Annotated in this window: 95 protein-coding genes, 1 tRNA gene and 3 pseudogenes (2 of these 99 cut by a window edge); 78 read left to right on the forward strand and 21 right to left on the reverse strand. The window is 74.5% G+C overall.

Annotated features, from left to right (window positions below; translation table 11 throughout):
- Both QMQ26_RS20580 and QMQ26_RS20585 read left to right on the forward strand, forming a co-directional pair.
- Positions 1-303, forward strand: partial view of a hypothetical protein gene (locus QMQ26_RS20580; protein ID WP_282202265.1) — the 3' portion only. 219 nt of this gene lie to the left of the window's left edge; 303 of the gene's 522 nt are visible here — the last part of the coding sequence; its start codon lies off the left edge, out of view; the stop codon is at positions 301-303.
- An 11-nt stretch (positions 304-314) separates the two neighbouring features.
- Positions 315-911: a hypothetical protein gene (locus QMQ26_RS20585; RefSeq protein ID WP_282202266.1), complete on the forward strand. Its 597-nt coding sequence runs from the start codon at positions 315-317 to the stop codon at positions 909-911.
- 82 nt (positions 912-993) lie between these two features.
- On the opposite strand, the gene QMQ26_RS20590 is transcribed toward QMQ26_RS20585, so the two are convergent.
- Entirely contained in the window at positions 994-2,283 is a 1,290-nt protein-coding gene (locus QMQ26_RS20590) for an ABC transporter substrate-binding protein (protein WP_282202267.1), read from the reverse strand.
- Positions 2,284-2,602: 319 nt separating this feature from the next.
- On the opposite strand from QMQ26_RS20590, the gene QMQ26_RS20595 reads away from it, so the two are divergent.
- The 8 genes from QMQ26_RS20595 to QMQ26_RS20630 all read left to right on the forward strand — a co-directional run bounded on the left by QMQ26_RS20595 (position 2,603) and on the right by QMQ26_RS20630 (position 10,057).
- On the forward strand, positions 2,603-3,037 hold the full coding sequence (locus tag QMQ26_RS20595; RefSeq protein WP_282202268.1) for an SCO4402 family protein: 435 nt from the start codon (positions 2,603-2,605) through the stop codon (positions 3,035-3,037).
- A 131-nt stretch (positions 3,038-3,168) separates the two neighbouring features.
- A complete protein-coding gene (gene purU / locus QMQ26_RS20600) occupies positions 3,169-4,032 on the forward strand; it encodes a formyltetrahydrofolate deformylase (RefSeq protein ID WP_100836756.1) in 864 nt (287 codons plus the stop codon).
- Positions 4,033-4,465: 433 nt separating this feature from the next.
- Positions 4,466-4,933, forward strand: a complete 468-nt coding sequence (locus tag QMQ26_RS20605; protein WP_100836755.1) for an ATP-binding protein — start codon at positions 4,466-4,468, stop codon at positions 4,931-4,933.
- A gap of 471 nt (positions 4,934-5,404) precedes the next feature.
- Complete coding sequence (locus tag QMQ26_RS20610; protein WP_282202269.1) at positions 5,405-6,673, forward strand: MFS transporter; 1,269 nt, start codon at positions 5,405-5,407, stop codon at positions 6,671-6,673.
- 84 nt (positions 6,674-6,757) lie between these two features.
- Positions 6,758-8,101, forward strand: coding sequence for an MFS transporter (locus QMQ26_RS20615; protein WP_282202270.1), 1,344 nt, complete (start codon positions 6,758-6,760; stop codon positions 8,099-8,101).
- A 9-nt stretch (positions 8,102-8,110) separates the two neighbouring features.
- The gene (locus QMQ26_RS20620; protein WP_282202271.1) at positions 8,111-8,629 is read left to right on the forward strand and encodes a GNAT family N-acetyltransferase; all 519 of its coding nucleotides are present in this window, start codon (positions 8,111-8,113) and stop codon (positions 8,627-8,629) included.
- Between the two features lie 82 nt (positions 8,630-8,711).
- Complete coding sequence (locus tag QMQ26_RS20625) at positions 8,712-9,041, forward strand: DUF4229 domain-containing protein (protein WP_282202272.1); 330 nt, start codon at positions 8,712-8,714, stop codon at positions 9,039-9,041.
- A gap of 5 nt (positions 9,042-9,046) precedes the next feature.
- Positions 9,047-10,057, forward strand: coding sequence for a LacI family DNA-binding transcriptional regulator (locus tag QMQ26_RS20630; RefSeq protein ID WP_282202273.1), 1,011 nt, complete (start codon positions 9,047-9,049; stop codon positions 10,055-10,057).
- 29 nt (positions 10,058-10,086) lie between these two features.
- Here QMQ26_RS20630 and QMQ26_RS20635 read toward each other — a convergent pair whose 3' ends face one another.
- Both QMQ26_RS20635 and QMQ26_RS20640 read right to left on the reverse strand, forming a co-directional pair.
- On the reverse strand, positions 10,087-10,521 hold the full coding sequence (locus QMQ26_RS20635) for a GNAT family N-acetyltransferase (protein WP_282202274.1): 435 nt from the start codon (positions 10,519-10,521) through the stop codon (positions 10,087-10,089).
- Between the two features lie 86 nt (positions 10,522-10,607).
- Positions 10,608-11,807, reverse strand: a complete 1,200-nt coding sequence (locus tag QMQ26_RS20640) for an MFS transporter (RefSeq protein ID WP_282202275.1) — start codon at positions 11,805-11,807, stop codon at positions 10,608-10,610.
- 415 nt (positions 11,808-12,222) lie between these two features.
- Here QMQ26_RS20640 and QMQ26_RS20645 point away from each other — a divergent pair, with 415 nt between their 5' ends.
- The 4 genes from QMQ26_RS20645 (at position 12,223) to QMQ26_RS20660 (ending at position 15,347) form a co-directional block, all read left to right on the forward strand.
- The gene (locus tag QMQ26_RS20645) at positions 12,223-13,560 is read left to right on the forward strand and encodes a dicarboxylate/amino acid:cation symporter (protein WP_282202276.1); all 1,338 of its coding nucleotides are present in this window, start codon (positions 12,223-12,225) and stop codon (positions 13,558-13,560) included.
- A 154-nt stretch (positions 13,561-13,714) separates the two neighbouring features.
- Positions 13,715-14,275 (forward strand): Uma2 family endonuclease, encoded by a 561-nt coding sequence (locus tag QMQ26_RS20650; protein ID WP_100836747.1) that lies wholly within the window; start codon positions 13,715-13,717, stop codon positions 14,273-14,275.
- Between the two features lie 149 nt (positions 14,276-14,424).
- Positions 14,425-14,787 (forward strand): DUF1304 domain-containing protein, encoded by a 363-nt coding sequence (locus QMQ26_RS20655; protein WP_282202277.1) that lies wholly within the window; start codon positions 14,425-14,427, stop codon positions 14,785-14,787.
- Positions 14,784-15,347 (forward strand): TetR family transcriptional regulator, encoded by a 564-nt coding sequence (locus tag QMQ26_RS20660; protein WP_282202278.1) that lies wholly within the window; start codon positions 14,784-14,786, stop codon positions 15,345-15,347. The genes QMQ26_RS20655 and QMQ26_RS20660 overlap by 4 nt, the downstream gene beginning before the upstream one ends.
- A 28-nt stretch (positions 15,348-15,375) precedes the next feature.
- Here the strand turns inward: QMQ26_RS20660 and QMQ26_RS20665 are convergent, their stop codons facing one another.
- Positions 15,376-16,374 (reverse strand): bile acid:sodium symporter family protein, encoded by a 999-nt coding sequence (locus QMQ26_RS20665; RefSeq protein ID WP_282202279.1) that lies wholly within the window; start codon positions 16,372-16,374, stop codon positions 15,376-15,378.
- Between the two features lie 289 nt (positions 16,375-16,663).
- Entirely contained in the window at positions 16,664-16,867 is a 204-nt protein-coding gene (locus QMQ26_RS20670; RefSeq protein ID WP_100836743.1) for a cold-shock protein, read from the reverse strand.
- 353 nt (positions 16,868-17,220) lie between these two features.
- Here QMQ26_RS20670 and QMQ26_RS20675 point away from each other — a divergent pair, with 353 nt between their 5' ends.
- From QMQ26_RS20675 to QMQ26_RS20705, 7 genes are all read left to right on the forward strand, one after another.
- Positions 17,221-18,108 carry a menaquinone biosynthetic enzyme MqnA/MqnD family protein gene (locus QMQ26_RS20675; RefSeq protein WP_282202280.1) on the forward strand — a complete coding sequence of 296 codons (888 nt, stop codon included), beginning with the start codon at positions 17,221-17,223 and terminating at the stop codon, positions 18,106-18,108.
- A gap of 134 nt (positions 18,109-18,242) precedes the next feature.
- Positions 18,243-19,910: a serine/threonine-protein kinase gene (locus QMQ26_RS20680; RefSeq protein WP_282202281.1), complete on the forward strand. Its 1,668-nt coding sequence runs from the start codon at positions 18,243-18,245 to the stop codon at positions 19,908-19,910.
- Positions 19,911-20,011: 101 nt separating this feature from the next.
- Positions 20,012-21,220, forward strand: a complete 1,209-nt coding sequence (mqnC, locus tag QMQ26_RS20685; protein ID WP_100836740.1) for a cyclic dehypoxanthinyl futalosine synthase — start codon at positions 20,012-20,014, stop codon at positions 21,218-21,220.
- Between the two features lie 13 nt (positions 21,221-21,233).
- Positions 21,234-21,893, forward strand: coding sequence for a hypothetical protein (locus tag QMQ26_RS20690; protein WP_282202282.1), 660 nt, complete (start codon positions 21,234-21,236; stop codon positions 21,891-21,893).
- 204 nt (positions 21,894-22,097) lie between these two features.
- Complete coding sequence (locus QMQ26_RS20695; RefSeq protein WP_282202283.1) at positions 22,098-22,664, forward strand: hypothetical protein; 567 nt, start codon at positions 22,098-22,100, stop codon at positions 22,662-22,664.
- A gap of 44 nt (positions 22,665-22,708) precedes the next feature.
- Positions 22,709-23,404 carry a demethylmenaquinone methyltransferase gene (locus tag QMQ26_RS20700; protein ID WP_100836737.1) on the forward strand — a complete coding sequence of 232 codons (696 nt, stop codon included), beginning with the start codon at positions 22,709-22,711 and terminating at the stop codon, positions 23,402-23,404.
- A 94-nt stretch (positions 23,405-23,498) separates the two neighbouring features.
- On the forward strand, positions 23,499-24,779 hold the full coding sequence (locus tag QMQ26_RS20705; RefSeq protein WP_100836736.1) for a geranylgeranyl reductase family protein: 1,281 nt from the start codon (positions 23,499-23,501) through the stop codon (positions 24,777-24,779).
- A 72-nt stretch (positions 24,780-24,851) separates the two neighbouring features.
- On the opposite strand, the gene QMQ26_RS20710 is transcribed toward QMQ26_RS20705, so the two are convergent.
- From QMQ26_RS20710 to QMQ26_RS20725, 4 genes are all read right to left on the reverse strand, one after another.
- Positions 24,852-25,259 (reverse strand): PIN domain-containing protein, encoded by a 408-nt coding sequence (locus tag QMQ26_RS20710; protein WP_282202284.1) that lies wholly within the window; start codon positions 25,257-25,259, stop codon positions 24,852-24,854.
- Complete coding sequence (locus QMQ26_RS20715; RefSeq protein ID WP_282202285.1) at positions 25,256-25,489, reverse strand: type II toxin-antitoxin system VapB family antitoxin; 234 nt, start codon at positions 25,487-25,489, stop codon at positions 25,256-25,258. The genes QMQ26_RS20710 and QMQ26_RS20715 overlap by 4 nt, the downstream gene beginning before the upstream one ends.
- Before the next feature lie 157 nt (positions 25,490-25,646).
- Positions 25,647-26,093: a PIN domain-containing protein gene (locus QMQ26_RS20720; RefSeq protein WP_282202286.1), complete on the reverse strand. Its 447-nt coding sequence runs from the start codon at positions 26,091-26,093 to the stop codon at positions 25,647-25,649.
- Complete coding sequence (locus QMQ26_RS20725; RefSeq protein ID WP_282202287.1) at positions 26,090-26,329, reverse strand: hypothetical protein; 240 nt, start codon at positions 26,327-26,329, stop codon at positions 26,090-26,092. The genes QMQ26_RS20720 and QMQ26_RS20725 overlap by 4 nt, the downstream gene beginning before the upstream one ends.
- A 173-nt stretch (positions 26,330-26,502) precedes the next feature.
- Between QMQ26_RS20725 and QMQ26_RS20730 the strand changes: the two genes are divergently transcribed.
- The 22 genes from QMQ26_RS20730 (at position 26,503) to QMQ26_RS20835 (ending at position 51,006) form a co-directional block, all read left to right on the forward strand.
- Positions 26,503-27,414 carry a DMT family transporter gene (locus QMQ26_RS20730; RefSeq protein ID WP_282202288.1) on the forward strand — a complete coding sequence of 304 codons (912 nt, stop codon included), beginning with the start codon at positions 26,503-26,505 and terminating at the stop codon, positions 27,412-27,414.
- Positions 27,415-27,829: 415 nt separating this feature from the next.
- Positions 27,830-28,189: an NADH-quinone oxidoreductase subunit A gene (locus QMQ26_RS20735; RefSeq protein WP_014137597.1), complete on the forward strand. Its 360-nt coding sequence runs from the start codon at positions 27,830-27,832 to the stop codon at positions 28,187-28,189.
- A 65-nt stretch (positions 28,190-28,254) separates the two neighbouring features.
- Entirely contained in the window at positions 28,255-28,809 is a 555-nt protein-coding gene (locus QMQ26_RS20740; protein WP_030459087.1) for a NuoB/complex I 20 kDa subunit family protein, read from the forward strand.
- Positions 28,806-29,528 carry an NADH-quinone oxidoreductase subunit C gene (locus tag QMQ26_RS20745; protein ID WP_282202289.1) on the forward strand — a complete coding sequence of 241 codons (723 nt, stop codon included), beginning with the start codon at positions 28,806-28,808 and terminating at the stop codon, positions 29,526-29,528. Before QMQ26_RS20740 ends, QMQ26_RS20745 begins: the two co-directional genes overlap by 4 nt.
- Positions 29,528-30,856: an NADH-quinone oxidoreductase subunit D gene (locus QMQ26_RS20750; RefSeq protein ID WP_100836730.1), complete on the forward strand. Its 1,329-nt coding sequence runs from the start codon at positions 29,528-29,530 to the stop codon at positions 30,854-30,856. The genes QMQ26_RS20745 and QMQ26_RS20750 overlap by 1 nt, the downstream gene beginning before the upstream one ends.
- Before the next feature lie 17 nt (positions 30,857-30,873).
- Complete coding sequence (nuoE, locus tag QMQ26_RS20755; RefSeq protein ID WP_282206576.1) at positions 30,874-31,593, forward strand: NADH-quinone oxidoreductase subunit NuoE; 720 nt, start codon at positions 30,874-30,876, stop codon at positions 31,591-31,593.
- Positions 31,593-32,951, forward strand: a complete 1,359-nt coding sequence (nuoF, locus tag QMQ26_RS20760) for an NADH-quinone oxidoreductase subunit NuoF (protein ID WP_100836729.1) — start codon at positions 31,593-31,595, stop codon at positions 32,949-32,951. The genes nuoE and nuoF overlap by 1 nt, the downstream gene beginning before the upstream one ends.
- Complete coding sequence (locus tag QMQ26_RS20765; RefSeq protein ID WP_282202290.1) at positions 32,948-35,389, forward strand: NADH-quinone oxidoreductase subunit G; 2,442 nt, start codon at positions 32,948-32,950, stop codon at positions 35,387-35,389. Before nuoF ends, QMQ26_RS20765 begins: the two co-directional genes overlap by 4 nt.
- A complete protein-coding gene (nuoH, locus tag QMQ26_RS20770; protein WP_100836727.1) occupies positions 35,386-36,735 on the forward strand; it encodes an NADH-quinone oxidoreductase subunit NuoH in 1,350 nt (449 codons plus the stop codon). Before QMQ26_RS20765 ends, nuoH begins: the two co-directional genes overlap by 4 nt.
- Positions 36,736-36,742: 7 nt before the next feature.
- Entirely contained in the window at positions 36,743-37,333 is a 591-nt protein-coding gene (nuoI, locus tag QMQ26_RS20775; protein ID WP_100836726.1) for an NADH-quinone oxidoreductase subunit NuoI, read from the forward strand.
- Entirely contained in the window at positions 37,330-38,193 is an 864-nt protein-coding gene (locus tag QMQ26_RS20780) for an NADH-quinone oxidoreductase subunit J (protein ID WP_100836725.1), read from the forward strand. The genes nuoI and QMQ26_RS20780 overlap by 4 nt, the downstream gene beginning before the upstream one ends.
- Positions 38,190-38,489, forward strand: coding sequence for an NADH-quinone oxidoreductase subunit NuoK (gene nuoK, locus QMQ26_RS20785; protein WP_100836724.1), 300 nt, complete (start codon positions 38,190-38,192; stop codon positions 38,487-38,489). The genes QMQ26_RS20780 and nuoK overlap by 4 nt, the downstream gene beginning before the upstream one ends.
- A gap of 17 nt (positions 38,490-38,506) precedes the next feature.
- Positions 38,507-40,405, forward strand: a complete 1,899-nt coding sequence (gene nuoL, locus QMQ26_RS20790) for an NADH-quinone oxidoreductase subunit L (RefSeq protein ID WP_100836723.1) — start codon at positions 38,507-38,509, stop codon at positions 40,403-40,405.
- On the forward strand, positions 40,405-42,018 hold the full coding sequence (locus QMQ26_RS20795) for an NADH-quinone oxidoreductase subunit M (protein WP_282202291.1): 1,614 nt from the start codon (positions 40,405-40,407) through the stop codon (positions 42,016-42,018). The genes nuoL and QMQ26_RS20795 overlap by 1 nt, the downstream gene beginning before the upstream one ends.
- On the forward strand, positions 42,015-43,652 hold the full coding sequence (gene nuoN / locus QMQ26_RS20800; RefSeq protein WP_100836721.1) for an NADH-quinone oxidoreductase subunit NuoN: 1,638 nt from the start codon (positions 42,015-42,017) through the stop codon (positions 43,650-43,652). The genes QMQ26_RS20795 and nuoN overlap by 4 nt, the downstream gene beginning before the upstream one ends.
- A gap of 146 nt (positions 43,653-43,798) precedes the next feature.
- Positions 43,799-44,383 (forward strand): Uma2 family endonuclease, encoded by a 585-nt coding sequence (locus QMQ26_RS20805; protein ID WP_100836720.1) that lies wholly within the window; start codon positions 43,799-43,801, stop codon positions 44,381-44,383.
- A gap of 151 nt (positions 44,384-44,534) precedes the next feature.
- Positions 44,535-45,548, forward strand: coding sequence for a polyprenyl synthetase family protein (locus QMQ26_RS20810; RefSeq protein WP_100836719.1), 1,014 nt, complete (start codon positions 44,535-44,537; stop codon positions 45,546-45,548).
- A gap of 45 nt (positions 45,549-45,593) precedes the next feature.
- Positions 45,594-46,256, forward strand: coding sequence for a response regulator transcription factor (locus tag QMQ26_RS20815; protein WP_100836718.1), 663 nt, complete (start codon positions 45,594-45,596; stop codon positions 46,254-46,256).
- Positions 46,257-46,551: 295 nt separating this feature from the next.
- Positions 46,552-48,348, forward strand: coding sequence for a 2-oxoacid:acceptor oxidoreductase subunit alpha (locus QMQ26_RS20820; protein ID WP_282202292.1), 1,797 nt, complete (start codon positions 46,552-46,554; stop codon positions 48,346-48,348).
- Positions 48,345-49,382 carry a 2-oxoacid:ferredoxin oxidoreductase subunit beta gene (locus QMQ26_RS20825; protein WP_282202293.1) on the forward strand — a complete coding sequence of 346 codons (1,038 nt, stop codon included), beginning with the start codon at positions 48,345-48,347 and terminating at the stop codon, positions 49,380-49,382. Before QMQ26_RS20820 ends, QMQ26_RS20825 begins: the two co-directional genes overlap by 4 nt.
- A 149-nt stretch (positions 49,383-49,531) precedes the next feature.
- The gene (rarD, locus tag QMQ26_RS20830) at positions 49,532-50,458 is read left to right on the forward strand and encodes an EamA family transporter RarD (RefSeq protein WP_100836715.1); all 927 of its coding nucleotides are present in this window, start codon (positions 49,532-49,534) and stop codon (positions 50,456-50,458) included.
- Positions 50,459-50,673: 215 nt separating this feature from the next.
- Complete coding sequence (locus tag QMQ26_RS20835) at positions 50,674-51,006, forward strand: hypothetical protein (protein WP_100836714.1); 333 nt, start codon at positions 50,674-50,676, stop codon at positions 51,004-51,006.
- A 73-nt stretch (positions 51,007-51,079) separates the two neighbouring features.
- On the opposite strand, the gene QMQ26_RS20840 is transcribed toward QMQ26_RS20835, so the two are convergent.
- The gene (locus tag QMQ26_RS20840) at positions 51,080-52,336 is read right to left on the reverse strand and encodes a LolA family protein (RefSeq protein WP_282202294.1); all 1,257 of its coding nucleotides are present in this window, start codon (positions 52,334-52,336) and stop codon (positions 51,080-51,082) included.
- A gap of 236 nt (positions 52,337-52,572) precedes the next feature.
- Between QMQ26_RS20840 and QMQ26_RS20845 the strand changes: the two genes are divergently transcribed.
- Both QMQ26_RS20845 and QMQ26_RS20850 read left to right on the forward strand, forming a co-directional pair.
- Positions 52,573-55,110: a bifunctional FO biosynthesis protein CofGH gene (locus tag QMQ26_RS20845; protein ID WP_404814192.1), complete on the forward strand. Its 2,538-nt coding sequence runs from the start codon at positions 52,573-52,575 to the stop codon at positions 55,108-55,110.
- A gap of 191 nt (positions 55,111-55,301) precedes the next feature.
- Positions 55,302-56,405 (forward strand): ADP-ribosylglycohydrolase family protein, encoded by a 1,104-nt coding sequence (locus tag QMQ26_RS20850; RefSeq protein WP_100836711.1) that lies wholly within the window; start codon positions 55,302-55,304, stop codon positions 56,403-56,405.
- A 131-nt stretch (positions 56,406-56,536) separates the two neighbouring features.
- Here QMQ26_RS20850 and QMQ26_RS20855 read toward each other — a convergent pair whose 3' ends face one another.
- From QMQ26_RS20855 to QMQ26_RS20865, 3 genes are all read right to left on the reverse strand, one after another.
- On the reverse strand, positions 56,537-56,743 hold the full coding sequence (locus QMQ26_RS20855; protein ID WP_100836710.1) for a DUF397 domain-containing protein: 207 nt from the start codon (positions 56,741-56,743) through the stop codon (positions 56,537-56,539).
- Positions 56,740-57,597 (reverse strand): helix-turn-helix domain-containing protein, encoded by an 858-nt coding sequence (locus tag QMQ26_RS20860; protein WP_100838530.1) that lies wholly within the window; start codon positions 57,595-57,597, stop codon positions 56,740-56,742. Before QMQ26_RS20860 ends, QMQ26_RS20855 begins: the two co-directional genes overlap by 4 nt.
- Before the next feature lie 332 nt (positions 57,598-57,929).
- Positions 57,930-58,658, reverse strand: coding sequence for a GOLPH3/VPS74 family protein (locus tag QMQ26_RS20865; protein ID WP_014137624.1), 729 nt, complete (start codon positions 58,656-58,658; stop codon positions 57,930-57,932).
- Positions 58,659-58,958: 300 nt separating this feature from the next.
- On the opposite strand from QMQ26_RS20865, the gene QMQ26_RS20870 reads away from it, so the two are divergent.
- Positions 58,959-61,409, forward strand: coding sequence for a hypothetical protein (locus QMQ26_RS20870; protein WP_282202296.1), 2,451 nt, complete (start codon positions 58,959-58,961; stop codon positions 61,407-61,409).
- Between the two features lie 101 nt (positions 61,410-61,510).
- Here the strand turns inward: QMQ26_RS20870 and QMQ26_RS20875 are convergent, their stop codons facing one another.
- The 3 genes from QMQ26_RS20875 to QMQ26_RS20885 all read right to left on the reverse strand — a co-directional run bounded on the left by QMQ26_RS20875 (position 61,511) and on the right by QMQ26_RS20885 (position 64,070).
- Entirely contained in the window at positions 61,511-62,422 is a 912-nt protein-coding gene (locus QMQ26_RS20875) for a YhjD/YihY/BrkB family envelope integrity protein (protein WP_282202297.1), read from the reverse strand.
- Between the two features lie 73 nt (positions 62,423-62,495).
- A complete protein-coding gene (locus QMQ26_RS20880) occupies positions 62,496-63,257 on the reverse strand; it encodes a polyprenol monophosphomannose synthase (RefSeq protein WP_100836707.1) in 762 nt (253 codons plus the stop codon).
- A 153-nt stretch (positions 63,258-63,410) separates the two neighbouring features.
- Positions 63,411-64,070, reverse strand: a complete 660-nt coding sequence (locus QMQ26_RS20885; protein WP_282202298.1) for a ScbR family autoregulator-binding transcription factor — start codon at positions 64,068-64,070, stop codon at positions 63,411-63,413.
- 231 nt (positions 64,071-64,301) lie between these two features.
- On the opposite strand from QMQ26_RS20885, the gene QMQ26_RS20890 reads away from it, so the two are divergent.
- The 18 genes and pseudogenes from QMQ26_RS20890 to QMQ26_RS20970 all read left to right on the forward strand — a co-directional run bounded on the left by QMQ26_RS20890 (position 64,302) and on the right by QMQ26_RS20970 (position 96,471).
- Positions 64,302-66,038, forward strand: coding sequence for an acyl-CoA dehydrogenase (locus QMQ26_RS20890; protein ID WP_282202299.1), 1,737 nt, complete (start codon positions 64,302-64,304; stop codon positions 66,036-66,038).
- A gap of 232 nt (positions 66,039-66,270) precedes the next feature.
- The gene (locus tag QMQ26_RS20895; RefSeq protein WP_282202300.1) at positions 66,271-66,546 is read left to right on the forward strand and encodes an acyl carrier protein; all 276 of its coding nucleotides are present in this window, start codon (positions 66,271-66,273) and stop codon (positions 66,544-66,546) included.
- Entirely contained in the window at positions 66,543-67,424 is an 882-nt protein-coding gene (locus QMQ26_RS20900) for a hypothetical protein (RefSeq protein ID WP_282202301.1), read from the forward strand. The genes QMQ26_RS20895 and QMQ26_RS20900 overlap by 4 nt, the downstream gene beginning before the upstream one ends.
- A complete protein-coding gene (locus QMQ26_RS20905) occupies positions 67,402-68,454 on the forward strand; it encodes a 4'-phosphopantetheinyl transferase family protein (RefSeq protein WP_282202302.1) in 1,053 nt (350 codons plus the stop codon). The genes QMQ26_RS20900 and QMQ26_RS20905 overlap by 23 nt, the downstream gene beginning before the upstream one ends.
- A gap of 105 nt (positions 68,455-68,559) precedes the next feature.
- Positions 68,560-69,435 (forward strand): AfsR/SARP family transcriptional regulator, encoded by an 876-nt coding sequence (locus QMQ26_RS20910; RefSeq protein WP_282202303.1) that lies wholly within the window; start codon positions 68,560-68,562, stop codon positions 69,433-69,435.
- 334 nt (positions 69,436-69,769) lie between these two features.
- Positions 69,770-70,468 carry a ScbR family autoregulator-binding transcription factor gene (locus tag QMQ26_RS20915; protein ID WP_282202304.1) on the forward strand — a complete coding sequence of 233 codons (699 nt, stop codon included), beginning with the start codon at positions 69,770-69,772 and terminating at the stop codon, positions 70,466-70,468.
- Between the two features lie 73 nt (positions 70,469-70,541).
- Complete coding sequence (locus QMQ26_RS20920; protein WP_282202305.1) at positions 70,542-71,450, forward strand: ScbA/BarX family gamma-butyrolactone biosynthesis protein; 909 nt, start codon at positions 70,542-70,544, stop codon at positions 71,448-71,450.
- Positions 71,437-72,471: an NAD-dependent epimerase/dehydratase family protein gene (locus tag QMQ26_RS20925; RefSeq protein WP_282202306.1), complete on the forward strand. Its 1,035-nt coding sequence runs from the start codon at positions 71,437-71,439 to the stop codon at positions 72,469-72,471. Before QMQ26_RS20920 ends, QMQ26_RS20925 begins: the two co-directional genes overlap by 14 nt.
- 10 nt (positions 72,472-72,481) lie before the next feature.
- Entirely contained in the window at positions 72,482-74,041 is a 1,560-nt protein-coding gene (locus QMQ26_RS20930; RefSeq protein ID WP_282202307.1) for an MFS transporter, read from the forward strand.
- Positions 74,042-74,290: 249 nt separating this feature from the next.
- The gene (locus QMQ26_RS20935; protein WP_100836696.1) at positions 74,291-74,743 is read left to right on the forward strand and encodes an ester cyclase; all 453 of its coding nucleotides are present in this window, start codon (positions 74,291-74,293) and stop codon (positions 74,741-74,743) included.
- Between the two features lie 143 nt (positions 74,744-74,886).
- Complete coding sequence (locus QMQ26_RS20940) at positions 74,887-78,309, forward strand: type I polyketide synthase (RefSeq protein WP_282202308.1); 3,423 nt, start codon at positions 74,887-74,889, stop codon at positions 78,307-78,309.
- Positions 78,306-84,941, forward strand: a complete 6,636-nt coding sequence (locus QMQ26_RS20945; protein WP_282202309.1) for a non-ribosomal peptide synthetase — start codon at positions 78,306-78,308, stop codon at positions 84,939-84,941. The genes QMQ26_RS20940 and QMQ26_RS20945 overlap by 4 nt, the downstream gene beginning before the upstream one ends.
- Positions 84,942-84,956: 15 nt before the next feature.
- Positions 84,957-87,935: a type I polyketide synthase gene (locus tag QMQ26_RS20950; RefSeq protein WP_282202310.1), complete on the forward strand. Its 2,979-nt coding sequence runs from the start codon at positions 84,957-84,959 to the stop codon at positions 87,933-87,935.
- 44 nt (positions 87,936-87,979) lie between these two features.
- Positions 87,980-92,962: pseudogene (locus QMQ26_RS20955) on the forward strand (amino acid adenylation domain-containing protein); the annotation flags it as partial.
- Positions 92,963-93,123: 161 nt separating this feature from the next.
- Positions 93,124-93,261 (forward strand): annotated as a pseudogene (locus QMQ26_RS38315) (SDR family oxidoreductase); the annotation flags it as partial.
- A 60-nt stretch (positions 93,262-93,321) separates the two neighbouring features.
- Positions 93,322-93,798, forward strand: a complete 477-nt coding sequence (locus tag QMQ26_RS20960) for a hypothetical protein (protein ID WP_282202312.1) — start codon at positions 93,322-93,324, stop codon at positions 93,796-93,798.
- A complete protein-coding gene (locus tag QMQ26_RS20965) occupies positions 93,795-94,670 on the forward strand; it encodes a methyltransferase domain-containing protein (RefSeq protein WP_282202313.1) in 876 nt (291 codons plus the stop codon). The genes QMQ26_RS20960 and QMQ26_RS20965 overlap by 4 nt, the downstream gene beginning before the upstream one ends.
- Positions 94,671-94,719: 49 nt before the next feature.
- Complete coding sequence (locus QMQ26_RS20970; protein WP_282202314.1) at positions 94,720-96,471, forward strand: fatty acyl-AMP ligase; 1,752 nt, start codon at positions 94,720-94,722, stop codon at positions 96,469-96,471.
- A gap of 210 nt (positions 96,472-96,681) precedes the next feature.
- On the opposite strand, the gene QMQ26_RS20975 is transcribed toward QMQ26_RS20970, so the two are convergent.
- Positions 96,682-97,644: a zinc-binding dehydrogenase gene (locus QMQ26_RS20975; protein ID WP_282206577.1), complete on the reverse strand. Its 963-nt coding sequence runs from the start codon at positions 97,642-97,644 to the stop codon at positions 96,682-96,684.
- 98 nt (positions 97,645-97,742) lie between these two features.
- Between QMQ26_RS20975 and QMQ26_RS20980 the strand changes: the two genes are divergently transcribed.
- Together QMQ26_RS20980 and QMQ26_RS20985 are read left to right on the forward strand one after the other, a co-directional pair.
- Positions 97,743-98,381, forward strand: a complete 639-nt coding sequence (locus QMQ26_RS20980) for a TetR/AcrR family transcriptional regulator (RefSeq protein WP_282202315.1) — start codon at positions 97,743-97,745, stop codon at positions 98,379-98,381.
- Between the two features lie 246 nt (positions 98,382-98,627).
- Positions 98,628-98,700: transfer RNA gene (locus QMQ26_RS20985), tRNA-Arg, on the forward strand.
- Between the two features lie 93 nt (positions 98,701-98,793).
- On the opposite strand, the gene QMQ26_RS20990 is transcribed toward QMQ26_RS20985, so the two are convergent.
- The gene (locus tag QMQ26_RS20990) at positions 98,794-99,708 is read right to left on the reverse strand and encodes a LysR family transcriptional regulator (protein WP_282202316.1); all 915 of its coding nucleotides are present in this window, start codon (positions 99,706-99,708) and stop codon (positions 98,794-98,796) included.
- Positions 99,709-99,823: 115 nt separating this feature from the next.
- Here QMQ26_RS20990 and QMQ26_RS20995 point away from each other — a divergent pair, with 115 nt between their 5' ends.
- From QMQ26_RS20995 to QMQ26_RS21015, 5 genes are all read left to right on the forward strand, one after another.
- Entirely contained in the window at positions 99,824-100,636 is an 813-nt protein-coding gene (locus tag QMQ26_RS20995) for an inositol monophosphatase family protein (protein ID WP_282202317.1), read from the forward strand.
- Between the two features lie 49 nt (positions 100,637-100,685).
- On the forward strand, positions 100,686-101,324 hold the full coding sequence (locus tag QMQ26_RS21000; RefSeq protein ID WP_282202318.1) for an NADPH-dependent F420 reductase: 639 nt from the start codon (positions 100,686-100,688) through the stop codon (positions 101,322-101,324).
- A 265-nt stretch (positions 101,325-101,589) separates the two neighbouring features.
- Positions 101,590-102,561 carry a hypothetical protein gene (locus QMQ26_RS21005; protein ID WP_282202319.1) on the forward strand — a complete coding sequence of 324 codons (972 nt, stop codon included), beginning with the start codon at positions 101,590-101,592 and terminating at the stop codon, positions 102,559-102,561.
- 374 nt (positions 102,562-102,935) lie between these two features.
- Positions 102,936-103,775 carry an endonuclease domain-containing protein gene (locus QMQ26_RS21010; RefSeq protein ID WP_282202320.1) on the forward strand — a complete coding sequence of 280 codons (840 nt, stop codon included), beginning with the start codon at positions 102,936-102,938 and terminating at the stop codon, positions 103,773-103,775.
- A gap of 406 nt (positions 103,776-104,181) precedes the next feature.
- Entirely contained in the window at positions 104,182-104,673 is a 492-nt protein-coding gene (locus QMQ26_RS21015) for an HPP family protein (RefSeq protein WP_282202321.1), read from the forward strand.
- Between the two features lie 28 nt (positions 104,674-104,701).
- Here QMQ26_RS21015 and QMQ26_RS21020 read toward each other — a convergent pair whose 3' ends face one another.
- The 3 genes from QMQ26_RS21020 to QMQ26_RS21030 form a co-directional block, all read right to left on the reverse strand.
- The gene (locus QMQ26_RS21020) at positions 104,702-105,199 is read right to left on the reverse strand and encodes an ATP-binding protein (protein WP_282202322.1); all 498 of its coding nucleotides are present in this window, start codon (positions 105,197-105,199) and stop codon (positions 104,702-104,704) included.
- A gap of 210 nt (positions 105,200-105,409) precedes the next feature.
- Entirely contained in the window at positions 105,410-106,219 is an 810-nt protein-coding gene (locus QMQ26_RS21025; RefSeq protein WP_100836683.1) for an ABC transporter permease, read from the reverse strand.
- Positions 106,216-107,193, reverse strand: coding sequence for an ABC transporter ATP-binding protein (locus QMQ26_RS21030; RefSeq protein ID WP_282202323.1), 978 nt, complete (start codon positions 107,191-107,193; stop codon positions 106,216-106,218). The genes QMQ26_RS21025 and QMQ26_RS21030 overlap by 4 nt, the downstream gene beginning before the upstream one ends.
- Before the next feature lie 274 nt (positions 107,194-107,467).
- On the opposite strand from QMQ26_RS21030, the gene QMQ26_RS21035 reads away from it, so the two are divergent.
- The 7 genes and pseudogenes from QMQ26_RS21035 to QMQ26_RS21065 all read left to right on the forward strand — a co-directional run.
- Positions 107,468-107,632 (forward strand): hypothetical protein, encoded by a 165-nt coding sequence (locus QMQ26_RS21035; protein ID WP_157852240.1) that lies wholly within the window; start codon positions 107,468-107,470, stop codon positions 107,630-107,632.
- A 163-nt stretch (positions 107,633-107,795) separates the two neighbouring features.
- Complete coding sequence (locus QMQ26_RS21040) at positions 107,796-109,046, forward strand: cytochrome P450 (protein WP_282202324.1); 1,251 nt, start codon at positions 107,796-107,798, stop codon at positions 109,044-109,046.
- Between the two features lie 152 nt (positions 109,047-109,198).
- Entirely contained in the window at positions 109,199-109,948 is a 750-nt protein-coding gene (locus QMQ26_RS21045) for a biotin/lipoyl-containing protein (protein WP_282202325.1), read from the forward strand.
- Positions 109,949-110,187: 239 nt separating this feature from the next.
- Positions 110,188-112,044 (forward strand): annotated as a pseudogene (locus tag QMQ26_RS21050) (ATP-binding cassette domain-containing protein); the annotation flags it as partial.
- 1,024 nt (positions 112,045-113,068) lie between these two features.
- Complete coding sequence (locus QMQ26_RS21055) at positions 113,069-114,115, forward strand: ABC transporter transmembrane domain-containing protein (RefSeq protein ID WP_282202326.1); 1,047 nt, start codon at positions 113,069-113,071, stop codon at positions 114,113-114,115.
- Positions 113,998-114,696: an ATP-binding cassette domain-containing protein gene (locus QMQ26_RS21060; RefSeq protein ID WP_282202327.1), complete on the forward strand. Its 699-nt coding sequence runs from the start codon at positions 113,998-114,000 to the stop codon at positions 114,694-114,696. The genes QMQ26_RS21055 and QMQ26_RS21060 overlap by 118 nt, the downstream gene beginning before the upstream one ends.
- 1 nt (position 114,697) lies before the next feature.
- Positions 114,698-115,343, forward strand: the start of a protein-coding gene (locus tag QMQ26_RS21065) for a DUF4135 domain-containing protein (protein WP_282202328.1). It continues 2,597 nt past the right edge of the window; 646 of the gene's 3,243 nt are visible here — the first part of the coding sequence; its start codon is at positions 114,698-114,700; its stop codon lies off the right edge, out of view.

Here is a 115,343-nt window from a genome sequence, read left to right on the forward strand (position 1 = left end):
CCCGGGCAGCAGGCCCAGGCGGCCCCGCAGGCCCCGGCGGGCGACGAGGGCGCCACCCAGTACCTGCCGCCCTACCCGGCCGGCGGCCCGGCCGTCGGCGGCCCCCGCCGGGCTACCCGCAGCAGCCGCAGCCGGGCTACTCCGACGCGACCTTCGGCGGCCAGGGCGCCCCGCAGCAGCAGGCGTACGCCCCGCAGCCCTCCTACGGCGGGAACGGCGGCTACGGCGCCCCGCAGCCGGCGTACGCCCCGCCGCAGCCCGCCGGGGACGGCGGCCGCCGCAAGCCGAACCCGAAGGTCCTGATCGGCGCGGGCGTGGCCGGCGTCGCGCTGGTCGCGGTGCTGGTCGGCGTGCTGGCCGGCGGCGGGGACGACACGCCGAAGGACACCGCGAAGAGCGGGGCCTCGGCCGCCCAGAGCGTCGCCCCCAGCGCGAACGGCGGCGACGCCGGGGTCACCCCCGAGGCGAAGGCCCAGGCGCAGGCCATGTCGGACCTGCTCGGCACCGCCAGCTCCAGCCGCACCTCGGTGGTCAACGCGGTCGCCGCGGTCGGCAAGTGCCAGAACCTGCCGGACTCGCAGGCCGCGCTGACCGCTGCCGCGGGGCAGCGGCAGGACCTGCTCACCAAGCTCGGCGCCCTGAAGGTCGACAAGCTGACCGACGGCGCGAAGCTGGTCACCCAGCTCCAGCAGGCCTGGCAGGCGTCCGCCACCGCCGACTCCGAGTACGCGCAGTGGGCGGGCGACCTGACCGGCGGCTGCGACCCGGCCAAGGCCAAGGACAACGACCACCTCCGCAACGGCGACGCGGCGAGCGGCACCGCCACCACGGCGAAGAAGCAGGCCGCGGAGCTGTGGGGCGCGATCGCCGGGAAGACCGGGCTGCCGAACAAGAGCGCCGGCGAGCTCTGAGCCCCGGCGGGGCCGGAGCACCGGGGAGGGCCGGAGCGGGGGAGTCCCCGGTCCGGCCCTCCGGCGTGTCCCGCCCGGCGCGCTACGCCGGGGGCGTGTCCCCGGTGAGCACCCAGCGGACGTCGGTGAAGCCCTGGTGCTGCTCGGTCAGGCGGCCGTTCTGGACCCGCTGGAAGGTGACCGAGGTGTTCACCAGCCGGGGGGAGTCGGCGCTGGGCAGCATGTCGGCGACGCCCCAGCTGAGCGGCGGGGTGGCGCCGGCGGTGTCGATCGGGTCGCCGCTGTCGAGGACCACCTGGAGGGCCTTGGGGGTGAGCGGCTTCCCCGGGCCGATCCGGTCGGCGGCCTGGCGGAGCACCTCGTAGGCGACCCAGGTGGTCTGCACGCCGGGGTCGGCGACGTCGATGGTGGCGCCGTTGCCGTAGCCGCGGACGGTGGCGCGCAGGCCGTCCCAGACGGCGGAGGACTCGGCGGGGAACCAGCTGGTGGCGTACGCGCCGCGCAGCGGGCCGTTGTCGCCGCCGGTGGAGTCGACCACGGACTGCTGGAAGGAGCCGATGACGGAGGCGAGCTGGGTGTTCTTCGGGTTGGCGCGGCGGTACGGGTCGAGCAGGTTCGCGGTGGGCTCGGCGCCGAGCGCGGAGAGCAGGCAGTTGCCGGGCCGGTCGTCGCCGATGGCCCGGCGGGCCTCCTGCGAGTAGTCGTTGGACTTCTCGGGCGCCTTGATGTCGACCACCTTGATCCCGGCCCGTCCGACCGCGCCGCCGAGGTGGTTGACCAGTCCGTCGCCGGCCCGGGTGTCCGGGCGGATCAGCGCGATCTGCTTGCAGCCGGCCTCGACCAGCTGGCGTCCGCTGCCCGCGACCAGGGCGGGCAGGCCGCCGTTGACCGGGTAGGAGAGCGGGCTGCTGAACTCGGGGCCGGAGAGGCCGTAGCCGCCGACGAACGGGATGCCGGCCTGTTCGAGGACCGGCATGAAGGTGCTGCCGTACTGGCTGGCGGAGCCGACCACGGCGACCGCGCGGGCGTCGACGGCCTGTTCGGCGCAGGCGGTGGCGCCGTCGGTGGTGTCGTGCTCGTTGCAGGTCAGGACGCGGACCCGGCGGCCGGCCAGGCCGCCGTGGTCGTTGAGTTCGCGGCCGACGGCCTCGGCGAGCGCGGTCATCCCGGGGCGGTCGGCGGCGCCGGTGTCGGCCGGGGCCCAGGTCATCACGGTGACGTCCTGGCCGGCGGCGTCGGCGGCGGCGGGTCCGCCGCAGGCGGAGGCGGCGAGCAGGGCGGGCAGCAGCGCGGCCGAGGCCGCCAGGGCGGCGGTGGAGCGGCGGCGTCCGCTGACGGCGGGGGGCGGGTGGGGGGTTCCGTTCCGCGTCATGACGCTCTTTCCTCCCTGGACGTGCTGCTGCGGGTGGTCCCGTGCTCCGTTGCGCAGGCTCGGCGGATCAAGGGTGGTGGCCACCGGGCACGCCGGGAGGGACGCGGCGTGAACGGACCGCCAACGCGGGAGTAACACGGAGCGCCCCCGCCCGGCCGCGCACGCGGAGGGGGTGGCGCAGGCCCCGGTGGGGGCGGGTGTGGAGCCGGGCCCGGTCGGGAACGTACGATCGGCTCCCGTGTCCGACAGCATCGATTCTCCGCACCGGTCTGCCCGAAACACTTCTCGAACGGGCGGCCGCTCCAGCACGATGGGCGGCATGCCTCTGAGTGATCTGCCCTGGTGGCGCTGGCGGGCCCGGATCCGCTCGGCGCTGCACATGTTCTCCGACCCGGTCTTCCAGCGGGCGGCCTGGCTGGACGGCTCCGGTGGGTACGGCGACGTCACCGACGCCGTGTACCGGCTGGTCGAGGACACCTGGCTGGACCGCTGGTCGGCGGAGAAGTACGTCGGCTCGATCTTCCGGGACTCCGCCGAGGCGGTCGCGGTGGACGGCGCGGTGCTGCGGGTGCTGCGGATCGTGCACCAGGTCGGCGCGGACGCCCCGGCCGCGGCCTACCTGGGCCACCCGGACTGGCCGGAGGCGGTGCGGGCGGCCCGCGAGGCGCACCACCGGCTGGCCGCCGGCGACGGCGAGGACCCGGGCCTGCCGCCCTGCTCGCTGGCGGAGCTCCGGCGGCTGACCGCGCGCTGACCGCCCGGCGCGCTGACGGCGGGCTGACCGGGCGGTCCCGGATGCCGGTCGGCGTCCACGTGCCGGGGCGATCTGTGCCAGGCTGGGCCGTCGCCGTCACCCACCCGAGCCGAGAAACGGGGCCCCGCACGATGGAAGAGACCGCCCGCTCCCAGTACGTCCTGACGCTGTCCTGTCCCGACAAGCAGGGCATCGTGCACGCGGTCTCCAGCTACCTGTTCATGACGGGTTGCAACATCATCGACAGCCAGCAGTTCGGCGACGCGGGCACCGGGCTGTTCTTCATGCGGGTGCACTTCTCCGCCGAGCAGCCGGTGACCGCGGAGAAGCTCCGGGCGAGCTTCGCGGCGATCGGCGCCTCGTTCCGGATGGAGTGGCAGATCCACGCCTCCGCCGAGCGGATGCGGGTGCTGCTGATGGTCTCCAAGTTCGGGCACTGCCTGAACGACCTGCTGTTCCGCACCCGGATCGGCGCGCTGCCGGTGGAGATCGCCGGCGTGGTCTCCAACCACACCGACTTCCGCGAGCTGACCGAGTCCTACGGCATCCCCTTCCACCACGTCCCGGTGACCGGGGACACCAAGGCGGCGGCCGAGCAGCGGCTGCTCGACCTGGTCGACGAGGAGCGGGTCGACCTGGTGGTGCTGGCCCGCTACATGCAGGTGCTCTCGGACGACCTGTGCAAGGCGCTGTCCGGACGGGTCATCAACATCCACCACTCCTTCCTGCCGAGCTTCAAGGGCGCCAAGCCCTACCACCAGGCGCACGCCCGGGGCGTGAAGCTGATCGGCGCGACCGCGCACTACGTCACCGCCGACCTGGACGAGGGCCCGATCATCGAGCAGGAGGTCGCCCGGGTCACCCACGACGTCACCCCCGAGCAGTTGGTGGCGCTCGGCCGGGACGTCGAGTGCCAGGCGCTGGCCCGCGCCGTGAAGTGGCACAGCGAGCGCCGGGTGCTGCTGAACGGCACCCGCACGGTGGTGTTCGCCTGACCGCGGGCCGCGCCTGACGCCCGCTCAGCTCCCCGTCCGCCCCGGCCCGCCCCAGCCCGCTTCCGTCCGCCGCGGTCAGCTCCCGCGCGCCCGGCGGCGTTCGAGTGCCGTTGGACATTTGTAGGAAGGGTGGTTCGCACGTGGCGCCCCCCGTGTCGGGGCGCCGTCGGCGGTACGGTCGGGCATGCCCGTGCGGGCGGTGCCGCCGTCCGGTCGTGCGAAGCCCGGCAGGGTGAGCGGGACAGTATGCACCGAGCCGTCCCCCGAACGCTGGAATATGCCCGAAGCTCTTGCTGCGACCCGGTCGCGGAATCATTCTGGGGCGTATTCGTGTCGATGCCATGGGCAGTCCTGGTCGGTGACCTCCGCTCCGAGCGGCCGACCGGAGCGGCGGGATCAAGCGGGCCGAATACCTAGTGCGGGTGGTGGAACGGTGCAGGTACTCCAGGTACAGCTGGCGGTCCAGGCGGACCCGGCGGAGGTGTCGCGGGCCCGGCGGTGGGTCCGCGACCGGCTGCGGGCGGGCGGGATCGACCAGGACTCCCCGGTGGCCGAGACGCTGGTGCTGGTGGTCTCCGAGCTGGTCACCAACGCGGTGGTGCACACCGGCCGCCCGGCGGTGCTCAGACTGCTGCTGCCGGCCGGCCCGGCGGCCGGGCCGGCCACCGTCCGGGTGGAGGTCGCCGACAGCAGCCGCACCGCCCCCGCGCCGCGGCACGCCGGGCCCGACCAGGACGCCACCAACGGGCGCGGCCTGGAGCTGGTCGAACTGCTCTGCGAGCGCTGGGGCTGGTACCCGGACGGCTCCGGGAAGCGGGTGTGGTGCGAGATCGGCGGCCCGGACGCGGCGGGCTGCCCGCTGGCCGTCCAGCCGGCCGCCCCGGTGGCCTCGGCGCGCTGAACCGGGCGGCGGGGCGGGGCGATCGAGCAGGATGGTCAGGCGGTCAGGCGGTGCGCGGTGCCGTGGCGCGCGGTGCCGCAGCGCGCCGGGCGCCCGCCGGGGCGGCCCCCGCGCGCCGGTCGCGCGCGGCCCGCGCCCCGGACGATCCCGTCTGAATTTCGGACAACCCATTGACGTGACGTATCCGACTGATCACTCTTGGGTGCGGCGCCCGTTGCGAGGGGACGCCGAGGGAGACCGGGCGGTGCCGACACTCAGGGGGTCGTTGGCCGTCCCCGTCCGGAACCTCGGCGAGATCGGGCCGCCCGGGCGTCACGGCTTCAGGGCCCGGACGCCGACCGGACGGCGGACCGCCGTGCCGTGCTCGGGGTGCGCACGGCGGGCCGTCGTACGGTCACGCGGCGGGCAGACGCCGCATCGTGACCGGAAATCGCTGGAAACCGGCAGTGGTCTACACCAAAACTGTGGGATGTGACCGCACCCGAACTGCACACCGCTCCCACCCCGCAGGTCAGCGCAGTGAGACCGCCCGCCATCTGGTCGGGCAACTTCCGCCTCTACTTCACCGCCCGCTCGGCCGGACTGCTCAGCGACGCGATGCTCCCGGTCGCCGTCTCGGCCGGCCTGATCGCCGCCCACCACTCGACCTCCACGGTCGGCTTCGCGATGGCCTTCCTGCTCGGACCGTTCGCCGGGCTGGTGCTGTTCGGCGGGGTGCTCGCCGACCGGTTCACCGCCCGGCGGCTGATGATCTTCGCCGACCTGCTCAACCTCACCACCCGCATCCTGCTCGCGGTGCTCTTCTTCCGCGGCTTCGACCAGCTCTGGCAGCTCTACCTGCTGCTCGCGCTGGCCGGCACCGCCGCCGCGATGTTCCAGCCCGGCGCGGCCTCCACCGTCCCGCTGGTCTCCACCGACGTGCAGGGCGCCAACGGCGTGCTGCGGATCTCCGAGGCGCTCACCACCCTGGTCGGCCCGCCGCTGGCCGGCCTGCTGGCCGCCGCCTCCACCGGCTGGGTGATGGTGATCGCCGCCGTGATGTACGCGGTCAGCGCCTCCTGCCTGCTCGCCCTGCGGCTGGGCCCCGTCCCGGCCCCGCCGCCCGGCGACAGCCTGTGGCGCAACCTGGTGGGCGGCTGGCACGAGTTCTGGTCCCGCAGCTGGATGTGGGGCGTCATCCTGATCTGGATGGTCTTCACCGTGCTCTCCTGGGGCCCGCTCGGCCCGGTGGTGGCCGGCCAGATCATCGAGCGCGAGGGCGGCACCGTCTACGGCCTGATCAACGGCATGTTCGGCGCGGGCACCGTGATCGGCGGCCTGCTGGCGATCCGGGTCAAGCCGGTCCGCCCGCTCGCGGCCGGCGCGGTCGCCCTGTTCGCCTTCGCCGCCCAGCAGTTCGCGTTCGCGGCCGGCCTGCCCTGGCCGCTGCTCGGCACCGCCCAGCTGGTCTCCGGCATCGGCATCAGCTTCTGGGGCGTCATGTGGGCCACCAGCGTGCAGACCCAGGTCCCCGGCGAGGTGCTCAACCGGATCCACGCGTACGAGGTGGCGGGCTCCGTCTGCATGTTCCCGCTCGGCTCCGCGCTGGCCGGCCCGGCCGTCAACGCCCTCGGCGCGACCCGGGTGTACCTGATCGGCGGCGTCGTCACCCTGGCCGTCGCCTCGACGCTGCTGCTCAGCCCGCCGATCCGCAACCTGCGCCGGGTCCCCGACGGCGGGGCGGTGGCCGGCGGGCACTGAACCGCCCCCGGCTGTCAGGAATTCGGGCATTCGTGGCAGCCGGACCCGTCGTCGCGGCGGGGCCGGACCGGGAGACTCGGACGGGTGAAGGAACTGGAACTCAGCACCGAACCGGCCCCCGAACCGGCCGCGGGCCCCGCCGCAGGCCCCGCCGCGGGCCCCGAACCGTCCCGCCGCACCCCCCGCGTCCACTACGGCTGGATCGTGGTCGCCGTCTCGCTGGTCGTGCTGATCGGCTCGGCCGGGTTCCGCTCCACGCCCAGCCTGATGATGGACGCCCTGCACGACGAGTTCGGCTGGTCCCGCGCCACCATCTCCAGCGCGGTCTCGGTCAACCTCGCCCTCTACGGCCTCACCGCGCCGTTCGCCGCCGCCCTGATGGACCGCTTCGGCGTCCGCCTGGTGGTGGTCTGCGCGCTGCTCACCATCGCCACCGGCGCCGGCCTCACCATGCTGATGACCCACCCCTGGCAGCTGGTCCTGTGCTGGGGCGTGCTGGTCGGGCTCGGCAGCGGCTCGATGGCCGGGGCCTTCGCCACCACCGTCTCCGGACGCTGGTTCGAGGCCCGGCAGGGCCTGGTCACCGGCGTCCTCACCGCCGCCGGCGCGGCCGGGAACCTGGTCTTCATGCCGCTGCTCGCCGCGCTCGTCGAGCACCAGGGCTGGCGCACCGCGGTCGTGGTGGTCTCGCTGTGCGCCACCGCGGTGGCCGTCCCCGTGCTGCTGCTGATGCGCGAACGGCCCGCGGACGTCGGCCAGTTGCCCTACGGCGCGACGACCGCGCCGCCGCCCCCGGCCGTCGACGGCTCGGCGGTCGCCCGCTCGCTGCGGGTGCTGCGCACGGCCGCCCGCGCCCGGGCGTTCTGGCTGCTCGCCGGGTCGTTCGCGATCTGCGGCGCCACCACCGTCGGCCTGGTCGGCACCCACTTCATCCCGGCCGCCCACGACCACGGCATGCCCGTCACCACCGGCGCCTCGCTGCTCGCCCTGATCGGCGTCTTCGACATCGCCGGGACGGTCGCCAGCGGCTGGTTCACCGACCGCTTCGACTCCACCCGGCTGCTGATCACCTACTACGCGCTGCGCGGGCTCTCGCTGGCCTTCCTGCCCGCCCTGTTCGGACAGAGCCTGCGTCCGCCGATCCTGGCCTTCGTGGTCTTCTACGGCCTCGACTGGGTCGCCACCGTCCCGCCCACCGTCGCCCTCTGCCGCCGCCACTTCGGCGCGGACGCCCCGATCGTCTTCGGCTGGGTGCTGGCCGCCCACCAGGTCGGCGCCGCGGTCGTCGCGGGCCTGGCCGGACTGGCCCGGGACGGCTTCGGCGACTACGACGGCACCTGGTACGCGGCGGGCGGCCTGTGCGCGGTGGCGGTCGGCTGCTGCCTCGCGCTGCGGGGCCCCGGCCGGGCCGCCGCCGCGGGTGCCTAGGCTGGCCGCATGAGCCTGCGATTCGTGCTGGACCCCGAACCGACGCCCGCGCTGCGGGAGGAGATCACCGCGCTGTGGACGGAGGTCTCCAACGCCGGCGGCGCGGTGGGCTTCGTGCCCCCGGTCGAGGCCGCGCAGGTCCGCCCGGTCGCGGAGCGGCAGTTCGGGGCGCTGGACGCGGACCGGCTGCTGGTCGGGTACGAGCCGGGCGGCCGGGTCGCGGCGGTGCTGTTCTTCGCGGACATGCGCTTCGACCTGATGGACCACTGGCGGATGCTGAAGCGGGTCATGGTGCACCCGGAGTTCCAGGGGCGCGGCTACGGCGCGCAGCTGCTGGCGGAGGCGGAGCGGGTGGCCCGGGAGTGGGGCCTGGCCGGGCTGCGGCTGACCCTGCGCGGCGGGCACGGGCTGGAGGAGTTCTACGGGCGCGGCGGATACGTCGAGGTGGGCCGGGTGCCGGGGGCGATCCGGGTCGCCCCGGGCGACGACCGGGACGACGTGACGATGTGGCTCGACCTGCGCACCTGAGCGGTGTGAGGTCGTGCTTCACTGGGAGGGCCATGACTCCCGCGCGCTCGGCGGCGCGACCCGGCAGCGAAGGACGAACCCGGTGAGCAGCAAGAACCACGCCACGCTCCGCTACACCTCCCTGCGGGCGAGCATCTTCCTGGCCTGCCTGCTGGTCGCGCTGATCCTGGGCCACTTCGAGGTGATCCCGGTGGTCGGGGCGATGGGCGTGCTGCTGCTGTTCGTGCTGGCCGCGGTCGCCTCCTCGGCGATCAGCTACGTGGTGCTGAGCAAGCAGCGCGACGAGATGTCCGCGCAGATCGCGGAGCGGATCGAGGCGCGCAAGTCCCGGGCGGCGGTGCGGGACTCCGCGGAGGACGCGGCGGACGACGCGGCCCGGGCGGCCGCGTCCGGGCAGGCGCAGGCCGGCTGACCGCGTTGGCGGGCAGCCCGGGCGGCGAGGGCTCGCGGCGGCGCCCGACCGGCCGGGACGTGGCCCGGCTGGCGGGGGTCTCGCAGGCGACCGTCTCGCTGGTGTTCTCCGGCAGCGCCGGGCAGCGGGTCTCGGTGGCGACCAGCGCGCGCATCCACGCCGCGGCCCGGGAGCTGGGCTACCGCCCGCAGGCCGCCGGGCGCCAACTGCGGCTGGGGCGCAGCGGGATGGTGCTGCTGGCGGTGCCGAACCTGCTGGGGCCGTTCTTCGGCCGGGTGCTGACCGGCGTGCACGAGGAGGCGGCCCGGCACGGCCTGGCGGTGGTGGTCTCCAGCGGCTGGGACGCGGCGACGCTGGCCGAGGCGGCCGCGGCCGGGCGGTTCGACGGGCTGCTGGTGTGCTCGCCGGACGACGAGCAGCTGGGCCCGCTGCCCGCGGACACCGCGGCGGTCTTCCTGGACGCCGACCCGGCCGCCCACCCGGGCCGGCCGACCCTGGAGCTGGACCTGGCGGCGGGCATGCGGGCGGCGGTCGACCACCTGGCGGGGCTGGGCCACCGGCGGATCGGCTACCTCCGCTCGGTGCACTCGGCGTACACCTTCCGGGTCCGGCAGGCGGCGTTCGCGGCGGCCTCGGCGCACCTGGAGGTGCGGGAGCTGGCGGTGAGCCTGAACGAGGGCAGCCGGGAGGCGGCCCGGGCGGCCCGGGAGCTGCTGGACGGGCCGGGGCGGCCGCGCGCGGTGGTCTGCGACGACGACGTGGTGGCGTCCGGGCTGTACCGGGCGGCGGCGGAGCTGGGGCTGCGCGTCCCGGACGACCTGTCGGTGGTCGGCATGGACAACATCCCGGTGGCGGAGCTGCTCAGCCCGCCGCTGACCACGGTCGACCTGCCGGGCGAGCGGCTGGGCCGGGCCGGGCTGGCCGCCCTGACGGCCCTACTGGACGGCGAACTGCCGCCGCCGGTCGAGCCGTTGGCGACCACGCTGGTGGTGCGCGGCTCCACCGCGGCGGCCTGAGCGTCCTGACCGGGGGCCGGGCCGGGCGGCTACTGCTCGCCGAGGATCATCCACTTCTCCGGCACCGACAGCGGCGCGAAGCCGACCTTGGCGTACACCTCGTGCGCGTCCCGGGTGGCGAGCATCAGGCGGCGCAGGCCGCGGTCGGCGAGTTCGTCGCGGACGGCGGCGGCCAGCGCGGTGCCCAGGCCCCGGCCGCGGGCCCGCGGGTCGATGTACACGTCGCACAGCCAGGCGAAGGTGGTGTGGTCGGTGACCACCCGGGCGTAGCCGACCTGGGCACCCGAAGCGTCCTCGTACAGGCCGAAGTTGAGCGAGTTCTCGATGGCCCGCTCCTGCTTCTCGCGGGGGCGGCCGAGCGCCCAGTAGGCGCCCTCGGAGAGCCAGCGGTGCACGGCCTCCCGGTCGAGGCGGGCGGGGTCGGTGGAGAGGCTGTGGCCGGCGGGCAGGTCGAAACTCGTCATGGGGCGCATCCAAGCAGGGCCGGGGCGGCGCGGGCGAACGGTTTGCGGGGCCCGGACGGGGTGGGCGGGCCCGGCCCGGGCGGGGTTCAGGTCAGGGCGGGGACGGGGGCCGGGGCGGCGGGGCGCAGCCGGGTGCGGGCGGCGAGCAGCAGCAGGCCGCCGAGGGTGATGCCGCCCGCGGAGCACAGGGCGACGGCGTGCAGGGAGGTGTCGACCAGGGCGCCGGAGACCGCGTAGCCGGCCGCGTTGCCGGTGGCGAACAGGGTGACCAGCCAGGCGAACGCCTCGGTGACGGTGCCGGCGGGGGCGAGTTCGGCGACCAGCACGAAGGCGGCGGCCAGCAGCGGGGCCAGGCCCAGGCCGGAGACGAAGGCCAACGCGGCCATCGGCCACGGGCCGGGCAGGAGGAGCAGCGGCAGGTAGCAGGCGGCCATGCCGAGGGCGAGCACCCAGGTGCGGGTCGCGGTGTCGGCCTTCCAGCGGGCGCCGCCGTAGGCCAGCGCGCCGAGCAGCCCGGCCAGGGCGGCCAGCGCGAGCAGGGTGCCCGCGCCGCCGGGCAGGCCGCCGGGGTGCTGTTCGGCGTACGCGATGAACAGCACGTTCTGCGCGCCGACCGCCCAGCCGGCGCCGGCCAGGCCGAGCAGCAGCAGGACCAGTCCGGGGGAGCGCAGCGGCCCGAGCAGCCCGGCGGAGGCCTCGCGCGGCGGGGCCTGCCAGGCCCGGGCGGGGGCGGAGCCGGCCACCACCAGGGCGCCGAGCAGGCCGAGCACGGCGGCGGTCCAGAGCGCGGCGGTGGGGGAGAGGGCGCCGGCGATCCCGGCCACGGCGAGCGGCCCGGCGACGTACAGCACCTGCTGGGAGGCGGAGTCGAAGGCGTAGGCGGTGTCGAGCTGTTCGGGGGCGACGACGTCCGGCCAGAGCGAGCGCAGGCAGGGTTCGAGCGGGGGCATGCAGAGCCCGGCGACCGCCGCGCCGAGCGGGGCGGCGAGGGCGGAGCCGGGGGCGAGGGCGAGCAGCGCGTAGCCGGTGCCGGCCAGGACGGCGGAGGCGAGCAGGACGCGGGGCTGCCCGGTGAGGTCGACGATCCGGCCGAGGACGGGCCCGCCGACGGCGGCGGCGATCGCGTACGCGGCGGTGGCCAGGCCGATCCGGCTGTACGGGGTGCCGGCCTCGCGCAGGGCGAGCGCGATGACCAGGGCGGTCATGCCGGCGGGGAGCCGGCCGAGCAGGGTGCCGAGCAGCAGCCGGGTGACGTGCGGGGCGCGGAGCAGTGCGGCGTAGCCCATGGGTGTCCTTCCGGCGGCGGGGCGTCGCCTCAAGTTATACGTATAACCGGAAGGGCGTCAAAGCCGCCGGTCGGGCTGACGGCCTGTCAGGGAAGGGTGGTTCGAGAACGATCTCAAACAAGTACTTTGAACATCTCAAAGGTTTGTTGCTAATGTGCCGGTCATGACCACCGCAGACGCCGCGCACCGGGCCGGGACGAGCACCCCGCTCGTGCCGCGCTGCCCGCGTCTGCCCGGTGCCGTGGACGGCCCGCGCCGCTGTCGCTCCGGCGGCTGTATGCGGGCGGCACGCCGCTCCTGACGCGCCCGACACCTCAGCTGTCGGCCACCGGGTCTCCCCGCCCGGCCCCCGCGTCCGCCGTGCCGCCGCCTCCGCCCCCCACCCCGCCCCACTTCCCCCCGGAGTCGCAGACCCATGTCCACCGCGCCCGCGCCCGAGCCCACCCTGCTGGGACGCCTCCGCCGCACCCCCTTCTGGGTCCAGATCGTCAGCGGCCTCGTCCTCGGCCTGCTGCTCGGCTGGATCGCCCGCGCCGGCGACGTCAGCTGGCTGACCACCACCCTGGACACCATCGGCAAGACCTTCGTCCAGCTGCTCAAGCTGGCCGTCCCGCCGCTGGTCTTCACCGCGATCATCGTCTCGGTCGCCAACCTGCGGAACGTCACCAACGCGGCCCGCCTCGCCGCCCGCACCCTGTTCTGGTTCCTCGCCACCTCGCTGATCGCGGTCGCCGTCGGCCTCGGCCTCGGCCTGCTCACCGACCCCGGCAAGGGCGCGAACCTCTCCACCCAGGGCCTCAAGGGCGTGGAGAAGGGCGGCACCTGGATCGACTTCCTGACCGGCATCATCCCGACCAACATCGCCGACGCCTTCCTGAAGGTGAACGTCCTCCAGATCGTCTTCCTCGGCGTGGTCGTCGGCGCGGCCGTCCTCAAGCTCGGCGACAAGGCCGAGCCGGTCCGCAAGCTCTCCGAGTCCGTCCTCGAACTCGTCCAGACCGCCCTGTGGTGGGTCATCCGGCTCGCCCCGCTCGGCACCCTCGGCCTGATCGGCAAGTCCGTCGCCGTCTACGGCTGGGACCTGCTCAAGCCCTTCTCCACCCTCACCATCGACGTCTACGTCGGCTGCGCGATCGTCCTGTTCGGCGTCTACTCGCTGCTGCTGCGCTTCGTCGGCGGCCTCAACCCGCTGAACTTCTTCAAGGGCGCCTGGCCCGCCATCCAGCTGGCCTTCGTCTCCCGCTCCTCGGTCGGCACCCTGCCGGTCACCCGCCGGGTCACCGAGCGCCTCGGCGTCCCGTCCGAGTACGCCTCCTTCGCGGTGCCGTTCGGCGCCACCACCAAGATGGACGGCTGCGCCGCGATCTACCCGTCGCTCGCCGCGATCTTCGTCGCCCAGGTGTACGGCATCGACCTCGGCGTCAAGGACTACCTGCTGATCGCCTTCGTCTCGGTGATCGGCTCCGCGGCCACCGCCGGCCTCACCGGCGCGATCGTGATGCTCACCCTGACCCTCTCCACCCTGGGCCTCCCGCTGGAGGGCGTCGGCCTGCTGCTGGCGATCGACCCGATCCTCGACATGATGCGCACCGCCACCAACGTGGCCGGACAGGTCGTCGTCCCGATCCTGGTCTCCGCCCGCGAGAAGACGCTCGACCTCGCCGCCTACAACACCCCCACCGGCGATCTGCTCGCCGCCGACCGCCCGGCCACCGTCCCGGCCCAGGCCGTCGACGAGCCCGTCGCCGCCTGACCCGCGACCGCCCCGCGACCGGTACCCGACCGGCCCGCGACCGGACCGGCACGAAGGCCCGCACCCCCCGGGGTGCGGGCCTTCGCTCATTGGAGTGAGACCGCTTGGGGCGGGCCGGGGCGGTCGGTAGCGTGGAGCCGACGAAGGAGGGGCGATGAGCGCGCTGCCCAGCGAGCGGTCGTACGACGCCGTCGATCCGGAACGGGCCTTGAAGTACGCGATCCAGCACCACACGGGCGACCGCGTCCAGATCGTGGAAGGGATCATCGAGCCGATGGCACCGGGGTGGGACCACGAGTCGGTCGCCAGTCACCTGCGGAGGCAGTTGACCGCCAAGGTTTTCGAGCTCGACTGCGTGATGGGCGCGGGCGACCTCGATCTACCGGGCTCCAGCAACTGGTACATCCCGGACGTGGCAGTGGTACCCGCGTCGCTGGCCAAGGGCAGTGGTGCCCTGCTGCCCGATCAGACGCTGCTCGTGGTCGAGGTGACGTCGGACTCGAACGGCGACACCGACCGGGTGGTGAAGCGGCGCCGGTACGCCGAGTACGGGGCGCCGCTCTACCTGCTGATCGACCGTCGGGACCGGGCGTGCACGCTGTTCTCGGAGCCGGGTGCGCTGGGGTACACCCGGGCGGTGGGGCCGCTGCCGTTCGGGGCGCCGGTCGAACTGCCGGAGCCGTTCGGGCTGCGGGTGGACACGTCCGGCTTCTGAGCGTCGGCGCCGTCAGCGGCGACCCGGGTCTGCGGCTGGTCCGGGAGGGGGAGGTCGCCCGGACGGCATGGTGGGAGTGCGGCGGGGACGGCTGGTTTCTGGACGAGTGTCCGGATATCCTGGACACCTGTCTAGGATGGGGAGTGGCCATGGAGGTCGCGGCGGCGGTGCTGGTGGGGGCGGTGGCCCTGTTGCACGGGTACATCCTGGTGCTGGAGATGTTCCTGTGGGAGCGGGCGCCGGGGCGGTCGCTGTCCGGGTTCGACCCGGAACTGGCCCGGCGGACGGCCCCGTTGGCGGCCAACCAGGGCCTGTACAACGGGTTCCTGGCGGCCGGCCTGGTCTGGGGCCTGCTGGCGGACGACCCGACCGGCTTCCGGGTGCGGGTCTTCTTCCTGGTCTGCGTGGTGGTGGCGGGCGGGTACGGCGGCCTGACGGCCAACCGGCGCATCCTGCCGGCACAGGCCCTGCCGGGCGCGGTGGCGCTGGCCGCGGTGCTGGTGGCGGGGTGAGCGCGCAGGGCGACCCGCGGGCGGAACGGACCAGGGCGAAGCTGCGGGCCGCGCTGCTGGCGGAGTGCGCGGACCGCCCGCTGGCGGAGCTGGCGGTGGCGGCCGTGGCCCGCCGGGCGGGGGTCGGCCGGGCGACGTTCTACCTGCACTACCCCGACCTGTCGGCGCTGGCCGTGGACGCCTGCGCGGGAGTGGTCCGGGACGCGGTGGACGCGCTGCACGCCTGGCGGGGCGTCGCGGACCCGGCGGCCCCGCCGTCCGCGCTGGTGGAGTTCTTCGACCGGGCGGACACCCACCGCGGCCTCTACCGGGAACTGCTGGCCCCGGGCGGCGGCGGCCCGCTGGGTCCCGTGCTCCACCACGAACTGCGGGAACGCAGCCGGACGGAACGGGAGTTGGCCGGCGCACCGGACGCCCCACTGGTCGCCGCCGCGGTGGCGGGCACCTTCACCGGCGTGCTGGCGGACTGGCTGCACGGCCTGGTCGCCGAACCCCCGGCCACCGTCGCGGGGCGGGTGTGGCGGCTGCTGATTGGCCTGCACCGCACACCGCTGGGGTGACGGCGGCCGCACGGCGGGCCGGGCGGCGTCAGGTCCGGCGGGACCAGCGTTGGGCGAGCACCGTGCAGACCATGAGCTGGAGCTGGTGGAAGAGCATCAGCGGGAGCACCGTCAGCCCGACCGCGGAGGCCGGGAACAGGATGGTGGCCAGGGGGAGGCCGTTGGCCAGGGACTTTTTGGAGCCGCAGAACTGGATGGTGATGCCGTCCGGGCGGGAGAAGCCGAGGCGGCGGGAGGCCAGGCGGGTGAAGGCGAGGACGGTGAGGAGGAGGGCCAGGGAGATCGCGGCCAGCCAGAGCAGCTGTCCGGCGGTGACCCGGCTCCAGATGCCCTCGCGGACGCCCTCGCTGAAGGCGCTGTAGACGATCAGCAGGATCGAGCCGCGGTCCACCACCGTGGTGACCAGCCGGTGCCGGGCGATCCACGGGCCGACCCGGCGGCGCAGCAGTTGGCCGAGGGCGAACGGGACGAGCAGGTGCAGGACGATGTCGAGCACCTGGCCGCCGTCCACGGTGACGCCGGAGGCGCCGGTGAGCAGCCAGGTGGCCAGCAGCGGGGTGAGCACGATGCCGAGCAGGCTGGAGAAGGTGGCGGCGCAGATCGCGGCCGCGACGTTGCCGCCGGCGACCGAGGTGAACGCGATCGAGGACTGCACGGTGGACGGCAGCAGGGTGAGGAAGAGCACGCCGGTGAACAGCTGCGGCGGCAGCACCGCGTCCGGCAGCAGCCGGGTGGCCTCGCCGAGCAGCGGGAACAGGACGAAGGTGCAGCCGAGGATCAGCAGGTGCAGCCGCCAGTGCCGGGCCCCGGCCAGGGCCTCCTGCGGGGAGAGCCGGGCGCCGTACAGGAAGAACAGCAGGGCGACGGCGAGCGAGACCCCGTGGGTGACGGCGGTGGCGGCGGCGCCGCGGGCGGGCAGCAGGGTGGCCAGCAGGACGGTGCCGAGCAGCAGCAGGAGGTAGGTGTCGATGCCGATCCGGCCGAGTGAGCGGTCGAGGGCGCGGCGGGCGGATCGCAGGCGGTGCATGCACCGATGATCTCCCGGCGGCGGTCGGCGGCTCCGGGCGGGTCCGCTCCGGGCGGGGGCCGAAGCGGAGGGGGCCGGTCCGGGCGGGGGCCGAAGCGGAGGGGGCCGGTCCGGGCGGGGCCGGGTCCGGGCGGGGGGCCGAAACGGGCACGGGGGAGAAATTCGGGCGGAATGGGGAAATGCGGGGGAAGTGCGAAAAGGCAGGAGGCCCGCCGGCAGCGGGCCTCCTTGGGAACTACTACTCGTACGGACCCGAGGGGCCGTGAGCGATCAATTGGGAGATCCCGTCTCAGACGGGGGTGACGTTCTCCGCCTGCGGGCCCTTGGGGCCCTGGGTGACGTCGAAGTTGACCGCCTGGTTCTCCTCCAGCGAGCGGAAACCGCTCGCGTTGATGGCGGAGTAGTGGACGAAGACGTCGGGGCCGCCGCCCTCCTGGGCGATGAAGCCGAAGCCCTTCTCGGCGTTGAACCACTTGACGGTTCCGGTCGCCATACCGTTCTCCTTGCGAGGGACGTTGTGGACACCACACCTTGTGGCGCCCGGGTCCGCTGCGCTGATCGCCCTGCCTCCGGACGAGTCCGGAGTTTTTCGCACAGTGCTTCAATCAAAGTCAATTGATGCCTGATACTGCTGAAAAATTACAAAAAGCCTGCGGTTACATGCTCCGCAGGCTCCAAGTACTGCAAGGGGAATCAAACTGCAACTGAGGGGAACGGTAGCACGCGGTGGCTGCCCCGACCAGGGGTGAACAGCGGTGTCGGACGGTGTGTCGGACACCGGGTGCGAACCGTCCCGATCAGCGGGCATACCCTGCCGGGAGGGCACCAACCGCAAGGGAGCACACGGTGAGCAGTAGGGATGCCGAACGGCCGGAGACCGCGGTCAGGCCGCGGGTCGGGCATATCCAGTTCCTCAACTGTCTTCCCCTCTACTGGGGTCTCGCGCGCACGGGCAACCTGCTCGATCTCGACCTGAGCAAGGACACTCCGGAGAAGCTGAGCGACCGGCTGGTGGCCGGCGCCCTCGACATCGGCCCGATCACCTGCGTGGAGTACCTGCGCAACGCCGACCGGCTGGTGGTGCTGCCGGACATCGCGGTGGGCAGCGACGGCCCGGTGATGTCCTGCGTGATCGTCAGCAAGGTCCCGCTGGCCGAGCTGGACGGCCGCCGGGTCGCGCTCGGCTCCACCAGCCGCACCTCGGTGCGGCTGGCCCGGCTGCTGCTGGAGGAGCGCGAGGGGGTGCGGCCCGAGTACTTCTCCTGCCCGCCCGACCTGGACGCGATGCTGGCCGACGCCGACGCGGCCGTCCTGATCGGCGACCCCGCGCTGCGCGCCTCGCTGGAGCAGGCCCCCCGGCAGGGGCTGGCCGTGCACGACCTCGGCGCGATGTGGAAGGAGTGGACCGGCCTGCCGTTCGTCTTCGCGGTCTGGGCCGCCCGCCGCGAGTACGCCGAGCGGCACCCCGCGCTGACCGCCGCCGTCCACCGGGCCTTCCTGGAGTCCCGCGACCTCTCGCTGGCCGAGGCCGGCAAGGTCGCCGAGCAGGCCGCCCGCTGGGAGGAGTTCGACGCCCCGCTGCTGGAGACCTACTTCTCCGAGGCGCTCGACTTCTCGCTCGGCGAGCGCCAGCTGGCCGGCATCGCCGAGTTCGCCCGCCGGGTCGCCGCCGACAGCGGCTTCGCCCCCGACGTGCCGATCCGGCTGCTGGAGACCGCGCCCGCGGTGGCCTGAGCCGCGACCGGGCGGTTCGGCGTCCGTGGCCCGAGCCGCGGCCCGGGCGGTTCGGCGTTCCCGGTCGGCGGCCGTCCTGGGATGATGCGGACGGCCGGGCCGGGCGCCGCCCCGGCGGCGTGAGGGGGACGGGCATGGAACTGCTGACGGCGGACGACCCGACGGCGATCGGCGACTACCGGCTGCTGCGCCGGCTCGGCGCCGGCGGCATGGGCCGGGTCTACCTGGGCCGGACCGCGGGCGGGCGGACCGTCGCGGTCAAGGTGGTGCGCCCCGAACTGGCCGACGACCCCGAGTTCCGGGCCAGGTTCCGCCAGGAGGTCTCGGCCGCCCGCCGGGTCGGCGGGCGCTGGACCGCCCCGGTGCTGGACGCCGACACCGAGGGCCCCCGCCCCTGGCTCGCCACCGGCTACGTGGCCGGCCCCGCGCTCGGCGAGGCCGTCCGCACGGCCGGCCCGCTCCCCGTCCCCTCGGTGCACGCGCTCGGCGCCCGGCTCGCCGAGGCCCTGGAGCAGGTGCACGCCCTCGGCCTGGTGCACCGGGACGTCAAGCCGTCCAACGTGCTGCTCACCCTGGACGGGCCCCGGCTGATCGACTTCGGGGTGACCCGCGCGCTGGACGCCGCCTCCGCCGTCACCCACAGCGGCTACGTGGTCGGCTCGCCCGGCTTCATGTCGCCCGAACAGGCCGCCGGCGCACCCACCGGACCGCCCGCCGACGTCTTCTCGCTCGGCGCCCTGCTGGCCTTCGCCGCCACCGGCACCGCCCCGTTCGGCGAGGGCGTCAGCGCCGCCGTCCTGCTCTACCGGGTGCTCCACGAGGAGCCGGAACTCGGCGGCCTGGACGGCGAGTTGCGCGCGGTCGTGACCGCCTGCCTGGCCAAGGACCCGGCGCTGCGCCCCACCCCCGCCGCGCTGCGGGCCCGGCTCGCCCCCGCCGCCGCGGACGGCCCCGAGGGCTGGCTGCCCGGCCCGCTGGCCGCCGCGGTCGGCCGGGCCGCGGTCGAACTCCTCGACCTGGAGGGCGACAGCGGCCCGACCGGCGCGGTGGCCGTCGACCGGATGCCGACCGTGCTCGACGGCGGCCGGCGCCCGACCGGACCGGCCCCGGAACCCGGACGGGACCGGGCAGGCGAGCGCGCGCGGCGGGCCCGGGCGCGGTGGGCGGTGCCGGTGGCGGTCGCGGTGCTGGCCGCCGCGGCCTACGGCGGACTGGCCGCCAGCGGCAACCTGCCCTGGACGTCGGCCGACCCCGGCGGCAGCCCCTCGCCCGGGCAGGACGCCGCCACCGGGACGGCGGGCGGCGGCACCCCCCGCGCGAGCGGCGGCGGAACGCCCCGGGCGAGCGCGGGCCCGAGCGGCAGCGGTACGGCGAGCCCGAGCACCGCCGCGAGCACGGGCGCGGAGGCGAGCGCGAGCGGGACGGGGTCACCGGCCCCGGGCGGCGGCGCGGCGCTGCCCGGCGCGTTCCTCGGCACCTTCAAGGGCACCATCACCACCAAGATCGTCCCGCTGCCGTCCACCTTCACCGTGACCTTCACCGCGGGCCGGGTCGGCGAGGATGTCGGGCGCACCAGCAACGCCTCCGCGTTCGACAGCACCGTCTGCCGGGGCGTGCTCACCCTGCTCTCCGCCACCGACCGCGAGGTGCTGCTCCAGGAGCGCCCGGACGGCAACGACAGCGCCTGCACCGGCGTGCCCGAGAAGCAGCGCTACACCCTGCTCGACGGCGGCGGACTGCACCTGGCGGTCAGCGGGGCGCAGCTCGGCACCGACCCGGAGGGCGACCTGGCCAAGCAGTGACGGGCCCGGGGCGGCGCGGGAAGAGGGCTGCGGCGGCGGCGAAATGCGCTGGCGTAGGCTGGGCGGGTCCGCCCCTCCGACGCAGAAAGCAGGCCCGCCAGGTGTCCGAGCAGAACCTTTCCGCCACCCAGTTGCAGGCCGTGCTGGACCGAGCGGCCGAGGGCGGCCGGATCACCGCCGAGGAGGCGCTGGAGCTGTACCGCTCGGCCCCGCTGCACGCGCTCGGCACGGCGGCCGACGCGGTGCGCCGGCGACGGTACGCGGGCGTCGAGCACATCGCCACGTACATCATCGAGCGGAACATCAACTACACCAACGTCTGCGTGACGGCGTGCAAGTTCTGCGCGTTCTACGTGCCGCCGAAGAGCGACAAGGGCTGGTCGCGGGACCTCGACGAGATCCTGCGCCGCTGCGCGGAGACGGTCGAGCTCGGCGGCACCCAGATCATGTTCCAGGGCGGGCACCACCCCGACTACGGCGTCGAGTACTACGAGCGGAACTTCGCCGCGATCAAGGCGGCCTTCCCGCAGCTGGTGATCCACTCGCTGGGCGCCTCCGAGGTCGAGCACATGGCGAAGCTCTCCGGCGTCACGGTCGAGGAGGCGATCACCCGCATCCACGCCGCGGGCCTGGACTCGTTCGCGGGCGCCGGCGCCGAACTGCTGCCCGAGCGGCCGCGCAAGGCGATCGCGCCGCTCAAGGAGTCCGGCGAGCGCTGGCTGGAGATCATGGAGACCGCGCACCGCCTGGGCGTCGAGTCCACCTCCACCATGCTGATGGGCACCGGCGAGACCAACGCCGAGCGGATCGAGCACCTGCGGATGATCCGCGACGTGCAGGACCGCACCGGCGGCTTCCGGGCGTTCATCCCCTACACCTACCAGCCGCAGAACAACCACCTGAAGGGCTCGACCCAGGCCACGGTCTTCGAGTACCTGCGGATGATCGCCGTCGCGCGGCTCTTCCTCGACAACGTCGCCCACATCCAGGGCTCCTGGCTCACCACCGGCAAGGAGGCCGGCCAGCTGTCGCTGCACTACGGCGCGGACGACCTCGGCTCGGTCATGCTGGAGGAGAACGTGGTCTCCGCGGCCGGCGCCAAGCACCGCTCCAACCTGCACGAGCTGATCCACCTGATCCGCACCGCCGGCCGGGTGCCCGCCCAGCGCTCCACCACCTACGAGCACCTGCGGGTCCTGGACGACCCGGCCAACGACCCGGTCGACCCGCGGGTCGCCTCGCACATCGCCTCCACCGCGATCGAGGGCGGCACCGCGCACCCCGAACTGACCATCCTGGCGACCAACTGACGCCCCCGGTCCGATGCTGACGCTGCACCGGGCGGAACTGCTGTGCCCGGGTGACGGGACGTCCCCCGCCGGATCGTCCGCCGCCGGATCGTCCGCCGCCGGTGCGGTGCTGGTCGACGGCGCGGTGCTGGTGGACGGGGCGGCCGTCGCCGCGATCGGCCCCTTCGCGGAGCTGGCGGCCGGGAGCCCGGCCCGGGTCCGCGAGTGGCCCGGGGTGCTGGTGCCCGGGCTGCTCAACCGGCACGGGGCGTGGCTGCTGGAGGGCGTCTACCACCCCGACCCCCGGGAGGGGATCGGCGAGCAGCCGCTGCCGCCCGCCGACGGCCTGACGGACGGCCAGTGGGGCGGCAGCGCCCGGCGCGGGCTGCAACGGCTGCTCGGCCACGGCGTGACGGCGCTGACCGGACCGTTCACCCGGGCCGCGGTCCGCACGGCGGTCGGCCGCTCCGGCCTGCGCACCGCCCCGGCCGCCCCCGGCACCGCCACCGCCCCGGGGCCGCTCGACCCGCTCACCGCCGACCCGTTGGCCGCCGCCCTGCACCGGCCCCTGACGGTCGGCGGGGCGGCGGACTTCGCCGTGTTCGCGGCCCGGACGGTCGAGGAGCTGGACGGCGGCGGGGCGGTCTGCCTGGCCACCGTCCTGGACGGCCGGCTGCTCCACCGGCGGCGGTAGCGGCTGCGGTGGCGGCTGCGGTGGCGGCTGCTCCACCGGCGGCGGTGACGTAGGCGGCAGGGACGGTGGTAGCGGCCGGACCCCGCGCGGGGTCCGGCCGGTTCGTTTCCGAAGCACCCGGGCTTTTCTGACTGGCCGTGACCTGGACGGGCCTTTGCGGTTACCATCCCGGTCAGACCTCCACCCGAGCCAGGAACAGGACGTATGCGCGCCGCGACCCCCGAACGTCTTCGGACCAGACCGGCTCGGGGCTGGTACGTCGGGGCCGTGCTGAGCGCCGTGGTCGCGCTCGCGATGTGCCTGCTGGGCTGGCGGCAGGCCGACCAGGCGGACCGGATCGACGCGCACCCGGTGCGGGTCGAGGGGACGGTCACCCAACTGCCGGGCGGCAGCGGGACGTACAGCCAGGTCGCCTACCCGGTGGACGGGCGGCGGCTGACCGCCGCGGACCTGTGGCTGCCGGCCGACGCCAGGGTCGGCGCACCGATCTGCCTGGAACGGGCGGCGGACGACGCCTCCGCGGTGCGGGTGTGCGGGAAGACCTACCCGCAGCCGGTGGGCGTCGGACTGGCCCAGACCAGCGTGCCGGCGGCGGTGCTGCTGTGCGCGCTGTGCCTGTGGCGGATCTGGCGCTTCCGCCGCCACCAGGCGGGCGAGGAACGGGCCCGGGCCGCCTTCACGGTGGCGTTCGCCGCCGAGGGGATGCCCGCGCTGACGCAGGGCAAGCGCTCCCGGCGCCGCCGCAAGGGGGGCCGCCGCGCCCTGCGGTGAGCCCTGGTGGCGGTCCGCGTCACGGCAAGGTGAACAATGGGCGTGTGACCCGAGCCCATCTGGACAAGCAGCCGCAGGACGTCGCCGCCATGTTCGACGACGTCGCGGCCAAGTACGACCGCACCAACGACGTGCTCTCGCTGGGCCAGGCCCGGCTCTGGCGCCGGGCGGTGGCCGACGCGGTGGGCGCCGTCGCGGGCCAGCGCATCCTGGACCTCGGTGCGGGCACCGGCACGTCCTCGCTGCCGTTCCTGGAGGCGGGCGCCGACGTGGTGCCGTGCGACTTCTCGATCGGCATGCTGAGCGAGGGCAAGAGCCGCCACCCCGAACTCGCGCTGACCGCCGGGGACGCGACCCGGCTGCCGTTCGCCGACGAGTCCTTCGACGCGGTGACGATCTCCTTCGCGCTGCGCAACGTGCAGGACCACGAGACGGCGGTGCGCGAGATGCTGCGGGTGACCAAGCCCGGCGGGAAGCTGGTGATCTGCGAGTTCTCCACGCCGACCTGGACGCCGCTGCGCACCGTCTACACCGAGTACCTGATGCGGGCGCTGCCGCCGGTGGCCACCCGGGTGTCCTCCAACCCGGAGGCGTACGTGTACCTCGCGGAGTCGATCCGGGCCTGGCCGGACCAGCCCGCGCTCTCCGCCGAACTCCAGCGGGCGGGCTGGACGAAGGTGGCCTGGCGCAACCTGACCGGCGGCATCGTCGCCCTCCACCGCGGCTTCAAGGCCCCGTAGACTGCGAGGGTTCGGCACCCCGTCCGCCGGAAAGGCGCTGACGGGGCGTCGGCCCCGACTCCGTGCCCCCGACGCGCTCAGGAGAGAGCCCCGTATGACCGAGACCGCCGTCGAGTCCACCGCCGACGTCATCGTGGTCGGCGCCGGTCCGGCCGGCTCCAGCACCGCCTACTGGCTGGCCCAGGCGGGACTGGACGTGCTGCTGCTGGAGAAGACCGAGTTCCCGCGCGAGAAGGTGTGCGGGGACGGCCTGACCCCGCGGGCCGTCAAGCAGCTGGTCGACATGGGCATCGACGTGTCCACCGAGAACGGCTGGCTCCAGAACAAGGGCCTGCGGATCATCGGCGGCGGCGTCCGGCTGGAGCTGGACTGGCCGGAGCTGGCCTCCTTCCCCGACTACGGCCTGGTGCGCAAGCGCGCCGACTTCGACGAACTGCTGGCCCGGCAGGCGCAGAAGGCCGGCGCCCGGCTGTACGAGAACTGCAACGTCAGCGGCCCGGTCCAGGACCGCACCGGGCGGATCACCGGCGTCACCGCCAAGCTCGGGCCGGACAAGCGCGAGGTCGAGTTCCACGCGCCGCTGGTGGTGGCCGCGGACGGCAACTCGACCCGGCTGTCGCTGGCCATGGGCCTGCACCGGCTCGAGTCCCGGCCGATGGGCGTCGCCTACCGGACGTACTTCACCTCGCCCCGGCACGACGACGACTACCTGGAGTCCTGGCTGGAGCTGTGGGACACCCGCGGCGGTCAGAAGAAGCTGCTGCCCGGCTACGGCTGGATCTTCGGCATGGGCGACGGCACCTCCAACGTCGGCCTGGGCATCCTCAACTCCTCGCCCGCCTTCGGCGACCTCAACTGGCGCGAAGTGCTCAAGAGCTGGTGCGCCGGCATGCCCGAGGAGTGGGGCTACACCCCGGAGAACATGACCGAGCCGATCCGCGGCGCGGCCCTGCCGATGGCCTTCAACCGGCAGCCGCACTACACCCGCGGCCTGCTGCTGGTCGGCGACGCGGGCGGCCTGGTCAACCCGTTCAACGGCGAGGGCATCGCCTATGCGATGGAATCCGGCCAACTCGCCGCGGGCGTCATCGTCCAGGCCATGGCCCGGATCACCCCCGAGGGCCGGGAACGCGCCCTGGCCCGCTACCCCCAGCTGCTCAAGGACACCTACGGCGGCTACTACACCCTCGGCCGCGCCTTCGTGAAGCTGATCGGCAACGACCGGGTGATGCGGATCGCCGCCGAACGCGGCCTCACCCACCCCGTCCTGATGAAGTTCGTCCTCAAGCTCCTCGCCAACCTGACCGACCCGAGCGGCGGCGACGCCGCGGACCGGATCATCAACGGCCTGACCAAGGTCGCGCCCCGCGCCTGACCCCGCAGGCCCCGCGAAGGCGGCGGACGGGCGCGGGAGCGCTCGGCCGCCGCCTTCCGCGTGCGGTGGTGCTCAGCCCCGGGCGTCCCGCTCGCGGAGGTCGGGCACGACGGACGCGACGGTGGTGAAGTCGTTGTCGACGTGCAGCACCGTGAGGTCGTGGTGGGCGGCGGTGGCACAGACCAGCAGGTCGATCGCACCGGCCGAGCGGTGCAGGCCCCGCTGCGTCAGCCTGTACTGGGCGGAATCCACCCATCGCCAGGCCGACTCGGGCACCGCAGCGGTGCCGCACAGGGTGTCCAGTTCGTCGGCCAGCTCGTCGCGGTGCGCCGGACTCGTGGCGCAGTACAGGAACTCGGCGCGGGTGGGCTCGCAGACGTGCAGCGCCCCGGCGGCGATGTGCCCCTCCCAGGCACGCAGCGCCCCCGGGGCGCGGAACAGGTGCCACAGGGCCGAGGCGTCGACCAGATAGCCGATCAAGCGAGGCCCTCCTGGCGGGCCTGCTCGGCGGCCGCCCGCGCGGCCGCGGCCGCGTCGAACTCGCCCCGGGCGCCCCTGGCGGCGAGCCGTTCCGCCGCCTCCAGCCGCTTCATGCGCGCCGTGTACTCGCGGAGGGCGTTGTTGACGGTGTCCTTCTTGGTGGTGGTGCCCATCAGTTTCATCGCGGCGGCGAGGGCCTCGTCGTCGATGTCGATCTGCGTGACGCTCACTCCGCGCCTCCGGTTCTGTGGGCAATGTTGGTGCCCGGCATATGTCGCCAACATCGGGTCGGCGCGGGGTACCGCACCCCGGCAGGTGCAGTCGGTCCGTTCCCACCCCCGGAAGGACGACTTCCGGCCGCGGACCCGGGCGGCCGGGGCGGCGGGTTCAGACGTGGACGATCTTCACGATGGGGGAGCCCGGGAGTTCCTCGGCGGCCTTGCACAGCGCCGGAATGTGCGACCGGTCGGAGGTGACGAGCAGGACCGGCGGCGCGCAGAGGGCGGCGGTGGCGACCACGAGGGCGTCGACCAGGCACTCGTGTCCGTCGAGGCCCGAGGTGTCGAGCAGGTGGGCGGCGGCGTCCATCACCGCGTCGGTGACGGGCTTCACGTCGAAGCGGGAGAGCAGGAACCGGAGTCGGTCGGCGGCGGGGCCGCTCCGGCGGACCTCCAGCGGGGTCAGGGCGGAGAGCGCGACCCGGCGGCCGGTGCGTTCGGCCACCTCGACGCGTGCCCGCATGCCCTCGTCGCCGTCGACGTGCAGCGAGAGCCCCTGGGCGTCCAGGACCAGAGTGCCCTCGCTCCTGGCCTTGACCTTGAGGCGCTTGCTCACCACTCCCGTTCCGCCTGCTCCAGCGCCTCGGCGGACACGGGACCGAACTCCTCGCGGTCGGCGGTGACGACCTCGCCGAGTTTCTGGGCGGCCAGCCACTCCTCCAGGGCCTCGGCCACGACGGAGGAGAAACCGGTCCGGCCCGTGCGCTCCTCGACTTCGTTGATCAATGACTGGGCCAGCGACACCGACCGCTTGCCGGCGCGCTCGTGGCTCTTGCGGGTGGGGACGGTCATACCCAAAAGGTAGCACCGCCGGTAGGAAAAAATGCCGCCCGAGGTGTCGCCGGTCAGGCGGGCGGGCCCGAAAGCGCTTGCCCGTCGCCTTCCGGGTGCGGGAGAGTGGCGCCCTCCGAACCGTCCCGTCCGATGCCGCACGGGCCCCCGTCGACCCTTCCGGGAGCCGTGCCGTGGCCGTGGTGTCGCTCGATGTCCGTCCGCGGTTCGCGCGGGACCTGCCGCTGCTGGCGGTGGCGGTGGTGTGGGGGTCCAGCTTCCTGGTGGTGAAGCGGGTGGCCGGGCCGGAGACGGTGGTCGCGGTGCTGGTGCTGCGGTTCGGGCTGGTGCTGCCGGTGCTGGGGGCGGTGGCGTGGCGGCGGCTGCGCGGGCTGTCGGCGGCGCAGTGGGCCGGCGGGGCGCTGCTGGGGGTGGTGCTGGGGGCGGTGTTCCTGCTGGAGACGTACGGGGCGGTGCACACCTCGGCGACCAACGCGGGGTTGGTGATCAGTCTGACGATGGTGTTCACGCCGCTGGCGGAGGCGGCGCTGCGGCGCAGCGCGCCGTCGGGGGCGTTCCTGGCGGCGGCGGCCCTGTCGGTGCTGGGGGTGGCGCTGCTGACCGGGGACGGCGGGCTGCGGGCGCCGTCGGCGGGCGACCTGCTGGTGCTGGGGGCGGCGGGGGCGCGGACGGTGAACGTGCTGGCGACGGCCCGGCTGCGGGCGGTGCGCGGGGTGGACGCGCTGGCCCTGACCTGGGTCCAACTGGCCTTCGCCACGGCGGTGTTCGTGCTGGCGTCGCCGTTCGCCGGCCGGTCTCCGCTGAGCGTGGCGGGGTCCTTGGACGCGGCCCGCTGGGGCCTGCTGCTGTACCTGTCGCTGCTGTGCACGCTGTTCGCGTTCTTCGTGCAGCTGTGGGCGGTGCGGGCGACCTCGCCGTCCCGGGTGAGCCTGCTGCTGGGCACCGAGCCGCTGTGGGCGGCGCTGTGCGGGGTGCTGCTGGCGGGGGACCGGCCGGGGCCGTTCGCGCTGCTGGGGGCGGTGGCGGTGCTGGCGGGCACCGAGTGGGGGCGGCGGCGGGCGCCGGGCGTCCTTGAGAGCTTGTGAACGAAGGGTCAAGCGGCTGCCGCGCCGGGTCCACCGCCAGGGTGAGATCCACTATCACGTCAACCGGATCACTCCGAAATTTGCCTTGGCCGCCGCAGAATTGATATAGGGCGTGGCCGAACGGCGGTCGTTTCCCGCCGGATTGCGACTGTATGTGGCCAATCGCCCACATCGGGTGGAGCGGTGGTGATCGATCCGCCTTCGCGGGCCTTCGTCGGGTGGCGAAGATCACAAAGATCATCGGGAACTGCGTGTCGCAGATCACAAGCGGACAGGCATAGGATGCGCTCCAACCTGGCTTTGTGAACTGCCTCACATGGAGCCGGATCCCACGAAGTGGATCATCATTTCACCATCGGTGACCTGGTGGTTCCGATCTGCAGTCAAGGACGACTGGACGGAGGGAGCGGGGGCTATGAATGCCTACGCGCCGATCCTCGTACTCGGTGCCATCGCGGCGGCGTTCGCGGTCGGCTCCGTCGTGATGGCCTCGCTCACCGGCCCGAAGCGCTACAACCGGGCCAAGTTGGAGGCGTACGAGTGCGGTATCGAACCGACCCCGCAGCCGGTGGGCGGCGGGCGGTTCCCGATCAAGTACTACCTGACGGCGATGCTCTTCATCGTCTTCGACATCGAGATCGTCTTCCTCTACCCCTGGGCGGTCAGCTTCGACGCCCTGGGGATCTTCGGGCTGGTCGAGATGCTCCTGTTCATCGCCACCGTGTTCGTCGCCTACGCCTACGTCTGGCGCCGCGGCGGCCTGGAGTGGGACTGACCACCGGCCGCCGCCCGTGAACGGGCGGACAAGCCAACGGACTCGAAGGCATTGAGAGGGAACTGATGGGTATCGAGGAGAAGCTGCCGAGCGGCTTCCTGCTCACCAGCGTGGAGGCCGCCGCGGGCTGGGTGCGGAAGGCTTCGGTCTTCCCGGCGACCTTCGGTCTGGCCTGCTGCGCGATCGAGATGATGACCACCGGCGCGGGCCGCTACGACCTGGCCCGGTTCGGCATGGAGGTCTTCCGGGGCTCGCCCCGGCAGGCCGACCTGATGATCGTGGCGGGCCGGGTGAGCCAGAAGATGGCGCCGGTGCTGCGGCAGGTCTACGACCAGATGCCGAACCCGAAGTGGGTCATCTCGATGGGCGTGTGCGCCTCCTCGGGCGGCATGTTCAACAACTACGCGATCGTCCAGGGCGTCGACCACATCGTCCCGGTGGACATCTACCTGCCGGGCTGCCCGCCCCGCCCGGAGATGCTGCTGGACGCGATCGTCAAGCTGCACGAGAAGATCCAGCACGAGAAGCTCGGCGTGAACCGCCGCCGGGCCGAGGAGGAGGCCGAGCGCCTCGCGCTGCAGGCCGTCCCGACCAGCGAGATGCGGGGGCTGCTGCGATGAGCGACTCCGACCGGCCGGAGCAGGCGCCCGAGGTCCCGGCGACCCGGCGGGAGATCCCGGTCGAGGTGGTCGGCCGCCGGCAGGGCATGTTCGGCGCCCGCGGCACCGGCGACACCTCCGGCTTCGGCGGCCTGGACGCCCCGATCGTGCTGCCCGGCGCCAGCGAGCGCCCCTACGGCGGCTGGTTCGACGAGGTGGCCGACGAGTTCGAGGGCGCGCTGGAGGAGCAGGGCCTCGACGTCGCCGACGTGATCGGGAAGACCGTCGTCGACCGCGGCGAACTGACCTTCCACATCGAGCGCGAGCACCTGCTGAAGTCGGTGCGCATCCTGCGCGACGACCCGGCGCTCCGCTTCGAGCTGTGCCTGGGCGTCAGCGGCGTGCACTACCCGCAGGACAAGGGCCGGGAGCTGCACGCCGTCTACCACCTGCGCTCGATCACCCACACCCGGCTGATCCGGCTGGAGGTCACCGCGCCCGACGCGGACCCGCGGATTCCGTCCGTGGTGAGCGTCTACCCGACCAACGACTGGCACGAGCGGGAGACCTACGACTTCTTCGGCCTGGTCTTCGAGGGCCACCCGGCGCTCACCCGGATCATGATGCCGGACGACTGGCTGGGCCACCCGCAGCGCAAGGACTACCCGCTCGGCGGCATCCCCGTCGAGTACAAGGGCGCCCAGATCCCGGCTCCCGACCAGCGGAGGTCGTACAGCTGATGAGCAGCACCCACTACGAAGCAGGCGCCCGGGAGACCACCGAGGGACGGGTGTTCACCGTCACCGGCGGCGACTGGGGCGAGGTCGCCGAGGCGGTGGCCGGCGCCGACGACGAGCGGATCATCGTCAACATGGGCCCGCAGCACCCGTCCACCCACGGCGTGCTGCGGCTGATCCTGGAGATCGACGGCGAGACGGTCACCGAGGCCCGCTGCGGCATCGGCTACCTGCACACCGGCATCGAGAAGAACATGGAGTTCCGCAACTGGGTGCAGGGCACCACGTTCGTGACGCGGATGGACTACCTCACCCCGCTGTACAACGAGACCGCCTACTGCCTGGCCGTGGAGAAGCTGCTCGGGATCACCGCCGACGTGCCCGAGCGGGCCACCGTGATCCGGGTGCTGATGATGGAGCTCAACCGGATCTCCTCGCACCTGGTGGCCCTGGCCACCGGCGGCATGGAGATCGGCTCCACCACCCTGATGATCTACGGCTTCCGGGACCGCGAGGTCGTCCTGGACATCTTCGAGCTGGTCACCGGCCTGCGGATGAACCACGCCTACGTCCGCCCCGGCGGCCTGGCCCAGGACCTGCCGCCCGGCGCGGTCGACAAGATCCGCGAGGGCGTCAACCTGCTGCGCTCGCGGATGCACGAGTACGACAAGCTGGCCACCGACAACCCGGTGTTCAAGGCCCGGCTGGTCGACGTCGGCTTCCTCGACCTGCCCGGCTGCCTGGCGCTCGGCGCCACCGGCCCGATCCTGCGGGCCACCGGGCTGCCGCACGACCTGCGCAAGTCGGACCCGTACTGCGGCTACGAGACCTACGACTTCGACGTCGCGGTGGCCGACACCGCGGACTCCTACGGGCGGTTCCTGATCCGGCTGGAGGAGATGCGGCAGTCGCTGCGGATCGTCGAGCAGTGCCTGGAGCGGCTGGCCCCCGGGCCGGTCATGGTGGCGGACAAGAAGATCGCCTGGCCGTCCCAGCTGGCCGTCGGCCCCGACGGCATGGGCAACTCGCTGGACCACATCCGGAAGATCATGGGCACCTCGATGGAGGCCCTGATCCACCACTTCAAGCTGGTCACCGAGGGCTTCAAGGTCCCGGTCGGCCAGGCCTACGCCGCGGTGGAGTCGCCCAAGGGCGAACTCGGCGTGCACGTGGTCAGCGACGGCGGCACCCGGCCCTACCGGGTGCACTTCCGCGACCCGTCGTTCACCAACCTGCAGACGATGGCCGCGATGTGCGAGGGCGGCCCGCTGGCCGACGTGATCGTGGCGGTGGCCGGGATCGACCCGGTGATGGGAGGCGTGGACCGGTGAGCAGCACAGAACTCGGCCTGCCGGCGCTGCCGGCCAAGCCCTACCCGCCGGAGGTCGAGCAGCGACTCGCCGCCGACGCCCGGGAGTTGATCGCCCGCTACCCGCAGTCCCGCTCGGCGCTGCTGCCGCTGCTGCACCTGGTGCAGGCCGAGGACGGCTGCGTCACGCCGACCGGCATCCGGTTCTGCGCCGAGCAGTTGGACCTGACCACCGCCGAGGTCACCGCCGTCGCCACCTTCTACACCATGTACCGGCGGCGCCCGGCCGGCGAGTACCACGTCGGCGTGTGCACCAACACGCTGTGCGCGGTGCTCGGCGGCGACCAGATCTTCGACGAGCTCTCCGAGCACCTCGGGATCGCCAACAACCGCACCACCGAGGACGGGTCGGTCTCGATCGAGCGGATCGAGTGCAACGCGGCCTGCGACTACGCCCCCGTGGTGATGGTCAACTGGGAGTTCTTCGACAACCAGACGCCGGAGAGCGCCAAGCAGCTGGTCGACCAGCTGCGCGCCGGGCAGGAGGTGGCGCCCACCCGCGGCGCCAAGCTCTGCTCGTTCAAGCAGACCTCGCGCATCCTGGCCGGCTTCGCCGACGAGCGCCCCGGCGCGGTCGACGAGTCCGGGGCCGGCGGCGCGCCCTCACTGGCCGGCCTGCGGCTGGCCCGGGGCGAGGCGCTGCCCGGCACCCCAGGCGCCAAGGTGGTCTCCCCGCGGCACGAAGGGACGGAAGCGTGATGACCTCCGCCGAGCCGGCCGAGAAGCTCCTCTCCCCGGTCCTCTCCGCGTCCTGGGACGACCAGCGCCCCTGGACGCTGGAGACCTACCGCCGCCACGGCGGCTACGACGGCCTGGCCGCCGCCCTCGCGATGCCCCCGGACGACGTGATCGCCCTGGTCAAGGACGCCGGCCTGCGCGGGCGCGGCGGCGCGGGCTTCCCCACCGGCATGAAGTGGCAGTTCATCCCGCAGAACGACGGCAAGCCGCACTACCTGGTGGTCAACGCCGACGAGTCCGAGCCGGGCACCTGCAAGGACATCCCGCTGCTGTTCGCCAACCCGCACGCGCTGATCGAGGGCATGGTCATCGCCTCGTACGCGATCCGCTGCGAGCACGCCTTCGTCTACCTGCGCGGCGAGGTCGTCCCGGTGCTGCGCCGCCTCCAGGCGGCCGTCGCCGAGGCGTACGAGGCCGGGTACCTCGGCAAGGACATCCAGGGCTCCGGCATCGACCTGGACATCACCGTGCACGCCGGCGCGGGCGCGTACATCTGCGGCGAGGAGACCGCGCTGCTCGACTCGCTGGAGGGCCGCCGCGGCCAGCCCCGGCTGCGCCCGCCGTTCCCGGCGATCGCCGGCCTGTACGCCTGCCCGACGGTGGTGAACAACGTCGAGTCGATCGCCTCGGTGCCGCCGATCCTGGCCCGCGGCAAGGACTGGTTCACGTCGCTGGGCACCGAGAAGTCGCCCGGCTTCACGCTGTACTCGCTCTCCGGGCACGTCACCAACCCCGGCCAGTACGAGGCGCCGCTCGGCATCACGCTGCGCCAGCTGCTGGACGTCTCCGGCGGCGTCCGGGCCGGGCACCGGCTCAAGTTCTGGACCCCGGGCGGCTCCTCGACCCCCATGTTCACCGAGGAGCACCTGGACGTCCCGCTGGACTACGAGGGCGTCGGCGCGGCCGGCTCGATGCTCGGCACCAAGGCGCTCCAGGTCTTCGACGAGACCACCTGCGTGGTGCGGGCCGTCACCCGGTGGACCGAGTTCTACGCCCACGAGTCCTGCGGCAAGTGCACCCCGTGCCGCGAGGGCACCTACTGGCTGGTCCAACTGCTCAAGCGGATCGAGGCCGGGCAGGGCGCGGCCGGCGACCTGGAGAAGCTGCTGGACATCGCCGACAACATCAACGGCAAGTCCTTCTGCGCGCTGGGCGACGGCGCGGCCAGCCCGATCGTCTCCTCGCTCCAGCACTTCCGCGCCGAGTACCAGCAGCACATCGACGAACACCGCTGCCCGTTCGACCCGGCGGCCTCCACCGTCTGGGCCGGCCGGGCCTCCGCCCACGAGTCCGCCACCGAGAGGGAGGTGCACGCGTGACGGTCACGGAGCCTTCCACCCAGACCGAGCTGGTCACGCTCACCATCGACGGCGTCGAAGTCAGCGTCCCCAAGGGCACGCTGGTGATCCGCGCCGCCGAGCAGATCGGCACCCAGGTCCCGCGCTTCTGCGACCACCCGCTGCTCGACCCCGCCGGGGCGTGCCGCCAGTGCATCGTGGAGGTCGAGGGGCAGCGCAAGCCGGTCGCCTCCTGCACCATCCCGGTCGCCGAGGGCATGGTGGTGCGCACCCAGCTGTCCTCGCCGGTCGCCGAGAAGGCGCAGCGCGGCGTGATGGAACTGCTGCTGATCAACCACCCGCTGGACTGCCCGGTCTGCGACAAGGGCGGCGAGTGCCCGCTGCAGAACCAGGCGATGTCCACCGGCGACCCCGACTCCCGGTTCGAGGGCGTCAAGCGGACGTACGAGAAGCCGGTCCCGCTCTCCACCCAGGTGCTGCTGGACCGCGAGCGCTGCGTGCTGTGCGCCCGCTGCACCCGCTTCTCGCAGCAGATCGCCGGCGACCCGTTCATCGACCTGGTGGAGCGCGGCGCGCTCCAGCAGGTCGGCACCGGCGCGGACCAGCCGCTGGACTCCTACTTCTCCGGCAACACCATCCAGATCTGCCCGGTCGGCGCGCTCACCTCCGCCGCCTACCGGTTCCGCTCCCGCCCGTTCGACCTGGTCTCCTCCCCGTCGGTGTGCGAGCACTGCTCGGCGGGCTGCGGGCAGCGCACCGACCACCGGCGCGGCAAGGTGCTGCGGCGCCTGGCCGGCAACGAGCCGGAGGTCAACGAGGAGTGGAACTGCGACAAGGGCCGGTTCGCGTTCCGCTACGCCCAGCAGCGCGACCGCCTCACCACCCCGCTGGTCCGCCGCGACGGCGAACTCGTCGCCGCGTCCTGGCCGGAGGCGCTGGCCCGGGCCGCCGAGGGGCTGCGCGGGGCGCGCGCCGCGGTGCTCGCGGGCGGCCGGGTGACGGTCGAGGACGCGTACGGCTACGGCAAGTTCGCCCGGGTCGCGCTCGGCACCAACGACGTCGACTTCCGGGCCCGGCCGCACAGCGCCGAGGAGGCCGACTTCCTGGCCGCCGCGGTCGCCGGGACGGGCGTCGACCTGGACGGTCCCTCCGTGAGCTACCGCGACCTCGAAGCCGCACCGGCCGTGCTGCTGGTCGGGCTGGAGGCCGAGGAGGAGGCGCCGATCGTCTTCCTGCGGCTGCGCAAGGCCAACCGGGCGTCCGGGCTGCGGGTGTTCTCGATCGCCTCGCACGCCTCCCGCGGCCTGGCCAAGCTGCACGGCGCGCTGCTGCCCGCCGCCCCCGGCACCGAGGTCGAGTGGCTGGCGGCGCTGGCCGGCGACGAGGTGCTCGCCGACGACGCCGGACGCTGCGCGGACGCGCTGCGCTCCCCGGGCGCCGTCGTGCTGGTCGGCGAGCGGCTCGCGCAGACCGCCGGCGGCCTGACCGCCGCGCTGCGCCTGGCGCACGCCACCGGGGCGAGGCTCGCCTGGGTGCCGCGCCGGGCCGGTGAGCGCGGCGCCGTCGAGGCGGGCGCGCTGCCCGGGCTGCTGCCCGGCGGCCGGGCCGTCGCGGTGCCCGCCGCCCGCGCCGAGGCCGCCGCGCACTGGGGCGTCGCCGAGCTGCCGGCCGGCCCCGGCCGCGACACCGGCGAGATCCTGGCCGCCGCCGCCACGGGCGAGCTGGACGCGCTGGTGGTCGGCGGGGTCGGCCTGGACGACCTGCCGGACCCGGCGCTCGCCGAACAGGCCCTCTCGCAGGCCGAGTTCGTGCTCTCGCTGGAGCTGCGCCCGTCCGCGGTCACCGCGTACGCCGACGTGGTGCTGCCGGTCGCGGCGGTCGCCGAGAAGGCCGGCACCTTCCTGGACTGGGAGGGCCGGGTCCGGATGTTCGAACCGGCGCTCAAGCCCGACCAGTTGATGCGCGGCCACCTGCACGCCGACGTCCGGGTGCTGAACATGCTCGCGGACGCGCTGGACCGGCCGATCGGCCTGCCCGACGTCCGGGCGGCCCGGCTGGAGCTGGACCGCTTCACCCCGTGGCAGGGCGCCCGCCCGGCCGCGCCCGCCGCGCACCCCGCCGCGCTGCCCCGCCCGGCCACCGGGCAGGCCGTGCTGGCCGGGCACCGGATGCTGCTGGACCACGGCTCGCTGCAGGACGGCGACACCCACCTGGCCGGCACCCGGCACCCGGTGGTGGCCCGGCTGTCCGCGGCCACCGCCGCCGAGGTCGGCGCGCGCGGCGCGCTGCGGGTCACCGGACCGGCCGGGTCGCTGACCCTGCCGCTGGAGGTCACCGACGCGATGCCGGACCGCACGGTCTGGCTGCCGCTCAACTCGACGCCGGACGGCGGCGCGTACCGCACGCTCGGCACCACGGTCGGCCACCTGGTCACCATCGCCCCGGCGGAGGAATCATGAGCCCCCTCGCTGCCCCCCTGGCCACCCCCCTGGCCGCCGCCGACACGCTCGGCTTCTTCGGCCGCGACCCGTGGTGGCTGGTGCTGCTGAAGGCGGTGTTCTGCTTCGCGTTCCTGGTGCTGACGGTGCTGATCGCCATCGTCTGGGAGCGCAAGGTCGTCGCCTGGATGCAGCTGCGGATCGGCCCGAACCGGCACGGCCCGTGGGGCATGCTGCAGTCGCTGGCCGACGGCGTGAAGCTGGCGCTCAAGGAAGACCTGGTGGTCAAGGGCGCCGACAAGGCGGTCTACGTGCTGGCGCCGGTCGTGGCGGCGATCCCCGCGTTCATGGCGTTCGCGGTGATCCCGTTCGGCCCGGCCGACAACCAGGTGTCGATCTTCGGCACCCGGACGCCGCTCCAGCTGACCGACCTGCCGATCGCGCTGCTGTACATCCTGGCCACCGCCTCGGTGGGCATCTACGGCATCGTGCTGGCCGGCTGGTCGTCCGGCTCGACGTACCCGCTGCTCGGCGGCATCCGCTCCTCCGCGCAGATGATCAGCTACGAGATCGCGATGGGCCTGTCCTTCGCGGCGGTGTTCATCTACTCGGGCTCGATGTCCACCTCGGAGATCGTCTCCTCGCAGCAGCCCACCTGGTTCGCGGTGCTGCTGCCGGTGTCCTTCATCGTGTACGTCATCGCGATGGTCGGCGAGACCAACCGGGCCCCGTTCGACCTCCCGGAGGCCGAGGGCGAGCTGGTCGGCGGCTTCAACACCGAGTACTCCTCGCTGAAGTTCGCGATGTTCATGCTGGCCGAGTACGTCAACATGGTCACCGTCTCGGCGGTCGCCTCCACCCTGTTCCTGGGCGGCTGGCGGGCCCCGTGGCCGATCTCGACCTTCTGGGCGGGCGCCAACCACGGCTGGTGGCCGATGCTCTGGATCGTGCTGAAGATCCAGCTGCTGCTGTTCTTCTTCATCTGGCTGCGCGGCACCCTGCCCCGGCTGCGCTACGACCAGTTCATGAAGCTCGGCTGGAAGGTGCTCATCCCGGTCTCGCTGGTCTGGCTGGTGATGGTCGCCACCGTGCGGGCGCTGCGCAACGAGGGCTACGACTTCGCCAAGGTGGTGCTGTACGTGGGCGCGCCGCTGGCGGTGGTCCTGCTGGCCGCGCTGGTGGTCGACCTGCTGCGCAAGAAGCCCGCCGAACCGCCCGCCGCCGAGCCGGCGTTCGACCCGATGGCCGGGGGCTACCCCGTGCCGCCGCTGCCCGGGCAGGAACTGCCGCCCGTCCCGCGCCGCCGCCGCCGGGCCCCGCAACTCCAGGACGCCCTCAACGGGGCCGACCATTCCGAAGGGAGCTGATCCGAGAATGTCTGACGAGTCCTCCGAGACCTCAGAGAAGTCGGTCCTCGGGCCGGCCGCCGGCTTCGGCGTGACCTTCAGGGCCATGTTCAAGAAGCGGCTCACCGAGCAGTACCCGGAGTACAAGAAGCCCACCGCCCCGCGCTTCCACGGCCGCCACCAGCTGAACCGGCACCCGGACGGACTGGAGAAGTGCGTCGGCTGCGAGCTGTGCGCCTGGGCCTGCCCGGCCGACGCCATCTACGTCGAGGGCGCCGACAACCGGGACGAGGAGCGCTACTCGCCCGGCGAGCGCTACGGCGCGGTCTACCAGATCAACTACGCCCGCTGCATCCTGTGCGGGCTGTGCATCGAGGCGTGTCCGACCCGGGCGCTGACCATGACCAACGAGTACGAGCTCGCGGACTCCTCCCGGCAGGACCTGATCTTCACCAAGGAGCAGCTGCTGGTCGGGCTGACCGAGGGCATGGTCGACGCCCCGCACGCGATCTTCCCGGGCGCCGACGAGGGCGCGTACTACCGGGGCGAGGTCACCGGCGCGGCGCCCGGCACCGTTCGGCAGGAGCGGCACGAGCGCGAGAAGGAGGAGCGGTCATGACCTCCACCGGCGAGGCCGTGCAGTTCTGGGTGCTGGCCGTGGTCGCGGTCGGCGGGGCGCTCGGCATGCTGCTGATGCGGAAGGCCGTGCACTCGGCGCTCTGCCTGGCGGCCACCATGCTCGCGCTGGCGGTCTGCTACATGGCGCAGGGCGCGGTGTTCCTCGGCGTGGTGCAGATCGTGGTCTACACCGGCGCGATCATGATGCTGTTCCTGTTCGTGGTGATGCTGGTCGGCGTCTCCTCGGCGGACTCGCTCAAGGAGCAGCTGAAGGGCCAGCGGATCGCCGCGGTGCTCTGCGGCCTGGGCTTCGGCGTGCTGCTGATCGCCGGCCTGGCCAACGCCCACCTGCGGAACTTCACCGGCCTGTCCGGGGCGAACGCCGAGGGCAACGTGCAGGGCCTGGCCCGGCTGATCTTCACCAAGTACGTCTGGGCGTTCGAGGTGACCGGCGCGCTGCTGATCACCGCGGCGGTCGGCGCGATGGTGCTGACCCACCGCGAGAAGGTCCGCGCCCCGCTGACCCAGCGCCAGCTGGCCGCCCGGCGAGTCAGCGACAACATCCAGGTGCCGCCGCTGCCCGCCCCCGGCGTGTACGCCCGGCACAACGCGGTGGACGTCCCGGCGCTGCTGCCGGACGGCACCGTCGCCGAGGACTCGGTGATGGGCACCCTGCGCGAGCGCGGCCAGATCCGCGACGTCAGCCAGGAGATGCTCCGGCGGATGGCCGAGCTGGAGGAGACCACGGCCGACTGGCTGGGCCGCCCGTCCTCCGCCCGCCCCAAGGTGTCCGGGCCCCGCCAGGCGCTGGAGACCGTGCCGACCCCGGCGCCGGCCCCGACCAAGGAGGAGGCGGAGTGAACCCGGCCAACTACCTGTACCTCGCCGCGCTGCTGTTCACCATCGGCGCCTCCGGGGTGCTGCTGCGGCGCAACGCGATCGTGCTGTTCATGTGCGTGGAGCTGATGCTGAACGCCTCGAACCTGGCGCTGGTCACCTTCTCCCGGATGCACGGCAACCTGGACGGCCAGATCATCGCGTTCTTCACCATGGTGGTCGCGGCGGCCGAGGTCGTGGTCGGCCTCGCCATCATCGTCTCGATCTTCCGGACCAGGCACTCCGCTTCGGTCGACGACAGCAACCTGATGAAGCTGTAGGCGGAGGGCCCTTCACAGTGAACTCTCTCATTCCGCTGCTGATCGCGGCGCCGCTGGCCGGTGCTGCCCTGCTGCTGCTCGGCGGACGCGCCCTGGACCGGTTCGGGCACTGGATCGCGACCCTGCTGGCCGCGCTCTCCTTCGCCTTCGGACTGGCCCTGTTCGCGGACATGCTCGGCCGGGACGCCGAGCACCGCGCCGTCACCGAGCGGCTGTTCAGCTGGATTCCGGTCGACGGCTTCCAGGCCGACGTCTCCTTCCAGCTCGACCAACTCTCGGTCACCTTCGTCCTGCTGATCACCGGCGTCGGCACCCTGATCCACCTGTACTCGGTGGGCTACATGGCGCACGACGAGCGCCGCCGCCGCTTCTTCGCCTACCTGAACCTGTTCCTGGCCGCCATGCTGGTGCTGGTGCTGGCCGACAACTACCTGCTGCTGTACGTCGGTTGGGAGGGCGTCGGGCTGGCGTCCTACCTGCTGATCGGGTTCTGGCAGCACAAGCCGAGCGCCGCGACGGCCGCCAAGAAGGCGTTCATCGTCAACCGGGTCGGCGACATGGGCCTGTCCATCGCGATCATGCTGATGTTCGTCGAGTTCGGCTCGTTCGCCTTCCGGCCGGTGTTCGCCACCGCGGGCGACGCGAGCGAGGGCAAGCTCACCGCGATCGCGCTGATGCTGCTGCTGGCGGCCTGCGGCAAGTCCGCCCAGGTGCCGCTGCAGTCCTGGCTGGGCGACGCGATGGAGGGCCCGACCCCGGTCTCCGCGCTGATCCACGCGGCCACCATGGTCACCGCCGGCGTCTACCTGATCGTCCGCTCCGGGGCGATCTTCGACCTGGCGCCGGACGCCCGGACCGCCGTGGTGGTGGTCGGCACGGTGACGCTGCTGTTCGGTGCGATCGTCGGTTGCGCCAAGGACGACATCAAGAAGGCCCTCGCCGGGTCGACCATGTCGCAGATCGGCTACATGGTCATGGCCGCGGGCCTGGGCCCGATCGGCTACGCCTTCGCCATCATGCACCTGGTCACCCACGGCTTCTTCAAGGCCGGGATGTTCCTCGGCGCCGGGTCGGTCATGCACGGCATGAACGACGAGGTGAACATGCGGCACTACGGCGGCCTGCGCAAGCACATGCCGGTCACCTTCGTCACCTTCGGCCTCGGCTACCTGGCGATCATCGGCTTCCCCGGCCTGTCCGGCTTCTTCTCCAAGGACAAGATCATCGAGGCGGCGTTCGCCAGGGGCGGCACCGAGGGCTGGGTCCTCGGCCTGTGCGCCCTGCTCGGCGCCGCGGTCACCGCGTTCTACATGACCCGGGTGATGGTGCTGACCTTCTTCGGCGAGAAGCGCTGGCAGCCGGACGCCGAAACCGGCGAACCGCCGCACCCGCACGAGTCCCCGAGGACCATGACCGTCCCGATGGTCGTGCTGGCCTTCGGCTCGGTCTTCGCCGGCGGCCTGTTCGCCTTCGGCAGCTCCTTCCTGCACTGGCTGGAGCCGGTCACCGGCCACGCCGAGGGCGACTCGCCGCTGTCCCCGCTCGCGGTCAGCCTGATCGCCACCGCCTGCATGCTGGCCGGCGCGGGCCTGGCCTGGCAGATGTACGGCCGCGGCCCCGTCCCGGTCACGGCCCCGATCGGCTCCCCGCTCACCCGGGCCGCCCGCCGCGACCTGCTCCAGGACGACTTCAACCACGCCGTCCTGGTCCGCCCCGGCTCGGCGCTGGCCGCCACCCTGGTCTGGTTCGACAGCCGGGGTCTGGACGGCTTCGTCAACGGCCTGGCCGCCGCGATCGGCGGACTCTCCGGCCGGCTGCGCCGGGTCCAGACCGGCTACGTCCGCACGTACGCGCTCTCCATGTTCGGCGGCACGCTGGTGCTGGTCGCCTCCACTCTCCTGATGAGGTCGGTCTGATGAGCTACCTCCTCTCCGCCACCTGTGCCGTCCCGGCCGCCGGAGCGGTGCTCACCGCCGCCCTCCCGGCCGGGACCAGCGAGGCCCGGCGGCGCACCACCAAGACCGTCGCGCTGGCGGTCTCCGCCGTCACCCTCGGCCTGGCCGCCGCGATCGCCGCCTCCTACGAACCCGGCGGCGCCCGCTACCAGTTGACCGAGTCCCACTCCTGGATCCGCTCCTTCGGGATCAGCTTCTCGCTGGGCGCGGACGGCATCGGCACCGCGCTGGCGCTGCTCACCGCCGTCCTGGTGCCGCTGGTGATGCTGGCCGGCTGGCACGACGCCGACCCTGCCGTCCCCGAGGGCTCGTTCGAGTCCAAGCGGCGCACCCAGGCGTTCTTCGCGCTGATCCTGGCCGTCGAGGCGATGGTGCTGGTGTCCTTCCTGGCCACCGACGTCTTCGTGTTCTACGTGTTCTTCGAAGCCATGCTGATCCCGATGTACTTCCTGATCGGCGGCTTCGGCGACCGGGCCGGCGGCCCCGACTCGGACCGCCAGCGCTCCTACGCCGCCGTCAAGTTCCTGCTGTACAACCTGCTCGGCGGCCTGGTCATGCTGGCCGCCGTGATCGGCCTGTACGTGGCGGCCGGGAACCAGGGCCAGGCGACGTTCAGCCTGACCGCGCTGACCGACGCGATCTCCTCCGGCAAGCTGGTCATCGACCCCAACGCGCAGCGGGCGCTGTTCCTCGGCTTCTTCTTCGCCTTCGCGGTGAAGGCCCCGATGTGGCCGCTGCACACCTGGCTGCCGAACGCGATGGGCGAGTCCACCGCCGGAACGGCCGTGCTGATCACCGCGGTGGTCGACAAGGTCGGCACCTTCGCGATGCTGCGCTTCTGCCTGGGCCTGTTCCCGGACGCGTCGAAGACCTTCGCCCCGGTGATCATGGTGCTGGCGCTGATCGGCATCGTCTACGGCGCGCTGGTCGCGATCGGCCAGAAGGACATCAAGCGGCTGGTCGCCTACGCGTCCATCTCGCACTTCGGGTTCATCATCCTGGGCGTCTTCGCGATGACCAGCCAGGGCCAGTCCGGCGCGACGCTCTACATGGTCAACCACGGCATCTCCACCGCCGCGTGGATGCTGGTGGCCGGCTTCCTCATCTCCCGCCGCGGCTCCCGCCTGATCGCCGACTACGGCGGCGTGCAGAAGGTCGCCCCGGTGCTGGCCGGCACCTTCCTGATCGGCGGCCTGGCCACCCTGTCGCTGCCCGGCATGGCCCCGTTCGTCAGCGAGTTCCTGGTCCTGGTCGGCACCTTCAGCCGCTACCCGGCGCTCGGCATCGTCGCCACCTTCGGCATCGTGCTGGCCGCGCTGTACGCCCTGCTGCTGTACCAGCGCACCATGACCGGCCCGGTCAAGGCCGGCGTCGAGGGCGTCAAGGACCTCAAGGCCCGCGAACTCGCCGTCGTCGCCCCGCTGGTGGCGCTGACCCTGCTGCTGGGCGTCTACCCCAAGCCGCTCACCGACCTGGTCAACCCGTCCGTGAACGACACCCTCAGCCAGGTCCACCGCACCGACCCCGCGCCGGCCCACCCGGTCGCCGCCACCAACGGAGGTGAGCAGGAGTGAACCCCGTCCACGCGCTGGCCGCCGCCGGCGGCAACAGCCCGAGCATCCCCGCCCCGCACATCGAGTACGGCCAGCTCTCCCCGATGCTGGTGGTCTTCGGCGCCGCGGTGCTGGGCGTCCTGGTCGAGGCGTTCCTGCCCCGCCGGCTGCGCGCCACCACCCAGCTGGGCGTCTCGCTGCTCGGCCTCGGCGGCGCCTTCGCCGCCGTGGTGGTGCTCGCCGCGCAGGGCCACGCCACGACCAAGGCGGGGCTGCTGGCGATGGGCGCGGTCGCCATCGACGGCCCCGCGCTGTTCCTCCAGGGCGTGATCCTGCTGACCGCGGTGCTGACCGTGCTCACCTACGCCGAGGGCCGGCTGGAGCCGCGGATCAACGGCCACCGGGTCGACGCGTTCGCCGCCCAGGCCGCGGCCGTCCCCGGCGGCGAGCAGGAGCGCGACGCCACCCGCGAGGGCCTGCGCACCACCGAGATCTACCCGCTCACCCTGTTCGCGGTCGGCGGCATGCTGCTCTTCCCGGCCGCCAACGACCTGCTGACCATGTTCGTGGCGCTGGAGGTGCTCTCCCTCCCGCTGTACCTGATGTGCGCGCTCGCCCGCCGCCGCCGGCTGATCTCCCAGGAGGCGGCCGTCAAGTACTTCCTGCTCGGCGCGTTCGCCTCGGCGTTCTTCCTGTTCGGCACCGCCCTGCTGTACGGCTACGCGGGTTCGGTCCAGCTCGGCGAGATCGCCGACGCGGTCTCCGGCGTCGCCCCGGTCACCCCGGCGCTGGCCGTCACCACCCAGAACGACGCGCTGCTGCTGATCGGCCTGGCCATGCTGGCCGTCGGCCTGCTGTTCAAGGTCGGCGCGGTGCCCTTCCACTCCTGGACGCCGGACGTCTACCAGGGCGCCCCGACGCCGGTCACCGGGTTCATGGCGGCCGCCACCAAGACCGCCGCGTTCGGCGCCCTGCTGCGGCTGTTCTACGTCGCCTTCCCCGGCCTGCGCTGGGACTGGCGGCCGGTCATGTGGGGCGTGGCGATCCTCACCATGGTGGTCGGCGCGGTCCTCGCCGTCACCCAGCAGGACGTCAAGCGGCTGCTCGCCTACTCCTCGGTCGCGCACGCCGGGTTCATCCTCACCGGCCTGATCGCCACCGACCGGCGCGGCGTCTCGGCGGTCCTCTTCTACCTGCTGGCGTACTCCTTCGTGACGCTCGGCGCGTTCGCCGTGACCACCCTGGTGCGCGACTCCAAGGGCGAGGCCACCCACCTGTCCAGCTGGGCCGGGCTGGGCCGCCGCTCGCCGCTGCTGGCCGCGGTGTTCGCGCTGTTCCTGCTGGCCTTCGCGGGCATTCCGCTGACCTCCGGCTTCACCGGCAAGTTCGCGGTCTTCCAGGCCGCGGCCGAGGGCGGGGCCACCCCGCTGGTCATCGTCGGCGTGCTCTCCTCCGCGGTCGCCGCGTTCTTCTACATCCGGGTCATCGTGCTGATGTTCTTCTCCGACCCGCAGCCCTCCGGCCCCGCCGTCGCCGTCCCCAGCCCGCTCACCGCCACCGCCATCGGCGTCGGCGTGCTGGTCACTCTCGGCCTCGGCCTGCTCCCGCAGTACTTCCTCGACCTGGCCTCCAAGGCCTCGCTGTTCGTCCGCTGAACCGGCCCCCGGCGGCCCCGGCCCCGGCCCCCACCGGGGGCGGGGGCCGGACGGCTGTTCGGGGGGTGAACGGCGCGCCGGTGAAGCGTTTCGCCACTCGTCGCCACCCGTAGGCTCGACTCCTACACTGGGTGCAGGAGGTGACCATGACTGCCGAACCGATCGACTGGACGTCCCCGCCCTCGGGAGGCTGGACCTACGACCAGGTCAAGGACCTCGATCTGCCCTTCGAGTTCGACTTGGTGGATGGGGCGATCGTGGTCCGTGGCATGACCAACCAGTGGCACGACACCGTGCGCGACAAGCTGTACTTCGCACTTGAGCTGGCACGCCAAGACCCGTACCAAGTCAACTCCGAACGCTGCATGCTGGTCGACCCCTACAACCCGCCCAAGCCGGACGTGCTGGTCTTCGACCGCACCGGGCTCGACTTCTTCACCATGGAGTGCGTCCCCGTCGCCGCCGTGGCCCTCGCCGTCGAGGTGGTCTCGCAGGGCTCGCGCGGCGACGACCGGTTCCGCAAGCCCGGCATGTACGCCGAGGCGGGCGTGCCGTTCTTCTGGCGGGTCGAGCGCGGCGAGGACGGCCTCCCGGTGGTCTACGAGTTCCACCTGGACGCGGAGACCGGCGTGTACGCCCCGGCACCCGGCACGGCCGTCCACCACGGCACGTTGAGCACCCTCCTGCCGTACCCCGTCGAGGTGGACCTGACCCGGATCGTCCCCCGCTGAACAGCGCCCTCCCTGCCGCGCCCCGCCACCGGGGGAGTCGGGCCCATGCCCGTGCAGTGATCCACTCCGGACCGGATACGCTGCTTCGTATGTGCATCGGCGGCGCTGAGGGACCGGCCCGCTGGATCGACCAGGGACAGGAGTGGTCAGCGTGACCGTCGTGGGGCCCTTCGGGCTGAGCGTGCAGGACCGCGATCTGACCCGGGACGTCCAGGCCGGGATGGAGGCCGTGGAGGCCGCCCTGGCCGAGGCCGTCAAGAGCGACGTGCCCTTCATCACGGTGACCGCCAGCCACCTCATCGAGGCCGGCGGCAAGCGCTTCCGCCCGCTGCTGGTGATGCTGGCCGCCCAGTTCGGCGACCCGACGGCGCCCGGCGTGGTGCCCTCCGCGGTGGTCGTCGAACTGACCCACCTCGCCACGCTCTACCACGACGACGTGATGGACGAGGCGCCGGTGCGCCGCGGCGCCCCCAGCGCCAACAGCCGCTGGGACAACTCGGTGGCCATCCTCACCGGCGACTTCCTGTTCTCCCGCGCCTCCCAGGTGCTCTCCGACCTCGGCACCGAGGCCGTCCGCATCCAGTCCGACGCCTTCGAACGGCTGGTCACCGGCCAGATCCTGGAGACCGCCGGGCCGCGCCCCGAGGACGACCCGCTGCGCCACTACCTGGACGTGCTGTCCGGCAAGACCGGCTCGCTGATCGCCGTGGCCTGCCGCTTCGGCGCCCTGATGGCCGGTGCCGAGCGCTGGATCGTCGACCTGCTCACCCAGTACGGCGAGCGGATCGGCACCGCCTTCCAACTCGCCGACGACGTCCTCGACATCGCCAGCGACGGCCACGAGTCCGGCAAGACCCCCGGCACCGACCTGCGCGAGGGCGTCCCCACCCTGCCCGTGCTGCTGCTGCGCCAGATGCCCGTCGACCCGGACGACCCCGAGGACGTCCGGCTCCGCGAACTGCTCGACACCGACCTGGCCGCCGACGACGCCGCGCACGCCGAGGCGCTGCGCCTGCTGCGCCGCCACCCGGCGCTGGAGCGGGCCCGCCGCGAGACGCTGCGCTACGCCGAGGACGCCCGGGCGCTGCTCGACACGCTCCCCGACTGCTCGGCCAAGGCCGCCCTCCAGGAGCTGTGCGACACCGTCGCGATCCGCACCATGTAGCGGTCGCGGCCCGGCGCCCGCCCGGTTCTCGATAGGGTCGGTGCCATGTTGCGCGTGGTGATCGCCGAGGACTCCGTACTGCTCCGCGAGGGGCTGACCCGACTGCTGACGGACCGCGGGATGGAGGTCGTGGCGGGGGTCGGCGACGGCGACGCCCTGGTGCGGACGATCGACGCGCTGCACGCCGCGGGCACCCTGCCCGACGTCGTGGTGGCGGACGTCCGGATGCCGCCGACGCACACCGACGAGGGCGTCCGGGCCTGCGTGGAGCTGCGCGGACGGCACCCCGCCCTGGGCGTCCTGGTGCTCTCCCAGCACGTCGAGGAGCAGTACGCGAGCGAGCTGCTGGCCGGCTCCACCCGGGGCGTGGGCTACCTGCTCAAGGACCGGGTCGCCGAGGTCCGCGAGTTCGTCGACGCGGTGGCCCGGGTCGCCGCGGGCGGCACCGCGCTGGACCCGGAGGTGGTGCAGCAGCTGCTCAGCCGCAGCCGCCAGGTCGACACCCTGGCGGCCCTGACCCCCCGCGAGCGCGAGGTGCTGGGCCTGATGGCCGAGGGCCGCACCAACGCGGCGATCGCCCGGCAGCTCGTGGTCTCCGACGGCGCGGTCGAGAAGCACGTGTCGAACATCTTCCAGAAACTGGGTTTGGGCCAGAGCCAGCAGGACCACCGGCGGGTTCTCGCCGTCCTCGCCTACCTGGAGTCCTGACCGCCCGCTGACCGCCCGAACGGACTGCGCGAGTTCCCCTCCCGCCGCGCCCCGCCCGCTTAGGATGCCCAGTGGTGCACCAGGCGGACGGGGCACACGGCTCACGCCCGCTGCTGGCTCCCCGACGAGGAGGTCCGCGGCAGTGACCAGTCAGGTCGATCAGTCGGAAGCAGTGGACGGTCCGGACGGCGGCGGCCCCGGTGGGGCGGCGCGGGCGGCGTCCGGGCGGACGGCGAAGCCGATCAGGCGGTTGGATCGGGTGGTCATCCGGTTCGCGGGTGACTCGGGTGACGGGATGCAGCTGACCGGGGACCGGTTCACCTCGGAGACGGCGGCGTTCGGGAACGACCTGTCGACGTTGCCGAACTTCCCGGCCGAGATCCGGGCGCCCGCCGGGACGCTGCCGGGGGTCTCCAGCTTCCAGCTGCACTTCGCGGACCACGACATCCTGACGCCGGGGGACGCGCCGGACGTGCTGGTAGCGATGAACCCGGCGGCGCTGAAGGCCAACGTGCCGGACCTGTCGCCCGGGGCGGAGATCATCGTCGACACCGACGAGTTCACCAAGCGGGCGCTGGCCAAGGTCGGCTACCCGGCGGACCCGCTGGGCGACGGCTCGCTGGCGGCGTTCCGGCTGCACCCGGTGCCGCTGACCACGCTGACCCTGGAGGCGCTCAAGGACAGCGGCCTGGCCCGCAAGGACGCCGAGCGGGCGAAGAACATGTTCGCGCTGGGCCTGCTGTCCTGGATGTACCACCGGCCCACGCACGGCACGGAGCTGTTCCTGCGGCAGAAGTTCGCGAAGAAGCCGGAGATCGCCGAGGCCAACGTGGCGGCGTTCCGGGCCGGGTGGAACTTCGGCGAGACCACCGAGGACTTCGCGGTCTCCTACGAGGTGCCGCCGGCCGAACTGGCCCCGGGCACCTACCGCAACATCTCCGGGAACCTCGCGCTGTCCTACGGCCTGGTCGCGGCGGGGGAGTGCTCCGGGCTGCCGGTGTTCCTCGGCTCGTACCCGATCACCCCGGCCTCGGACATCCTGCACGAGCTGTCGAAGCACAAGGACTTCGGGGTGCGCACCTTCCAGGCCGAGGACGAGATCGCCGGGATCGGCGCCGCGCTGGGCGCGGCGTTCGGCGGCGCGCTGGGGGTGACCACCACCTCCGGGCCCGGGGTGGCGCTCAAGAGCGAGACGATCGGGCTGGCGGTGTCGCTGGAGCTGCCGCTGCTGGTGGTCGACATCCAGCGCGGCGGACCGTCCACCGGCCTGCCGACCAAGACCGAGCAGGCCGACCTGCTGCAGGCGATGTTCGGCCGCAACGGCGAGGCGCCGGTGCCGATCGTGGCGCCCGCCACCCCCGCCGAGTGCTTCGGCGCGGCCCTGGACGCGGCCCGGATCGCGCTCACCTACCGCACCCCGGTGTTCCTGCTCTCGGACGGCTACCTGGCCAACGGCTCCGAGCCGTGGAAGCTCCCCGCCGCCGACGAACTCCCGGACCTGCGGGTCGAGTTCGCCACCGCGCCGAACGGCCCGGACGGCACCTTCCGCCCCTACCAGCGCGACCCGCACACGCTGGCCCGCCCCTGGGCGGTGCCCGGCACGCCCGGCCTGGAGCACCGGATCGGCGGCATCGAGAAGCAGGACGGCACCGGAGACATCTCCTACGACCCGGCCAACCACGACTTCATGGTCCGCACCCGCCAGGCCAAGGTCGACAACATCGCGGTCCCCGACGTCGAGGTCGACGACCCGGAGGGCCGGGCCCGGGTCCTGGTGCTCGGCTGGGGCTCCACCTACGGCCCGATCACCGCCGCGGTGCGCCGGGTGCGGGCCGACGGCGGCCACGTCGCCCAGGCCCACCTGCGCCACCTCAACCCCTTCCCGGCCAACCTCGGCGCGGTGCTGCGCGGCTACGAGCGGGTGATCGTCCCCGAGATGAACCTCGGCCAGCTCGCCCTGCTGCTGCGGGCCCGCTACCTCGTCGACGCCCAGTCCTACAACCAGGTCCGCGGCCTGCCGTTCAAGGCCGCCCAACTCGCCGACGTGCTGCACGCCGCCCTCGGCAGCCTCGACGCGCAGGAGAACCGATGACCGACTTCCCCGCCCTGCGCCTGGTCCCCAAGGCGGACGGGGCGCAGACCGCGAAGGACTTCAAGACCGACCAGGAAGTGCGCTGGTGCCCCGGCTGCGGCGACTACGCGATCCTGGCCGCCGTGCAGTCCTTCATGCCCGAGCTGGGCATCCGGCGCGAGAACACCGTCTTCGTCTCCGGCATCGGCTGCTCCTCGCGCTTCCCGTACTACATGAACACCTACGGGATGCACTCCATCCACGGCCGCGCCCCGGCGATCGCCACCGGCCTGGCCGCCTCCCGCCCCGACCTGTCGGTGTGGGTGGTCACCGGCGACGGCGACGCGCTCTCCATCGGCGGCAACCACCTGATCCACGCGCTGCGCCGCAACGTCAACCTGAAGATCCTGCTGTTCAACAACCGGATCTACGGCCTGACCAAGGGCCAGTACTCGCCCACCAGCGAGGTCGGCAAGATCACCAAGTCGACGCCGATGGGCTCGCTCGACGCCCCCTTCAACCCGCTCTCGCTGGCCGTCGGCGCCGAGGCCACCTTCGTGGCCCGCACCATCGACTCCGACCGCCGGCACCTGCAGTCCGTGCTGCGGGCCGCCGCGCGGCACGAGGGCACCGCGCTGGTGGAGATCTACCAGAACTGCAACATCTTCAACGACGGCGCCTTCGAGCTCCTCAAGGAGCCGGGCACCCGCGACGAGGCGCTGATCCGCCTCGAACACGGGCAGCCGGTCCTGGTCGGCGCCGAGCGGCACGTGGTGCGCGACCCGGACGGCGAACTGCGCATCGCCCCGCGCAGCGAGGGCACCGCGATCGTCCACGACGCCCACGCGGCCGGGCCGGCCACCGCCTTCGCCCTCACCCGCCTCGCCGACGCCGACACCCTGCACCACACCCCGATCGGAGTCCTGCGCGACGTCGCCCGCCCGGTCTACGACACCCTGATGACCGAACAGCTCGCCCGCGCCGAGGCCCGGCGCGGCCGCGGCGACCTCGCCGCCCTGCTCGCGGGCCCGCACACCTGGACGGTGGGCGGGTAGCGGACCTCCCCGCCGGGGCCCGGGAGGAGCGCCGTTCCCGCCGGGCCCCGGCGCTGTCAGCACCGTCCTCACCATTCGGGGATGACATCCGCGTTCGCGGGCCGCTACCTTTCGGGTGACACGGACGGCGCGCGGGTGAGGGGCAGGCCATGGCGGAGGGTTCGCGGGAGGCCAGGGTCGGGTTGTGGAACGGCTTCGCGGCGTACGGGATGTGGGGGCTGTTCCCGCTGTTCTGGCCGCTGCTTGAGCCCGCCGGGGCGGCCGACATCCTGGCCAACCGGATGGCCTGGTCGCTGGTCGCGGTCGCGGCGATGCTGCTGGTGCGGCGGCGCTGGGCGTGGGTCCGGCCGCTGCTGCGCCAGCCCCGGCGGCTGGGCATGCTGGCGCTCGCGGCGGCCACCGTCTCGGTGAACTGGGGCGTCTACATCTGGGGCGTGAACTCCGGGCACGTGGTGGAGACCAGCCTGGGGTACTTCATCAACCCGCTGGTGACGATCGCGTTCGGCGTGCTGGTGCTGCGCGAGCGGCTGCGCCCGGCGCAGTGGACGGCGGTGGGCGTCGGCACCGTCGCGGTGCTGGTGCTGACGGTGGCGTACGGCCGGCCGCCGTGGATCGCGCTGACGCTGGCGTTCTCGTTCGCCACCTACGGGCTGCTGAAGAAGAAGGTCGGCCTGGGCGGGGCGGAGAGCCTCGCGGTGGAGAGCGCGGTGATGTTCCCGTTCGCGGTGGCGTTCCTGGTGTACCTGGAGGTGCGCGGCCAGGGCACCCTGGGCCACCACGGCTGGGGCCACACCGCGCTGCTGGTGGCGAGCGGGGTGATCACGGCGGTCCCGCTGATGTGCTTCGGCGCGGCGGCGCTGCGGGTGCCGCTGACCACGCTGGGGCTGCTCCAGTACCTGGCGCCGGTCTCGCAGTTCCTGATCGGCGTGACGGTGTTCCACGAGACGATGGAGCCGGCCCGCTGGGCCGGGTTCGCCCTGGTCTGGGTGGCGCTGGTGGTGCTCAGCTGGGACGCGCTGCGGCGCCTGCGCGTCGAACGGCGGCGCACGCCGGTGCCGGCCGCCGCAGCGGGCTGACGGCCGGGCCGACGGCCGGGGGCGACGGACGCTCAGGCGACGGACGCTCAGGCGGCGGCGAGGCCCCGGACCGGCGGGTGCGCGGGCCCCGCGCGCGGGGCCGGGGGCCGGTGAAGAACGTCTCCGCGGGATCTCCTCAACCGGATGCCCGGACTGCTAACGTCCGTGCTGCGCGACCCGGCCGCCAGCTGTCCCGGCGCGCGGGAGGAACTCCTATGGTGCACCTCGCCCGTCCCGTGCTCCGCCACGTTCCCGCCGTCCGGCGGGAGGCCGGCGGGTCGCAGAGCGGCGAGCTGCGCATCGTCCGGCGCCGCGGCCTGCCCGCCGAGATCCGCTGGCACCCCGGCACGGGCGACCCGGTCGACCTGCTGCCGCCCTACCGCCTCGACCGGGTCGAGCTCCGCCACTCCCACCTGGCCCGCCTGCACGGCCTCACCGCCGGGGTGCGCCTGGTCAGCGCCGGGTGGTCCCCGCTCTTCCTGGTCCCGCCGGCCGACCTGCCGGCCCTGGCCCTGGCCGCCGCCTCCACCCGGCGCACCGGCTTCTGACGGCCGGACGGTCGGGGCCGGACAGCCGGACGGCCGGACAGCCGGGCAGCCGGACGGCCGTCCGACCCGCGGGTCAGGAGTGCTTCGCCGCCTGCTGGAGCGTCTCCGGGGTGACGGCGCCCAGGTAGACCCGGCCGTCGGTGGTGATCAGGGCGTTGACGATGCGGGTCGAGACCAGGGTGCCGCCGTCGACGGGACGGCCGGTGAACTTGGCCAGGCCCTTCGCGGCCTCGGCGCCCGCGGTGCCGTGCAGCACGGTGGTCCAGCCCTCGCCGATCACCCCGCCCGCCGCACCCCGGCCCGCGGCGTCCTGGCCGGGAGCCGGTTCGGCGGGCCGGGTGGGCAGGGCGGGCAGGACGGAGGCGAGCGGGTCGTGCGGCAGGGCGGAGGCCGGTGCCTCGACCACCTTCGCGCCCTTGGGGGCGGTGAACTCGAAGGTCCCGGCGGCCGGTTCGGCGTAGGAGAGGGTGCCGAATCGGATGTCGAACGCGGTCGCGCCGTCGGTCGTGCGGACCTGGACGGCCAGCGGCACGCCCTTCTCGGCGTCGATCGAGACCCGGATCTCGTCGATCGTCGACCCGGCCTGCTTCGGCCGGACGCTCAGCCGGTACGCGTCGTGCCCGGCGATCCGCTCGGTGCCGCTGACGGTGACGGAGGTGGTCGCGGCGGAGTGCGCCAGGAGCTGCGCGGCGACGTCCTGCGGGGTGAACGAGCCGATGCCGGCCCGGCCCGCGGCGTGCTCCCCGGCCCCGGCAGCGCCGCCGACGCCGGTGAAGTGCAGGGCCTGCCGGGAGTCGCGGTCGTAGGCCCAGACCTGGTCGCCGTCGTGGACCAGCTCGTAGCCGGACTTCTCGCCGGAGAGGGTGAGCCGCTGCCGCTCGGGCCCGTCCGCGGCGACGGTCAGGGTGTGCGAGCCGCCGAGCAGTTCGACGGCCTTCAGCTGCGGGTCGGCGCCGCCGACGCCCGCGCCGGCGCTGCGGGCCAGGTTGCCGAGGGCGCCGGAGCCGGACGCGGCGTCGGTGAGGACGGTGGGCAGGCCGAGGTCGGCGCTGATCCGGACGGTGCCGGAGAAGGTGTCGGTGTCCGCGGCGAGCGCCTTCGCGACCAGGGCCTGGGCGCTGACCGAGGGCAGGTCGGGCGTCTCGTCGCTGGCGAGCGCGGGCACCAGGCCGATGCCGGTGGCGACGGCCGCGGCGACCGCCAGCGGCACGCCCACCCGGACGGCGGTGCGCCGCTCGGCGGGCCGGGCCGGGCGCTCGGCCCGTTCGGCCGGAGCGATCCGGAGCGGTGCGGTGTCCTGTCCTGCGTCTGCGGTGGAGTCGTGCTCCATGGCAGCCCCCTTCCGAGTGCCTGTGCGCTGTCACCGTCCATTAGAGCCCCTGGGGGCGTCCGGGGGCGTCGCCCGGCGGCAGCAGATCGCCGTACGCCTCCCGTCGCATCCGGGGCGTCGCGACCCTGAGACGCCGTCAGGGTTCCGTAGTCCCGGAGGGCTACCTCTCGCGTAGGGTCGGGCCCATGAGCCTTCAGCCCCCGTCCGCAGCCGCCACCGCCCCGACCGCGACCGCGATGCGGCGCGCGCTGCGCCGGGCCCGGGACGGGGTGGCGCTGGACGTCGCGGAGGCGGCGGTGCTGCTGCAGGCCCGCGGCGAGGACCTGGCGCAGCTGTGCGCGGTCGCCGCCCGGCTCCGGGACGCCGGGCTGGAGCAGGCGGGCCGCCCCGGCGTCATCACGTACTCGCGCAAGGTGTTCATCCCGCTGACCAGGCTCTGCCGGGACCGCTGCCACTACTGCACCTTCGTCACCGTGCCGGGCAAGCTGCGCAAGGACGGGCACGGACTGTACCTGTCCCCGGACGAGGTGCTGGACATCGCCCGCCAGGGTGCCGAACTCGGCTGCAAGGAAGCCCTGTTCACGCTCGGCGACCGCCCCGAGGAGCGCTGGCCGGAGGCCCGCGAGTGGCTGGACGCGCACGGCTACGACGACACCCTGGCGTACGTGCGGGCGATGGCGGTGCGGGTGCTGGAGGAGACCGGGCTGCTGCCGCACCTCAACCCCGGGGTGCTGTCCTGGACGGACTTCCAGCGGCTCAAGCCGGTCGCCCCGTCGATGGGCATGATGCTGGAGACCACCGCCGTCCGCCTCTGGTCGGAGCCCGGCGGCCCGCACCACGGCTCGCCCGACAAGGAACCGGCCGTCCGGCTGCGGGTGCTGGAGGACGCCGGGCGCAGCGCGGTGCCGTTCACCACCGGGGTGCTGATCGGCATCGGCGAGACGTACGAGGAGCGGGCCGACGCGCTGCTGGCGATCCGCAAGGTCTCCCGCGCCTACCAGGGCGTGCAGGAGGTGATCGTGCAGAACTTCCGGGCCAAGCCGGACACCGCGATGCGGGCCATGCCGGACGCCGAACTCTCCGAGCTGGCCGCGGCGGTGGCGGTGGCCCGGCTGGTGCTCGGCCCGGCCGCCCGCATCCAGGCCCCGCCGAACCTGGTGGACGCCGAGTACGCGCTGCTGATCGGCGCGGGCATCGACGACTGGGGCGGCGTCTCCCCGCTGACGCCCGACCACGTCAACCCGGAGCGCCCCTGGCCGCACGTCGAGGAGCTGGCCGAGCGCACCGCCGCCGCCGGGTTCGCGCTGCGCGAGCGGTTGACGATCTACCCGGAGTACCTCAAGCGCGGCGAGCCCTGGCTGGACCCGCGCCTGCTGCCGCACGTCCGGGCGCTGGCCGACCCGGCCACCGGCCTGGCCGTCGAGGGCGCCCGCCCGATCGGGCTGCCCTGGCAGGAGCCGGACGAGCCGATGACCGGCGGCGGCCGCACCGACCTGTTCCGCACCGTCGACACCGAGGGCCGCACCGGCGACCGGCGCTCCGACTTCGACGACGTGTACGGCGACTGGGAGTCGCTGCGCGAACAGGCCGCGCTGCCCGCCCCCCGGCGGCTCGACGCGGACCTGCGGGCCGCGCTCTCCACGGCCGCCGACGACCCGGAGAAGCTGACCGACGACCAGGCGCTGGCGCTGTTCCACGCGGACGGCCCGGCGCTGGACGCGCTGACCCGGATCGCCGACGAGCTGCGCCGCGACACCGTCGGCGAGGACGTCACGTACTGCGTCACCCGGAACATCAACTTCACCAACGTCTGCTACACCGGCTGCCGGTTCTGCGCCTTCGCCCAGCGCCGCACCGACGCCGACGCCTACACCCTCTCGCTGGAGCAGGTCGCCGAACGGGCCGAGCAGGCCTGGGCGGTGGGCGCGACCGAGGTGTGCATGCAGGGCGGCATCCACCCGGACCTGCCGGGCACCGCCTACTTCGACATCGCGCGGGCGGTGAAGGAGCGGGTGCCGGGCATCCACGTGCACGCCTTCTCGCCGATGGAAGTGGTCAACGGGGCCACCCGCACCGGCCTGTCCGTCCGCGACTGGCTGGCCCGGGCGAAGGAGTCCGGCCTGGACTCGATCCCCGGCACGGCGGCGGAGATCCTGGACGACGAGGTCCGCTGGGTGCTCACCAAGGGCAAGCTGCCCGCCGCGACCTGGGTCGAGGTGGTCACCGCCGCGCACGAGCTGGGCCTGCGCTCGTCCTCGACGATGATGTACGGCCACGTCGACACCCCGAAGCACTGGCTGGGCCACCTGCGGCTGCTCGCCGGTATCCAGCAGCGCACCGGCGGCTTCACCGAGTTCGTCACGCTGCCGTTCGTGCACACCAACGCGCCGGTCTACCTGGCGGGCATCGCCCGGCCCGGCCCGACCGCCCGCGACAACCGGGCGGTGACCGCGATGGCCCGGCTGCTGCTGCACCCGCACCTCACCAACATCCAGACCAGCTGGGTCAAGCTGGGCGCGGAGGGCGCCGCCGAGATGCTCCGCAGCGGCGCCAACGACCTGGGCGGCACCCTGATGGAGGAGACCATCTCCCGGATGGCGGGCTCCTCCTGGGGCTCCTACAAGTCGGTGCGCGACCTAGAGGCGGTCGCCGCCCTGGCCGGCCGCCCGGCCCGGCAGCGCACCACCCTGTACGGCGAGGTGCCGGCCGAGCGCCGGGCCGCCGCGCTGGCCTCCGACGGGCACCTGCCCCGGCTGCTGCCGCTGGCCGACTAGGGCCGGCGGTCCGCGGGGCGGTGGCTGTCCGCGAGGGCGGTGGCCGGCCGGGCGGGCGTGACCGGCCGGGCGGGTCGGCGGGCGAATCGATGTTCGGGGCGGGGGGCCTTTTCGCGCTGCTCTTCGAATAAGGTGCGTCTACCGCCCGTGCGCCCGCCCGCGGCCGCCGACCGAAAGGGTTCCGCCCCGTGATGCCTCTGTGGTCACGCGCCCAGCAGCAGGACTTCCGCAGCCGGGTCCGGGGCTGCCTGCTCGGCGGGGCGATCGGGGACGCGCTCGGCGGCGGCATCGAGTTCGAGCAGCTGGAGCAGATCCGCGCGGTCCACGGCGAGGCGGGCGTGGCCGGCTACGTCCCCGCGTACGGGCGGCGCGGCGCGATCACCGACGACACCCAGATGACCCTGTTCACCGTCGACGGCCTGATCCGCTCCCACATCAACCGCGACGCCGGCTCCTGGCACCCGCCGTCCGACGTGCACCGCGCCTACCTGCGCTGGTACGCCACCCAGCAGGACTGGGGCCCGGACGAGCGCCGCAAGGACCTGGGCTGGCTCGGCCGCGAGGAGTGGCTGTACGCCCGCCGCGCGCCGGGCCAGGCCTGCCTGTCCGGCCTGGCCGGCACCGAGAGCGGCCCGCTGCCCACCGTCGAGGAGCCGCGCAACCCGAACTCCAAGGGCTGCGGCACCGTGATGCGGGCCGCCCCGTTCGGGCTGCTCACCGCCTGGGACCCGGCGCTGGTCTTCCAACTCGCCGTCGAGTGCTCGGTGCTGACCCACGGCCACCCCACCGGCTACCTGTCCGCCGGGGCGTTCGCGGTGGTCGTCCACGCGGTGGCCCGCGGCGGCACCCTGGAGGAGGGCGTCCACCTGGCGCTGGCCCTGCTCTCCGAGCGCACCGGCCACGAGGAGACCACCGCCGCGCTGCGCGCCGCCCTGGACGCGGTGCGGGCCGGGGCGCCGTCCCCCGAGCGGGTCGAGGCGCTCGGCGAGGGCTGGGTCGCCGAGGAGGCGCTCGCCATCGGCCTGTACTGCGCGCTGGTCGCCGAGGACGTCCGCAGCGGCCTGCTGCTGGCCGTCAACCACTCCGGCGACAGCGACTCCACCGGCTCGATCTGCGGCAACCTGCTGGGCGCCCTGCACGGCGAGACCGCCCTCCCGCCGGACCTGCTGGCCGAGGTCGAGGGCCGCGGCACCATCCTGGAACTCGCCGACGACCTGGTGCTGGAGCTGCTGCACGGCCCCGAACTGCACGGCACCGAAGCCTGGTCGCTCCGCTACCCGGCCGCCGACGCCTGACCCGGGGCCGCCGACCGCCCGGGCGGCCGACCGCCCGGGTCGCCGACCGCCCGGGCCGCCGACCGCCCGGGCCCGGACGCGAAGGTGCCCGCCGCGCGGGAAGCGGCGGGCACCCCGTACCGGTCGGAGGATCAGACCTCGCCGAAGCGGCCCGCGCCGGCCGCCGCGGCGAACGCCGCCCAGGACGCGCCGGAGAAGCGCAGCTGCGGGCCCTGCGGGTCCTTGGAGTCCCGGACCGCGACGGAAGCCGAACCCGGCAGGGCGATCTCCACGCAGGCACCGTTGCCCCCGCTGTAGCTGCTCTTGCGCCAGGTCAGGCTCTCGGTGGCCTTGCTCATTTCATGAACTCCTCTGCGATGGTGGCGATCATCGACCGGCTCTCCGCGACACTCAGCGCCGCGGCCCTCAGGTGGTCGTACAGATTGGTATAGCGGCGGACGTCGGCGTCCTTCTCCAGGTAGAGATCGCTCGTCACTCCTTCGAAGTAGACGACCGTGGAATCCGCTGACTCGGGGAACTCCAGCAGGGAGAATGTCCCGGTCATGCCGGGGTGGGAGCCGTGGCTGAAGGGGATCACCTGGAGGTTGATGTTCGCCCGCTCGCCCAGTTCGACGAGCTGGTACAACTGCTCGGCCATGACCCGCTTCCCGCCGACCTGGCGGCGCAGCACCGCCTCGTCTATCACGACCCACAGGCTGCCCAACTGGTCCTCGCCGTGGATGCGGTGCTGCCGCTTGAGCCGGACGTCCACCCGGCGGCGGATCGCGGTCGGGTCGGTGTCCGGCTGCGTCCCGGCCACCACCGCCTCGGCGTACTCGCGGGTCTGCAGCAGCCCCGGCACGAACGAGGACTCGTACGCCCGGATCGAGGACGCCTCCGCCTCCAGCCCGATGTACACGCTGTACGGGATGTCCCCGAACTCGTGCCACCAGCCGCGCTGGCGCGACTCCTTGGCCATCTCCATCAGCCCGGCGCGGACCCGCTCGTCCTCGACCTCGTAGACGTCGCACAGGTCGCGCACGTCGCGCTGGCTGATCGAGCGGCGGCCGTTCTCCAGTCGGCTGATCTTCGACTGGGAGACCATCAGACGGCCGGCCACCTCTTCGGCGGTCATCCCCCTGAGCTCGCGCAGACGCCGCAGTTCGGCGCCGAGCCTACGGCGGCGAACCGTCGGATTCACGCTGGCGGACACATTGACCTCCGGCCCCACTTCTGGCAACAGTGCGGTAATTGGTACCAACCCCCTGACGCTGAGCAGCATGCCACTTCACCTACGGTCCATGCCCGGGAATCGCAGTACCGCAGTAGAACAGATCATCTGAAAATAGCTCAATATGGAACCGAGCCCTTGCGCCCGGCGCATCCACCCGCTAAAGGGAAACCCGTGCGCCGCACGGCTCCTGACGCGGCGTCGGAGCGCGGAGCCGGCGGCGGTGCGGCGGAACGACAGAGGGCGGGCGGCCCGGTGCGATGCACCGGGCCGCCCGCCCTCCTGCCGAACCGAACGCTAACGGCGTGCGCCGCTCATCGCGCGCCCACCCGACTGGCCACACCGCGCCCCGCGGCAGCGGGACGACCGGCCGGACCGCGCGAACCCGCGGGTGCCGACCTGCCCTGCTGCTGCTGGGCGGGCAGACCGTTCTGCACGTCCATCACCGCGTGGGCCACCATGCCGCCCAGCGGGTCGTACCTGATCAGGTCCCGCAGCCGGGAGCGCGAGGACCGCCCCTCGTTGCCCGGGTACAGGTGCTTGCCCAGGCCGACCGCGTGCGCCAGCGCCGCCAGCGCGGCCGTCCGCGGGTCCGGCGGCACGCCGGTGCGGATCGCCGTGTCCAGCCGCTGCTTGATCGCCGCGTTGGTGCAGTCGTCCGACGCCTGGTAGCGCGTCGTCGGCAGCACCCCGCAGACCTGGCCGGCCACAGCCGTCACCATGCCGCACCGCTCCAGGTGCGCCAGGTACGTCTGCCGGAGGCCCAGGCGCGGGCCACCGATCCAGTGCGCGGCGCGCACCGGACTGCCGCGCCGGCGCAACAGCTCCAGTGCGTGGTCAAGTGTCGGATCACCGGTCGGCCGTGGCACCACCACGGCGATCCGGTCCCCGTCCGGGACTATCCTTCCGGCCAGGGACAGCTCGACGAGCTGCGCCCCGGCAAGTCCGAGGTCGAGGGTCTGCGGCTGTGCGGTGGTACCCGTGGCCGGGTCCAGCGCGAGCAACAGCAGCTCCTCGGGAATGGTTCGACGGCCTCTGCCCATCCAAGCCTCCCCGCGTGGATGAATGACAGGGTGACGCCTCTCACACAGGCTTGTCGAGTACGCCTCCGAATCGTGACCTTGCCCGGGCAGGCTGGAACCGCCGTCCGACGGCGCCGCGTCTGACCGGGCAACAGCCCGTACGGGCAGGAAAAACCGCCGGTCGGGCGGGGTGCGGCGGGCCCTTGCGGGCTCGGTGCCGGAGACTGTACAGGTGCTGGGCCGGGCCGAGAACCCGCCCGAAAAAAACCAGCTTGTGTGATCGGACCGGCGGTGCCGGGCGGACGAGGAGGAGTGGGTTACGTGGGCGAGTCCCCGCAGAGCGAGCGGCGCGACGGCGAGACGCGGTCGGCCGAGACCGAGGAGACCCCGCGCGAACCCGGCGAGCGCGCCGGGGGCAACGGCACTGTCCACCTGCGCGTCCGCGATGCGGACACCCGCACCGCCGCCCTCCGCCTCCCCGCCGACCTCCCCGAGGCGAGCGCCGCCCTCACCGACTCCCGTCCCGCCCCTCGGGACGAGGACACCCCGGAATCCGAGACGGAATCGGCCCCGACACCCGCGGTGCCGGACCGGCCGGAGACGCGGGACGCGGAAGACGAAGGGGAAGCGGACCCGGGAGCAGAGGAAGAGGAGGGCGCGGAGGCGGAAGCCGTCCCGGCCGGGCCGCAGCGGACGATGATGCTGCGGATGCCGGAGCTGCCCGAGACAGGGAGCGAGGACGGGGCCGCGCCTGCTGCTGAGGACGAGGACGACGCCGCGTCTGCTGTCGAGGACGAGGCCGCGCCTGCGGACGAGGGCGGTTCCGGTTCCGCCGCGAAGCCCGAGCCGACCATGATGCTCCGGCTGACGGACCTGCCCGAGGCCGCTGGCGATGCCGCTGGCGAGGGCGAGGGCGGGTCGGAGGGGGAGGCCGCTCCGGCCGGGCCGCAGCCGACCACGACCCTGCGGGCGGCGGGCCCGGCCAAGGCCGGTGCAGCGTCGGGCCGGGGCAAGGCCGAGATCGAGACCGAGACCGAGGCCGGGGCAGAGGACGAGGACGAGGGCGCGGGGGCCAAGGGCGAGGGCGGGTCGGAGGGGGAGTCCGTTCCGGTCAGGCCGCAGCCGACCATGACCCTGCGGGCGGCGGGCCCGGCGAAGGCCGGTGCGGCGTCGGGCCAGGGCAAGGCCGAGGACGCTGGGGCCGAGGACGAGGCCGAGGACGCGGAGCAGGCCGAGACCGGCTCCGACGCCGAGCCCGCCGCGAAGCCCGATCCGACGATGACGCTGCGGGTCGACAAGGACCGTCCCGAGCAGACCGTGATGCTCCGGCTGCCCCCGGAGGCCGCGGCGCCCGGGTCGGAGCCGAAGGCCGGGCCGAAGCCCGCCCCGGCTGCCGCCGCGTCCGTCCCCGGGCCCGTTCGGGCGTCCGCGTCCGCGCCTGCCGGGGCCGCCGTTCCGCCGCCGCCTGCGCCGCCGGTGCCTGCCGCGCCCGGGCCGGAGAGCACCATCGAGGCGCTGGAGGTGCTGAAGTCGCTCAGCGCCCGTCCGATGACGCCGTTGCGCCGGGCGGTGAAGCGGATCACGGTCTGGGGCGTCTTCCTGGCCGTGGTGCTGGGCGTGCTGGTCGCGGCGCAGTTGCTGCGTCCGCTGCCGACGCCGAAGGCGAAGCTCTCGCTGGCGGACTCGTTCACCTTCGGGGGCGAGCAGCCGAACATCCCGTGGCCGGCGAAGGGCCAGGCCGCGGCCGAGGTGGTGGGCGTGGGCAGCCTGGGGGCGTCGGGGGAGGAGACGCCGGTGCCGATCGCGTCCGTCACCAAGGTGATGAACGCGTACCTGATCCTCCAGGCGCACCCCTTGAAGAAGGGGGAGAGCGGCCCGGTGCTCACCGTGGACAAGCTGGCCGCGCAGGAGTCGGGCAACAACGACGAGTCGACGGTGCCGCTGACCGAGGGCCAGCAGCTCACCCAGTACGAGGCGCTGGAGATGCTGATGCTGCCGTCGGCCAACAACGTGGCCCGGCTGCTGGCCCGTTGGGACTCCGGCAGCGAGCCGGAGTTCGTGAAGAAGATGAACGACACCGCCGCGCAGCTCGGCATGGGCAACACCACTTACGCGGACGCGGCCGGGTACAGCAACGACACCAAGTCGACAGCGAAGGACCAGCTGAAGCTGGCCGAGAAGGCCATGCAGCTGGACATCTTCAAGCAGGTCATCGCCGAGCCGGACACCCGGTTCAACGGCCAGCGGATCTACAACACCAACAAGCTGCTGGGCAAGAACGGCATGATCGGCGGCAAGACCGGCTCCTCCACCCCCGCCCAGTCCTGCCTGATGTGGGCGGCGGTCAAGGAGATCGGCGGCGTGCAGCGGATGGTCCTCGGCGTGACGCTGGGCCAGCCCGCGACGAAGGAGGACCCGAGCCTGGTCACCGCCGCCCAGGCGCCCAGCCAGCGGATCAACGTGGCCGCGCAGACCGCGCTGGCCGGGCAGACCCTGGCCAAGCAGGGCGACGTGGTCGGCCACGTGGACGACGGCGTGGGCGGCAAGGTGCCGGTGGTGGCGGCCAAGGACCTGACCGTCGCGGGCTGGAACGGCATCACCGCGCACCTGGCCCTGACCCCGGTCGGGAAGATCGCCCACACCCTGCCGGCCGGCACCCAGGTCGGCACGATCGCGGCGGGCGAGGGCGACGGCCGGGTCGAGGTGCCGGTCGTCCTCCAGTCGGACCTGGCCCCGGCGTCCATCACCTCCCGCCTGCTGCGCCTCGGCTGAGGCCCCACCACAGCTCCACGGCCCCAGGCCCCGGCCCCGGTCCCCGCCCACTGCGGCGGGGGCCGGGGCCGGGGCCGTTCCGGGGGAGGGGAGGCGCGGGGCTACCAGCTGCCGGGTTCGGTACGGGTGCCGAGGGCGCGGGCCACGATCGGCTCCTCGGAGACCACCCGGCCCAGCACCAGCGCCAGGGTGATGGCGGTGAACAGCGCGATCAGCCAGGACAGCACGGTGAACACCACCCCGTACGGGCCGAACTTGTCGACCGACTCGGACATCGCGTACGGCAGCCACACCTGCGAGGCGATGCCGAAGCCGACCTCGCCGACACCGCAGAGCACCGCGCCCGGCAGCAGCGGGTACCAGCGGATCCGGCCGCCGAGCAGCAGGTGCTGCGTCCACCACCACACGCCGGTGGAGGCCAGGAAGGTCAGCGGGACGCCCAGCCACAGGCCGGCGCCGAAGCCCTTGCGCAGCGGCACCTGGACGACCAGGAACACCAGCCACGCCAGCAGCCACACCACCCAGCGCCACAGGGCCAGCCGGGCGCTGTGCTTCGGCATCTCCCAGGCCCGTTCGCAGACCCGCTGGAGCGCCCGGCTCAGCGCGGTCGCGGACGCCAGGGCGACCAGCACGCCGAGCACCCCGAAGCTCTGGCTGGCGCTGTCGTCGTGCGGGGTGTTCATCAGCTGCTGGACCTGCTGCTGGGCGCTGCCCTGCAGGCCCAGCTGTTCGCGCAGCGAGCCGGTGATGCTGTGCTTGAGCGTCGCGGGGGCGAACACCGCGACCACGAACAGGGCCGGCAGCGCGGACAGGAAGGCCTGCGCGGCCAGCCGGGTGGCATTGTCCAGCAGGTTCACCCGGATCAGGTTGCTGACGGCCCGCCCGACCAGCGGGAAGCGCTCGGGGGCGCCCTTGGCGGAGGCGGTGAGGCGGGCCGCCCGCTCCTTCGCGGACTCCCACCGCCGGGGGCCCGGGTCGGGGTCCCGTCCAGCCCGTCGCAGTGACTCCGTCACGCCGCCACCTCCGCAAGCTCCGCCGGCCGGGAACTTCCATCGTCACCGGCCGGCGGAGTCGGGGGGCGGCCGCCTACTTCTTCCGGGTGAGCTTGGCGACCCGGTCGCCCACGCCCCAGGCGGTGACCCGCCACAGCGCCTCGACCACGATGTCGCGGCTCATCTTGGACGCGCCGTGCTCGCGCTCCACGAAGGTGATCGGCACCTCGGCGACCTTGAACCCGGCCCGCACCGCGCGCCAGGCCAGGTCGACCTGGAAGCAGTAGCCCTGCGAGGAGACCTGGTCCATGCCGAGGCCCAGCAGGGTCTCCTTGCGGAAGGCCCGGTAGCCGCCGGTGACGTCCCGGATCGGCACGTCCAGCATCAGCCGGGAGTACGTGGAGCCGCCCTTGGACAGCAGCAGCCGCGACTTCGGCCAGTTCACCACCGCGCCGCCGGGCACCCAGCGGGAGCCCAGCACCAGGTCCGCGCCGCGCAGTGCGGTGAGCAGCCGGGGCAGCTCCTCCGGCTGGTGCGAGCCGTCCGCGTCCATCTCGACCAGCACGTCGTAGCCGCCGTCGATGCCCCAGCGGAAACCGGCCAGGTAGGCCGCGCCGAGGCCCTCCTTGCCCGGGCGGTGCAGCACCTTGACGTGCGGGTCGTCGGCGGCGAGGGCGTCGGCGAGCTTGCCGGTGCCGTCCGGGCTGTTGTCGTCCGCGACCAGCACGTGCGCCTCGGGGACGGCGGCGCGGACGCGGGACACGATCCGTTCGACGTTCTCGGCCTCGTTGTAGGTCGGGATGATCACCAGGATCTTGCCGAGTCCGGCGAACGGGGTCTCCGGGGAGGAGCTCACAGGTGGGTGCCTTTCAGGAGCGACTGGCCGGGGCGGCACACGGGTGCGCGCGACTTCCACGGTAGGTCACCCGGAGCGGTGCCCACGGCCACCGGGTGGGGCCGGGCGTCCGTCCGGGCGTTCCGGCCCCGGTCCGTTGGTGCGCGGGCGGTCTCAGGCGGTGTCGGCGTCGGCGCTGGCGGTCCCGGTGTCGGCGGGGGTCTCCGGGCGGGCGCGGAACTTGTGCAGGCGGCGCGGCGGGACGACGGTCGGCAGGATCAGCTCCCACATGTCGCCGACCCGGCGGGAGAGTTCGGTCCGGTGGTCGAGGACGCCGGAGACCAGCTGGATGCCGGTGAAGGAGCTGATCACGAAGCGGGCCAGGTCGGCGGGGACGACCGTGGCGCGCAGGTCGCCGACCCGGTGCGCCTCGGTGAGCAGCTGCTCGATCACCTCGATCCAGCGCAGGTAGGGCCCGGGGTCGGGCTCGGTGAACGCCTGCTCGATGACCAGCCGGATGCTGGCCTGCATCATCGGGTCCTCGCGCAGCGAGCGCCCGATCCCGTGGCTGAGGTCGATCGCGGCCTGCAGCGCGGGGCCCTCGGGCAGCGGGGCGGCCTCGCCGTCCGCGGCGGGGGCGAACTGCTCGTTGACGACGGCCCGGGCGAGCTCCTCCTTGGAGGAGAAGTGGAAGTAGAGCGCTCCCTTGGTGACGCCCGCCTCGGCGAGGATCTGGGCGAGGCTCGTCCCCAGGTAGCCGTTGACGGCGAACACCCGGGCGGCCGCGTCCAGCACCGTCCGACGGGTCTGCAGGGCGCGTTCTTGCTTGAGCACGTGCGGTCCTTCCCCAACCTGTGAGCGACCCGGCCAACATTTCACATCGGGGCCCGGAAAATAAACCGCTCGCAAGGTATTCAACTTTTGAACCGGCGCCAGCCCGGGTGCAGGACCGCTCCAGGTCACGCGCGTACCACTGGGACCGGACACGGCCGTCGACCGTTCCGATGGTTCGTTCGGAGCCCACCGGGGCGCCCGTACCGGGAGATTCGAGGGAGGCGAGGATTCGTGACGGGCTCCGACGAGACGTCGGTCGCCGCCCGGGTGGCGGCGGTCGAGGACCTGCTCGGCGACCCCGGGGACCCGGGCAACCCGACCGGCGCGGCCGCTGTGCTCGCCGCCGACGAGCGGGCCGAGATGCTGGCCGAGGGCGAGCGCCTGCTGCACGGGCACGGCATCGCCGCCGAGTTCGTGCCGACCGCGCTCGGCGGGCGACTGGACCGGGTGGACGCGCTGGCCCGGGTGCTGCGGCCGGTGTTCCGCCGGGACGCCACCCTGGGGCTCGGCTTCGGCGTGACCTCGGTGCTGGCCGCCACCAACGTCTGGTTCGGCGGTCGTCCCGAGCAGCGCGAGCGCACCGCCCGGCTGCTGCTGACCGGCGGCCGGGTCGCGGTGGCGCACCAGGGCTCGGGCCGGGGCGGCGACTTCGTGCGCAGCTCGCTGACGGCCGACCGGACCGCCGACGGCTACACCCTGCGCGGGGTGAAACCGGTGGTCAACAACGGCGGCCGGGCCGGGCTGCTGGTGCTGTTCGCCCGCACCGAGGCCGAGACCGGCCCGCACGACCACTGCGCGCTGCTGCTCGACCCGGCGCGGACCGAGCCGGGCCGCTACCGGGTGCTGCCGCGCCGCCGGATGACCGGCATGCGCGGGCTGGAGGCGGTGGGCCTGGCCTTCGCCGGACAGCCCGCCCCCGCCGACCGGCTGCTCGGCGCGCCCGGCACCGGCGTGGGCCTGGCCCAGCGCTCCTTCCAACTGACCCGCAGCCTGCTGCCGTCGATGGCGATCGCCTCGGCCGACACCTGCCTGCGCACCGCGCTGTCCTTCGCGGTCGGGCGCAGCAGGTACGGGCGCCCGCTGCTGCGCACCCCGGCGGCCCGGGCGGCGATGGACGCTGCCTTCGTGGACCTGCTGATCGCCGACAGCCTGGCCCTGGTGGCGACCCGGGCGGCGCACCTGCTGCCCACCCAGACCAGCGTGCTGGCCGCGGCGGTGCGCTACCTGCTGCCCCGGCTGCTGCGGGAGAGCACCTACGACCTGTCGGTGGTGCTGGGCGCGCGGGTCTTCGACCGCTCCGGCCCGTACGGGCTGTTCCAGAAGAACGTCCGGGACCTGCCGGTGATCAGCCTCGGGCACGCCGGGACCTCGGCCTGCCTGGCCACCCTGGTCCCGCAGTTGGCCCGGCTGCTGGAGCGCCCGCCGATGTCCGGGGAGCCCGCCCCCGCCGAGCTGTTCCGTCCCCGCGGGCCGCTGCCCGGGCTGGACCTGGACCGGCTGGTGCCGGCCGCCCGGCACGACGCGCTGGCCGCCTCGCTGGCCGAGGGCACCGCGACGCTGCGCGCGCTCGCCGCCGTCCCCGGGGCCCCGGCGGCGACCGCGTCGGCGGCCGCCCTGGCCGGGACGGTGGTCCAGGAACTGCGTGGGCTGCCGGGCCGCCTGGCGGGCGCCCCGGACGGGCACCCGGGGGTGTTCGCAGCCGCCGACCGCTACGTGCTGGTGCTGGCCGCCGCCGCCTGCCTGGGCGTCTGGCAGCACGAGCGGACCGCGCCCGACCCGGCGAGCCCGGACGGCTTCCTGGCCGACCCCGGCTGGCTGGCCCCGGCGCTCTCGCGGATCGTGCGCCGGCTCGGCCACCCGGCCGGCGAGCTGCCGCGCACCTGCGCCGACCACGTCCACCGCGAACTCCTGGACCGCTTCGCGTCCCTGCGCAGTTTCGACCTGTACGACACCCCGCTGGCCGGATGACCGCGCCGGCCCCGCGCCGCCGGCGCACGGCCCCACGACACGACCCGATCACGAGGAGACCCTGATGTCGGCAACCACGACGGCGCGTTCCACGGCCGCGACGGCGAGCCCCGCGACGGCGAGCCCCGCGACAGGCGGACCGGCGGGCAGACCGGTCGGGCCGGTTGGCGGGCTGGCTTGTGGGCCGGTCGGAGGGCTGGTCGGTGGGCTGGTCGATGGGCCGGGGAGCGAGGTGGAGGGCGGGGCGGACGTTCGGCGGTGGCTGCGCGAGCAGGTGGCCGAGCGGCTCGGTCTCGGTGTGGAGGAGGTGCCGTGCGACCGTCCGTTGGCGGGGCTCGGGCTGGACTCGGTGGCGGCGCTCCAGCTGTACGTCGCGCTGGAGGCGCGCTACGGGCTGTCGCTGGACCCGGCGGTGTGCTGGGACTACCCGACCGTCGACCTGCTGCACGGGCACCTGGCGGAGCTGCTGGCCGAGCTGCCCGCGGACTCCGGGGGAGTGCCCGCATGACGGCCGCGTCCCGCCGGGCCCTGGCCGTCCTGCGCGAACTGCACCGCAGCGGGCGGCTGGTGCGCGAGATCCGCCGGGTGCCCGCCCTGTTGGCGGTGCTGGAGGGCGAGGAGCTGCTCCGGGCGGGCAGCCTGCTGGCCTGGTCGGCGCCCGGCCCGGCGGCGGATCGGGCGGGCCCGCCGCACGGCCCGCCGACGGACCGTCCGCCGGGTGCCCGTCCGGTACGGGTGGCGCTGGCCGGGGACGTGCCGCCCGCCGCCGCGCTGCCTCCGCTCGCGGTCGAACTGGCCCGGGGCGGAAGGCTGTTGCGGGCGGCGGTCTCCCCGCCGGGCACCTGGGCGTACGACCTGGCCGACCCGGCCTCGGGGGTGTACGCGTCCCGGCCGGACCTGACGCTCTGTCTGGTCGACCCGGGCGCGCTGGACCGCGAACTGGCCGTGCCGAGCGGTCCGGAGGGCTTCCGGCGGGCCGCCGCCGACCACCACCGGCTGCTGTCCTCGCTGCTGGAGGTGCACCAGCGGGTCGGCACGGGACTGCTGCTGACCACCACCCTGCCGCGACCCGACCCGGCGGCCCCGGCAGCCCCGGCGGCCCCGGCCGATCCGGCCGATCCGTCCGCTCCGTCCGGCGGCGGTGCGGACGGGGCGCTGCTGGGCGGGCTGTGGCGGGAGGCCAACGCCCGGGTGCTGCGACTGACGTCGCGCTTCCCCCGGCTGGCCGTGGTGGACCTGGAGCGGTACGGCGCGGCCCGGCCCCGGCAGCCGGGGGCGGGACCGTTCGACGAGCGGCTGCTGCTGCTGTGCGCGCGGCAGGCGGCCCGGCTGGTGGGCCGGCGGGACCGGCCGAGGAGGGGCGATGACGACCGAGAGCACCACTGAGCCGTGGGCCGCGACGGACCGCGGCCCGCTGTTCGCCCGCCTGGACGGGCCCGGACGCCCCGGCGGGCCGGGCGCCGCCGGGCCGGGGTCCGCGGCGGCGGGCGACGGGCTGCGGCCGGTAGGCGGGGCGTCGCGGCGGGCCCGGCCCGGGCGGCGTCCGGCGGCGCTGTGGCTCTCGCCGGGCGACGCCGGGCCGAGCCGGTCGATCCCGGCGCCGGGGCCGGGCGCGTTCGGCGAGCCGCTGGCCCGGCAGTTGGAGGTGCACGGCACCGCGGTGCTGCACGCCCGGATCGACGAGTGGGCGCCGACCGACAGCGGGGGCCCGGCGCTGCGCCGGCTGCTGGGCGCGGACTGGGGCCGCTACCGGGAGCTGACCCACCCGGAGGTGAGGGCCAGGTTCGCCGCCTCCCGGGCGATGATCAAGCACGTCGCGGCCCGGGCCGTCCGGGTCCGCCCGGAGGCGATCGAGCTGGGCTACAGCCTGCACGGGCGGCCGTACCTGCGCGGCTGCGACCAGGTGGACATCTCGCTGAGCCACACCGACGACCTGCTGTTGATCGGGCTGACCACCCGGGGGCTGATCGGGGTCGACGCGGAGGCCGCCGACCGGCCGCTGGTCGGCACCGGGGCCGAGCGACTGGTCTGCACGCCGCGCGAGTCGGCGCTACTGGCCGCGCTGCCGGAGCCGGAGCGCAACCCGGCGCTGGTGCGGCTGTGGACGCTCAAGGAGGCGTACAGCAAGGCGATCGGGCAGGGGCTGCGGTTCCGGTTCACCGAGTTCGGCTTCGAGCAGGGCGGGCCCGGCGGCGGTCCCGACCTGCTTCAGGTGCGCGGCCCGGACGGCGGCAGCGGCCCCGGCGCGGAGTGGAGCTTCGGCTCGGTGGCGCTGACCCTGCCCGGCTACGCGGCCAGTTTCGCGCTGCGGGACGCCGGGTTCGGCGCGCCGGACCCGGCGGCGGTCGGGGTGGCCTCGATGGCCGACGCGGCGCTGGCCGCGGCGATCGGGGAGTTCTACCGGCCCTGCGATTGACAAACCGTCTGGTCGGTTTTTCAATAGTGCTCCAAGACGACCGCGTGCCGCCGCACCGCGGCAGGACCGGTTCCGACCGTCGGTTGCGACTAGGGGGAAGTCCTGATGGAAATCACGGTGTTGGGGAGATTCGGGGCCACGGAGAACGGGCTCTCGGTGGTGCCGGCGGCGGCCAAACCGCGGGCGGTGCTGGCGCTGCTGGCGCTCCACCAGGGCTCCACCGTCCCCTCCGAGACGCTGATGTCCGAAATCTGGGGCGAGGCGCCGCCGCGCAGCGCGGACAACACCCTCCAGGGGTACGTGGTCCGGCTGCGGCGGCTGATCGGCGCCGCCTGGAGCGGGTCCGCCCCGGGCGCCCCGGACCCGAAGTGGCTGCTCCAGACCAGGCCCGGCGGCTACTCCCTCGACCTGGCCGGCGGCGACATCGACATGCTGCGGATGCAGCGGCTGGCCGCCTCCGGCTACCGGGCCGCCGACGGCGGCGAGGACGAGCGCGCCTCGGCGCTGTTCGCCCAGGCGCTGGCGCTGTGGAGCGGCCCCGCGCTCTCCGACACCCGCACCGGCGTCCGGCTCACCGCCGAGGCGCTGCGGCTGGAGAACGTCCGGCTGTCGCTGCTGGAGCGCCGGATCGCGGCCGACATGCGGCTCGGCCGGCACCACGAGCTGATCGTCGAACTCAGCGCGCTGTGCGCCGAGTTCCCGCTGCACGAGGGCCTGCACGCGCAGCTGATGCGGGCGCTGCACCGCACCGGCGGGCGCTGGCGGGCGCTGGAGGTCTACCAGCGGTTGCGCACCGCGCTGATCGACCAGCTCGGCCTCGACCCGTGCGCCGAGGTCCGGGCCGCCCACCAGGCGGTGCTGGAGTCGGAGACCCCGACCGCGGCACCCGCCCGCACCCCGTATCCGGCCGGCCGTCCCACCCCGTACCCGGCCGGCCGTCCCGCGCCGTACCCGGCCGGCCGGTTGGCCCCGGCCAGCTAGGCCCTGTCCGGTCGATCTTGCCGGGCGCACGACGCCGGATCATCCCGGCTGGAAGCACCGGCGAAACACCCGAGTACACCCAGTACGAGGGCGTTCCGCCGGCACTCCCAGCCGGGCGCCCGGCGCCGCGCGCTGATCCGACAAGATCGACCGGACAGGGCCTAGCGCCCGTCCCCCGGCCCCGGCCGGGCGCACGTCCCCCGCCCCGAGCGGGCGGGTGTCGCGCGTCCGGCCGGGGCCGGGGAGGGGCTCGGCCCCGAGCGAGGCGGTCGCACACCGAGCGGCCGCGAACCACCCGCGTGTCAGGCGCGGCAGATCCGGAGGAGGAGCCGCCATGGCGGAGCGCAGGCCCAAGCAGGAGCGGGCCGAACAGACCCAGCGGGCGCTGGTCGAGGCGGCTGCCGAGGTGTTCGCGGCGCACGGCTACACCGGCACCAACCTGGGCCGGATCTGCGAGTTGGCCGGCACCAGCAAGGGGGCGCTGTACTTCCACTTCGCCACCAAGGACGACCTGGCCGCGGCCGTGGTGGCCGCCTACCAGCGCTCGGTGGCCGAGCTGTCGGACCGCCTGCTGGCCGAGGACCCGGCCTCCCCGATGGACCGACTGGTCGAGCTGTCCTACGAGTTCGCGATACGCCTGCGCGAGGACGCGCTGACCAGGGCCGCCGCCCGGCTGAGCGCCGGCAGCGCCCCCGACCCGCGGGACCCGGCGGACTTCGCCCAGGGCTGGCTGGAGCTGGCCCGCGAACTGCTGGTCCGCGCCCAGCGGTCGGGCGAGCTGCGGGACGGGGTGGCGCCGGCCGCGATCGGCAGCACCGTGCTGGCGGTCTCCTACGGCATGCGGCTGCTCGAACCGAACCGCGACGGGGTCGAGGACCGGCTCGCCGAGAGCTGGGACCTGCTGCTACCCGGCCTGGTCTCGGACGAGGTGCTGGAACGCCTCGGGGCAGTGAGAGCAACTGAACTGACGGGTAATCAGTTGATTTCCCCGGCTCGTTCGGAGCGTCCGGAACCGGCCGCCTCAAACGGCTGACAAAAAACCGGCCGGTATGTATTTTCTTCCCTGCCAGGCCCGCACACCCACCTCTCGACGGGGGAGAAGAGCCATGCGTACGCCGACCCGGGAAGCCGTCCGCTCCGAGGAGCCCGGCTTCTCCCAGACCGTCCCGCGCGCCCTGGTCCACCGGGCCGCGATCAGCGAAGTCCTGCTCACCGACTGGCTGCGCACCGACCGGGACGAGTTCACCGTCGCCGCGCAGTGGCCCCGGGCGCACGCGTACCACACCCCGGTCGGCGGCTGCCACGACCCGCTGCTGGCCGCCGAGACGGTCCGCCAGGCCAGCATGCTGGTCAGCCATGCCGGCTACGACGTCCCGCTCGGCAGCGCCTTCCTGACCCGCTCGCTCTCCTACCTGGTCGAACCGGACGGGCTGCGGCAGGACGACCGCCCGCTCAACCTGGTCGTCCGGGTCTCCTGCCGGCCGCTCAAGCTGAGAGCGGGCCGGCCGCGCGAGATGCGCACCGACGTGACGCTCTACCGCGACGGCGAGGCGATCGGCTCCGGCCACGCCGAGTTCACCGTCGTCGAACCGGCCGCCTACGCCCGGCTGCGCCCGGCGGACCGGATCGCCCCGGCCGACCCGCTGGCCCCGCCGGTCGCCCCCGGGTCGGTCGGCCGGTACCGGGCCGCCGACGTGGTGCTGGCCGAGCACCCGGCGGGCGGGGGCTGGCTGCTGCGCGCCGACCAGAGCCACCCGGTGCTGTTCGACCACCCGGTCGACCACGTGCCCGGCGCGCTGCTGCTGGAGGCCGCCCGGCAGGCCGCGGTGCTCGAACTCGGGCCGGTGCTGCCGTACGGCATGCACACCGTCTTCCACCGCTACGTGGAGTTCGCCGGGGCGGCCGTGGTCAGCGCCGAGCCCGAGCCGGCCGACGGGCCGGGGCTGCGGGTGCAGGTCGTCCAGGCCGGGCGGGTGGCGGCGCTCTCCCGGGTGCTGGTCCGTGCGTCCGGCTGACCCGGCCGCCCGCCGGGGCGCCGTCCTGCTGACCGGGGCGAGCGGGTTCGTCGGCGGCGCGGTCCGCACCGAACTCGCCGCCCGGGGCGGCGGCCCGGTCCGGCTGGCGGTCCGCTCCGGCGGCGGCCCGACCGGCCCGGACGAGCAGCCGCGCACCGCCGACCTGACCCGGCCCGACACGCTGCGCGGCCTGTGCACCGGCGTGGACACCGTGCTGCACCTGGCCTCGCTGGTCAGCGGCGAGCCCGCGCAGTGCCGGGCGGTCAACACCGACGGCACCGCGGCGCTGCTCGCCGAGGCGGCCCGCGCCGGGGTGCGGCGCTTCGTGCTGCTCTCCACCACCGCGGTGTACGGCCCCGGCCCGCACCGCGGCCCCGCCGAGGACGACCTGCGTCCCGCGCCGGTCTCCGCGGCGAGCGCCACCCGGCTGGCCGCCGAGCGCCTGGTGCTGGCCGCGGGCGGGACGGTGCTGCGTGCCCCGCTGGTCTACGGCGCCGGCGACGCCTGGGTGGTGCCCGGCGCGGCCGCGCTGCTGGCCGCCGTCCCCGCCCTGCCGGACGGCGGCACCGCCCTGCTGTCGCTGGTCGACGTCCGCGAACTGGCCGCCGTCGTCGCCGACCTGGCCGAACTGCCGCCGGATGCGTGGGCGGCCCGGGCGGCCGGGCGGGTGCACCACGTCACCGACGGCGCGCCCGTCCGCGCGGCCGACCTGCTGGCCGCCGTCAGCCGGGCGGCCGGGCGGCCGGTGCCCGCGCGGGCGCTGCCGGCCGACGCGTGCTTCCGGCTGTTCGACGCGGCGGGCGGACGGCTGAGCCGACGTCAGTTCGACCTGCTGGCGGTGGACCACTGGTACGCGGACGGGCGGCTGCGCTCCTGGCTGCGCCGCCCGTCCGGGCCCGGTTTCGCGGCCCGCTTCGCCGACCATCATGACTGGTACTGCTCAAGGTTGACGCAAGCCGCCGCCCAGGGGCGTTCGCGAGTGTCACAGGGCCGAGCCGGACACCCGCGGACCCACCTCTAGGAGAGAAGCAATGACAGCCGACGCACCGACCGCACCGGAGGACCAGGGCCACCCCCGGCGGTGGGCGATCCTCATCGTGCTCTCGCTCTGCGTGTTCCTGGTCGCCATCGACAACACCGTGCTGAATGTCGCGCTGCCCTCGATCAGCGAGCAGCTGCACGCCTCCAACCGCGCCCTGCAGTGGATGGTCGACGCCTACTCGCTGGTCTTCGCCGGCCTGCTGATGACCGCCGGCAGCCTCTCCGACCGGCACGGCCGCAAGAAGCTCCTGATCGTCGGCCTGGTCTTCTTCGGCGGCGCCTCGGCCGCCGCCGCGTTCGCGCAGGACACCGGCACGCTGATCGGCATGCGCGGGCTGATGGGCATCGGCGGCGCCTTCCTGATGCCCAGCACCCTGGCCATCCTGGTGCAGGTCTTCCACGAGCGGGACCGGCAGCGGGCGATCGCCATCTGGGGCACCGCCTCGGCGCTCGGCATCGCGCTCGGCCCGGTGATCGGCGGCGTCCTGGTCAGCCACTTCTGGTGGGGCTCGGTGTTCCTGGTCAACGTGCCGATCGGCATCGCGGCGGTGGTCGCCGTCGCGGTCCTGGTGCCGGAGACCCGCGACCTGGGCGCCCGCCGCACCGACCTGCCCGGCGCGCTGCTCTCCACGCTGGCGATGTCCTCGCTGGTGTACGGCGTGGTGCAGCTCTCCGAGCACGGCTGGTACTCGCCGCAGGTGTGGGGCCCGCTGGTCGGGGCGGCGGTGGCCGCGGCGCTGTTCGTCTGGCGGCAGGCCCGGGCCGAGTCGCCGATGGTCGAGCTGTCCATGGTCCTCTCGCCGCGCTTCATCGGTGCCGCGCTCTCCGGCGCGCTGCTGATGTTCGCCCTGGTCGGCTCGGTGTTCGTGCTCACCCAGCACCTCCAACTGGTGCTCGGCTACAGCCCGTTGCGGGCCGGGTTCGCCACCGTCCCGGTCGCGCTCGCGGTGATGGTGACGGCGCCGCTCTCCCCGGCGATCACCCAGCGGATCGGGGTGCGCACCACGGTCGCGATCGGCCTGGTGGTGCTGGCCACCGGCATGGTGCTGTTCGCCACCCTCGCCCCGCGGGCCGGGTACCGGCCGGTGCTGGCCGGCCTGCTGGTGCTCGGCTGCGGCATCGGCCTGGCCACCGCGCCGGTCAGCGACGCGCTGATGAGCTCGGCGCCCAAGGAGAAGGCCGGCCTGGCCTCGGCCTCCAACGACACCGTCCAGGAGCTGGGTTCGGCGCTCGGCGTGGCCCTCGCGGGCAGCGCGCTGGCCGCCGGGTACGCCGACGGGCTGCCCGCCGGACTGCCCGACTCGGCCCGCAGGTCACTGGCCGGGGCGCTCGAGTTCGCGGGCCTCCAGGGCCCGGCGGGCGGCGCGCTGGCCGAGCACGCCAGGTACGCCTTCGGCAGCGGCATGCGGCTGTCGATGCTGATCTGCGCGGGCGTCGCGCTGATCGGCGCGGTCTGCGCCTTCCTGATGCTGCCCTCCCGCGTCCCCCCGCAGGACGAGCCGGCCGAGACGCCGGCCGCGGTCGGCCCGGACCCGCTCGGCGTCGCCTGACGCGCCGTCGATTCCGTTCTCCCGCAGGGCCTTCCGGGCGTGTCCGGAAGGCCCTGCGGCGTTCCCCGGCCGTCCCCGGCGCGGTGCGGACGCGGGTGCAGGTGCGGGTGCGGGTGCGGACACGGGTGCAGGTGCAGGTGCGGACACGGGTGCAGGTGCAGGAAAGGAACGGGCCAGCCCGGCTCAAGGTGCCGATCGCACAGTAGCTGCGCACGGAGAGACGAAACCCATCACCGAGGAGTACCGAACATGAGCTGGGACGCCGAGAAGGCCCTCGTCGAGCGCTACGTCGAAGAGGTCCTCAACAAGGGCAACACCGCGATCGTCGACGAGCTGTTCGCCGTCGACTTCGAGGGCGAGGCCAAGGACGAGGTGCTGGAGCTGGAGACCAAGCCGGGCGGCCTGGCCGCCGTCTCCGCCGCCGTCTCCGAGCTGCGCACCATCGTGCCGGACCTGTCCTACGAGGTGGAGAACATCCACAAGGACGGCGACCTGGTGCGGCTCACCTACATCGCCAGCGGCACCCACGAGGGCCGGCTGATGGGCCAGGAGGCCACCGGCCGCCCGATCCGCATCAAGGGCGACGGCTGGGTCCGGATCGTCGACGGCCGGATCGTGGCCGGCGGCAGCGACTGGGACCCGAACGAGCTGGCCGCCCAGCTCGGCATCGAGCTCCCGGCCGAGGCCCCCGCCGCGGTCTGACCGCGCCGCCCGCACCACCCGTACCGCTGCGCACCACCCGTACCGCTGCGCACCACCCGTACCGCGGACCCCGGCCGGGTCCGGGCCGAGCGGCCCGGACCCGGCCCGTACCCCTCTCTCGTCCGAACCAGCCGGAGGCAGGAATGACCCCGCGCACCACGCCCCTCGCGGACTGGCTGGCCGGGTGCACGGCCGCCCTGCTGGGCCGGCCGGCCGCCTCGGTCGACCCGTCCGGGCCGATCGCCGAGCTCCGGCTCAGCTCCTGGCACGCGGTCTCGCTGGCCGGTGACCTGACCGAGTACCTGGGCCGCCCGGTGGAGCCCACCGTCTTCTGGGAGCACCCGACCCTGGCCGGGATCGCCGCCGCGCTGGAGGGCGGACCGGCCGCCGCGCCGTCCGCCCGGCCCGAGCCGTCCGCCGTGCCGGCCGGTCCGGGCGGCGACCCGGTCGCGGTGGTCGGCATCGGCCTGCGGGTGCCGGGCGCGTCCTCCCCCGAGCAGCTCTGGGAGCTGTTCGAGCGGGCCGGGACCACCGCGCGGCCGCTCGACCTGGCCGCCCGCACCGGCTCCGCGCAGGACGAGGGCCGGAGCGTCAACGGCTCCTTCCTGGACGACGTGTACGGCTTCGATCCGGCCTTCTTCGGCATCTCGCCGCGCGAGGCCGCCGCCATGGACCCGCAGCAGCGGCTGCTGCTGGAGACCGCCTGGGAGGCGCTGGAGGACGCCGGGACGGTCCCGGCCGAGCTGGCGGGCACCGCCACCGGCGTGTTCGTCGGCATCTCCGGCTTCGACCACGGCCGCCGCCGCTACGCCGACCCCGGGGCCGACCTGTACACCGGCACCGGCAGCGCGCTGAGCGTCGCCGCCAACCGGCTGTCCTACCTGCTGGACCTGCGCGGCCCCAGCCTGGCGGTGGACACCGCCTGCTCCTCCTCCCTGGTCGCCGTCCACCAGGCCGTCCGCAGCCTCCAGTTCGGCGAGAGCGACACCGCCCTGGTCGGCGGCGTCAACGTGATCCTCGACGACGCCGTCCACCGGGTCTTCGACCGGGCCGGGTTCCTCTCCCCGGACGGCCGCTGCAAGACCTTCGACGCCGCCGCCGACGGCTACGGCCGGGGCGAGGGCGCGGTGGTGCTGGTGCTCAAGCGGCTCAGCGCCGCCCGGGCGGCGGGCGACCGGGTGTACGGGCTGATCCGGGCCGCCGTGGTCAACCAGGACGGCCGCAGCAACGGCCTGACCGCCCCCAACGGCGCCGCCCAGGAGGAACTGCTGCGCCGGGCCTGCCGGCAGGCGGGCGTCACCCCGGCCGAGGTCGGCTACGTGGAGGCGCACGGCACCGGCACCCCGCTCGGCGACCCGATCGAGGCGCACGCGCTGGGCCGGGTGTTCGGCGCCGGGCGGGACGCCGCCGCGCCCTGCCTGGTCGGCTCGGCCAAGGCCAACGTCGGCCACCTGGAGTCGGCCGCGGGCGCGGTCGGTCTGGTGAAGGCGCTGCTGTGCGTGCAGCGCCGCCGGGTGCCGCCGGCCGCGTCCTTCGCCTCCCCCAACCCGCACGTCGACTTCGCGGCGCTGGGCCTGCGGGTGCCGCGCGAGACCACCGCGTGGCCGGACGCCCACCCGCTCGCGCTGGCCGGCGTCAGCTCCTTCGGCTTCGGCGGCACCAACGCGCACGTCCTGGTCGGCGAGGTACCGCGGGACGGGGAGAACCCGGCGGCTGATGCGGTCGACGCGGTCGAGGAGGACCGGGCCGACAGCGGCGAAACGGTTCTGCTGCCGCTGTCCGCCGCCGACCCGCAGGCGCTGGCCGCGCTGGCCGCCCACTGGGCCGAACTGCTGGAACGCCCCGCCGCCCCCGCCCTGCCGGTGCTCGCCGCCACCGCCGCCACCCGCCGCACCCACCACCGCCACCGGCTCGCCGTGGTCGCGGCCGACCGCGCCGGGGCCGCCGAACTGCTGCGCGCGGCCCGCCCGGCCGCACCGGCCGCCGACGGTCCGCCGCACCCGGTGTTCGTCTTCTCCGGCCAGGGCGGCCAGTGGCCCGGCATGGCCGCCGACGGCCTGCGCGGACTCCCCGCCGCCGCCCGGACCCTGGCCGAGTGCCACGAACGGCTGGAGGCACTGGCCGGCTGGTCCCTGCTGGACGCGCTGCGCGACGGGGCCGCCCTCACCGACCCCGGCGTGCTGCAACCCGCGCTGGTCGCCCTCCAGATCGCGCTCGCCGCCCAGTGGCGGGACTGGGGCGTCACCCCGGCCGCCTGCGTCGGCCACAGCCTCGGCGAGGTGTCGGCCGCCGCGGTGGCCGGAGCGCTCGACCTGGACGACGCGCTGTTCGTCGCGCTCTGCCGCGGCGAACTGATGCGCGAAGCCCCGGCCGGCGCCACCGCCTTCGTCGAACTCGACCCGGAGCGGGCCGCCGCCCGGGCCGCCGGACTCGGCGTCCCGGTGGACGTCGCGGCCTGGAACGCCCCCGGCTCCTGCGTGCTGGCCGGACCCGAGACCGACACCGCCCGGCTGCTCGAAACCCTCGCCGCGGAGGGCGTGTTCACCCGCCGGCTGCCCGGCCGGCTGGCCTTCCACAGCCGGCTGATGGAACCGCTGCGCGAACGCCTCGCCGACGCCCTGGACGGCCTCGCCCCGCGCCCCGGCCGCCTGCCGCTGTACTCGACGGTGACCGGCGGCCGGATCGAGCCCGCCGCCCTCACCCCCCGGTACTGGGCCGACAACCTGCGCCGGACCGTCCGCTTCGCCCCGGCCGCCGCCGCCCTGGCCGCCGACGGGCACCGCGCCTTCCTGGAGATCGGCCCGCACCCCGCGCTCACCGCCGCGCTGCGCGGCTGCCTGGAGCAGTGCGACGGCCGGTTCTCGGTGCACGCCTCGATGCGCCGCGACACCCCCGCCCGGGACGGGCTGCTGCGCGGCCTGGCCGAACTGTACGAGCAGGGCGCGTGGATCGACTGGGCGCGGGTCGCGGACCCGGACGCCGCCCGCCCGGCCCCGGCCGCCCCGGCCGCGCTGGCCGTCCTGCCGCGCTACCCGTGGCGGCGCGAGAGCGGCCTCGGCCCGGTGCCCGCCCCGGTGCCCGCCCCGGGCGACGGCGCCCCGCGCTCCGCCGAGCCGGGCGCCGAGCCGGGCGCGGGTCCGGCCGCCGAGTCCGTCGCCGAGCTGCCCGACGGGCGGCTGCGCGCCGCGCTCGCGGTGGCCACCGCGGAGGAGCAGGCCCGGCTGATCACCGAACGGCTGATCGAGGAGACCGCCCGGGTGCTGCGGATGCCCGCCTCCCGGATCGACCCCGCGCAGCCGATGAACTCCCTCGGCCTCGACTCGATCATGGCCATGGAACTGCGCCGCCGACTGGAGCGCGAACTCGACATGGAGGTCCCGGTCACCGGCTTCCTGAGCGGCGCCGGCTGCACCGACCTGGGCGCGGCGCTGGCCGCCGAGTTCACCCTCGGCGGGACCGACCAGCAGACCGCCGAACTGCTTCTCTCCGAACTGGACCGACTCTCGCCAGAGGAGGTGGACGTGCTGCTCGAACGCCTCGGCGCCGGGTCGGCACAGACGCCATGAGCGACTCGCCCACCCTGCCGGCCGCCGCCGCGCCCGGCACCGCCGCCGCCCCCGACCGCCGCGAGCTGCTGCGGCAGCTGCTCGCCGAGCGGGCCCGCGGCTCGGCGGCCACCAGTGCTGTCACCGCTGCCGCTGATGCTGCCGCTGACGCCGACGCCGCCGCACCGCAGCGCCAGGCGGTCTCCGACGGGCAGCGCGCACTGTGGTTCGTCCACCAGCTCACGCCCGGCTCGGACGCCTACCACCTCTCGCTGGCCGGACGCATCCGCCCGGTGTCCGGCGCCCCCGCGCTCGACACCGCCGCGCTGGCCACCGCCGTGCAGCAGCTGGTCGACCAGCACGCGGCGCTGCGCACCACCTTCGGCACCGCCGACGAGCGCGCCGACGAGCGCGGCGACGAGGACGGCGGGGAGGGCGCCGGGCCCTCGGCTGCCGGGGTGTACCAGCGCGTCCACCCGGCGATGGCCGCCGACTTCGCGGTGGTGCCCGCCCCGGGCCGCACCGAGGAGGAGCTGCACGCCCTGGTGGCCGCCGAGGCCGCCGCCCCGTTCGACCTGGAGCGCGGGCCGCTGCTGCGCACCCGGGTGTTCCGGCACCCCGACGGTGGCAGCGTGCTGCTGTTGACGGCCCACCACATCGTCACCGATCTGTGGTCGTTCGGCATCCTCCTGGACGACCTGGACCGGCTCTACCGGGCCGCCCGGGCCGGAAGACCCGCCGAACTGCCGCCGCTGCGGCACCAGTTCGCCGATTTCGTGGCCTGGCAGCGGGAGCTGCTGGCGGGCGAGCGCGGCCGGGCCCACGAGGCGTACTGGACCGGCCACCTGGTCGGCGGCGCGCCCGAGCTGGACCTGCCCGGCGACCGGCACCGCCCGGCCGTCCCCTCGCACCGCGGCGGCAGCCACCGCTTCCGGCTGGACGCCGAGCTGACCGGTCGGCTGGCCGCGCTGGCCCGCGAGCGGGGCACCACGCTGTACGCGCTCTCGCTCGCCCTGTACCAGACCCTGCTGCACCGCTACACCGGCAACGAGGAGCTGTGGATCGGCTCGGTCACCGCCGGGCGCGGCCGCTCCGCCTTCGAGGACCTGGTCGGCTACTTCGTCAACCCGGTGGTGGTGCGCGCCGAGACCGCGCCCGACACCCCGTTCCCGGCCCTGCTGGAGCGGGCCCGCGCCGAGTCGCTGGCCGCCATGGAGCACCAGGACTACCCGTTCCCGCGGCTGGTCGCGAAGCTGGCGCCGCGCCGGGACGCCTCGGTGCCGCCGCTGTTCACCGCCGCCATCGCCTACGAGTCCGCGTCCTGGACCGCCCGCCGGGGCATCTCGATGTTCGCGTCCGGGGTGGAGGACGCCCGGCTGGAGCTCGGCGGCCTGTCCCTGGAGCCCTACCCGGTCGGCCGGGAGAGCACCGAGTACGACCTGACGCTGTTCCTGGAGGAGGTCGACGGGGTCCTGCACGGCTCGCTGCGCTACGCCGCCGACCTGTTCGACCCGGAGACCGCCGCCCAACTGGCCGGCCACTACCGGGCGCTGGCCCGCGCCGTCGCCGAGGACCCGGACCGGACGCTCGGCGAGCTGCCGATGCTCGGCGCCGAGGAGCACCGCCGCCTGCTCGCCGAGTGGAACGCCACCGCGCTCGCCCACCCGGACACCCCGTCGGTGCCCGCCCTGGTCGACGCGCAGGCCGCCCGCACCCCGGACGCGCCCGCGGTGGCCGACGCCGCCGGCTCCCTCACGTACCGCCGACTGGTGGGCAGATCGCGCGAGTTGGCCGCCGTGCTGCGGGGGCGCGGCCTGGGCCGGGGCGCCCGGATCGGGCTGAGCTTCGAGGGCTCCACCGAGATGGTGGTGGCGCTGCTCGCCATCCTGCGGATCGGCGCCGCCTACGTCCCGCTCGACCCGGACTACCCGCCGGAGCGGCTGCGCCACATGCTCGGTGACGCCGAGGTGGCCGCCGTGCTCACCCAGCGCCGCCTGGTGGACCGGCTGCCGCTGGACGGCGTCCCGGCGCTCTGCGTGGACGAGCCCTGGCCCGCCGTCACCGACACCGCCGCCGTCACCGACACCGACACCGACACCGCCATCGGCCCGCGCGACCTGGCCTGCGTGATCTACACCTCCGGCTCCACCGGCCTGCCCAAGGGCGTCCTGGTCGAGCACCGCGGCCTGGTCAACCTGGCCCACGCCCAGCGGGCCGCCTTCGGCCTCGGCCCGGACGACCGGGTGCTGCAGTTCGCCTCGCTCAGCTTCGACGCCGCCACCTGGGAGTGCCTGATGGCGCTGGGCTGCGGCGCGCTGCTGCACACCGCGCCGCGCGCCGCGATGCGCCCGGGCGGCCCGCTCGTCGCGCTGCTGCGGCGCGAGCGGATCACCGCGATCACCCTGCCGCCGTCCGCGCTCTCGCTGATGGACCCGGCCGACGTGCCCGAGCTGCGCCTGCTGGTGTCGGCCGGCGAAGCCTGCCCGGCCGACCTGCCCGCCCGCTGGGTCGCGGCCGGCCGCCGCTTCGTCAACGCCTACGGCCCGACCGAGACCACCGTCTGCGCCACCCTGCAGGAGTGCGACGGCACCGGCACGCCCTCGATCGGCCGCCCGATCGGCAACGCCACCGCGTACGTGCTGGACGCGGGCGGCCGTCCGGTGCCGCCCGGCGTGGTCGGCCAGCTGTACGTCGGCGGCGCGGGCGTCACCCGCGGCTACCTCAACCGGCCGGAGCTGACCGCCGAGAAGTTCCTCCCCGACCCGTTCGCGCCGCACGACCCGGAGGCCCGGCTGTACGCCACCGGCGACCGGGTCCGCCGCCGCCGCGACGGGCGGCTGGACTACCTGGGCCGGATCGACCACCAGGTGAAGATCCGCGGCTTCCGGATCGAGCCCGGCGAGATCGAGACGGCGCTGCTGCGCCACCCCGCCGTCCGCGAGGCGCTCGCCCTGGGCCGTCCCGACAGCCGGGGCGAACTCCAGCTGGTCGCCTACGCGGTGGCCGTGGGCGGGGCCGGGGCGGACGGTGCCGGGGCGGACGGGGCCGGGGTGGACGGGGCCGGGGTGGACGCCGCCGAACTGCGCGCCCACCTGAGGGCCGCGCTGCCCGCGCACATGGTGCCCACCCACCTGATGGTGCTGGACGCCTTCCCGACGACCCCCAACGGCAAGGTCGACCGCCGTCGCCTGCCCGCCCCGCAGCAGGCCCCCCGCGCGGCCGGCCCGGCCCCGCGCACCCCGCTGGAGGAGGTGGTCGCCTCGATCTGGGCGCAGGTGCTGGACCTGCCGCGGGTCTCCGTCACCGAGGACTTCTTCGAACTCGGCGGCCACTCGCTGCTGGCCGCCCGGCTGGTGGCCCGGCTGCGCGAGGCGGCCGGTGTGGAACTGCCGCTGCGCGCCGTCTTCGAGGCGCCCACGGTCGAGGCGCAGGCCGCCCTGGTCGAGCGGCTCGGCGCGGGCGGCGCCCCGGGCGGGCCGCCGTCCGGCCCGGTGCCGGTCGGCCGCCCGGCTGGCGGGCTGCCGCTGTCCTACGCCCAGCAGCGGCTCTGGTTCCTGAACCAGGTCGCCCCCGGCGACGACGCCTACCACATGGCGGGCCGGTTGGAGCTGGCCGGACCGCTCGACCCGGCCGCGCTCGGCCGGGCCCTGGACGCCCTGGTGGAACGGCACGAGGTGCTGCGCACCGCGATCTCGATGGAGACCGGGGAGCCCCGGCAGTCCGTCCGCCCCGCGACGGGCGGGCTGCTGGCCGCCGTCGACCTGCGGGGGACCGACGGGGCGCGGGTCGAGCAGGTGGCCGCCGAACACGCCGCCCGCCCCTTCGACCTGGCGGCCGGCCCGATCCGGGCCACCCTGCTGCGCCGCGCGGACGACCGCTGGACGCTGCTGCTGGCCGTCCACCACATCGCCTGCGACGGCTGGTCGATGGGGGTGCTGCTGCGCGAGCTGGGCGCCCTCGCGGTCGGCAGTGAGGTGCCCGAACTACCGCTCCAGTACGCGGACTTCGCCGACTGGCAGCAGCGCACCCAGGCCGGTCCGGCGGGCGAGGCCCGGCTGGCCGCGCGGGCCGAGCGGCTGGCCGGCGCGCCGGTCCTGCTGGAGCTGCCCGCCGACGCGCCGCGCACCGCGGGCACCGAGCGGCGCGGCGCCAAGCTGCGGGCCACCGTCCCGGCCGAACTCGGCACCGCAGTCGAGAAGTTGGGCCACAGCACCGGGGCGACCCCGTTCATGGCGCTGCTCACCGCCTTCGCCGTGCTGCTCTCCCGCTGGTCCGGCCAGGACGACCTGCTGATCGGCACCCCGTCCGCCGGGCGGAGCAGGCGCGAACTGGAGGATCTGATCGGCCTGTTCGTCACCACCCAGGTGCTCCGCGCCGACCTGCGCGGCGGGCCGAGCTTCCGCGAGCTGCTGCTGCGGGTCCGCGAGGACGTGCTGGACGCCTTCTCGCACGAGGACGTCCCGTTCGAGCGGCTGGTGGACCGGCTGTGCCCGCAGCGCGACCTGGCCCGCACCCCGCTGTTCCAGGTGATGTTCAACATGCTGAGCATGCCCGAGCCGGAACTGCGGCTGCCGGGCGTGCGCGGCGAGTTGGTGGCCGCCGAGGAGGGCGGCTCCAAGTTCGACCTCACGCTGTACGCCCGGCCCGCCGCCGACGGCAGCGTCGCGCTCGAACTGGCCTACGACCGCGACCTGTTCACCGCCGAGCGGATGCGGGCGCTGCTGGACGGCTTCACCTCGGTGCTGGCCGCCGCCGTCGCCGCCCCCGACCTGCCGGTGGCCGCGCTGCCCGCCGGGCCCCGGAGCGGCCTGCCCGACCCGGACCGGCCGCTGCCGCAGCCGCCCGGCTCCACCGTCCCGCTGGTCGGCCGGTTCCTCGCGCAGGCCGCCCGCACCCCGGACGCGGTCGCGGTGAGCAGCCCCGACGGCGACCTCCGCTACGCCGAACTGGCCTCCTACGTCACCCGGTTGGCGGGGCGGATCGGCGCCGCCGGGCTCGGCCGGGGCGACGTGCTCGCCGTCCACGGCGCCCGCACCGCCGCCCTGCCCGGGACACTGCTCGCGGTGCACGCCGCCGGCGCCGCCTTCGCGCTGCTCGACCCGGCGCACCCGGCCGCCCGGCTCGCCGCCTGCCTGCGGACGGCCGCCCCGGCCGCCTGGATCGCGGTCGACGGCGCGCCCGAACCCGCCCCCGGCCTGTACGACGGCCTGCCCCGGCTGTCGCCCGGCCCGGCCGCCGCCACCGGCCCGCTGCCGCCGCCCGCCCCCGGCGACCTCGGCTACCTCGCCTTCACCTCCGGCAGCACCGGCGCCCCGAAGGCGGTGCGCGGCGCCCACCTGCCGCTGAGCCGCTTCACCGACTGGTACGCGGCCGCCTTCGGGGTCGGCCCGGGCGACCGGGTCGGCCTGACCTCCGGCCTGGGCCACGACCCGCTGCTGCGGGACTGCCTGGTGCCGCTGGCGCTCGGCGCGACGGTCTGCGTGCCGCCCCCCGGGGCGCTCGCCGACCCGGGGCCGTTCGCCGGCTGGCTGGCCGAGCAGCGGGTGACGGTGCTGCACCTGACCCCGCCCACCGCCCGCTTCCTGGCCAGTGCCCCGGACGTCGAACTGCCCGCGCTGCGCCGGGTGTTCTTCAGCGGCGACGTGCTGACCGGCCACGAGGCGGCGCTGCTGCGCCGACTCGCCCCGCACGCCGAGCAGACCGCCTTCTACGGCGCGACCGAGACCCCGCAGGCGGCCGCCTGGCACCCCGTCCCGGCCGACTGCCCGCCGGGGGCGCCGGTGCCGCTGGGCCGGGGCGCGGCCGGCCACGAGCTGCTGGTGCTGGTCGGCGACCGCCCGGCCGGGGTCGGCGAGCTGGGCGAGGTCTGCGTCCGCGGCCACCGGCTGGCCGACGGCTACGCGGGCGACCCGCGGGCCACCGCCGCGGTCTTCCGGCCCGGCGCGCACGGCACGGTGCTGTACCGCACCGGCGACCTGGGCCGCCACCGGCCGGACGGCGCGGTGGAGTTCGCCGGCCGGGCCGACCGGCAGCTGAAGATCCGCGGGCACCGGGTGGAGCCCGCCGAGGTGGAGCGCGCGCTGCGGGCCTGCCCCGGCGTGGTGGACGCGGCGGTGGTCGCGGCCACCGACCGCACCGGCGAACGCGTCCTGGTCGGCTACCCGGTGGGCGGCGGCGACGCCGCCGCGCTGCGGGCCGCGCTGGGCGAGCTGCTGCCCGCCGCGCTGGTGCCCTCGCTGCTGGTCCCGGTGCCGGAACTGCCCCGCACCCCCAACGGCAAGCTGGACACCGCCCGGCTGCCCGCCCCCGACCAGGGCCCGGCCCCGGGCGGCCGGGCGGCGGCGGAGGGCGCGGAGGCGGCGGTCGCCGAGGTCTGGGCCGAGCTGCTCGGCCTGGCGAGCGTCCCCGCCGACGTCAACTTCTTCGAGCTGGGCGGCCACTCGCTGCTCGCGGTGCGGTTGCAGGACCGGCTCCGCACCCGGCTCGGGGCGCGGCTGGAGCTGGTCGACATCTTCCGCCGCCCGACCGTGGCCGGGCTGGCCGCCCTGCTCGACCAGGCCGCCGGCCGCCCCCGCCCCCGGCCCCGCCCGCCCCCGCCCGCCGGGGCGCGGACTCCCGCAAGCAGCTGCGCGAGCAGCGCCGACTGCGCCTGAAGGAGGTGCACGACCGTGACTGACCCGATCGACGACGCCGGGACGGACGACCTGATCGCCGTGGTGGGCCTGGCCTGCCGGGTGCCCGGCGCCCGCGACCCCGAGGAGCTCTGGGCCAACCTGCTGGCCGGCGTGGAGTCGGTGGACTTCCACCCCCGCACCGAGCAGGACCCGCCGCACTACGTCCCGGCGTCGCCGAGCGCCGAGGGCGCCGCCGAGTTCGACGCCGAGTTCTTCGGGATGTCCCCGCGCGAGGCGGAGCTGACCGACCCGCAGCAGCGCCGCTTCCTGGAGTGCTCCTGGGAGGCGCTGGAGTCGGCCGGCCACGACCCGGCCGCGTTCGACGGCCGGATCGGGGTGTGGGGCGGCAGCAGCGTCGGCAGCTACCTGCTGCTCAACCTGATGCCGCACCACACCGGGGCCTCGCTGCTCGGCGACTACCCGGCGATGCTGCTGCACGGCAACGAGAAGGACCACCTGACCACCCGGGTCGCGTACAAGCTGGGCCTGACCGGCCCGGCGGTGACCGTGCAGAGCGCCTGCTCCAGCTCGCTGGTCGCGGTCGCCCAGGCCTGCCAGTCGCTGCTGGACTACGGCTGCGACCTGGCGCTGGCCGGCGGCACCTCGCTGAAACTGCCGCTGGACGCGGGCTACCTGTACGAGCCGGGCTCGATCTTCTCCCCGGACGGCCACTGCCGGGCCTTCGACGCGGACGCCGCCGGGACGCTGTTCGGCACCGGCACCGCCGTGGTGGCGCTGCGCCGGCTGCGCGACGCGCTGGCGGACGGCGACCCGGTCCGGGCGGTGATCCGCGGCGCCGCGGTCAACAACGACGGCTCCGGCAAGGCCGGTTACACCGCCCCGGGGGTGGACGGCCAGGCCGCGGTGATCGCCGAGGCGTACGAGCTGGCCGGGGTCTCCCCGCTGAGCATCGGCTACGTGGAGGCGCACGGCACCGGCACCCCGATCGGCGACCCGATCGAGGTCGCCGCGCTCACCGAGGTGTACGCGGCGGAGGGCGCCGGGCCGGGCTCCTGCCTGCTCGGCTCGGTGAAGACCAACCTCGGCCACCTGAACGCGGCGGCCGGCGCGGTCGGCCTGATCAAGGCGGTGCTGGCGGTGGAGCGCGGCACGGTGCCGCCGAGCCTGCACTTCCGCCGCTTCAACCCGGCGATCGACGCCGACACGGTGCCGTTCCGGGTGCCGGTGGAGGTCGAGCCGTGGCCGAAGGACGGCCCGCGCCGGGCCGCGGTCTCCTCCTTCGGCATCGGCGGCACCAACGCCCACCTGGTGGTCGAGCAGGCCCCGGCCCGCCCCGCCGCCGGCGCCCCCCGGGCGTACCAGGTGCTGCCGCTGTCCGCCCGCACCCCGCAGGCGCTGGAACGCGCCGTGCGGAGGCTGACCGGCACCCTGGCCGACGGCCCGGCCGACCTGCCCGGCCTGGCGCACACCCTGCGCACCGGCCGGCGGGCCTTCGCGCACCGCACCGCGCTGGTCGCCGGGCCGGACGGGGCCGTCCGCGCGCTGCCCGATCCGTCCGACCCGGCGGGCCCGGCCGGCCGGGCCCGGGTGGCGCTGCTGCTGCCCGGCCAGGGCGCCCAGTACTCCGGCATGGCGGCCGAGGTCCACCGCACCGAGCCGGTGTTCCGGGCCCACTTCGACGAGTGCGCCGAGCTGCTGCGCGGCCACCTCGGCCGGGACCTGCGGGAGCTGATCGACACCGAGCCGCCCGCCCCCGGCGTGCCGGACCCGCTGACCGGGACGGCGCTGGCCCAACCCGCGCTGTTCGCGGTGGAGTACGCGCTGGCCCGGTACTGGGAGTCGCTCGGCGTCCGCCCGGCCGCGCTGGTCGGCCACAGCGTCGGCGAGTGGACCGCGGCCTGCCTGGCCGGGGTGTTCGACCTGCCGGACGCGCTGGCGCTGGTCGCCGTCCGGGGCCGGCTGATGCAGGCCCTGCCGCCCGGCGGGATGCTCGCGGTGGAGCTCACCGAGCCGGCCGCCGCCGAGTTCCTCGCCGACCACCCGGAGCTGTCGCTGGCCGCGGTCAACGCGCCGGGGCGCTGCGTGCTGGCCGGCCCGCCGGACGCGGTGGCGGCGGCGGTCCGGGCGCTGGCCCTGGCCGGGGTCCCGGCCCGGCGGCTGCACACCTCGCACGCCTTCCACTCCGCGGTGCTCGACCCGGTGCTGGCACCGTTCGCCGAGCAGGTCGCGGCCCGCCGCCGGAACCGCCCGACCCTGCCCTTCACCTCCTCGCTGACCGGCACCTGGATCACCCCGGAGCAGGCGGTCAGCCCGCGCTACTGGGCCGACCAGGCGCGCGGCTGCGTCCGGTTCGCCGACGCGGTCCGCACCGCGGCCGCCGCCGCCGACGTGCTGCTGGAGACCGGGCCGGGCCGCACCCTGGGCCGGCTGGCCACCGAGTGCGCGCCCGCGGCCGGACCGCGGCCGGCCGTCCTCGCCTCGCTGCGCCACCCCCGGCAGGGCGCGGGCGACGCCGAGTCGCTGGCCCGCGCGGCCGGCGCGCTCTGGGCGCACGGCGCGGACCTGGACTGGCGGGCGTACGACGCGGACCGCGGCCACCGGCGCGGCCCCGCCCCGACCTACCCCTTCGAGCCCGCCCGGCACTGGGTCGACCCGCCCGCCACCGTCCCGGCCCCGGCCGCTGTTCCGGCACCGGCCGTCCCGACACCGGTGGCCGCCCCCGCACCGGAGGCCGCCCCCGCACCGGCCGCCGCCCCCGCCCCGGAGGCCGAGCGGCCGGCCGGGGTGCAGGACCGGGTGATCGCGCTCTGGGGCGAGCTGCTGGGCGTCTCCGGCCTCGGCCCGGACGACGACTTCTTCGAGCACAACGGCGACTCCGTGCTCGCCACCCGGCTGGTCTCCCGGGCCCGGCACCTGTTCGGCGTCGAACTGCCGCTGGACGACCTGCTGGACGAGCCCACCGTCGGCGGCATGACCCGCCTGGTCGAGGACGCGCTCGCCCGCGCCGCCTGACCGCCCCCTTCTTCCACCGACTACCGCCACCTCTCGGAGGAGCAGTGACCACCGAAGTCCTCGGGGACCCGAGCACGATCCCCGGCCTCGCCCGGCTGACCCGGCTCGACCGGCCCGAGCGCGTCCCGCTGTCCTGCGCGCAGGAGCGGCTCTGGTTCCTGGAGCAGCTGGTCCCCGGGACGGCGATCCAGAACGTGCCGCTCGCGGTGCGCCTGACCGGCCGGCTGGACGAGCCCGCGCTGGCCCGCACGATCGGCGAGATCGTCCGCCGGCACGAGGTGCTGCGCACCACCTTCGAGGTGGTCGACGACCGCCCGGTGCAGCGCGTCCTGCCGACCGCGGACGTCCCGCTGCGCCCGGTGGACCTGCGCGCCGTCCCGGCCGGGGAGCGCGAGGAGCGGCTGGCCGCGGAGGCGGCCGCGGAGGCGGCCGTCCCGTTCGCGCTGGAGCGGCCGCCGCTGCTGCGCACCGCGCTGATCCGGCTGACCGACGAGGACCACGTCTTCCTGCTGACGATGCACCACATCATCGCCGACGGCTGGTCGGTGGGCGTGCTGTTCCGCGAGGTCACCGAGCTGTACTCGGCGTTCGCCGCGGGCGACTCCAGCCCGCTGCCCGAACTGTCCGTCCAGTACGCCGACTTCGCGCTCTGGCAGCACGAGCACCTGGCCTCCGGGGCGGCCGACGCCGACCTGGAGTACTGGCGGGCCCGGCTCGGCGGGCGGCTGCCGGTGCTGGAGCTGCCGACCGACCGGCCGCGCCCGGCCGACCCGGTGTTCGACGGCGGCCGGGAGAGCGCGGTCCTCCCCGCCGAACTGGCCGAGGGCGTGCGCGCGCTCAGTCGGCGCAGCGGGGCGACCCCGTTCATGACGCTGATCGGCGCCTGGGCGGCGCTGCTCCAGCGGATGAGCGGCCAGGACGACCTGGTGGTCGGCGTGCCGATCGCCGGCCGCGACCGGCTGGAGACCGAGGAACTGATCGGCTTCTTCGTCAACACCCTGGCGCTGCGCTTCGACCTGTCCCGCACCGACACGGGCCGCGCGCCGACCTTCCGCGAACTGCTGCGCCGGGTCCGCAGGACCGCGATGGGCGGCTACGCGCACCAGACGCTGCCGTTCGAGCGGCTGGTGGAGGACCTGCGGCCGGAGCGCACGCTGACCCACGCCCCGCTGTTCCAGGTGATGTTCGTGCTGCAGAACGCGCCGCTGGAGCCGCTGAAGCTGCCCGGCCTGACCGTCGCCCCGCTGGAGGTGCACAACGGCACCGCCAAGTTCGACCTGCTGCTGGCCGTCGCCGAACGCCCGGAGGGCCTGACCGCGACCCTGGAGTACGACGCCGCGCTGTACGACGCCGCCTCCGCGGCCCGCGTCCTGGACCAGTACCTGACCCTGCTGTCGGCCGCCGTCGCCGACCCGGACCGGCCGCTGGACGAACTGCCGGTGGTCTCCGAACGGGAGGCCGCCCGGCTGCTGGCGGTCGGCGCCAAGCGGGCCGACTTCCCGTCCGCGGACGTCCTGCACGGCCGCTTCGCCCGCCGGGCGGCCGACCGCCCGGACGCCCCGGCGGCCACCCTGGACGGCCGGAGCCTGAGCTACCGCGAGCTGGACCGGCGCGCCGACGCGATCGCCGAGCGGCTGATCGCCGCGGGCACCACCCCCGGCACCCTGGTCGGCCTGTTCCTGGAGCGCTCCCTCGACACCGTCGCCGCCGTGCTCGGCGTGCTGAAGGCCGGCGCCGCGTACGTGCCGCTGGACGCCGCCCACCCCGCGTCCCGGCTCGACCTGATCCTCTCCGACGCCCGCCCGCCGGTGCTGCTCACCCAGCGCCGGATGCGCGACCGGCTCCCGGCCCACCCGGGCACCGTGCTGGAGGTCGAGGAGATCCCGCCGGCCCCCGCCGCCCCGGTCGTCCCGGCCCGCCCGGCGACCGCCGAGGACCCGGCGTACGTCATCTACACCTCCGGCTCCACCGGCCGCCCCAAGGGCGTGCGGGTCAGCCACCGCAACGTGGTGCGGCTGTTCGACTCCACCGAGGAGATGTACGGCTTCACCGAGCGGGACGTGTGGACGCTGTTCCACTCCTACGCCTTCGACTTCTCGGTCTGGGAGCTGTGGGGCGCGCTGCTGCACGGCGGCCGGGTGGTCGTGGTGCCCGCCGACGTGGCCCGGGCTCCGGAGGCGTTCCACGCGCTGGTCGCCGCCGAGCGGGTCACCGTGCTCAACCAGACCCCGTCCGCCTTCGTGCACTTCGCCGCGGCCGACGCCGCCGCCGACCGCGAACTGGCCCTGCGGCTGGTGGTGTTCGGCGGCGAGGCGCTGGAGCCCGGGACGCTGCGCGGCTGGTTCGAGCGGCACGGCGACACCAGCCCCCGGCTGGTCAACATGTACGGCATCACCGAGACCACGGTGCACGTCACGGCCCGCCCGATGCGCCGGGAGGACTGCGAGCTGGCCCGCCGCAGCCCGATCGGCCGCCCGCTGCCGGACCTCGAACTGCTGGTGCTGGACGAGAAGTTGCGCCCGGCGCCGGTCGGCGTCCGCGGCGAGCTGTTCGTCGGCGGCGCGGGCCTGGCCGACGGCTACCTGAACGCCCCCGAGCTGACCGCCGCCCGCTTCGTCCCGCACCCCTTCGACCCCGCGCCCGGCGCCCGGCTCTACCGCACCGGCGACCTGGCCCGGATCACCGCCGAGGGCGGCATCGAGTACCTGGGCCGGATCGACCACCAGGTGAAGATCCGCGGCTTCCGGATCGAGACCGGCGAGATCGAGTCCCACCTGCTGGAGCACCCGGCGGTCAGCGCGGCCGTGGTGGTGCCGCAGCCCGACGGCGACGGCGAACGGCGGCTGGTCGGCTACGTGGTGGCCGACCCCGGGCCGGACGCCGGCCCCGACGACGAGGAGGAGCTCCGCGACGGCCAGGCCGCCGAGTGGGAGATGATCTTCGACGGGATGTACGGGCACGGCGGGGGAGAGCACGCCGCGGACTTCGACATCTCCGGCTGGAACAGCAGCTACACCAACGAGCCGATCCCCGCCGCCGAGATGCGCGAGTGGGTCGAGGCCACGGTCGACCGGATACGCGCCCTGCGGCCCCGCCGGGTGCTGGAGATCGGCTGCGGCACCGGCCTGCTGCTCTCCCGGCTGGCCGCCGACACCGAGGAGTACCTGGGCACCGACTTCTCCGCCGAGGTGCTCTCCCGGCTCGCCCCCAAGGTCCGCTGGCCGCAGGCCGCCCTCCAGCGCCGCGCCGCCCACGACCTGGCCGGCCTGCCCGCCGACCACTACGACACCGTGGTGATCAACTCGGTCGCGCAGTACTTCCCCAGCGGCCGGTACCTGCTGGACGTGCTGGAGGGCGCCGTCGCGCTGGCCCGCAAGCCCGGCCGGATCTTCCTCGGCGACGTCCGCGACCTGGCCACCCTGGAGGAGTTCGCGCTCTCGGTCGAACTCTCCCGGGCCGACGACCGGATGCCGCTCGGCCGGCTGCGCCAGCAGATCGCCCGCCGGCTCGCCGACGAGGACGAACTGGTCCTCGACCCGGCCTTCTTCCACGCCCTGCGGCTGCGCCTGCCGCAGATCAGCGGCATCGAGGTCCAGCTCAAGCGCGGCACCGCCGACAACGAGATGACCCGCTACCGCTACGACGTGGTGCTGCACCTCGGCGGCAGCCGCCCCGCCCCCCGCCCGGCCGGACCCCGGGTCGACTGGCGGCAGGAGGGCCTGGACGCCGCCGCGCTGGCCCGCCTGCTGGCCCGCAACCCGCGGGGCGCGGTGGTCACCGGCATCCCCAACGCCCGGGTCACCGGCGAGCGCACCGCGCTGCGGCTGCTGCACGACGCCGAACCCGGCTCCACCGTCGCCGACCTGCGCTCCGCGCTGCGCCGGGCCGGCGCCCCGGCGGGCCTCGACCCGGAGACCGTCCACCGCCTCGGCGAGCAGGCCGGCTTCACCGTCCGGGCCGGACGGCTCGGCCCCGAGGGCGGCAGCGACTACGACGCGGTCTTCCTCCCCGACACCGACACCGGCACCGGCACCGGCGCCGGCGTCGGCGCCGACACCGGGTGGGACGACCCCGTGCCGGAGGCCGCCGCCCCGGCGCTGCCCGCCGGCGTCCCCGTCGACCCGCTGGCCCACGCCACCGAGCCGCTCACCGCCCGCCGCCGCGGCCGGATCGCGCCCCGGCTGCGCGCCTTCCTCGCCGCCCGCGTCCCCGACCACATGCTGCCCGCCGCGTTCGTCGTGCTGGACCACCTGCCGCTCACCCCGAACGGCAAGGTCGACCGCGAGGCGCTGCCCGCCGTCGACCTGGTCCGCCCGGTGCTGCGCACCGAGTACACCGCCCCCGCCACCCCCACCGAGGAGCGGGTCGCCCGGGCCTGGGCCGCCGTCCTCGGCCTGCTCCGGGTCGGCGCCGACGACAACTTCTTCGAGCTCGGCGGCCACTCGCTGCTCGCCACCAAGCTGGTCTTCCGGCTGCGCACCGAGTTCGGCGTCGACCTGCCGCTGCGGGCGCTGTTCGAGCACCCGACGGTGGCCGGCACCGCCGCCGCCGTCGAGCGCTGCCTGAGCGGCGCGCAGGCCCTCCCGGGCACCGACGTCGACCCGGCCGACCTGCTGCTGGCCGCCGACGTCACCGCCGCGGGCTACCGGGCGCACACCGGCCCGCTCGGCCGGGTGCTGCTCACCGGCGCCACCGGCTTCCTCGGCGCGTACCTGCTCGCCGAACTGGTCCGCTCCACCCCCGCCACCGTGGAGTGCCTGGTCCGGGCCGGCTCCGACCGGGAGGCCGGGCAGCGGCTGCGCACCGCCCTGGAGCGGTACGGCCTATGGACCCCGCAGCTCGCCGCCCGCACCGTCGCCCTGGCCGGCGACCTGGCCCGGCCCCGCCTCGGCCTCGACGAGGAGCGCTTCGCCCGGCTCGCCGCTCGCACCGACGCGGTCTTCCACAGCGGCGCGGCCGTCAACCTCACCTACCCGTACGAGGAGTTGAGGCCCGCCAACGTGACCGGCACCGAGGAGGTCCTGCGGCTCGCCGCCCGCTCCGGCCGGGCCGCCGTCCACCACGTCTCCACCATCGGGTCTTCGCCGGGAACGGCCCCGACGGCCGGGTCGGCGAGCACACCCCGACCGGCCCGTCGGCCGAACTGCGGCAGGGCTACACCCGCTCCAAGTGGGTCGCCGAACAGCTGGTGCTGGAGGCCGCCCGGCGCGGCCTCGCCACCGCCCTCTACCGCCCCAGCCGGATCAGCGGCGCCACCACGACCGGCGCCTGCCAGTCCGACGACTTCCTGTGGCGGATCGTCAAGGGCTGCGTCCAGGCCGGGGCCGCGCCGCAGGGCGCCGACATCCCGCTCGACCTCGTCCCGGTCGACCACGTCGCCGCCGCGGTGGTCGCGCTCTCCCGGCCGGACGCGCCCGGCCCGGCCGCCGAGCCGCACCACCTGACCAGCCCGCACCACCTGACCAGCCCGCACCCGCTGCGCCTGGGCGACGTGTTCGACCACCTGCGCGGGGCCGGCTACCCGCTGCGCCCGCTGCCCTTCGACGCCTGGGCCGCCGCGATCGCCGAGGACCCGGCCAACGCCGCCTACCCGCTGCTCGGCGTGGTCGGCGCGGACACCCTCGGCGACACCTCCGCCGTCCGCTTCGACTCCGCCCGCACCACCGAGCGGCTCGCCGAGCGGGGCGTGCACTGCCCGCCGGTCGCCGGCGCCCTGCTCGACACCCAGCTCGCCTGGTTCGTCCGCACCGGCTACCTGCCGGCCGCCCCCGCCACTCCTGACGCCCCCGCTGCCCCCGCTGTCGCTGCCCCCGCTGTCGCCACCCCCGCTGTCGCTGACGCCCTGACTGGAGACGCCCGATGACCACCACCGCCGCCCCGCAGCCGACCACCGCCCCGAAGCCGTCCGTCGCCGTCCCCGGCGAGTCCTCCTACACCGCCGACGTCCACCCCGACCTGGACTTCGAACTCGACCGGCTGCGCAACCAGGCCCTGCTCGTCTGGCCCAAGGAGGTCCGGCTGCTCCAGTACCTGGGCCTGCGCCCCGACACCGACCTGCTGGAGGTCGGCAGCGGCCCCGGCTTCGTCACCGGCCAGTTGCTCCGGGAGGTCCCGCAGGGCACCGTCACCGCCCTCGAACTCGACGCCGACCTGCTGGAACGCTCCAGGCACAACCTGCGCGGCGCCGACACCTCCCGGCTCACCCTGGTGCCCGGCTCGATCCTGGACAGCGGCCTGCCCGCCGACTCGGCCGACCTGGCGCTGGTCCGGATGGTGCTCCAGCACCTGCCGCAGCCGGAGGCCGCCCTGGCCGAACTGCACCGGCTGGTCCGCCCCGGCGGCCGGGTCGTCGTCACCGACGTCGACGACCACGTCTGGGGCGTCCTCGACCCGGCGCTGCCCAAGCTCCAGCCGATCCTGGACCGCCGCAACGAGCTCCAGGCGGTGCGCGGCGGCAACCGGCTGATCGGCCGCCGCCTGGGCCGGCTGCTGAAGGCCGCCGGCTTCACCGACATCACCGTCGACGCCATCGCGGTCTCCAGCGACGAACTCGGCCTGGACGCCCTGCTCCCGCAGATCGACATCGCCCCGCGGCTGGCCCTGCTGCTCCAGGAGGGCATCGTCACCGAGCAGGAGATGGCCGAACTGCTGGCCGAGCGCGAGGAGTTCCTGGCCCACCCGGACCCGGCCGTCCTGCTCACCATGTTCGTGGTCTCCGGCCGCAAGCAGGGCTGACCCCCCCGCCCCGGCAGCCCCAGCCCTCAGCCCCGATCGGAGTGAACCGATGACCACCGCGACCCGCCCCGGGCCGGACGTCCTGGGCGACACCCGGACCGCCCCCACCACCCTGTCCACCATGCTGCGCCGGCTCGCCGAGCACCGGCCGGAGGACACCGCGCACGTCTTCCTCCAGCACGGCGAACGGCCCGACGCTCCGCTGACCCACCGCCGGTACGACCGGGCCGCCCGCCGGGTGGCCGCCGCCGTCCGGCGCACCGGGGAGACGGCCGCGGTGCTGCTCTTCCCGGCCGGACCGGACTTCCCCACCGCCTTCCTCGGCTGCACCTACACCGCGGTGGCCGGCGCCCCCGTCCAGGTGCCGACCCGGCCGCGCGGCGTCGAACGGGTCCGCCGGATCGCCGACGACGCCGGGACGTCCCTGGTGCTGACCACCGCCGCCACCCGGGACGAGGTGCTCGCCCGCTTCGGCGCGCTCCCCGAACTCGACGGCCTGCACTGGCTGGCCGTCGACGAACTCGCCGAGGACCTCGGCGCGGACTGGGAGTACACCGACCCGGGCCTGGAGACCACCGCCCTGCTCCAGTACACCTCCGGCTCCACCGGCCACCCCAAGGGCGTCGCGGTCAGCCACCGCAACTTCTGGCACCAGGCGGTCGAACTCGACCGGACCTGGCCGGTCGGCCCCGACGGGCGGATCGTCTCCTGGCTGCCCAGCTTCCACGACATGGGCCTGCTGTTCGGCGTGGTGCTGCCGCTGTGGTCCGGGGCACCCGTCTACCAGATGGCCCCCGAAGCCTTCATCCGCCGCCCCGGCCGCTGGCTGGAGGCGCTCAGCACCTACCGCGGCACCCACGCCGCCGCCCCCAACTTCGCCTACGAGCTGTGCCGTCCGCTGGCCGGCACCCCCGCCGCCGACGGCCTCGACCTGTCCGCCTGGCGGGCGGCCGTGTGCGGCGCCGAACCGGTGCGCTGGGCCACCGCCCGCGGCTTCCAGCAGGACTTCGCCCGCTACGGCCTCGCCCCGGAGGCCATCAGCCCCGGCTACGGCCTGGCCGAGAACACGCTCAAGGTCTCCGGCAGCCCGGCCGGCCGCGCCCCCCGCGTCACCTGGCTGAGCGCCGGGGCGCTGCGCCGCGGGCACGCCGAACCGGTCACCGAGCAGACCCCCGGCGCGGTGCCGGTGGTCGGCTGCGGCCCCGTCGCCGAGGACTCCGAGGTGCGGATCGTCGACCCCGTCGGTCGCGTCCCGCTGCCCGAGGGCGGCATCGGCGAGATCTGGGTGCGGGGCCCCTCGGTCGCCAAGGGCTACCACCGCAAGCCCGCCCTCAACCGGGAGGTCTTCCAGGCCCGGCTGGCCGGCGCCCCCGAGGCCGGCCCCTTCCTGCGCACCGGCGACCTCGGCTTCCTGCTGGACGGCGAACTCCACCCGACCGGCCGGGTCAAGGACCTGATCGTCATCGGCGGCGGCAACCACTACCCCCAGGACATCGAGCAGACCGTCGAACACACCCACCCCGGCCTGCACACCAACGCCGCCGCCGCCTTCGCCGTCGACCACCCCGCGGGCGAACAGCTCGTCGTCGTGGTCGAGGCCGACGGCCGGGTCCTGCGCGACACCACCGCCGTCGACCTGGCCGACGCGATCCGCACCGCGATCGGCCTGGAACACCAGCTGACGGCCGCCGAGGTCGTCCCGATCCGCCGCGGCAGCCTCCCGCGCACCACCAGCGGCAAGGTCCAGCGCGCCGCCTGCCGCCAGGCGTACCTGGACGGCACCCTCACCCGCCTCGCCTGACCGCCCCCTCCTCCTTCCCCCCTCCTCCTTCCCTCTCGAATCCTTCCCCTCGAACCGACCGGAGCCCCCGCCCTCTCGTTCGCGAACCGGACGATCGCGCAGATCGAGCTGCTCACGGGGACCGAGCAGGACCGCCACTGACGCCCGCTCACCCCGCTCACCCCGCCCGCCCGGCACCCCCGTCCCCGTCCCCGAACCGGGAGTGCCGGGCTACGGCGTCAGCACGATCCGGCCGAAGACCTCGCCCGCGTCCATCTTCCGGTGCGCCGCCACGGCTTCGCCCAGCGGCAGCAGCTCGTGCACCACCGCCTCGATCTCGCCGCGGACGGCCGCGGCGAACAACTCGCCTCGCACGGAGCTCAGTTCGGCCGCAGGGACGGTGGCCGCGCTGAAGGCGGCGAAGGACAGCGACTTCCGGAACGCCGCCATGATCCTCGTGCCGAAGTCCGCGGGCGGCTGACCCGCGACGGCCCCCAGGGCCACCAGGCGGCCGTTCGGGTCGAGCCGGTCGAGGAAGGACGGCAGGTCCGCCCCGGCCACCACGTCGAGGATGACGTCGTAGCCCGCGGGAGCCGTCCGCCCGCCGTCGCCGGTGCGGTCCAGCACGTGGGTCGCGCCGAGGCGGCGCAGCCGCGCGCCGCGTTCGGCGGACGAGGTGGTGACCGCCACGGCGGCGGCACCGGCGCGGGCGGCGAGTTGCACGGCCATGATCCCGATGCCGCCGGCCGCGCCGCGGACCAGGACCGTCTCGCCGGGGACGAAACGGGCGTGGCGGAGCCCGAAGTGGGCCACCGCGCCGGAGCCGCCGAGTGTCACCGCCGCCGCGGCGGACAGGCCGTCGGGCAGCGGGACGACCTGCTCGACCGGCACCACGGCCTGTTCGGCGTACCCGCCGCCGGTGCCGGTGGGGCCCCACACCCGCCGGCCGATCCACGCCGCGTCGACGCCGTCGCCGACCGCGGTCACGGTGCCCGCCACCTCGCCGCCCGGGACGTGGCCCGCCCGGAAGCCGTACGCGGCCAGCGCCCCGCTCCGGACGACGGTGTCGACGCCGCCGACGCCCACCGCCTCGGTGGCCACCAGGACCTGCCCGGCCGCCGGCGCGGGCACCGGCAGGTCCACGACGGCCAGGCCGTCCGGGCCGCCGAAACTCCGGATCGAGATCGCTTTCACCATGGCCTCCAGGTCTCCGGGTCGGTCGAGCGTGCGAGCCGCTCGCCACGTCCCGGACGGTAACGGACGCCCCCGTCCGGCTGGCTAAAGTGAGAGCGGTGACCGACCGTCTGCCTCAGGTCCGGCGCTCCGACGCGCTGGACAACCGCGCCCGCATCCTCGACGCCGCCCGCACGCTGTTCTCCACCGACGGCCTGGACGTGCCGATGCGGGAGGTCGCCCGCCGCGCCTCGGTGGGACCCGCCACCCTGTACCGGCACTTCCCGACCAAGCGGACGCTGCTCGCCGAGACCTTCGCCGACCAACTGCACGCCTGCCGCGCCATCGTCGACGAGGGGTGCGCCGACCCCGACCCGTGGCGCGGCCTGTGCCGGGTGATCGAGCGGATCTGCGAACTGCACGCCCGCGACCGGGGTTTCACCGAAGCCTTCCTCTCCGGCTACCCGGAGGTGGCGGACGCCGCCGCGGGCCGCGCCCACACGGTGAAGGCGGTCGCCGGACTGGCCCGGCGGGCGAAGCAGGCCGGACGCCTGCGCCCCGACTTCGTCCTGGACGACCTGATCCTCGTCCTCATGGCCAACAAGGGCATCCACGCGGCCTCGACCACCGCCCGGGTCAGAGCCTCCCGCCGCTTCGCCGCGCTGGCCGTCCAGGCCCTCGAAGCCTGCCCGCGCCACGCCCCCCTGCCACCGCCGGCCCGACTGGCGCCCGCACCGCCCCCCGACCCGTCGCCCTAGCGGGAGCACGCCCCCGCCAAGCACGAAACCCCGGGTCACACCCCCACGACGGCGGGAGCCCGGGTAGTTCACTCCGCCGCTCCACGCCGATCCGCTACGCTGTTCACGTCAGTGGCCAGGCCAGGCCGGATGTCCGCCCGGGAAACCGTCGCGCACACCCGCAGACCCCCACCGACCAACGCGCCCGCACCCCGAGGCCGAAGTTCCGCCCGCCGGACCTTCGCCGAGGACCCTCCGCGGGCCCCCGCCTCAGTAGCTCAGGGGATAGAGCACGGCTCTCCTAAAGCCGGTGTCGCAGGTTCGAATCCTGCCTGGGGCACGAGCGTGACCGCAGGCCCTCCGCCCACCCGGGTCGGGGGGCCTGCGGCGTTCTCCGCGGCCGGTTGCCGGGCTCGGTGTCCGGGCGGGGCCGTCACGGTTCGGTGGGTGGGGTGAACAGGGCGCGGATGGTGGTGGTGGCCAGGTCGCGGAGCCAGGTATGGGCGCGGTCGTCGTCGTGGCGCTGGTGCCAGCGGAGGTGGAGGGGCGCGCCGGGGAGGGGGAGCGGTGGGGGCAGGGTGGTGAGGCCGAGCCGTTCCCGGGTGGTGCGGGTGACCGCGTCGGGGAGGGTGACGACCAGGTCGGTGTCGCGGGCGAGTTGCAGGGCGAAGGCGGTGGTGGGGCCGGCGGCGACGACGTGGCGGGTGAGGCCGTGGGTGGCGAGGGCGTCGTCGATCGGGTCGTGCAGGCTGCCGCGGCGCGACACGGTGAGGTGTTCGGCGGACGCGTAGCGCTCGATGCTCAGCGGTTCCTCGGTGAGCGGGTGGCCCGGCCGGACGGCGACGACCAACCGGTCGGTGCCGACCAGGCGGTGGCGGATGTCGGGGAGGGCCGGGGCGCCGGAGCTCGATTCGAGGTCGACCTCACCCCGGCGCAACTCGGCGTCGTCCGTACCTGGTTCGGCCGGGAGGCGCAGTCGGACGCCGGGGGCCTGGCGGTGGACGGCGGTGATCAGGGCGGTGCCGCAGGCGGCGGTCAGGGCGTCGTGCCAGCGCAGGGTGAACACCCGGTCCAGGGCGGCGAGATCGAGTTCCTGCTGCGCGGAGAGCAGGTGGTGGGCCTGCTGCACGAGGACGTGGACCTGGGCGCGCATGGCCAGCGCGCGGGTGGTGGGGACCATGCTGCGGCCGGTGCGGACCAGGATCTGGTCACCGGTCGCCTTGCGGATGCGGCCCAGGGAGCGGCTCATCGCGGGCGCGGTGACGTGCAGGCGGGCCGCGGCGCCGGCGACGCTGCCCTCCTCCAGCAGTGCGTCGAGGGCGGTGAGCAGGTTCAAGTCCAGTTGCATGGCGGTAACTCTACGAGTGAACATCATGCACTTGTTGTTAACGGTCGGGGACCCTACCGTCGAAGTGCGGGCGCGGAACGAGCCGCCCGCCCACCTCGACCCCAGGGAGACCGCCATGAGCACCGCCATGCCTTTCGCCGCCGACACCACGCTCCTGCCCGAGGTGACCGCGGCGGTGCGGACCGCGGGCCGCACCCTGCGCGACCGCCACACCCCGCACGCCCGGGGCGTGAGCCTGGACGAGATCGTCGCGGAGATCCACGCCAACGACGACGCGGTGCTGGACGTGCTGCGGGAGCCGCTGCTGCGGGCCCGGCCGGGATCGCGGTGGGCCGAGGACGAGTTGGCCGGCGGTGCGCTCCCGCCCGGGGAGTGGTGGGTCGTCGACCCCGCCGAGGGCAACATCAACCACGTCCACGGCACGGACGACTGGGCCGTGACCGCCACCCTGGTCCGCGACAACCGGCCGGTGCTCACCGTCGTCCACCTGCCGCTGACCGGCCACACCTACACCGCCGTCGCCGGCGGCGGCGCCCACCTCGACGGCCGGCCGCTGGCGGTGTCCGCCAAGACCGACCTGGGCGCCGCGCTCGTCGGCACCGGCCAGGCCCGGCCGGGCGAGGACGAGCGCACCTTCCGGCGGATCGGCGACTCGGTCACCGTGATGCTCGTCAACGGCCTGGTCGTACGGGTGTCCGTCCCCGCGACGATGCAGCTCATCCACGTCGCGGCCGGACGCACCGACGCCTTCTGGCAGTTCTCCGACGTCCGCTCCGGCCTGGTCGCCGGGGCGCTGCTGGTCTCCGAGGCCGGCGGCACCGTCACCGACCTGGCGGGCGAGCCCTGGACCGCGGGCAGCTGCGACTTCCTGGCCGCCGCCCCCGGCCTCCACGCCGCCGCCCTCGACGTCCTGTCACCCCTCGCCTGACTCCGGCACCCCTGTTCCGCCTATCCACCACCACAAGGAGCACCACCCCATGACCAGCATCGGCATCCTGGGCGCCGGCCGCGTCGGCACCACCCTGGCCGCCAAGCTCTCCGCCGCCGGACACCGGGTCACCCTCGGCGTCCGGAACCCGGCGGAGACTGCCACCCTCGGTACCGTTCCACCGGCCACCATCGCCGACCAGCGCACCACCGCCCGCACCGCGGACATCGTGATCAACGCGACGCCCGGCGACACCGCGCTGGCCCGCCTCACCGACCTGCGCGCCGAACTCGCCGGAAAAATCCTCGTCGACGTCTCCAACGCCACCCGCGACGCCGACGACGGCCTGCCCGGCGAACTGTGCTACCCCGGCAGCAGCCTCGCCGAACGACTCCAGACCGCCCTCCTCGGCACCCGGGTGGTCAAGACGCTCAACACCATGCTGTTCACGGTCATGACCGCCCCCGAGACCCTGGCCACCCCGCCGACCGCCTACCTCTCGGGCGACGACCCGGACGCGAAGCGGACCGTCGCCGGCCTGCTCGGCGACCTGGGCTGGCAGCCCGCCTGGATCGAGGACCTCGGCGGCATCACCACGGCCCGCGCCACCGAGGCCATGGTCCTCGTCGTGCCGCACGTCCTGCGCCTGCACGGCTTCGCGCCCTTCGCGGTCTCCCTCGCCCGCTGAACCGCGCGGCCGGGGCGGGTCGTGGCGGGGCGGGGCGGTGACGTCCGGTGATCGGTTCGTTCTGCCGGCGGGGCGTCAATTGCCCTCTTGCTGACCGTCATTGACGCAGGAGAGAGCGAATTCGCCCGCTTCGATCAACGGGTGAGGAGTGTGTTACGTTCCGTGTCCAGACCACGAAATAGTGGACCCCGGCGGTGCTACCAACACCCCGGGGCCTGGCACTAGGAGCAACCGTCTCCCCATGCACATTCATCGTAGCGCGCGCATGCGCGGGTTCGACCCCTTCCCGGAGCTTCGGCCCGAACGTTCCGGACTCTCCAAGGGCGCGTTCGGGCTCGCGGTCCAGATCCTCACCAGCCCCACCGGCTGCGACGCGGACGGCCGACAGCTCGCCGAGCAGGGGCCGGACGGCCGGGCGGGGATCGCCAGGATGCTCCGGGAGCTGAAGAAGGCCGGGTTCTACTGGGTCATCACGTTCCGGCTCCCGGACGGACGGATCATCAGCCAGTCCCACCTCTTCGACACTCCGCAGCACGTCGCGCCGAATCCCATCCCCCCGGGTCCCGGCGGCCCCGGGTCCGGGGCACCTGACGTCCTATGGAAAACCCGGGAGGGAAAACCCTCCCTCCCGGCCGCCAGGACGGCCGCCGAGCCCGAGCCGAAACCGGAGCCGAATCCGGAATCCGCGCCCGAACCCGAGCCCGAATCCGCCCCCGAGCCCGAACCCGAACCCGAAGTGGCCGCCGAGTCGCGGGCGGCAGCGGCCCTGCTGCACCGGGTGGTCCGGCCGGAGCCCCGGCTGCGGATCGGCGAGGTGGAGGCGCTGGAACTGGCCCCGCTGGTGGCGGAGTGGGTGCGACGCGGCAGCAGCCCCGAGGACCTGTCGCGGGCCCTGGTGCCCGGCCTGCCGGCGTTCATGTACTCGGCGGCGGCCGTCCTGCGGAACCGCCTGTCGCGCAAGATGCCGCCCGAACCGGGCCTGCTCCCGGAGGCCCCGGCGATCGCAGCCGCCAAGTCGGCCCGGCCGAGGTCGAGTTACGCCGAGTGCGCCAAGTGCCATGACCCGGTGCCGAACCCGGGCATCTGCGGCCCCTGCGCGGGCCTCGCCCCCAGGCCGATCGCGGTCGGCACCGGCTCGACCGTCGTCCGAGCCGGAGCCCAACGCGCCCGAGCCGCCCTACGCTCCGCCCGCGACACGCTCCCGATCGCCCACCGCCCGGCCCCGACAGGCGCGTAACGCAGACCCGCCACCCGCCCCACCGAAAGCCCCGGAACGGGTAACCCGCCGACCGGACGGGTCCCCCGTACGAGCGACCCCCGCCACGCCGCTCAGGCCCCCGGCCACCGCCCGACACCCGGCGCGCCGGACCGCAAACCACCAGGCGGGGAAGCACAACCCACCCCGACACCCACCGTCGACGGCCCCCACCACCCGCGACAACCCCACTTGCCTCCCGCGCGAACAGGCCCCCCTGCGCGCCGGGCCCGAGCCCGCAACTGACCGTCATGTACCGCCTGTTCTGGCACGCCTGTGGCACAACTCTGGCCCATCAACGCCCCCTGGCGTCAAGGATCTCAGCCCTGTCGCCGCCAGTCCTTATGCTACGCAGCATGCCTGACATAGTGACCGCAAATGGCGACATCGCCCCCCAAGAGGAAAAGCCGGCGGAACGGCTTAAGAATTGCGAAGAATGTGGTTCAAAGTACCCATCCATCGGGCCGTCGAGATACTGCGGAGATGCATGTCGAAATCATGTTCAGTCTTTGCATGCGACTGGCGGTCTGTATAACCTCAATCTCAATCAGGTTCGACTTGTGCGAGAAGTGAGATCATGCATGATTTGTAAATCGAAAGACTCGGGCTTCGAATCCGGAATTTTTGCGGTCGACCACTGCCATGACACCAATACAGTCCGAGGGGCGCTCTGCCAGTCATGCAATTTCATGCTGGGCAATGCCAAAGACAGCGTCGACACCCTCCTGTCCGCAATCAAATACCTCACCAAAGATCACAGTCAAGAAGCCTGGAACCAAGGGCCCAGGCGCCGCGAACGGCTTGAGGCGGCCCGAGATGCTCGCCTTGTCGCGAGGCTGGAACAGAGCGAGAAAGCAAAGAAGGCCGCCTTGTCGCGCATAGAGTATCTTGAAGCCGCACTTGCGTCAGTGGATGAAGACGCGGCAATCATGGCCCGTCGGAGAGTTCGAAGCGCTGGCGCCGTCAATAAATTTATCGCCGAAATTGTGTCTCCCGCACCACTTGGCAATCCACCAATTTCCGCAGCTGCCGTCAGGAGGGCCTGGAAAGACTGGTCGGGTGGAGCTGCATGTCCCATGGCCGGCCTTCACGAGGCGTTGGAGAAGATTGGAGGAAGAAAAAAAAGAAGTTCCACGGGGGCTTACTGGTGGGGCATAGATATAAGCGCGGAAATATCCCGCCCAGAGGGCGAGTAGAGAACGCTTTGGGGCCTGACCATGGCCTATGGTCGAGCGGGGTGATCCCCTCCTCGATCGGGCAGCTTCGCCGCACCCGGGTTCTCCAGGGGCCGCCAAGGCTCACGTCCGTGACGCTTGCGCTTGGCCTTGGCGGCCCCTGAAGGTTCCGGGTACGCCCTCGGGTGTCCGGTCGTGGAGGAGGCCGCCCCGCGCCCCACCACCGTCACCACGACGAAGGTGCACCTTCGATCCCGGCGGCTTCCCCCTCCGAGGAGAGCCGTGCTCCGGGTCCGGAGGTCCGAGAGCGGATGCGGGCCTCTGGGCTTGAGGGGGAAATTTTGCCTCTGGGGCAATGAGGTTCTTGAAGTGTCAACAGGTTGTTTAAGGTCGTGTGGACCGTACTGCCTGATCAGGGAGCCTTCGCATGTCCGTCGCCTCGAACGTCGTCGCGCTGGGAAGTCGGGTGTGGCATGCGGTGCGGGCCGGGAGTTTTGCCATGGGGGCACTGTTGGTGTTGGTGGCGGTGGGGGGCGCGTTGCACCAGGCGGTATTGATACCGCCGTTGGCGGCGAGTGCGGCGTTGGTGCACGGGGCGCCGGGGTTGCCGATTTCGCAGCCGCGGAACCTGGTGGGTGGGCAGTTGTTGTCGGCTGCGGTGGGGTTCGGGGTGCTGGCGGTGGTCGGGGCGGGGCCGTGGGCGGCGGCGGTCGCGGGTGGGGTGGCGCTGGGGGCGATGTTGGTCGCGCGCGTGCCGCACTCGCCGGCGGCGGCGACTGCGGTGATCGTGGTCCTGCAGTCCCCGCGTCCGGTGGTCTTCCTGCCGTTGCTGGCGCTCGCCACCGCTGTGCTGGTTCTCTTCGGGTTGCTCCCGCACCGGGTCGGCGGTCATCCGGTGCGTTATCCCGTCGCCTGGTGAGGCGTCGTTCGGAGGTGGGCGCGGGGCCTCAGTGGCGGCAGTCGGCAGGAGGGGGGAAGGGAGGGGAGATCGGGACGTGGGGCTGCCGGGCGTCGATCAGGGGGGTGGTCGTGGGGGTGGTGTCCTCGGGGCCGGTGGGGAGTTCGGCCCAGACCACCTTGCCGTGCGGCGGGGTGCGGTAGTAGCCCCAGCGGGAGGAGAGTCGGTCGACCAGGTGCAGGCCGCGGCCGCCGGTGGCGTCGGGCCCGGCTTCGCGGGGGCGGGGCGGGCGCGGGTCCTGGTCGCCGACCTGCACCAGGAGGCGGTCGTCGCGGAGGGCCAGGGCGAGGGTGAAGCCGCTCGGGCCGCCGCGGGACCGGACCGCGTTGGTGGCCAGCTCGGAGACCACCAGCCGGGCGGCGTCGGAGAGTTCGTCCGGGGTGTGCCAGCAGTGCAGTACCAGGACGGTGTGGCGGCGGGCCCCGACGACCGACTCGGGGGTGCTGTCGAGCGTCAGCAGGCTGAGTCGTGGCCGACTTCGGGACATCGCGGGCCTCCCGGTGGGACGCGTACGGGCACCCGCCGACGGCAGGAGACGGCCCGCACGGACCAGCCTCCGCCGGAACGCCGACGGCCCGCCACGGCCGGAAGTCCCCGGGGTTGCGGGCACTTCGGGACGGGCGGGCCGGTCGGAGGTGGGTAAGCGGCGTTAACCGACGGCGGATCAGCCGCGCGCGGAAACGCCCGGGCGGGGGTCTCAGCCCCGGCGGGGCTCCCAGCGCAGCAGGCGGCGGGAGAGCATCGCGGCGGCGGCCAGCCAGGCGGCGAGCAGTAGCAGCGAGGGCCCGGCCGCCGTCCAACCGTGCAGCAGGTCCAGGCGGGGGAGCGGGCCGCCCGCCCAGGTCTCCGGGCCGAAGCCGCGGCCGAACCAGGCCGTCCGCAGCCCCCGGATCACCGGGGAGAGCGGCAGCATCCCGGCGGGCCCGCGCAGCCAGTCGGGCAGGCCCGCGACCGGGGTGAACACGCCCGCGCCGAACATGCACAGCACCAGCACCGGCGTCGCCACCAGCGGCGCGGACTCGGCGGACGGGGTCACCCCGGACAGCGCCACCGCCAGCACCGAGAACAGCAGGTAGCCGCCGAGCAGGGTGAGCAGCAGCAGCGCCGGATCGGCCGGCAGCGGCGCGCCGAACCAGCCCACCGCGACACCGCCCAGCACCAGCGCCTGGATCAGCACCACCACCCCGCCCGCACCCAGCTGCCCCGCGAAGATCGCGCTCGGCGGGCACTCGGTGCCGCGCAGCCGCTTCAGCACCAGCTCCTCGCGGCGCGACACCACGCTGCCCAGCAGGTTGACGAACGAGGTCACCAGGGCCAGCCCGAGCAGCCCCACCGCCACGTACCCGGCGGCGTTCACCCCGCCGATCTCCTTGTCGCGCAGCGGCGCGGCGATCACCAGGTTGAGCAGCACCGGCAGCAGGAACCCGATGAAGGTGGAGCGCCGGTTGCGCCAGAACACCTTCCAGGACAGGCCGAACTGGCCCTTGGCGTACGTGAACCAGCTCATCGGGACGCTCCTGCGGTGGTGGTGGCAGCGGTGGCGCTAACGGGAGTGGGCGTGGCGTGGTCGTGGTCGGCGAGGTCGAGGAAGACGTCCTCCAGCGAACTGGCACGCACCTCCAGGCCGTCCAGCTCGACGCCCCGGGACGCCGCCCAGGCGTGCAGCGCGGCCAGCGCGGGCGCCGAGCGGGGCACCCGGTAGACCGCCCGGCCGTCCGCCAAAGCGGGTGCGGTGCCGAGCAGTTCGGGCAGGGCGGCGAGGTCGCCGCCGGGAGGCAGCGGGAGGGTGATCAGGTCGCCGCGGCCGGACAGCACCTCGGCGACGGTGCCGGTGGCGGCGATCACGCCCCGGTCCATGATGGCCACCCGGTCGGCCAACTGCTGGGCCTCCTCCAGGTAGTGGGTGGTCAGCACCACTGTGGTGCCCGCCGCCCGCAGCTCCTCGACCAGCCGCCAGGTGGCGCGCCGGGCCTCCGGGTCCATGCCGGTGGTCGGCTCGTCCAGGAACAGCAGCTCCGGGTCGTTCAGCACGGCCAGCGCCAGGTCCAGGCGGCGGCGTTCGCCGCCGGACAGCTGGGAGACCCGGGTGCCGGCCTTCGGCTCCAGCGCGACCCGCGCCAGCACCTCGGCGGTCGGCCGGGCCCGGCTGGTGAAGGAGCGCCAGCAGTCGACGGTCTCCTTGACCGTCAACTCCTTGAAGAACCCGCCCTCCTGGAGCATCGTCCCGGTGCGCCGGCGGACCCGCGGGCCCGCCGTGAACGGGTCCAGGCCGAAGACCCGGACGTGCCCGGAGGTCGGCGGGTGGTAGCCCTCCAGCACCTCCAGGGTGGTGGTCTTGCCCGCACCGTTGGTGCCGAGCAGGGCGAAAAGTTCGCCGCGGGCGAGGGAGAAGGAGATGCCGCGCACCGCCTCGTAATCGCCGTAGCTGCGCCGCAGGTCCACTACCTCCACGGCCGGGGAATTCTCGGAAAGAGGTGTCATGTATGCAGCGTGACGGGTCCGGGTGGGGAACGGCAAGTAGCGCATCGCCGCAGGTCAGAACACGTGCAAAATGTCATCTCGGGCGGTGACATTTGCGCCCCCCGGAATCTGACATCTCCTACTGCACGGATTTTCGAGGGTCGGTCATAGTTGAGACATCGCCGAGAGCGGAACCGGGGAAAGCGAAACCGGGAAAGCGAAGGGCGGGAAAAGAGTAAACCGAGGCGGCCGGTCCGATCAGCGGGTCGGCGCCGCGAAACCGAGGGAGATTCCCATGGCGCAGAACGAGATCAACAAGGACGAGCAGTTCGACATCGAGGTCGAGGAGCTGGACACCGTCAACGGCGGCGTCTCCGTCTCCTCCCTGCTCTCCGCCGCCTGCCCGGTGTCGAGCTTCAGCTCGGTGTCGAACTCCGTCGCCGAGGTCGCGGCCGAGTAATTCGGGACCTGTGCGGGGGTGGTCCGCTCTCCGGCGGCCCACCCCCGCACCCCAGCACCGCAGAACCAGCACTCCAGAACCAGCACCGCAGAACCAGCACCGCAGAACCAACACCGCAGAACCAACACCCCAGCCCCACCGCCAGATTGAAGGAGAGCCGGGCATGGACAGCCTCCGGCACGAGCTGACGCGGTTCATCCAGCAGCCCGCCGCTCAGCAGGACCCACCCGCGCTCTACCGCCGGTTGCTGACCGAGGCGCCCGTCCTCGACCTCGGCCCGCTGTACGTGGTCTCCGGCTACCAGGAGATCCTCACCGTCCTGATGAACCCCGGGACCAACGTCGACCCGACCACCGTCGGCCTGCCCCGGGCGGGCAACACCGCGCTGCTCAAGGTGGTCAACCGGATGCTGCCGATGCGCGACGGCGCCGACCACACCCGGCTCAAGCGGCTCGCCACCGCCGCGTTCAGCCACCGTCGGCTGGAGCAGATGCGCGAGCGGATCGAGAGCACCGCCGCCCGGCTGCTCGCCCCGCTGATCGCCGCCGGCTCCTTCGAGCTCGTCGCCGACCTGGCCGTCCCGCTGCCGGTCGCGGTCTCCTGCGCCATCCTCGACGTCCCTGACTCCGAGCAGGGCCGGATCACCGGCTGGGCGAGCCTGGTGGCCCGCTCGATGCTCGACCCCTTCGGCAACGGCCCCGAGGCCGCCGAGCTGGACGCCGAGTTCGCCGAATTCCACGCCTACGTAGAGGAGTTGTGCGCGGCCCGGGCCGCCGACCCCGGTGACGACCTGATCAGCCGACTGACCACCGCGCGCGGCGAGGGCCGGCTCGACACCGAGGAACTGCTCGCCTTCGTGGTGATGCTGCTGGCCAACGGGCTGGAGACGCTCACCTCCGGACTGGCCGTCGCCGCCTGGGAGTTGATCCGCACCCCCGGCCTGACCGCCCGGGTGCGCGAGGAACCCGCGCTGGCCGCCGCCGTGTTCGACGAGGCCCAGCGGCTCGGCAGCCCCGTCCGGGCCAGCGCCCGGGCCCTGACCCGGGAGGTCGCGCTCGGCGACACCGTCGTCCCGGCCGGGAGCGTCGCCATGCTGCTGTACGCCGCCGCCAACCGGGACCCGCGCCGCTTCGCCGACCCCGACCGCTTCGACCTCGACCGCGCCGAGCGCCAGCACCTCGCCTTCGGCCACGGCCCGCACCACTGCCTGGGCGCACCGCTCTCCCTGATCGCCGGCTCCGCCGTCCTGCGCGGCCTCGCCGAGGCCGACGCCACCAGGGAGTTGAGCACCACGCTGACCGACGCCACCGCCCGCCCGACCGAGCAGTTCGCCTTCGGCGGGGTGCGCGAACTGCCGGTGGCCTGCCCGCCGCGGACCGCGCCGGTGCCCGAACTGATGGAGGTGGCGGCATGAGCATCACCACGGATCGGCAAGCCACGGAGACGCGTCACAAGCGCACGAAGCAGGACACGAGCAGGAACACAGGGCAGGACACGAGCAGGAACACAGGGCAGGACACGGGGACACCGCACGAGACCGAGGCGGAGTCCCGGGCGCGGAACGCCGTGGCCGCCGTCGCCGCCGCCCGGGCCGCCGCCGTGCTGGAGCCCGGACTCGACCAGCCCGTACGGCTGGTCGGGGCCCGGCTGTGGCTGGCCGGCGCCGCGCTGGTGCTGGCCGTCGGCGCGGGCGCGAGCTGGACGGTGTGGGGCAAGCTCCCGCACACCCTGACCGTGCACGCGGTCGCCGCCCACGGCGACGCCCCCGTCCGGGTGGCCGCCGAACACCCGGGCAGCGTCCTGGAGTTCAAGGTCCGTCCGGGTGAGCGGGTGACGGCCGGGCAGGTGCTCGCGCTGGTCGGCGCGGAGGGGTCCACCACCGAGGTCACCGCCCCCGCGGCCGGCACCGTGAGCGCGCTGCTGGCCGCCCCCGGAGACCGACTCGCCGCCGGATCGCCCGTGCTGACCCTGGACGCGAGCGCCGCACCGGCCACCGTCCGGCTGCTGGTGGACGACCCGAAGGACGCCGCGAAGCTCGCCCCCGGCCTGCCCGTGCTGGTCCCGGTGCCCGGCGGGGGAGCGATCCGCGCCGTCGTCGACCGGGTCGAGCCGCTGCCCGTCCGCGCCGACTCGCTCGACGGCACCCTGCCGGTCGCCGTCCCCGGCCTGCCCGCCGGCACCGCGCCCGTCTGGGTGGCGTACGCCCGGCTCCCGCAGGGCGTCGCGCTGAACGGCCCGCTGGCGCTGGACGTCCGGGTCGACCTCGGCAGCCGGCACCCGTACCAGGCGGTGCTCGGACAGGAGGCCAAGCGATGAAGCCGACCCGCACCGCCGCCGTCGAACCGCCCGCCACCGAGCCGCGCACCGCCAACAGCGGCGAGCCGAGGACGGGGTCGAAGAAGGCGGAGTCCAAGCAGCCCGAGCCCGAGACCAGACAGCCCGAGCCCGAGACCGAGCAGGCCGAGCCTGAGACCAAGCAGGCCGAGCCTGAGAAGAGCAAGGCCAAGCCCAGGACCAAGCAGCGCACCTACCTCCGCACGCCCGTCGTGCCGCAGATGGAGGAGCAGGACTGCGGGGCGGCCTGCCTCGCCGTCGTGCTCGGGGCGTTCGGGCGGCGGGTGACGCTGAACGAGGCGTCCCGGGCCTGCGGGGTCAGCCGGGACGGGGTGAGCGCGGCGGCCGTCGCGCGGGCCGCCGGGCGGTACGGGCTGCTGGCCCGGGGGCGTCGGGTGGTGCGGCGGGAGGACGACCGGCTGGAGGGGCTCGGCGCGGTGCCGGTGCCGTCGATGGTGCTGGTCACCGGCCCGCACTTCGCGGTCTTCGAGGGCGTCAGGCGCGGCCGGGTGCACGTCAACGACCCCTCGCTGGGCTCCTACTCGGCGACCCCGGCGGAGTTCTGGGACTCCTTCGCGGGCATCGCGGTGGGCTTCGAGCCCGGCCCCGACTTCGAACGCGGCGGGCGCCGCTTCCCGCTGCTGCGCTCGCTGACCGCCCGGATGCGGCCGTACGCGTGGCCGATGCTGGTCGCGGTGCTGGTCGGCATGCTGATGACGGTGCCCGGCGTGGCCTCCGCGTTCCTGCTGCGCACCTACCTGGCGACCGTGGTCAACGGCGGCGCGAGCGGCTGGGCGCTGCCGCTGACGCTGGCCGGCCTGGTGGTCGCCGGGCTGGTGCTGGCCGGGAACTGGCTGCGCTCCGCGATGGTCAACCGGGTGCTGGAGGCGATGGCCGCCCGCTCCTCGGCGTCCTTCCTGTGGCGGATGCTGCGGCTGCCCGGCGCGTTCTTCCACCGCCGCCAGCTCGGCGGCCTGGTCACCCGGGTGCAGCTCAACGACGGCCTGGCCAACCTGCTGTCCTACCGGGTGGCCGGCGCGGCCTCCTCGCTGGCCGCCGCCACCGTGCACCTGACCGCGCTGCTCTGGCTGGCGCCGAAGCTCGCCGCCATCCCGGTGGCGGTCGCGGTGCTGGACGCGCTCGCGCTGCGCTCCGCGGACCGGCGGCGCGGCGGCACGATCCACCGGCTGCACGCGGAGGGCCACAAGCGGGACGGTGTCGCGTTCGCGGGGGTGTCGGCGATCGAGACGGTCAAGGCGGAGGGCGCGGAGGACGCGCTGTTCCGCTCCTGGGCCGGCTGGCAGGCCCGGGCCGCGCACACCGGGCAGCGGGTCGCCGAGAGCGTCCTGGTGCCGCTCTCGCTGCCCGGCGCGCTCAACTCGGCCGCCGCGGCCGCCGCGGTGGTCGCCGGGACGGTGCTGCTGCTGGCCGGTTCGCTCTCCTTCGGCACCCTGCTGGCCTTCCTGCTGCTGCTCAACGGCTTCCTCCTGCCGGTCTCGCAACTCGTGGGCACCGGAGCCGAGTTCACCGTCGCCCGGGCGCAGAACGCGCTGCTGGAGGACATCGAGACCAGCGAGGTCGACCCGTACCTCGTCCCGGTGCTCGACGCCCCGGCCGAGCCGGTCCGGCTGCGCGGCGAACTGGAGCTGCGCGGGCTGGAGTTCGGCTACGACCCGAACCGGCCCCCGGCCCTCGCCGGGATCTCGCTGCGGATCGCCCCCGGCGAGTGGGTCGCGGTGGTCGGCGGCAGCGGCAGCGGCAAGTCCACGTTGGCCCGGCTCGCGGCGGGCGTGCTGCGCCCCTGGAAGGGCGAGGTGCTGCTCGACGGGCGGCCCCGCGACGACTGGCACCGGGGCACCGTCACCGCCCAGGTCGCCTACGTGGAGCAGCAGTTGCGGCTCTTCGAGGGCACCGTCCGGGAGAACCTGACGCTCTGGGACCCGTCGACCGGCGAGGACGCCCTGCACCGGGCGCTCGCCGACGCCGAGGCCACCGAACTGGTGCGCCGCCGGGGCGGGTTGGACGCCCGGATCGACGAGGACGCCCGGAACTGGTCCGGCGGCGAGCGCCAGCGCCTGGAGATCGCCCGGGCCCTGGCCCTCGACCCGGTCCTGGTGGTGCTCGACGAGGCCACCAGCGCCCTGGACGCCCACACCGAGGCCGCCGTCAACGAGCACCTGCGCCGCCGCGGCGTCAGCTGCCTGGTGCTGGCCCACCGCCTGAGCACCATCCAGGCCGCGGACCGGGTGGTGGTGATCGAGGCCGGCCGGATCGTCCAGCAGGGCCCGCCCGCCGAGCTCGCCGAACAGGACGGCCCCTACCGGGAGCTGCTGCGCGACGTCGAGCGGAAGACCCCCGCCGCCGCCACCGGCACCACGGCCACCACGACCACGACCACGGCCGCCATCACGGCCACCACGGCCACGACGGCCACCACGGCCCCACGACCACCACCGAGAACCGCACCGTTCGGACGGAGGAGCAGGCATGAGCACCACGACCGCCGCCCGTCGGGGCGGACCGCAGACCGCCGCGGAGGACGAGGAGCGCGACCCGGCGACCCGGGCCGACGCCACCGCGGCCGCCAACCGGACCGCACTCGCGGACGCGTTGGCCGAGTTCGGCACCGTCACCCGTCCGCACACCTCCCCGCGCCACGGCGGCACCCCGCCGACAGCGCCGCGCCACCGCGCGGACCGGGCGCGGGAGGTGCTGCGGGCGCTGGGAGTGCCGGTGCCGAAGGAGATCCCCGCCGCGGTGCGGGACGCCGCCGACCCGGTCACGGCGCTGCTGCGCCGGGCCGGGGTGCGCTGGCGCCCGGTCACCCTCGCCGACGGGGACGAGACCGGCACGGCCGGGCCGATGGTGGCGTTCGCCGCCGAGGACGGCCGGCCGATCGCCCTGATACCCCGGGCCGGACGGCACCGCCGCCACGACCCGGGCTCCGAACGGGCTGCCACCCGTGCGGAGTTGAGCCGCCAGGCGCTACTGCTGTACCCGCCGCTGCCGCCGGGGTGCCCGTCCCCGGCCGACCTGCTGCGCTTCGCCCTCGCCGTGCCCGGTGCCCGCCGGGACCTGGGAGTGCTGAGCCTGGCCGGTCTGGTGTCGGCGCTGCTCGGCCTGCTCGTCCCGCTGTCCACCGGAGTGCTGCTGCCCGGCCTGCTGCTGGCCGAACGGCACCCGGTGCGCTGGCTGGCCGTGCTGCTGGGCTCCGCGGTGGTGGCGTCCTGGCTGCTCACGCTGGTCCGCAACACCGCCGCCGTCCGGCTCACCAGCCGGGTGCAGCACGCGCTCGAACCCGCCGTCTGGGACCGGCTGCTGGCCCAGGACGCCAGGTTCTTCCGCGACTACACCACGGGTGACCTGGTGCACCGGGCGAACGCGGTGGCGCAGGCCCGCCAGGCCCTCTCGGAGGTGCTGGTGGGCGCCGTACTCGGTGCGGTGTTCGCCGTCACCGGGCTGACGGTCCTGCTGCTGGTGGACTGGCGGCTCGGCGGGCTGCTGCTGCTCGCCGTGCTGGCGGTGACGGCCGCGCTGCTGCTGCTCGGCCGTCGCCGCCAGGAGTACGAGTCCCGGGTGTACGCGGCGCACGGGCAGCTCCAAGGGGTGCTGTACGGGCTGCTGCTGGGCATCGACAAGATCCAGACCGCCGGCCGGGAGATCCAGGCGTTCGCCCGCTGGGCCGCCCCGTTCGCCGGGCAGAAGCGGGCCGACGCCGCCGCGATGCGCAGCGAGGCCCTGTCGAGCGCGCTGACCACCGCGCTCCAGCCGCTGCTGCTGGCCGTCCTGCTGGCCGGGGCGACCTTCGGCCCGGCCGCCGAGGCCGGGCACCTGATGGCCGCCGGGGTGGCGGCCGGACAGGTCGCCCTGGCGCTCGGCCAGGTCACCCACGCCGCGGTCGGCGCGTACGGCGTCGCCCCGGTGCTGGAGCGGCTGCGCCCGATCCTCGCCGAACCGGCCGTGAACGCCGCCGAGCGGGCCGGACAGCTCACCGACCCCGGCCGCCTGAAGGGTCAACTCGCCTCGAACAGGTGGTGTTCCGCTACCCGGGCAGCGCGCTGCCCGCCCTGGACGGGGTGTCGCTGCGCGCCGAGCCCGGCGAGTTCGTCGCCGTGGTCGGCCCGTCCGGCGCCGGGAAGTCCACCCTGATCCGGCTGCTGCTCGGCTTCGAGCGGCCCGAGGCCGGCGCGGTCCGCTACGACGGCCGCGAACTGGCCTCGCTGGACGCCCGGTTGGTGCGCCGCCAGCTCGGCTCGGTGCTCCAGCACGGCCGGATGCTGCGCGGCTCGCTGCTGGAGAACCTGGCCGGCGCCGACCCCGACGTCGCCGAGGACCGGATCTGGCACGCCGCCGAACTCGCCGGGATCGCCGACGAGTTGCGCGCCCTGCCGATGGGCCTGGGCACCCGGGTCGGCGAGGACGCCCAGGGCTTCTCCGGCGGCCAGGTGCAGCGCCTGCTGCTGGCCCGCGCCCTGGTCCGCGACCCGGCCGTGCTGCTGCTCGACGAGGCCACCTCCGCACTCGACAACGCCACCCAGCAGCGGGTCGCCGAGGCCGTCGCCGGACTCGACCGCACCCGCCTGGTGATCGCCCACCGACTGAGCACCATCCGCACCGCCGACCGGATCTACGTGCTGGACGGGGGCCGGGTGTCCGCCGAGGGCACCTACCGCGAACTGCTCGGCACCGACCCCCTGTTCACCCGCCTCGCCCGCTTCCAGGAGATGTGAGATGTCGCTCGACGTTCAGACCTGGCTCCGCACCCCCGGGACCCCGGGCCACGCGGCCCCGACCGCCGCCCTGCTGCCCGGCCTGCCCGGCGCCGACGAACGGCTGCACGCCGTGATCGCCGCCGCGGCGAGTTTCGAGGAACGCGCCGCCGCCCGCGACGACGGGCAGGCCCTGTTCACCCCCGATCCGGCCGAGGACCGGCGCAGCCGCGCCGCCGCCGTCGAGACCTGGCTGCGCCGGGCGGCGGGCGACCAGCGCTCCGCCGGGGTGCTGCTCGACCACCTCGCCGAGACCGGCCGTCCGCTCGGCGAGGGCCTGCGCCGGGTCCGGCTGACCGACCCGGCCGCGCTGCCCTCCTGGGCCCACGCGCTGGCGGTGTTCCTGCGCGCCCAGAGCGAGGCGCCCGCCACCGGCCCGGGCGCGGTCGCGGCCGGCTTCCGTACCGCCGCCGACGCCTTGCTGCCCGCCGGGGACGGCTCCGTGCTGGGCGTCCCGGTCACCGCGAAGGGCCGCGCCGACGTGGTCGGCACCCTGACCGGACGGCTGGTCGAGGCCGCCAACCTGACGCTCTGCCAGGAGTTCCAGCTCGCCACCGGCCGCCCCCGCGCCACCAGCTGGGACGCCGAGGGCGGCCCGGACGCCTCCG

It is taken from the genome of Kitasatospora fiedleri (genome assembly GCF_948472415.1).
GTDB lineage: Bacteria > Actinomycetota > Actinomycetes > Streptomycetales > Streptomycetaceae > Kitasatospora > Kitasatospora fiedleri.

Excerpts from the sequence above, each read along its gene's own strand:
- QMQ26_RS20590 (WP_282202267.1), bottom strand. The coding sequence starts at position 2,283 with ATGACGCGGAACGGAACCCCCCACCCGCCCCCCGCCGTCAGCGGACGC.
- QMQ26_RS20595 (WP_282202268.1), top strand. The coding sequence starts at position 2,603 with ATGCCTCTGAGTGATCTGCCCTGGTGGCGCTGGCGGGCCCGGATCCGC.
- purU (WP_100836756.1), top strand. The coding sequence starts at position 3,169 with ATGGAAGAGACCGCCCGCTCCCAGTACGTCCTGACGCTGTCCTGTCCC.
- QMQ26_RS20620 (WP_282202271.1), top strand. The coding sequence starts at position 8,111 with ATGAGCCTGCGATTCGTGCTGGACCCCGAACCGACGCCCGCGCTGCGG.
- QMQ26_RS20635 (WP_282202274.1), bottom strand. The coding sequence starts at position 10,521 with ATGACGAGTTTCGACCTGCCCGCCGGCCACAGCCTCTCCACCGACCCC.
- QMQ26_RS20640 (WP_282202275.1), bottom strand. The coding sequence starts at position 11,807 with ATGGGCTACGCCGCACTGCTCCGCGCCCCGCACGTCACCCGGCTGCTG.
- QMQ26_RS20645 (WP_282202276.1), top strand. The coding sequence starts at position 12,223 with ATGTCCACCGCGCCCGCGCCCGAGCCCACCCTGCTGGGACGCCTCCGC.
- QMQ26_RS20650 (WP_100836747.1), top strand. The coding sequence starts at position 13,715 with ATGAGCGCGCTGCCCAGCGAGCGGTCGTACGACGCCGTCGATCCGGAA.
- QMQ26_RS20655 (WP_282202277.1), top strand. The coding sequence starts at position 14,425 with ATGGAGGTCGCGGCGGCGGTGCTGGTGGGGGCGGTGGCCCTGTTGCAC.
- QMQ26_RS20665 (WP_282202279.1), bottom strand. The coding sequence starts at position 16,374 with ATGCACCGCCTGCGATCCGCCCGCCGCGCCCTCGACCGCTCACTCGGC.
- QMQ26_RS20670 (WP_100836743.1), bottom strand. The coding sequence starts at position 16,867 with ATGGCGACCGGAACCGTCAAGTGGTTCAACGCCGAGAAGGGCTTCGGC.
- QMQ26_RS20680 (WP_282202281.1), top strand. The coding sequence starts at position 18,243 with ATGGAACTGCTGACGGCGGACGACCCGACGGCGATCGGCGACTACCGG.
- QMQ26_RS20690 (WP_282202282.1), top strand. The coding sequence starts at position 21,234 with ATGCTGACGCTGCACCGGGCGGAACTGCTGTGCCCGGGTGACGGGACG.
- QMQ26_RS20695 (WP_282202283.1), top strand. The coding sequence starts at position 22,098 with ATGCGCGCCGCGACCCCCGAACGTCTTCGGACCAGACCGGCTCGGGGC.
- QMQ26_RS20705 (WP_100836736.1), top strand. The coding sequence starts at position 23,499 with ATGACCGAGACCGCCGTCGAGTCCACCGCCGACGTCATCGTGGTCGGC.
- QMQ26_RS20725 (WP_282202287.1), bottom strand. The coding sequence starts at position 26,329 with ATGACCGTCCCCACCCGCAAGAGCCACGAGCGCGCCGGCAAGCGGTCG.
- QMQ26_RS20735 (WP_014137597.1), top strand. The coding sequence starts at position 27,830 with ATGAATGCCTACGCGCCGATCCTCGTACTCGGTGCCATCGCGGCGGCG.
- QMQ26_RS20740 (WP_030459087.1), top strand. The coding sequence starts at position 28,255 with ATGGGTATCGAGGAGAAGCTGCCGAGCGGCTTCCTGCTCACCAGCGTG.
- QMQ26_RS20745 (WP_282202289.1), top strand. The coding sequence starts at position 28,806 with ATGAGCGACTCCGACCGGCCGGAGCAGGCGCCCGAGGTCCCGGCGACC.
- QMQ26_RS20750 (WP_100836730.1), top strand. The coding sequence starts at position 29,528 with ATGAGCAGCACCCACTACGAAGCAGGCGCCCGGGAGACCACCGAGGGA.
- nuoF (WP_100836729.1), top strand. The coding sequence starts at position 31,593 with ATGACCTCCGCCGAGCCGGCCGAGAAGCTCCTCTCCCCGGTCCTCTCC.
- nuoH (WP_100836727.1), top strand. The coding sequence starts at position 35,386 with ATGAGCCCCCTCGCTGCCCCCCTGGCCACCCCCCTGGCCGCCGCCGAC.
- nuoI (WP_100836726.1), top strand. The coding sequence starts at position 36,743 with ATGTCTGACGAGTCCTCCGAGACCTCAGAGAAGTCGGTCCTCGGGCCG.
- QMQ26_RS20780 (WP_100836725.1), top strand. The coding sequence starts at position 37,330 with ATGACCTCCACCGGCGAGGCCGTGCAGTTCTGGGTGCTGGCCGTGGTC.
- QMQ26_RS20795 (WP_282202291.1), top strand. The coding sequence starts at position 40,405 with ATGAGCTACCTCCTCTCCGCCACCTGTGCCGTCCCGGCCGCCGGAGCG.
- QMQ26_RS20805 (WP_100836720.1), top strand. The coding sequence starts at position 43,799 with ATGACTGCCGAACCGATCGACTGGACGTCCCCGCCCTCGGGAGGCTGG.
- QMQ26_RS20815 (WP_100836718.1), top strand. The coding sequence starts at position 45,594 with ATGTTGCGCGTGGTGATCGCCGAGGACTCCGTACTGCTCCGCGAGGGG.
- QMQ26_RS20820 (WP_282202292.1), top strand. The coding sequence starts at position 46,552 with ATGCAGCTGACCGGGGACCGGTTCACCTCGGAGACGGCGGCGTTCGGG.
- QMQ26_RS20825 (WP_282202293.1), top strand. The coding sequence starts at position 48,345 with ATGACCGACTTCCCCGCCCTGCGCCTGGTCCCCAAGGCGGACGGGGCG.
- rarD (WP_100836715.1), top strand. The coding sequence starts at position 49,532 with ATGGCGGAGGGTTCGCGGGAGGCCAGGGTCGGGTTGTGGAACGGCTTC.
- QMQ26_RS20835 (WP_100836714.1), top strand. The coding sequence starts at position 50,674 with ATGGTGCACCTCGCCCGTCCCGTGCTCCGCCACGTTCCCGCCGTCCGG.
- QMQ26_RS20840 (WP_282202294.1), bottom strand. The coding sequence starts at position 52,336 with ATGGAGCACGACTCCACCGCAGACGCAGGACAGGACACCGCACCGCTC.
- QMQ26_RS20845 (WP_404814192.1), top strand. The coding sequence starts at position 52,573 with ATGCGGCGCGCGCTGCGCCGGGCCCGGGACGGGGTGGCGCTGGACGTC.
- QMQ26_RS20850 (WP_100836711.1), top strand. The coding sequence starts at position 55,302 with ATGCCTCTGTGGTCACGCGCCCAGCAGCAGGACTTCCGCAGCCGGGTC.
- QMQ26_RS20855 (WP_100836710.1), bottom strand. The coding sequence starts at position 56,743 with ATGAGCAAGGCCACCGAGAGCCTGACCTGGCGCAAGAGCAGCTACAGC.
- QMQ26_RS20865 (WP_014137624.1), bottom strand. The coding sequence starts at position 58,658 with ATGGGCAGAGGCCGTCGAACCATTCCCGAGGAGCTGCTGTTGCTCGCG.
- QMQ26_RS20900 (WP_282202301.1), top strand. The coding sequence starts at position 66,543 with ATGACGGCCGCGTCCCGCCGGGCCCTGGCCGTCCTGCGCGAACTGCAC.
- QMQ26_RS20905 (WP_282202302.1), top strand. The coding sequence starts at position 67,402 with ATGACGACCGAGAGCACCACTGAGCCGTGGGCCGCGACGGACCGCGGC.
- QMQ26_RS20910 (WP_282202303.1), top strand. The coding sequence starts at position 68,560 with ATGGAAATCACGGTGTTGGGGAGATTCGGGGCCACGGAGAACGGGCTC.
- QMQ26_RS20915 (WP_282202304.1), top strand. The coding sequence starts at position 69,770 with ATGGCGGAGCGCAGGCCCAAGCAGGAGCGGGCCGAACAGACCCAGCGG.
- QMQ26_RS20920 (WP_282202305.1), top strand. The coding sequence starts at position 70,542 with ATGCGTACGCCGACCCGGGAAGCCGTCCGCTCCGAGGAGCCCGGCTTC.
- QMQ26_RS20930 (WP_282202307.1), top strand. The coding sequence starts at position 72,482 with ATGACAGCCGACGCACCGACCGCACCGGAGGACCAGGGCCACCCCCGG.
- QMQ26_RS20935 (WP_100836696.1), top strand. The coding sequence starts at position 74,291 with ATGAGCTGGGACGCCGAGAAGGCCCTCGTCGAGCGCTACGTCGAAGAG.
- QMQ26_RS20940 (WP_282202308.1), top strand. The coding sequence starts at position 74,887 with ATGACCCCGCGCACCACGCCCCTCGCGGACTGGCTGGCCGGGTGCACG.
- QMQ26_RS20945 (WP_282202309.1), top strand. The coding sequence starts at position 78,306 with ATGAGCGACTCGCCCACCCTGCCGGCCGCCGCCGCGCCCGGCACCGCC.
- QMQ26_RS20965 (WP_282202313.1), top strand. The coding sequence starts at position 93,795 with ATGACCACCACCGCCGCCCCGCAGCCGACCACCGCCCCGAAGCCGTCC.
- QMQ26_RS20970 (WP_282202314.1), top strand. The coding sequence starts at position 94,720 with ATGACCACCGCGACCCGCCCCGGGCCGGACGTCCTGGGCGACACCCGG.
- QMQ26_RS20990 (WP_282202316.1), bottom strand. The coding sequence starts at position 99,708 with ATGCAACTGGACTTGAACCTGCTCACCGCCCTCGACGCACTGCTGGAG.
- QMQ26_RS20995 (WP_282202317.1), top strand. The coding sequence starts at position 99,824 with ATGAGCACCGCCATGCCTTTCGCCGCCGACACCACGCTCCTGCCCGAG.
- QMQ26_RS21000 (WP_282202318.1), top strand. The coding sequence starts at position 100,686 with ATGACCAGCATCGGCATCCTGGGCGCCGGCCGCGTCGGCACCACCCTG.
- QMQ26_RS21005 (WP_282202319.1), top strand. The coding sequence starts at position 101,590 with ATGCGCGGGTTCGACCCCTTCCCGGAGCTTCGGCCCGAACGTTCCGGA.
- QMQ26_RS21010 (WP_282202320.1), top strand. The coding sequence starts at position 102,936 with ATGCCTGACATAGTGACCGCAAATGGCGACATCGCCCCCCAAGAGGAA.
- QMQ26_RS21015 (WP_282202321.1), top strand. The coding sequence starts at position 104,182 with ATGTCCGTCGCCTCGAACGTCGTCGCGCTGGGAAGTCGGGTGTGGCAT.
- QMQ26_RS21020 (WP_282202322.1), bottom strand. The coding sequence starts at position 105,199 with ATGTCCCGAAGTCGGCCACGACTCAGCCTGCTGACGCTCGACAGCACC.
- QMQ26_RS21025 (WP_100836683.1), bottom strand. The coding sequence starts at position 106,219 with ATGAGCTGGTTCACGTACGCCAAGGGCCAGTTCGGCCTGTCCTGGAAG.
- QMQ26_RS21030 (WP_282202323.1), bottom strand. The coding sequence starts at position 107,193 with ATGACACCTCTTTCCGAGAATTCCCCGGCCGTGGAGGTAGTGGACCTG.
- QMQ26_RS21035 (WP_157852240.1), top strand. The coding sequence starts at position 107,468 with ATGGCGCAGAACGAGATCAACAAGGACGAGCAGTTCGACATCGAGGTC.
- QMQ26_RS21040 (WP_282202324.1), top strand. The coding sequence starts at position 107,796 with ATGGACAGCCTCCGGCACGAGCTGACGCGGTTCATCCAGCAGCCCGCC.